Source organism: Pseudomonas sp. dw_358, from assembly GCF_018449655.1.
GTDB lineage: Bacteria > Pseudomonadota > Gammaproteobacteria > Pseudomonadales > Pseudomonadaceae > Aquipseudomonas.
In genome coordinates, this window is sequence record NZ_JAAVUX010000006.1 from 114,256 (window position 1) to 226,570 (window position 112,315).

Consider the following 112,315-nt stretch of genomic DNA (forward strand, 5'->3'; position numbering starts at 1 on the left):
CCTTTGACATACGGAGCCAGGCGGGCGCGGTTCATGCGGTGGTCATAGAACCAGCCGGTCTTCTGCCCTTCCATGACAGGGGCTTCGAACTTGACGCCATTCTCTTCCAGCGCGACCCATTCCGGCACCACACCAAACGCCGTTTCGACGTAGCGTTCCAGGCCTTCGGCGTCCCGTGCCGCCGAGTCGTTCTTGAACAGGATCCCCGATGGTTTGAGCACCTGAATCAATGCGGCCATGACGTCAGCCTTGTGTTGTTCCATGGTGGCGGAGGCCAACTGGACCACCAGAATGTCGCCGAAGCGATCGACGACCAAGCCTGGCATCAAGTCCGAGTCGCCATAGACCAGGCGATAGAAGGGCTTGTCGAACAGCCGCTCGCGCAGGGACAGCGCCACGTTCAGGCGGTGCACCAGCAGGGACTTGTCCAGCATCAGTTTGGCATCGCGGGACAACAGTCGGGCGCAGATCAGGTTGTTCGGGCTCATGGCCACCACGCCCAGCGCCTTGCCACCGGCGGCTTCGAGGATCGCTTGGTCCCCGGCCTTGAAACCGTGCAGCGGCGTGGCGGCCACATCGATTTCATTGCTGTAGACCCACAGGTGACCGTTACGCAGGCGACGGTCGGCATTGGGCTTGAGGCGAAGGCTGGGCAGGGACATGACGTCGCTCCGGAAAAAAGAGCGGGAGTATATCACTGCCGATGGCCGGCCTGCGGCGCAACCGTCCGTGCAAATTTACCCGGCGGTCATCCGTAAATCGGGCAGACCGGCTAAAATCCTCTTTCAGCCCAGAGTGATTTCCCATGCCTCAAGAGCTTTCCCCCGAGCAGATCCAGCTGGCTCTGCAAGGCATCAGTGTGCCTGCGCAGCCGCAGATCATGGTGGATCTGCAGATGGAGCAATACATGCCGGATCCGGATCTGGATGTGATTGCCCGCTTGATCGCCCAAGACCCCGGCTTGTCCGGCGCCTTGCTGAAAATCGTCAACTCGCCTCACTACGGTTTGACCAGTCGCATCACCTCGATCCAGAAAGCGGTCAACCTGCTGGGCAGTCGTTCGGTGATCAACCTGATCAATGCCCAGTCCATCCGCGGTGAAATGAGCGACGAGACCATCGTCACGCTCAACCGCTTCTGGGACACGGCTCAGGACGTGGCGCTGACGTGCCTGACCCTGGCCAAGCGGATCGGCTCCCAGGCCAATGACGAAGCTTATGCGCTAGGGTTGTTTCACGACTGCGGCGTGCCGTTGATGCTCAAGCGCTTTCCGGATTACATGAGCGTGCTGGAGCAAGCCTACGCTCAAGCCGGCCCGGACTGTCGTGTGGTGGACACCGAAAACCGCGTCTACAACACCAATCATGCTGTGGTCGGTTACTACACTGCCAAGTCCTGGCGTCTGCCCGAGCACCTGATCAATGCCATTGCCAACCATCACAACGCCCTGTCTATCTTCCGTGACGACACCAACCGCAATGCCCCGCTGAAAAACCTGCTGGCAGTGTTGAAAATGGCCGAGCACATCTGCGCGTCCTATCGTGTGCTGGGCAATCAGCAGGACGACCATGAGTGGGACAGCGTCGGTGCGCTGGTACTCGACTACGTTGGCTTGTCGGATTACGACTTTGAGAACCTGCGCGAATCCATCCGCGAACTGGGTGTACGCTAAGCGTCTTTTCCCTGCTTTGTTCACTGAGCTGTCCATGCCTGAACTACCAGAAGTCGAAACCACCCGTCGCGGCATCGCTCCCCACCTGGAAGGTCAACGTGTCAGTCGCGTCATTGTGCGCGACCGACGCCTGCGTTGGCCGATCCCTGAAGATCTGGATGTACGACTGTCCGGCCAGCGCATCGTGGCGGTGGAGCGCCGGGCCAAATACTTGCTCATCAATGCTGAAGCCGGGACGCTGATCAGCCACTTGGGGATGTCGGGCAATCTGCGCCTGGTGGAAGCGGGCCTGCCAGCGCTCAAACACGAGCATGTGGACATCGAGCTGGAGTCCGGACTGGCGCTTCGCTACACCGATCCGCGGCGGTTTGGCGCCATGCTCTGGAGCCATGACCCGCACAATCACGCGTTGTTGCTGCGGCTGGGGCCGGAGCCTTTGACCGCGCTGTTCGACGGCGAGCGGCTGTTCGAGTTGTCCCGAGGGCGCAGCATGGCGGTCAAGCCCTTCATCATGGACAACGCTGTGGTGGTGGGCGTGGGCAATATCTATGCGACCGAAGCGCTGTTCGCCGCCGGAATCGATCCGCGTCGCGCCGCCGGGGGCATTTCCCGTGGGCGCTATTTGAAACTGGCGCTGGAGATCAAGCGCATCCTGGCCCACGCCATCGAGCGGGGCGGTACGACGTTGCGCGATTTCATCGGCGGTGACGGGCAGCCGGGATACTTTCAGCAGGAGCTGTTCGCCTACGGTCGCGGCGCAGAGCCTTGCAAGGTTTGTGGGACAGTGTTACGGGAGATCAAGCTGGGCCAGCGGGCCAGCGTCTACTGCCCACGCTGTCAGACCTGAACGGTCCAAACGGCTGCTCGGACGGAACTGACAACGGCGTGGACACTGATATAGTGAGCATTACCGTCGTTGTCTCTTGAGCAGAAGGATAGTTCCATGAATGTTTTCCGCGTCCTCTCGGTCGTGCTCGTCCTGTGCCTCGGCTTGCAGGCGGTGCCCGCTTCGGCGATGGAATCCTCACAGCCGGCGCCGGACACTTCCAGCGGCGATCCCACCTATACCATTCAGAACCCGCCGGCCTACGCCATGATGGGCGACCTGCTGGTGGCGCGGCCTTTGCTCATCGCTGCCACCGCAGTGGGTGCCGTGCTGTTCGTGGTCGCGCTGCCATTCGCCGCGCTGGGCGGCAACGTCAAGGCCACCGGCCGGGCGCTGGTGGTCGATCCAGGCCGTGCGGCGTTCGTGCGCTGTCTGGGCTGCACCACCGAAGGGACTGCCGATCAGCCCTGAGTCAGGCTCAGGCCTTGGTCGTGATCCGCTTGTATTTTTCCATCAACTGCTCTTCAGTTTCCGGGTGGGCTTCATCCAGGGGGATGCAGTCGACCGGACACACTTGCTGGCACTGTGGTTCGTCATAGTGACCCACGCACTGCGTGCAGAGGTTGGGGTCGATAACGTAGATTTCCTCGCCTTGGGAAATCGCCGCGTTCGGGCACTCGGGTTCGCAGACGTCGCAGTTGATGCAATCGTCGGTGATGATAAGCGACATGATGACTCCGGCCGACTGCATTCAGCGGCGCACAGGCGCACCGGCTGACCAGATCGAGCGTTTGAAAAAAGAGGCGCAATTGTGCCGCATAAGCGCCCCCAGTGCACGTGGGGGCTCGCCAGCGGTTACTTTTTGAAGCGTCGGGTCAGCGCGTCCGCCACGGCAGGGTGAACGAACTTGCTGATATCGCCGCCCAACGCGGCGATTTCTCGCACCAGCGTCGAAGAAATGAACGAGTAGTGCTCCGACGGTGTGAGGAACAGGCTCTCCACGTTCGGTGCCAGCTGCCGATTCATGTTGGCCAGTTGAAACTCGTATTCGAAGTCCGACACGGCACGCAAACCGCGCAGGAAGATATTCGCCCCTTGTTCCTGGGCGAATTGCGCCAGCAGGGTGGAAAATCCCACAACCTCGACGTTCGGTAGGTGGCGGGTCACTTCGCGGGCCAGTTCGACACGTTCGTCGAGGCTGAACAGCGGGTTTTTTCTAGGGCTGGCAGCGATCGCGATCACCACCTGATCGAACAAACGCGAAGCTCGCTCGACCAAATCGCCATGGCCCTTTGTTATCGGGTCGAAAGTACCTGGGTACAGCACTCGGTTCATCGGGGCGTCCTGGCGGGATTCCGTTTGGGAATCGGATGGTATCGCAGCCTCTGCGGTGGGCCAAGCCACTCGTTCGAGCGGGTGTCTGGGCAAGCGAGGCAGAAAATGCCTGCGGCGAACTGTCACGTCAAGCGTTTAGCGGCGAGCGGGTCACTGACTGTGCGGTCAGCGGTCAAAATGTCATGACAACACCACGTGCAATGGCGCGTTCATACTCCGTAAGATGGGCGCTCTTCAGGAAAGGTCCATGCCACGCCATGATTTTACGACTCAAGACACGCGAGCGTATCGTGCGAAGCAGTCTCGAACTGTTCAATCAGCAGGGTGAGCGCAGCGTCAGCACCAACCATATCGCGGCGCACCTGGAGATGTCGCCGGGTAATCTTTATTACCATTTTGCCAACAAGCAGGAAATCGTCGCGGTGTTGTTCGCCGAGTTTGAAGCGCGTGTGAATGGTTTTCTCCAGCCCACCGAAGATCGACTGCCCACTATCAATGACATGCGTGATTATCTGCAGTCGCTGCTGGAAGTGATGTGGAACTATCGTTTCTTCTATCGTGATCTTGAGCATTTGCTGGACAGCGACCCCGCTCTGGCCATCCGTTATCAGCTGTTTGCCGGCCAGAGCCTGCAGAGGGGGCAGGCAATCTACCGGGGGTTCGTTCAGGCCGGTCTCCTCGCCGTGGACGAGAACGGGTTACAGGCTCTCGCCGTGAACGCCTGGATCGTGGCAACCTCGTGGATTCGCTACCTCTGCACTTCGTCCACCCCTACGACCCAACTCAGTGAGCAAGCCCTCAAACGCGGTGTTTACCAGGTGCTGATGTTGCAAAGCGGCCATGTCACAGCGCAGTGGTGTGATGCTGTACAGCGGCTGGCCGAAGAATTTTACGTGCCACTGAACCGGGCGCCGAGTGCCGAGGCCTAAGCCTTAAAGACTTCACAAAACACCCCTAATATTGTCATGCTCATCTGGGAGGCCGCCATGCCCATCGCGCAACTGATCAGCCCTCGCCAATTGGCCGCTCGCCTGGAGCAGCCCGGTCTGGTGGTTCTGGACTGTCGTTCTGCTCTCGAAGACACCGACTACGGCCAGCGCAGCTACGCCGAGGGGCATATCGAGGCCGCGCATTTTGCCGATCTGGGACGTGATCTCAGTGCCGGAGTGGTCCGTGGCCAGACCGGGCGGCATCCGCTGCCAGACGCTGCGCAATGGCTGCAGCGCCTGCGCAGCTGGGGTCTGAATGCCGACAGCGAAGTGGTGCTGTATGACGATGGCCCCGGCGCCTATGCTGCTCGCGCCTGGTGGCTGCTCGTGTGGCTGGGCAAGCGCGAGGGCGTCTATCTGCTGGATGGCGGCCTTCAGGCGTGGCACGCGGCGGGCCTGCCTCTGAGTCTGGATCCGCCGCCGAGTGAACCGGGGCACTTTTCCGGTGAGCCCGACCCTGACCTGTGGATCACGGCGCGGCAGTTGCAGGCCCGACTTGGCCAGCAAGGGCTGACGCTGATCGATGCGCGCGCGGCAGCGCGCTTTCGCGGCGAGGTCGAGCCTATTGACCCGGTGGCCGGGCACATACCGGGCGCGCAGTGCGCGGTGTTCACGGATAACCTGGGAGCGGATGGCCGATTTTTGCCGGCCGAGCAACTGCGCGAACGCTTTGCCGCCTTGCTGGACGGGCGGCCCGTCAGCGAGTTGGTGGCGTATTGCGGTTCCGGAGTCACAGCCTGCCATAACCTGTTCGCGCTATGCCTGGCGGGCTATCCGCTGGGGCAACTCTATGCCGGGTCGTGGAGCGAGTGGATTACCGACCCCCAGCGGCCTGTGGCCACTACGTTGACGGGGCGCTGACCCTCCGACAGGGAGTCAGTGTTTCATCAGCCACGCTGGAATTCGCCGCTCCAGGTAGTACCCCAGCTGACCGGGCCGCCCCTCGACAAACCCCACATGTCCGCCTTTTTCCTGCAATTCGAAGGTCGTGCTGGCCGACAGCTCATTGGCGGTCGGCAGGCTGTGAGGGAACACGAACGGATCATCAACGGCCTGGATGATCAGCGTTCGGGTGCTGATGTGCGGTAAAAAATAGCGGCTGGACGAGCGCCGGTAGTAATCTTGCGCAGTGGCAAAGCCGTTCAATGGTGCGGTCACCCGGCCATCGAAATCCCAGAAAGTTCGCATGTTTTTCAACGATCCCAGCTCTGCAAGGCGGGCGAGGCCTTCAGTGTGGCCGTCGATCTGAAAGCGTTCCTGCTTTTCAGTGACGTACGCCAGCATCGCCCGCATGAAATGCGCCTGGTAGACCTTGGAAAAACCTTGGCCAATCCGATCGGCACACTGATCCAGACGAAAGGGCACCGACACCGCGACCGCACCCTGCAGGCCGCTGCTGGCTCCGGACTCGCCCAGATGCTTGAGCAGAATGTTGCCGCCCAGCGAGTAGCCCACGGCGTACAGCGGCGCCTGTGGGCGCAGGCGCTGCACATGGGTGATGACTTCGGCCAGGTCTTCGCTGGCCCCCGAATGGTAGCTGCGAGGCAACAGGTTCGGCTCACCCGAACAGCCGCGCCAGTTTACCGCCACGCTGCTCCAGCCCTGCTGGGCCAAGGCGTATTGCAAACCGGCCACATAAGGCGAGTTGGACGAGCCGGTGAGGCCGTGCAGCACCAGCACCAACGGGGCGTCCTGGGCTTGCTGGCCGTGCCAGTCCAGGTCCATGAAGTCGCCGTCGGCGAGCCACAGACGTTCACGCGGGCGCTCGAGGTGCACGGTCTTGCGCCCCAGCGGGCCCCACAGTGTCTGCAGGTGAGGATTGCTCATGCCCAGCGCGGGTTTGAAGCTTGAGGTGATCCGGATCAAGGCTTCAGCCACGCTGCCAGAGTGCGTAATACACCTGGCCGGCTTTCTTCTCGCGGTGCAGGCGCCAGTTGCCCGGCAGTTGCAGGCTTGAGGGCGGGGTTTCGCTTTCGGTGTAGACCCAGGCGTTGGCGGCCAGCCAGCCCTTGGTTTCCAGCAATGCACAGGTCGGCGCGAGGAGATTCTGGTGGAAGGGTGGATCCAGGAATACCAGGTCGAAGGCCAGCGGCGTCTGAGTTTCCAGATAGCGGGTGACGTCGCTTTGCAGCAGTTGCCCTACCGAGCAGCCCAGCAGATCGAGGTTATGCCGCAGGCTGGCGATGGCTTGCGCATTGGCATCCAGCGCCAGGCCCATGCTGGCGCCGCGGGACAGGGCTTCGAGGTACAGCGCGCCGCTGCCGGCGAAGGCGTCGAGGACCTTGGCACCCGCGACGTAAGGGGTCAGCCAATTGAACAGGGTCTCGCGGACCCGATCCGGGGTGGGACGCAAGCCGGGCGCTTCGGGGAAGGCCAGCTTGCGGCTGCGCCACTCGCCACCAATGATGCGTAACTGGCCTTGGCCGCCGTGGGCGCGGGACTTCTGAGGAGGGGTAGCCATTAATGCTCCGGAACTGCCATGGGTTGATCCACAGGCTTGTCGGTAGGGGGCGGCAGAGGCTGCTGAGCAACGGTCGGGCCGGCAGTGATGATTACCAGCTTGTCGGCATCGAGATGTTTATTCAAGGCCGCGCGCACTTGTTCGGTGGTCAGCGCCTGGGACTGCTGCATGAAATCTTCAAGCCAGGTCAGTGGCAAGTGGTAAAAGCCGATCATACCCAATTGCCCGACGATACCGGCATTGCTGGCGGTGCTCAGCGGGAAACTGCCGGCCAACTGGCGCTTGGCAGCGTCCAGTTCCTGCTGGGTCGGACCGCTTTTGAGGTAGTCGCGCAGGACATCCTGCACCAGCTTGAGGGTGCCCTCGCCGAGTTCGGCCCGGGTTTGCAGGCTGATCAGAAACGGGCCGCGCACCTGCATGGGGGTAAAGCCGGAATATATGCCGTACGTCAGACCGCGTTTTTCGCGGACCTCGCTCATCAGTCGCGTGCCGAAGGCGCCGCCACCGAGGATCTGATTGCCCATTGCCAGGGCCGGGTAGTCCGGATCGGCGCGATCGACGCCGAGTTCGGCCAGCAGCATCTGCGTCTGTTTGGAGGGGAAGTCAATGTGGGTCAGGCCCGGCTTGGGGTCTGTCGGCTGTGGCATGGCCGGCAGCTCGGGGCCCTTGGGTAGCGCGCTGGAGATCTGCTCGGCCACTGCCTGAGCCTGTTCCCGGGTCAAGTCGCCGACCAGCGCGATCACCGCGTTGCCCGAGGCATAGGCGCGCTGATGAAAGGCGCGCAACTGCGCTTGAGTGAGCGCCGCGATGCTTTGGGCATTGCCATCGCTCGGGTGGGCATAGGGGTGCTCGCCGTAGAGGCGCTTGTACAGTGCTTCACCGGCAAGGGCACCGGGGCTCTGCTTCTGATATTCGAAACCAGCTTGCAGCTGGTTTTTGATACGGATCAGGGACGAGGCCGGAAAAGTCGGCTGGCCCAGTACTTGAGCGAACAATTGCAGCGCCGGCTCGCGTTTGTCAGGTTCGCTGAGGCTGCGCAGGCTGACAACGGCCATGTCACGGTAGGAACTGTTGCTGAAGCTGGCACCCAAATTTTCGAAGCCGCGGGCGATGCCTTCCACATCCAGGCCGGGAACGGCTTCATTGAGCATGGCGTTGGTCATCAGGGCTGTGCCTGGGTGCTGCTGGTCCTGGCTGCTGCCTGCGGCGAACGTCAGACGCAGGTCGAACATCGGCAGCTCATGGGCCTCGACGAACAAGACCCGGGTACCCTCCGCCGTGGTCCAGCTCTGAATGTCCAGCGGCCGGCGCACGGGGGCCTTGCTATCGAGCTCTGGCAGGGTCTGCAACCGGGATTTGGCGGGGAGTGGGGTGGGGTCGTCGGCGTGTGCGACACCGCTCAGGCCCGCGACAATGATCACGGCCAGGCCTGACAGGCGGTGACGCCAGCTCAGGTACTCACTCATGAGCATTCTCCTCGGGCAAGACGTGGGCGACACTCAGGCGGTCGCGAGTGAAATAGGTACGGGCGGCGTTGCGAATGTCGTCAGGGGTCACGCTTTTCAGGTCATCGAGGTCGCTGTCCATGAGTTTCCACGACAGCCCGACCGTTTCCAGCTGCCCGATGGCCATGGCCTGCTGGCTGATGGAGTCGCGTTCGAAGACCAGCCCGGCGATGACCTGGGCTCGCACCCGTTCCAGTTCCTGCTCGGAAGGCGGTTTGTCCTTCAGTTCGTCGAGCTGGGTCCAGAGGCCTGTTTCGACCGCTTCCAAGGATTTCTTCTTCTGTGCGTTGGGCGTGGCAGTGAGGGTGAAGAGCGAGTCGCCGCGGGTGAAGGCGTCGTAGTTGGCCGAAACACTGGAGACCAGCTCCTGACCGCGTTCGAGGCGTGCCGGCAAGCGCGCACTTTCGCCGCCATCGAGCAGCGCGCTGATCAGGCGCAGGGCCTGAGCTGTGCGCGGGTCCTTGGCGGTGGCCAGGCCGGGCACGTTGAAGCCGAAAATCAAACTGGGCAGTTGGGTGCGCACGTGTACGGTGAGGCGTCGTTCGCCAGGTGCAGCCAGCTCCAGTGGCAGTCTGGCCGGGGGTGTCGCGCGGCGTGGAATCGGCCCGAACCACTGCTGGGCCGCCTGCCTGACCTCATCGACGGTGACATCGCCCACCACCACCAACGTAGCATTGTTGGGCACATACCAGGCCTTGTACCAGGCTCGCAGCTCATCGATCTGCATGCGGTCCAGGTCGGCCATCCAGCCGATGGTCGGTGTGTGGTAACCGCTGGCGGGGTAGGCCATGGCCTTGAACACTTCGTAAGCCTTGGCGCTGGGCTTGTCATCGGTGCGCATGCGGCGCTCTTCCTTGATGACTTCTATCTCGCGATTGAACTCTTCGGGCGGCAGTTGCAGGGTGGCCATGCGATCGGCCTCCAGTTCCAGCGCCACGGGCAGGCGGTCGCGGGCCAGTACCTGGTAGTAGGCGGTGTAGTCGTCGCTGGTGAAGGCGTTCTCCTGAGCCCCCAGGTCTCGCAGGATGCGCGAGGCTTCGCCGGGCCCGGTCTTGCTGCTGCCTTTGAACATCATATGTTCGAGGGCATGGGACAGGCCGGTCTGGCCAGGTGTCTCATAGCTCGAACCGACCTTGTACCAGATCTGCGAAACCACCACGGGTGCACGGTGATCCTCCCGCACGATGACTTTCAAGCCGTTGTCCAGCATGAATTCGTGGGTGGCCTGGGGGGCGGCGGCAAACACGCCAGCAGGCAGGCAAAGGGTGACGAGCAGCAGGGCGGCAACCCGGCGGGCAAGAGCATTCATGGGTTTTTGAACCTTCAGGGCTGCCCGCTTGGTCTTAGCGTCTGCGGGCGAGGAGGTGCTAGGATACGGGTCCGGTTGACCAGGGGCCATGCCCGGTTGCCGAGAAATGCGTCAGCAACTCGACAAAATGTTGCTTGGCCCGGCTGTGAACGCGCCGGGTTTAAAGCAGTCTGTTCTGCGTATCAGAATTTCCAGAGGCGCCGCTTTGGCGCGTCGCTACCTTGAGATAGCCGTCTTCCATGTTTGGTTCCAACGACGACAAAAAGACCCCGGCCGCGCCCGGGGAAAAGAAAGGCCTGTTCGGCTGGCTGCGCAAAAAGCCGCAAGAGCCCGTAGCCGAGCAGCCGCAAGCCCCTGTGCCCGTCGAGCCGGCTGCGCTGGCCCCGGTCGAACCCCAGGTTCAGGTCGAAGTGTCGCCGGAGCCCGCGCTGGCGCCCCTCGAGCCGCCCCGGCCGGTGGTGCTCGCCCCCGAGCCGCCGGCACCGGTTCAGCCGCAGTCGAACCTGGTACTCCCGGTCCCCGAGGAAGCCGTGGCGCTGGTGCCCGACCTTGAGCCCCATGAGCCGCCACCCATTCCGGCAGCCTCTCAGGCCGTTCCGGTAGCGCCACCTGTGGTAGCGGTTGTGCCTGTGCGCGCCCCCGAGCCGGTGCTCGAGGCGAAACCTGAATCGCAGGCGATCTCCGAGACGCCGGCAGCGGTGCCCGGCGAAATCACCAAGGCCGGCTTTTTTGCACGTCTCAAGCAGGGGCTGGCCAAGACCAGCGCCAGCCTGGGCGAAGGCATGGCCAGCCTGTTCCTGGGCAAGAAGGCCATTGATGATGACCTCCTCGACGAAATAGAAACCCGTCTGCTGACCGCCGATGTCGGTGTCGAAGCCACGACCGTGATCGTGCAGAGCCTGACGCAGAAGGTTGCGCGCAAGCAGTTGGCCGACGCCGACGCCTTGTACAAATCCCTGCAGGAAGAACTCGCCGCGTTGCTGCGTCCGGTGGAGAAGCCCCTGGTCATCAACGCGCCAAACAAGCCGTTCGTGATTCTGGTGGTGGGCGTCAACGGTGCCGGCAAGACCACCACCATCGGCAAGTTGGCGAAAAAACTGCAGCTGGAAGGCAAGAAAGTCATGCTGGCCGCCGGCGATACCTTCCGTGCCGCCGCCGTGGAGCAGCTGCAGGTCTGGGGCGAGCGTAACAAGATCCCGGTTATCGCCCAGCACACCGGTGCCGACTCTGCCTCGGTGATCTTCGACGCCGTGCAGGCCGCCAAGGCCCGTGGCATCGATGTGCTCATTGCCGACACCGCCGGGCGCCTGCACACCAAGGACAATCTCATGGAGGAGCTGAAAAAGGTCCGCCGCGTGATCGGCAAGCTGGACGCCGACGCGCCCCATGAAGTGCTGTTGGTGCTGGACGCCGGTACTGGCCAGAACGCGATCAACCAGGCCAAGCAGTTCAACCAGACCGTGCAGCTCACCGGCCTGGCGCTGACCAAGCTGGACGGCACCGCCAAGGGCGGGGTGATCTTCGCCCTGGCCAAGCAGTTCGGCCTGCCGATCCGCTACATCGGCGTGGGCGAGGGCATCGACGACTTGCGTACCTTTGAAGCCGAGCCCTTTGTCCAGGCGTTGTTTGCCGAGCGGGAGCGTCCATGATTCGATTCGAACAGGTCGCCAAGCGCTACCCCAACGGCCATGTCGGCCTGCACGAATTGAGTTTTCACGTGCGACGGGGCGAGTTCCTGTTCGTGACCGGCCACTCGGGCGCGGGCAAGAGCACCTTGCTGCGCCTGCTGCTGGCCATGGAGCGCCCCACCAGCGGCAAACTGCTTTTGGCGGGTCAGGACCTCGGGCAGATCAGCAACGCCCAGATCCCTTTCCTGCGCCGGCAGATCGGTGTGGTGTTCCAAAATCACCAGTTGTTGTTCGATCGCACCGTGTTCAACAACATTGCGCTGCCGCTGCAGATTCTCGGCTTGTCAAAGCCGGAGATCGCCAAGCGCGTGGATGCTGCGCTGGAGCGCGTCGCCCTGAACGAAAAAGGCGACCTGTACCCGGGCGACCTGTCCACCGGCCAGCAACAGCGGGTGGGCATCGCCCGCGCCATCGTCCATCGCCCGGCCCTGCTGTTGGCCGATGAGCCCACTGGTAACCTTGACCCGCGGCTGGCGGCCGAAATCATGGGCGTGTTCGAGGACATCAACCGCCTGGGCACCAGTGTACTGATCGCCAGCCATGACCTGGCGTTGATCGCCCGCATGCGCCACCGCATGTTGACCCTGCAGCGCGGCCGTTTGATCGGCGACGGAGAGGCCGGACAATGAGTGCGACACGCAGCCCCAAGGTATCGGACCGAGTCGCGCCCAAGGCGGCCGATCCGCAGCCCAACCCCTCGAAAAAGAAAAAGCGTGACGATGACGACGGCCCGGATTTCGCCACATTGTTCAACGCCTGGGTCGAAAGCCATCGCGCCAGCCTGCTCGACAGCCTGCGCCGTCTGGCCAAGCAGCCAGTGGGGAGCTTCTTCACGTGCCTGGTCATGGCAGTAGCCCTGAGCCTGCCCATGGGCCTGTCGCTGTTGCTCAAGAACGTCGAGCGCCTGGGGGGCTCGTGGCAACGGGCGGCACAGATTTCCCTGTATCTGGACATGGACGCCAGCGATGGCGATGGTCAGGACCTGGTCGGACGCATCAAGGCGCTGTCAGGCGTGGCCGATGCCGAATACGTCAACAAGACCCAGGCCTTGAGCGAGTTCCAGCAGCAGTCCGGGCTGGGCGAGGCACTCAAGGAGCTGCCAGATAACCCGCTGCCCGGCGTGGTCATTGTCACGCCGCTGGAAGTGGACAAGTCGGCACTGGAAGCTTTACGCCAGCAGTTGGCGCAGTTGCCCAAGGTTCAGCAGGCCCAGCTCGACCTGGTCTGGGTCGAGCGGCTGGCCGCGATTTTGAAGCTGGGCGACCGCTTCGTTTTCGGCCTGACCGTGTTGTTGGTTTCGGCGCTCTTGCTGGTCATTGGTAACACCATACGTCTGCACATCGAGAACCGGCGTACCGAAATCGAGGTCATCAAGCTGGTGGGCGGCACAGATGCTTACGTACGCCGGCCATTCCTCTATATGGGCGCGATCTATGGCCTGGGCGCTGGCGTCTTTGCCTGGGGCGTTCTAGCCTTCGGTCTGAACTGGTTGAACGAGGCGGTAGTAGGGCTGTCAGGGTTATATGGCAGCGATTTCGCCTTGGGCGGAGTGCCATCATCCGATGGTCTGTCGCTCTTGCTTGGCGCACTGTTGTTGGGGTATATCGGAGCGTGGATTGCGGTGGCGCGTCATTTACGAGAATTGGCGCCACGCTAATGACGTTTTGTTTAGAATCACTTTATTTTTACATCCAGACCGTATAGTCAAGTCGCGGAACCCGATCATCGGTTCTCGGTCTAATCGGCTGTGCGGATAGCACGAGTCATGTAAGTCGGAGGTTTTTTCGTATGACCACTTCTTTGCAACCTGCTTATGCGCTGGTCCCGGGTGCGAACCTGGAAGCCTATGTGCACACCGTCAACAGCATCCCCTTGCTGACGCCGGAGCAGGAGCGTGAACTGGCCGAGAGTCTCTACTATGAGCAGGATCTTGGGGCGGCTCGGCAGATGGTGCTCGCCCACCTGCGTTTTGTGGTGCATATCGCCCGCAGCTATTCGGGTTACGGTCTGGCACAAGCCGACCTGATCCAGGAAGGTAACGTCGGCCTGATGAAGGCCGTGAAGCGCTTCAACCCTGAAATGGGTGTGCGCCTGGTGTCGTTCGCCGTGCACTGGATCAAGGCGGAAATCCACGAGTTCATCCTGCGCAACTGGCGCATCGTCAAAGTGGCGACCACCAAGGCCCAGCGCAAGCTGTTCTTCAACCTGCGCAGCCAGAAGAAGCGTCTGGCCTGGCTGAACAACGAAGAAGTCCACCGCGTGGCGGAAAGTCTGGGCGTGGAACCTCGTGAAGTTCGCGAGATGGAAAGCCGCCTCACCGGTCAGGACATGGCGTTTGACCCGGCTGCCGAAGCGGACGACGACAGCGCTTTTCAGTCGCCGGCCAACTACCTGGAAGACCATCGCTATGATCCGGCCTTGCAGCTGGAAGATGCGGATTGGAGCGACAACTCCAACAACAACCTGCACGAAGCCCTGCAGGTGCTGGACGATCGGAGCCGCGACATTCTCTACCAGCGCTGGCTGGCGGAGGAAAAAGCCACGCTGCACGAGCTGGCCGAGAAGTACAACGTGTCGGCCGAGCGCATTCGTCAGCTGGAGAAGAGTGCGATGAACAAGCTGAAAATGTCCATCGCAGCTTGAGTCAGGCAGTATTGGAAAAGCCCGGTTGTCCGGGCTTTTTTGTGCCTGTCTTGCTACCGGGCAGGCTCGATGCTACAGAGCCCAGGGCAACCGGCGCGAATCGTTCAGGTGCACCAGGTAGTCATCCCCGCCCAATTGCGCCATCTGCTGACGTATCCAGGCCGCGCGACTCTGCACGTAAGCATCAGGGTGCCCGGCGCTCCAATGCCGGGGGTTGGGCAAGACTGCCGCCAACTGACTGGCTTGCTGTCTGGACAGATAAGCCGCACCCACCCCGAAGTGGTGCCGCGCTGCCGCTTCGGCGCCGAACACCCCGTCGTCCCACTCGGCACTATTGAGGTACACCTCGAGGATCCGCTGCTTGGACCAGAAGGTCTCGATCAGCACCGTGAACCAGGTTTCAAAGCCCTTGCGCAACCAGCTGCGTCCCGACCACAGGAAAACGTTCTTGGCCACCTGCTGACTCAGCGTACTGGCGCCGCGAATCGTGCCGCCGCGCTCGTTATGCGCCAGCGCGGCCTGGATGGCGTCGAAGTCAAAACCCCAGTGCTCGGCGAATTTCTGGTCTTCGCCGGCGATCACCGCCACTTTGAGGTCGTCGGAGATCTGTCCCCAGGGACGCCAGGTGCGCTGCAGCTCGATAGGCTGGCCATCGCTCCAGGATTGCACCTTGCGCTCGACCATCAGCATGGTCCCGGGCGGCGGCACGAAACGAAACGCCAGCACCAGCAAGGCACTGCCTGCGGCGAACCAGAGCGCGGCTTTGAAAAGGCGACGAAAAAGAGCACGCAGCATGGAAGGCTTGGCCTGACCGGATGAGCGGGCCATTATACAGGCCCTGTGAGGATGAACGGTTGGAGTAGCGCGATGTTCCGGAGTTTCCTGATGCTGGCGGCGTTTTTCGGCTTCACGGGCGTGGCCCTCGGGGCCTTCGCCGCCCATGGCTTGAAAAATCGCTTGAGCGCCGACTACCTGGCGGTGTTCCACACCGGCGTCACCTACCAACTGTTCCATGCCTTGGCCTTGCTGGCGGTGGCGCTGCTGGCGGTGCACCTGCCGGGTCGATTGATAGTGTGGGCCGGCATTCTGTTTGCCCTCGGGATTGTGCTGTTTTCCGGCAGCCTTTACGCCCTGACACTGAGCGGTATCAGCCAGCTAGGCATCATTACCCCCTTCGGGGGCCTGGCATTCCTGCTGGGTTGGTTGTGCCTGGGTCTGGCCGCCTGGCGGCTAGGCGGCGAGGTCTGAGTTGTCCCTGGCGGGCAAAGTGTGACGAATGGCATGGCCGTGCCTTGGTCATCCTGACCGTTCGGGCTAGAATGCTGGCCCCCTGACGAGATGGCTGCACCAGCATGCGCATTCAGTTGAACGGTGACCCCTTTGAATTGCCTGCCGACGAAACCGTCGCGGGCCTGCTGACTCGCCTCGAGCTGACCGGCCGGCGGGTGGCGGTGGAGCTCAACCTCGACATCGTGCCTCGCAGCCAGCACGAGACCACGGTGCTTGCCGAGGGCGATCAGATCGAAGTGGTCCATGCGATCGGCGGCGGTTGAAGCCGCTGCTGGTCCGAGCCACGCCCGTAACGCCTACATGCCGAGAGGATTTTCGATGAGCAATGTTCGTAGCGACAAGCCGTTCACCCTGGCCGGTCGGACTTTCCAGTCGCGCCTGTTGGTCGGCACTGGCAAGTACAGCGACCTGGAGCAGACCCGCCTGGCCATCGAAGCCTCCGGCGCCGAGATCGTCACCGTGGCGGTGCGCCGCACCAACATCGGCCAGAACCCTGGCGAGCCCAACCTGCTGGATGTACTGCCACCGGATCGCTATACCATCCTGCCAAACACGGCCGGTTGCTATGACGCGGTCGAGGCCGTGCGCACCTGTCGCCTGGCTCGAGAGCTGCTGGATGGCCATAATCTGGTCAAGCTCGAAGTGCTGGCCGACCAGAAGACCCTGTTCCCCAACGTCATCGAAACCCTCAAGGCTGCCGAAGTGCTGGTCAAGGACGGCTTCGATGTCATGGTCTACACCAGCGACGATCCGATCATCGCCCGTCAGCTGGCAGAGATCGGCTGCATCGCGGTCATGCCGCTGGCCGGCCTGATCGGCACCGGGCTGGGCATCTGCAACCCGTACAACCTGCAGATCATCCTGGAGGAAGCCAAGGTCCCTGTGCTGGTCGACGCCGGCGTGGGTACCGCCTCCGATGCCACCATTGCCATGGAACTGGGCTGCGAGGCAGTGCTGATGAACTCGGCGATCGCCCATGCGCAGAACCCGATCCTGATGGCAGAAGCCATGAAACACGCCATCGTCGCCGGCCGTCTGGCCTGGCTGGCTGGCCGCATGCCGAAAAAACTCTATGCCAGCGCCTCTTCGCCGCTGGATGGTCTGATCAAGTAAGAGCCCCCGATGACTGATTCGCAGCACACCCCCGACGCCGAAGGCGGCGAGCAACGCCAACACCGCGCCATCAAGAGTTTCGTGATGCGCGCCGGGCGCATGACCGAAGGCCAACAGAAGGGTCTGGAGCAGGGCAGCCCGCTGTTCGTACTGCCGCTGGCCGAGGCACCGGTGGATTTCGACGCCGTGTTCGGACGCAGCGCACCGCGCACCCTGGAGATCGGCTTCGGCATGGGCCACTCGTTGCTCGAGATGGCTGCGGCCTCGCCAGACCAGGATTTCATCGGCGTGGAAGTGCACCGCCCGGGTGTGGGCGCGCTGCTTAACGGGGTGTTGACTCAGGACCTGAAGAACCTGCGGGTCTACGATTGCGATGCAATCGAAGTGCTGAAGAACTGTGTGGCCGACAGCAGCCTGGACCGTTTGCTGCTGTTCTTCCCGGACCCTTGGCACAAGAGTCGTCACCATAAGCGCCGCATCGTCCAGCCAGGCTTTGCCGAGCTGGTGCGCAGCAAGCTCAAGCCGGGCGGTGTACTGCACATGGCCACCGATTGGGAACCCTATGCCGAGTACATGCTGGAAGTGATGAACGTCGCGCCCGGCTATCGCAACCTGGCCGAAGACGGCCGCTGCGTGCCGCGCCCAGCAGAGCGCCCGGTGACCAAGTTCGAACGCCGCGGCGAGCGCCTGGGGCATGGGGTGTGGGATTTGAAGTTCGAGAAGGTGGATTGATTTCCCGGGCCTTGCTCCCACAGAGTGATGGGAGCAAGGCTACTTGCGATCTGCCACCACCCCGATCAACACCACCACCACGAGCAACACCGGCGCCAGGCTGTAGTCATTGAACTGCTCCAGCCCTCGCACCACCCAGCGTGGCACGAACAGGAGTGCGGCGCCGCTGCCGATAATGCACAGCAAGGCCAGCACCGGGATGCGCAACGCATCGGCCAGGCTGCTGATACGCTGCTCTACCCAGCCTTTGAAATCCGCGCCGAACAGCACCAGCAAGCACCCGACCAAGGCCAGGGCAATTTCGTGCAGGTTGTTGCGACACCAGTGTGACCCTGTGTCGAGCAGGTGTAGTACCACTTCCATTGCCGGTCCTTAAATCAAAAAATACTGAAGCAAGTCATTCAAGAAAAGCTGGCCCTGCACAGTCGCCGCCAACCGCGTCGGTTCGACCTGTAACAGCCCTTTTTGTTCGGCCTGCCGGCGCGCCTGGGCAAGGCTGTCGAGGCTCAGGCCCGTGCGGCGAGGGAACAGGCTGGCCTCGACACCCTCGGTCAGGCGCAGGGCATTCATCAGAAACTCGAACGGCAGCTCTTCGGCGGTCAAGGCTTTCTCGCCGGCCTTGAACGCCTTCGCGGGGTTGAGATAGTCCTTGGGCAGCCGGGTCTTCCAGGTGCGAACGATGCCGCCCTGGGGGTGGCTAAGCTTGCCGTGGGCGCCTGCGCCGATGCCGATGAAGTCGCCGAAACTCCAGTAATTGAGGTTGTGCCGCGCCGCGCGTCCTGGCTGGGCGTAGGCCGAGACTTCGTACTGCCCGTAGCCATGCTGGGCCAGCAGGTTTTGCCCGGCCTCCTGAATGTCCCAGAGAATGTCGTCTTCAGGCAACAGGGGTGGCTGGTTCCAGAATACTGTGTTCGGCTCCAGGGTCAGCTGGTACCAGGACAGGTGGGTCGGCGCCAGCGCGATGGCCTGGCGCAGATCATCCAGGGCATCGTCCAGCGACTGGTCCGGCAGGCCATGCATGAGGTCCAGGTTGAAGTTGTCGAAGCCGGCGGCACGGGCCATGTCGGCCGCGCGAATGGCTTCATCACCGGTGTGGATGCGCCCCAGGGCCTCGAGCTTGGCCGGCTGGAAGCTCTGGATACCGATCGACAGGCGGTTGATGCCCAAGGCTCGGTAGGCCACGAACTTGGCCTGCTCGAAAGTGCCGGGGTTGGCTTCGAGGGTGATTTCGATGTCACTGGCGAAGGGAATTCGCTGTTCGACGCCCGCCAGCAGGCGGCCCAGCGCTGCGGCGCTGAACAGGCTCGGTGTGCCGCCGCCGAAGAAGATCGAGCTGAGGGGGCGGCCATGGACGGCGCCCAGGTCCTGATCCAGATCGGCCAGCAAGGCATCGACGTAGTCTTCTTCAGGCAGTACGGCGCTGGCGGCGTGGGAGTTGAAGTCGCAGTACGGGCATTTGCGCACACACCACGGGATGTGGATGTACAGCGCCAACGGAGGCAGCTCTGTGAGCGCCGGGGGCGGTGCCTGGGTCGAGAAACCGTCGCTTGCGGGATGCAGCGTCTGCAGGCTCATGTCAGCGCCAGGCGCTGCCGCAACAAGGCCATCGCGCGGGCGCGGTGGCTCAGTTGGTTCTTGTCGCCAGGGGTCAGTTCGGCGCTGGAGCAGTCGCGCTCCGGAACCCAGAACAGCGGATCGTAGCCAAAACCGTGTCCGCCACTGGCGGCGGTGAGGATGCGCCCATGCCACAGGCCTTCGCAGAGGATCGGCAGCGGATCATCGGCATGCCGGACCAATGCCAGCACGCAGACAAACTGGGCCCCGCGCTGTTCGGCAGGCACGTCTTTGAGCGCGTCGAGCAACTTGACGTTATTCGCCGCGTCGCCCTGGCCGTTGGCGTAGCGGGCCGAGTAGATGCCCGGTGCACCGCCGAGGAAATCCACGGCCAACCCCGAGTCGTCGGCCAGCGCCGGCAGACCCGACAGGCGCGCAGCGTTGCGGGCCTTCAGAATGGCATTTTCGACGAAGGACAGGCCGGTCTCTTCCGGCTCCACCTGGCTGAATTCGCCCACCGAGCGCAGCTGTACGCTGGCGCCGAGCATGGCCTGAAGTTCTTTGAGCTTGCCGGCGTTGTGGCTGGCAAGGACGAGTTGAGTAAGGTTCATCGTGGGCCTTGAAAGTCGTTAGACGGCGAGACGGTGGTCGGTCAGGCTCGGGCTGCTGACCCGATAGATGCCGATCTCGCCTAACAGGTTAGGCCATAGTTTGCTGGCCCACCCGTGCCGATGCTGCTGGTCGACGGCCAGGCGATCCAACACCTTGGCCTGACGATCGCCGCACAGGCGCTCGAAGTCGTCGAAGGTGCAAAAGTGAATGTTCGGCGTGTTGAACCAAGTGTACGGCAGGAACTCGGACACCGGCATGCGGCCCTTGCTCGCCAGGTACCAGCGGCAGCGCCAGTGACCGAAATTGGGGAAGGTAATGATGCACTGACGGCCGACCCGCAGCATTTCGTCGAGAATGCGATCAGGGTGATCCACCGCTTGCAGGGCCTGAGTCATGACCACTACGTCGAAGCTGTTGCTGGCGAAGTTGCCCAGGCCTTTGTCCAGATCCTGTTCGATGACGTTGATGCCCTTGTCGATGCATTGAGCAATGTTGTCGGCATCGATCTCCAGGCCGTAGCCGGTGACCTGCTTGTGATCGCGCAGCCAGGCCAGCAGCTCGCCGTCGCCGCAACCCAGGTCGAGCACGCGGCTGCCGGCGGGAATCCAGTCCTGGATGATTTCTAGGTCGGCTCTCATGGCAGTCTCAAAGGGCGATGCGCTTCATGTAGCCATTGAAGGCTTGCAGGTAGCGAGGGATCGGGATCAGAAAGGCATCGTGGCCTTGTGGCGCATCGATTTCCAGGTAGCTGACATTCTTTCGGGCGGCCATCAGGGCGTCTACCAGCTCGCGTGAGCGTGCCGGCGAGAAGCGCCAGTCGGTGGTGAACGACATCACGCAGAAGTCCGCCGTGGCCTTGGCAAAGGTCGCTGCCAGGTCATCGTTGTGGTGGGCGGCCGGGTCGAAGTAGTCCAGCGCCTTGGTCATCAGCAGGTAGGTGTTGGCATCGAAACGCCCGGAAAACTCCTCGCCCTGATAGCGCAGGTAGCTCTCGACCTGGAATTCGACACTGTGGAAATCGTAGTTGAGCTTTTCGCTCTTGAGACCACGACCGAATTTCTCACCCATGGAGTCGTCGGACAGGTAGGTGATGTGACCGACCATGCGTGCCAGCATCAGACCGCGCTTGGGGATGACACCGGCTTCCTGGAACGAACCACCATGGAATTCCGGATCGGTGAGAATGGCCTGTCGCGCCACTTCGTTGAACGCAATGTTTTGCGCCGACAGTTTCGGCGCCGAGGCGATTGCCAGGCAGTGCCTGACGCGGTCCGGGTAGCTGATGGTCCACTGCAGGGCTTGCATGCCGCCCAGGCTGCCGCCGACCACGGCGGCCCACTGGGTAACACCCAGCTGGTCGGCCAGGCGCGCCTGGCTGTGGACCCAGTCTTCCACGGTCAGCACCGGGAAGTCGGCGCCGAAGGGCTTGCCGGTTTCCGGGTTGAGGCTGCTGGGGCCGGTGGAGCCGTTGCAGCCGCCGAGGTTGTTCAGGCTGACGACGAAGAAGCGGTTGGTGTCGATGGGCTTGCCGGGGCCGATGCAGCTGTCCCACCAGCCGGGCTTGCGCTCGTCCACGCTATGGTAACCGGCCGCATGATGGTGGCCAGACAGTGCATGGCAGATCAGCACGGCATTGCTGGCCTTGGCGTTGAGCTGGCCATAGGTTTCATAGATCAGGTCGTAGGCGCCCAGCGAGCGCCCGCAGGCCAGCGCCAGCGGCTCGGCGAAATGGGCAGTTTGCGGAGTGACCAGGCCAACGGAATCGGGGGGAAAGGCAGTGGGCATCGACCCTGCTCGCGGTTGAATGAGGCGTAAGTCTAAAGACCGCTGGCGGTAGCGGCAAGCGGGTCAGGTATGGGCAGGAACATGAAGGTACCCTGTCCCGCGGGAGCAGCCCTCGGTCGCGATTGCATCACCGCGCATTACCGGCGAACCGAGTCGTCTGTATCGCGCCCAAGGGCCGCTCCCACGGAGCCGACGCCTGGGCCGCGATAGAGGGGTAGATCAGATCAACCGCCACAATACATCGGGCATGCCCACGCGCGCGGCCAATTCCGGCATGAAGTAGCTCTGGATTACCTGAATCGCCAGGAAGGCGAAAATCGGCGAGATGTCCATGCCGCCCAGGTTCGGGATAATCCGGCGAAACGGCGCCAGCACCGGCTCGCTGATCTGGTAGGCCAGCTCGGCCGCCGGGTTGTGGGTACCGGGTGCGATCCAGGAAACAATGACCATGATGATCATCGCAACCCAGAAGATCTTCAGGAACAGCGACAGTACGCCAATCAGTGACCAGATGATCAGGTACGGATAGCTGGGGATCAAGCCGTAGGTCAACATCAGTACCAGGCCCATCAACAGCGCTTGAATCACGATGGCCAGCAGCAGCGAGGACATGTCCAGGCCCATCAGGCTGGGGACGACCCGACGGATCGGCTTGAGCAGCGGGTGGGTCGCCCGCACCGCGAACTGGCTCAAGGGGTTGTAGAAGTTGGCCTTGACCAGCTGCAGCACGAAACGCAGCAGCACGATGATCAGGTAAAAACTGACCAGCGATTGGATAACGAACACGGCAGCGCCGGTGAGTGCATTCATCTGTGGCTCCTTAGTTGCCCAGTTGTTCGGCGAGTTCGGCCGAACGCCGCGCGGCGGCGGTGAGGGCTTGTTGAACGAGGGCTTCGAAGCCTCCAGCCTGGAAAGTCTTGATGGCCGCTTCCGTGGTGCCCGACGGTGACGTCACGCGGCGGCGCAGCACCGAGGCATCGACGTCGCTGGCCACGGCCATGTGCGCGGCACCCAGCGCGGTTTGCAGGGTCAGGCGCGCGGCGACGTCATGGGGCAGGCCCAGTTGCTCGCCTGCGGCGGTCATGGCCTCGATCAGCAGAAAGAAGTAGGCCGGACCGCTGCCGGAGACGGCGGTCACCGCTTCCAGTTGCTGCTCGTTGTCCAGCCACAAGGCCAGGCCCACCGCCGACAACAGCTGCTCGGCCTGCTCGCGTTGAACCGTGTTGACCTGATCATTGGCGAACAGCCCGCTGGCACCCTGACGCAGCAGCGAGGGGGTATTGGGCATGCAGCGCACGATGGGCCGAGCGCCGAGCCATTGAGTCATGCTGGCGCTGGTGATCCCCGCAGCCACCGAAATCACCAACTGCTGGGGCTTGAGCACTGGGCGCAAGGCCAGGCACAGGTCCTTCATGCCCTGAGGTTTGACCCCGAGCACCACCACATCGGCGTTTTCGATGGCCCGGGCGTTGTCTTCGAACACCTCGATACCGTGCTCGGTGGCAATGCGGGTGCGGGTTTCGGCGCTACGGGCACTGGCGCAGATCAGCGAGGCCTGCACCCCTTGGGCGAGCAGGCCGCCGATCAGGCTGGAAGCCATGTTACCGGCGCCGATAAAGGCGATACGCGTGTGACTCATGGGAGACCCTTATCTGTAAATCATGACAATCGGGGCGCGCGCCACAGGCCGATTCAGGCCTGAGCGTAATCGCGAGCGCCAAACAAGGCAGTGCCGATGCGTACCCAGGTGGCGCCATTGGCAATGGCAGCCTCCAGGTCGTGGCTCATGCCCATGGATAATGTGTCGAGCGGCAGATCAAGGTGTTGCTGCAATTGCTGGACGGCACCGAAGGCCGCGTCTTGTTCCGCGCGGTCCTCCGTGGGCTCGGGGATGGCCATCAAGCCACGTAGACGCAGGTTCGGCAAGGCGCCAATGGCCGCAGCCAGGGCTGGCAGATCCGCAGGCGTGCAGCCAGACTTGCTGGCTTCGCCGCTGACGTTGACCTGGATGCAGATGTTGAGAGGAGGCAGGCCGGCGGGGCGCTGTTCCGACAAGCGTTGGGCGATTTTCAGGCGGTCCACGGAGTGTACCCAGTCGAATTGTTCGGCAATGGCGCGCGTCTTGTTCGACTGAATGGGGCCGATGAAATGCCAAGTCAAGGGCAGGTCGCTCAGTTCGGCCTGTTTGCCCAAGGCTTCCTGCAGGTAATTCTCGCCAAAATCGCTAATGCCGGCGGCATGGGCCTCACGCAGCGCCGGGGCAGGCTTGGTCTTGCTCACGGCCAGCAGGCCGATAGCGGCCGGGTCGCGCTGCGAGCTCGCTGCGGCCTGGTGAATTCGGGCGCTTACCCGTGAAACGTTGTCTGCTATCGTGGACATTGATTTGTGCCAGCGGGTTTCGAGTCTGCGGCATTCTACCTGCTTGTCTGTATTTGGGGAGTCTCATGGACATTACAGAGCTTCTGGCTTTCAGCGCTAAACAAGGCGCTTCGGATTTACACCTGTCGTCCGGGCTGCCACCCATGATTCGTGTCGACGGTGATGTGCGGCGTATCAACCTGCCGCCGCTGGACGACAAACAGGTCCAGGCGCTTATCTACGACATCATGAACGACAAGCAGCGCAAGGACTTCGAGGAGTTCCTGGAGACTGACTTTTCCTTCGAGGTGCCGGGCGTGGCGCGTTTCCGGGTCAACGCGTTCAACCAGAATCGGGGCGCCGGCGCGGTGTTTCGGACCATTCCGTCCAAGGTCCTGAGCATGGAAGACTTGGGGATGGGAGATGTATTTCGGAAGATTACAGACGTCCCGCGCGGGCTGGTATTGGTCACCGGTCCCACCGGTTCAGGCAAGTCGACCACCCTGGCGGCGATGATCGATTACCTGAACAACAACAAGCACCACCACATCCTCACCATTGAGGACCCCATCGAATTCGTCCATGAGTCGAAGAAGTGCCTGGTCAACCAGCGGGAGGTGCACCGCGACACCCTGGGCTTCTCCCATGCCCTGCGCTCGGCACTGCGCGAAGACCCGGACGTGATCCTGGTGGGCGAGATGCGCGACCTTGAGACCATTCGTCTGGCCCTGACGGCGGCGGAAACCGGTCACCTGGTGTTCGGCACCCTGCACACCACCTCTGCGGCCAAGACCATCGACCGGGTGGTAGATGTGTTCCCTGCCGAGGAAAAGTCAATGGTCCGCTCGATGCTCTCGGAGTCATTGCAGGCGGTGATTTCCCAGACCTTGCTGAAGAAGATCGGCGGCGGGCGGGTAGCGGCTCACGAGATCATGATCGGCACCCCGGCGATCCGTAACCTGATCCGCGAGGACAAGGTGGCGCAGATGTACTCTTCGATCCAGACCGGGGGCGCCATTGGCATGCAGACCTTGGACATGTGCCTGAAGGATCTGCTGGCGCGAGGCATCATTGGGCGCGAGGCGGCGCGCGAGAAAGCCAAGACCCCTGATAATTTCTGATCGCGGGCCAAAAAAAACGCGCCGGATGGGCGCGTTTTTTTAACGGGCGTCGATCTCAGCGAGCGACCACCTTGCTCGCACTCGCCAGGCGCATGGCGGGTGCATGCCGGGTGCCCTTGTCCTTGGGCAGAACGCGCTTGGCAACCACGTAATGACTCTGCCAGTAGGGTTTGTTCAGCGTGTCAATGGACACCGTCTTGCCACTGCGAGGTGCGTGAATGAAACGGTTGTTGCCCAGGTAGATGGCCACGTGATTGACGCGGCGGCTTTCGATGTTGAAGAACAGCAGATCGCCCGGCTTGAGGTCCTTGCGATCGATTTTCTCGCCGTGCCCTTTGGACATGGCGTTTGAGGTGCGCGGCAGGTCGGCGGCGTGAACGTCATTAAAGGCGTACTTCACCAGCCCGCTGCAATCGAAACCCCGGGAAGGACTGCTGCCACCCCAGACATACGGCTTGCCAAGCACCTTTACAGCGCGGCTGAGCACCGCATCGCTCTGCTGGGTCGAACCGTGAGCGCTGACAACGGCGACAGCTGTAGAGCTCGTCTTGTGGCCTTTGTGACGCTTGGGCGCACGGGGCAGGGCGGGAGTGGCGATGTTGGCGACGGTGGGGGTGTCTTTGGCTTCGCGGGCGTTGCTGGCTTCTTCGTGGTTCTTGGTGGCGTGATGTTCGTTGGCTCCGGTCTTGGCGGTGTGACCGCTGAAGCCGGCGGGAAGACTTTGCTCACGGTTGGTGGCGTGGGCGGCCAGGGGCAATAATAGGCAGATGGTTAGCCATGTCTTGAAAAAAGGACGCATTCGGCAAGGCTCTTGTGGGTAAGCGCGCAACTTTATAACAGAGTTTTGTTGAACTTTTAATCCGCTGTTTGCAGTCCAAGCAGATCTAAAAGTGACCGCCAAGCTGGTTTTAGTTCATAAGGAGCCGCGCAGGTCAGTAACCACGGGGATTTGCGCTGACGACCGGGCCTTGAACCGCACGTCGGAACGGGACAAAAAAGTCACATCAACGTTTAAAAAATTTATCTATCAGAGGCGTCCGTCACAGAATGAATAGCTATCACAGCGGTGCACCCTTCCACGATACCCACAGCAAGGTGGTGGGTTATCTGTTGTGGATTTTCGGATTTACCGGCGCCCACCGCTTCTATTACGGCAAGCCGATCACCGGAACGATCTGGTTCTGCACACTCGGCCTGCTGGGGATTGGCTGGCTGATCGACTTCTTTTTGATCCCCTCCATGGACCGGGAAGCCGACGCGCGCTTTTTTGCTGGCAGCACGGATTACAACGTGGCCTGGGCGCTGTTGACCTTTCTGGGGATATTCGGCGTGCACCGGCTGTACCTGGGCAAATGGCTGACGGCCATCCTGTATTTCCTGACCGGCGGCTTCTTTCTGATCGGGGTGCTGTACGACTTCTGGACGTTGAATGACCAGGTGTCGTTGAAGAACGCGCGGGGGTGACACCCTTGGGATAGGTGTCGCCCGCGATGCAGGCGATACGGTCTGTCAGCCGGTAAAGCTGATATGCCCATCCATCAGGGTATACCGCACCGCACCCGGCAAGGTATGGCCAAGAAACGGGCAGTTCTCGCCCTTGGACAGCCAGCGCTCGCCCGCCACCGTCGACACGCCCGTGTCGAACAGCACCAGGTCCGCCGCCGCGCCCACTCGCAGTCTGCCCACAGGCAGATCCATGGCCTGAGCCGGGCCGAAGCTCAAGCGGCTGAGCAGCGTCGGCAAGTCCAGCAAGCCATCTTCCACCAGGGTCAAAGCCAGTGGCAGCAACAACTCGACGCTGCTGATGCCCGGCTCGGTGGCGGCGAACGGAGCCAGCTTGGCATCCCGTTCATGGGGCTGGTGATGGCTGGAGATGGCCTGCACCACGCCCGCCTTGACCGCCGCCCGCAAGCCATCGCGGTCGGCATGGGTGCGCAGTGGCGGTTGCACGTGATAGAGGCTGGAGAAATCGATCAGCGCTTCGTCCGTGAGGATTAGCTGGTACAGGGCCACGTCGGCGGTGACCGGCAAGCCGCGCGCCTGCGCCTGGGCAATCAGCTCGACCCCGCGAGCGCTGGTCACCTGACTGAAGTGCGCGCGCACGCCGCTCTGTTCCACCAGCAAAAGATCACGAGCCAGGGCCACGGTCTCGGCGCTTTCCGGGATCCCGGCCAGGCCGAGGAAACTGGCGGTCGGGCCTTCGTGGGCCAGACCACCCTGGGCCAGATCGCGGTCCTGGGAATGGAAAATCACCGTCAGCCCGAACGTGGCCGCGTATTCCAGCGCGCGGCACAGCGTACGGGTGTTGCGGAAGCTCTCCAGACCGTTGCCGAAGGCGATGCAGCCGGCATCCCGGAGTGCCACCAGTTCGGCCAACTGCTCGCCTTCCAGGCCTTTGCTCAAGGCGCCGATCGGATAGACCTTGCAGTGGCCGGCCTCGCGAGCCCGGTCGAGGATCAGTTCGGCCACGGCCGAGGTGTCGAGCACCGGTTTGGTCCGTGGCGGACAGCACAGGCTGGTGACGCCGCCGGCAGCGGCGGCGCGGGTCTCGCTGGCGATCGTGCCTTTGCGGCTGTAGCCGGGCTCGCGCAGGGCGACGTTGAGGTCGACCAGGCCGGGCGCGGCGATCAGGCCGCGGGCCTCGAGGGTTTGCCCGGGCAAGAAGCCGGCGGGCGCTGCGCCCATGGCGACCAGTTTGCCTTCACTGACATGCAGGTCCGTGACCTGGTCCAGACCGCTGGCCGGGTCGATGACGCGGGCGCCAAGAATACTGAGGCTCACTGGGCGCTCTCCTGCTCGAATTGTCGCTGTGCGGTCTGTCCGCTCATGGCCATGGACAGCACGGCCATGCGGATGGCAATGCCGTAGGTCACCTGGTTGAGGATCACTGAGTGGGCGCCGTCGGCCACTGCCGACTCGATTTCGACGCCTCGGTTGATGGGGCCGGGGTGCATGACGATGGCGTCCGGCTTGGCACCGGCCAGGCGTGCGGTGGTCAGGCCGAACAGGCGATAGAACTCGCCCTCGCTGGGCAGCAGGCCGCCGGTCATGCGCTCGCGCTGCAGGCGTAGCATGATCACTACGTCGACGTCCTTGAGGCCTTGCTCAAGGTCGGTGTATACGGTCACGCCATATTGCTCGATGCCGATGGGCAGCAAGGTCTTGGGCCCGATCACGCGGATGTCGGGGCAGCCCAGAGCCTTGAGAGCGATCATGTTCGAGCGCGCCACACGGGAGTGCAGAATGTCGCCGACGATGGCCACCGAGAGGTTCTCGAAGCCGCCTTTGTGGCGGCGGATGGTCAGCATGTCGAGCATGCCTTGGGTCGGGTGTGCATGACGGCCGTCACCGCCGTTGATGATGGCCACTTCCGGGCAGACATGTTCGGCGATGAAGTGCGCGGCGCCCGAGTCGCTGTGGCGCACGACGAACATGTCGGCGGCCATGGCTTCGAGGTTGCGCAAAGTGTCGAACAGGGTCTCGCCCTTGCTGGTGGAGGAAGTCGAGACGTTCAGGGTGATGACGTCGGCGGACAGCCGTTGGGCGGCCAGCTCGAAAGTGGTACGGGTACGGGTGGAGTTCTCGAAGAACACATTGCACACGGTCTTGCCCCGCAACAGCGGGACTTTCTTGACGGCCCGCGCACCCACTTCCAGGAAGGAGTCGGCGGTGTCGAGGATTTCCGTAAGCAGCTCGCGGGGCAGGCCGTCGAGCGACAGAAAATGGCGCAGCTGACCCTGGTGGTTGAGCTGCAGCGGGCGCTTGGCGGCGGTTGGCGTCATCGCGGGGACTCTTTGTTGGCGCTGGCTGGGTGATCGGCGCTGGGAGGGTTGAGGCTGGAGGCAGAGGCGAGGTCCTGGCGCTCAAGGGCGAGCAGCGCGGGACCGAGCAATTTTACCCGTTCATGGGCCTCCAGCGACAGGGTGGCGCCGACGATATTCGGGCGAATCGGCAGCTCGCCGGCGTCCAGGTCCAGCAGGCAGACCAGCGTCACACTGGCCGGGCGGCCATAGTCGAACAGCTCGTTGAGCGCAGCGCGAATGGTCCGGCCGCTCATCAGTACATCGTCCACCAGCACCAAGTGTTGGCCTTCGATCTCGAACGGCAGCTCGGATGGGCGCACTTGTGGGTGCAGGCCATTCTGGCTGAAATCGTCACGGTAGAAGGACACGTCCAGAGTGCCCAGCGGGCCGTCGTTGTCCAGGGCCTCCAATAGCGCACTCGCTACCCACACACCGCCGGTGCGGATGCCGATGAAGCGAGGTTCGTCGATCTTGCGCCGAGCCAGATGGGCCTTGAGGTCGATCGCCATCTGCGCGATCAACTCGGCGGGGTTGGGTAGTGTCATCAAGTGTCCTCAGCTTTCGCGCTGGTCTCTGCAGGACCGAGCCTGCTCGGGAACCGGTGTGAGCCTGTTCCCGTGCAGCCGCGGTCCAACAGAGGTGGGTCGGGCAATCCGACATGGATTCAGGTTTCGAAGGTATGTGCATTCTCTTCGAGCCAGCCCTGCAACAGCAACCGGGCCGCAATGGCATCCACCGGATTCTTGCTGTAGCTGCCTTTCTGTCCGCCCCGTGCCAAGCGTTCGCCTTTGGCTTCGAAGGTGGTCAGGCGCTCGTCGTGGGTGTGCACCGGCACATTGAAGCGGCCGTTCAGGCGGCGGGCGAATTTTTCCGCGCGGATGCACATGTCGCTGGGCGTGCCGTCCATGTTCAGCGGCAGACCGACCACCATTGCATCGGGCTTCCACTCCTTTACCAGCGCTTCGACCTGAGCCCAGTCAGGCGCGCCGTTCTGGGCCTTGAGGGTGCAGAGCTCGCGGGCCTGGCCGGTGATCACCTGGCCCACTGCCACGCCAATCTGTTTAGTGCCGTAGTCGAAGCCCAGCAGCAGGCGTATGCCCGCCATCAGGCGTGGCCTGCCTGGCTGGTCAGCAGATTGAGATCGACGCCCAGTCGGGCGGCCGCAGCGGTCAGGCGCTGGGCACTGCTCATGGCAAACAGGATGTCGGCATCGAATGGGCAGGTCAGCCAGGCATTGTCGGCCACTTCGGCTTCCAGCTGGCCGGCTTCCCAACCGGCATACCCCAGCGTAATCAGGCTTTTCTTCGGGCCGACGCCGTCGGCGATGGCAAACAGCACGTCCTGAGAAGTGGACAACGCCAGGCCGCCCAGCTCGACTGTGGCCTGGAATGTTGGCCCGCTGGGGTGCAGGACAAAGCCGCGATCGGTCTGCACCGGGCCGCCGATATAGATCGGCACACCATGGCAGGCTGTCGGCGGGTCGATATCGGGGCGCAGTTGCTCAAGGATATCCGCCAGATTCAACTCCTGGGGGCGGTTGACCACCAGACCCATGGCGCCCTCGGCGCTGTGCTCGACAATGTAGGTCAAGGTCTGGGCAAAGTTGGGGTCCGCCATGTGCGGCATGGCGATCAGAAACTGATGCTTGAGGTAGCTCGGTTCGACGTTCTTCATAACTTGATAGTGTGGCTTCGGCATGTCGGCCTGACAAGCCGAAGGACGAATTTTCACCTGAATGCGACGATCAGTTGCTCGACAGGCGGTCGCCCTTGTCAAAACGCCAAGTGCGAATGATCTCCAGGCGATCGACGTCCGACAGATCCCCCGTGAAGGGCGCGAACGGCGCGGCCAGGCGCACGATGCGCTGGGCAGCCTGATCCAGCAGCGGTTGCCCGGACGATTCGAGCACCAGCACTTCATAGAGCGAGCCATCGCTGTTGATCGAGACCATGAGTCGCAGGCTGCCGTAGATCTGCTGACGGCGCGCTTCCTCGGGGTAGTTGAGGTTGCCGATGCGTTCGACTTTCTTGCGCCACTCGTCTTTGTACCAGGCGCCTTTGTCGTGCATGGTGGAGGCCGCGCTCAGGCGGTGGATGCGCGGGCGCTTGGCGTACAGCTGCTGCTCTTTGGCCAGTTCGGCCTCCAGGCTGGAAATCTCGCTGGACTCTTGCGTGTTGTCGACGTCCGGGGTCTGGGCCTTGGGCGGCTGCTGGGTCTTGACCTCGGTGCGCTTGACCTGGGCCTTCTGCGGCTGGTTGGCGACGGTGGTCACCACCTGCTTGTCCGGATCGACCGGCGCTTCCACGGGCTGGCGAAAGGCCGGCGGCGGGGTGACCTTGTTGATGCGGTTGTCCTGGAAGGGAGCGATTTCGGTGGTCTTGGGCAGGGCTTTCTTGTCCAGTTCGCCGCTGCCTTCCTGATTGTCCTGGGCCAGGAAGTCGGCGTGTTTCGGCGCCTTGGGGCTCTTGAACGGGGCCAGGGTGATCTCCAGTGTCTGGCGGATCTCCTCGGGCTTGGCCACGCTGAAACCCACCCCCAGAATCACCACCACGTGCAGCAGCGCCGCGATGACCAGCGTCAGGCCCAGGCGGTCGGCGGGACGATTGAACTGGGGACGCAGCTGTTCGGGGATGTGGGTGGTGAGGTTCATTGCAATCCCGTCAAGCCTTGAGCTTCTCGGCAATCACATCCATCAACATCCCGCCGATGTCCGTGCCGAAGGCATTGTCGATCTCGCGGATGCAGGTCGGGCTGGTCACGTTGATTTCGGTCAGGTGCTCGCCGATCACGTCAAGGCCGACGAACAGCAGGCCTTTTTCGCGCAGTACCGGCCCCACCTGGGCGGCGATCCAGCGGTCGCGATCGGTCAGCGGCCGGGCTTCGCCGCGGCCGCCGGCGGCCAGGTTGCCACGGGTCTCGCCGGCAGCGGGGATGCGCGCCAGGCAATAGGGCACCGGCTCGCCGTCGACCATGAGAATGCGCTTGTCGCCGTCCTTGATCGCCGGCAGGTAGGCCTGGGCCATGATCTGCTGAGTGCCCAGCGCGGTCAGGGTTTCCAGAATCACCGACAGGTTGGGATCGCCCGGGCGGTGACGGAAGATCGAAGTGCCACCCATGCCGTCCAGCGGCTTGAGGATCACATCGCCATGTTCGGCGGCGAATTCACGGATGATATCGGCGCGGCGACTGACCAGGGTCGGCGGCGTGCACTGCGGGAACAGCGTGGCAAACAACTTCTCGTTGCAGTCGCGCAGGCTCTGCGGGCGGTTGACCACCAGCACCCCGGCGCGCTCTGCCTGCTCCAGCAGGTAGGTCGAGTAGACGAACTCCATGTCGAACGGCGGATCCTTGCGCATCAGGATCACGTCCAGATCGGCCAGTGGCGCGTCGAACTCCGATTCGAATTCGAACCAATGTTCGGGATCGGCGAACACCTTGAGCGGGCGCATGCGCGCGCGGGCCTGGCCAGCCCCCTGATAGAGGTCCTGGATCTCCATGTGGAACAGCGTCCAGCCGCGCGCCTGGGCTGCCAGCAGCATGGCCAACGAGCTGTCCTTTTTATAGGAGATGTTGGCAATAGGGTCCATGACAATCCCGAGGCGAACGCTCATGGGTGGTTCCTCATAGTCGGCGGGCCGCAGAACGGCATCTGAAAAAGTGGCGTCAGGGTGGCGCTGGCAGCGCTCGCGGTCAAGGAAAAAGCACTGAACCGGTGGGCAGATGGAACGCTCAGGGAGAGTATGTTAAAAAGACCCGTCAAGTGTGCGTCGCCGAGCCGAATGCCGGGATTGCGCGATGGGCAGCCGGCAGATCCAGTCTGCAACGCCTAAACGATTCAAGAGCGCACTATGGATCTTCAACCGCCAGCCCTCAAAGTGATGGTCATCGATGACTCCAGGACGATTCGTCGGACCGCCGAGATGCTGCTCAAGCACGCCGGCTGCGAGGTGATCACGGCCATCGATGGTTTCGATGCGCTGGCAAAGATCGCCGATCATCATCCCCGGGTCATCTTCATCGACATCATGATGCCGCGCCTGGACGGCTATCAGACCTGCGCCCTGATCAAGCATCACAGCACGTTCAGGAGCATTCCGGTGATCATGCTGTCTTCACGTGACGGTCTGTTCGACAAAGTACGCGGACGGACGGCAGGCTCCGAGCAGTTTCTGACCAAACCATTCAGCCGCGAAGAGCTGTTGGGCGCCATCAAGGCCCATGTACCGGGCTTCGCGGCGGTAGAACAACACGCACCCTGACGCCGGCCTCTGGCTTGCGTCATTCATGGAACGGGGAACACCATGGCTCGAATTCTGATTGTCGACGACTCGCCTACCGAGATGTACAAGCTCACCGGCATGCTCGAAAAGTACGGGCATGAGGTGCTCAAGGCCGAGCATGGGGCCGACGGCGTGGCGCTGGCTCGCCAGGAGAAGCCTGATGCGGTGCTGATGGACATCGTCATGCCCGGTCTCAATGGCTTTCAGGCCACGCGCCAGTTGACCAAGGACCCGGAAACCGCGCACATCCCGGTGATCATCATCACCACCAAGGATCAGGAAACCGACAAGGTATGGGGCACCCGCCAGGGCGCTCGTGACTACCTGACCAAACCGGTGGACGAGCAGACCCTGATCAAGACCCTCAACGCGGTCCTGGCCGGCTGAGGCCGGTCCCGTCATGAGGCCGTCGCGTACAGCCTTCGAGCTGTTGCTGGGCATCGACCAGCGCTGTCGGCAGCGCGCTGCCAGCCTGCCGTCGCAGAACACGCGCCTGCAGAGCTGGAGTGGCATCGGCTTTCGTCTGGGCGAAGTCTGGTACGTGGCGCCCATGGGCGAAGTCGCCGAGGTGCTGCCCCCTGGCCATGCCACGCGGATGCCCGGGGTCAAGCCCTGGGTACAGGGTGTCGCCAACCTGCGGGGGCGGCTGTTGCCGTTGCTGGACCTGGGCGGTTACCTGGGGCATGGCCTGGGCCTGGCGCACAAGGAGCGCCGGGTATTGGTGGTCGATCATCAGGACATTTTCGCTGGCCTGCTGGTGGACGAGGTCAGCGGCCTGCAGCACTTTGCCCCGCACAACCTCGACCTGTCGCCGGCGCCAGCGCTGGAACCGGCAGTGGCGCCCTACGTACAAGGCGTTTTCCGGCGTGAGCTGGCCTGGCACGTGTTCAGTCCGTTCGCATTGGTACAGGCCGCGGCGTTTCGCGACGTGGCGATTTAGGGTGTGACATGATCAAGACATCGGCAGGCACTCAGGAACGTTCACGTAGCAGCGCGCAGATTGCCGGGCTGTTTGTCGCGCTGATCGTCTTCATCATGTTGCTGTTCGCCAACTTCGCCTACCTCAACACCCAGTCCAACTACGACAAGCAGTACATCGGCCATGCAGGCGAGCTGCGCGTGTTGTCCCAGCGTATCGCCAAGAACGCCACGGAAGCCGCCGCCGGCAAGGCGCCGGCGTTCAAGTTGCTCAGCGACTCGCGCAACGAGTTCGAGCGCCGCTGGAGCGTGCTCAAGAATGGCGACCGTCATACCGGCCTGCCGCCCGCGCCGACGGCGGTACAGGTCGAGATGAAACGCGTTCAGAGTGACTGGGATGGCCTGCGCGGCAACACGGACACCATTCTTGCCAGCGAGCAGACCGTACTGTCGCTGCATCAGGTGGCCGCCACGCTGGCCGAGACCGTCCCGCAGCTGCAAGTGGAGTACGACAAAGTGGTGGATATCCTCCTGCAACGCGGCGCGCCCGCCAGTCAGGTGGCCATTGCCCAGCGGCAGTCGCTGCTGGCCGAACGCATCCTTGGATCGGTCAACACCGTGCTTTCCGGAGACGACAGCGCGCCGCAGGCAGCGGCGTCGTTCGGTCACGATGCCAACCGCTTCGGCCAGGTGCTGGCTGGCATGATCAATGGTGACCCGAGCATCCACATGAGCCAGGTGCAGGACCAGGACGCCCAGACGCGGCTACGGGAAATCGCCGAACTGTTCGAGTTTGTCTCCGGCTCCGTGGACGAGATTCTCGAAACCTCTCCCGAGCTGCTCAAGGTTCGCGGCGCTTCGAGCAATATTTTCAACCAGTCCCAGACCTTGCTGGACGAGGCGTCGCACCTGGCCGGCGGGTTCGAGAACCTTGCCAGGGGCCGCTCGGTGGACACCATCGGTGGTTATTTCCTGGGGCTGGCAGCGCTGGCGTCGATCATTCTGATCGCCTTGGTCATGGTTCGCGAAACCAACCGCCAGCTGCGCGAGACCGCGCAGAAAAACGAGCGCAACCAGGCCGCGATCATGCGCCTGCTCAACGAAATCGAAGACTTGGCCGACGGCAACTTGACGGTGATCGCCTCGGTCACCGAGGACTTCACTGGCACGATTGCCGACTCCATCAATTATTCGGTAGACCAATTGCGCGATCTGGTGGGCACCATCAACCTGACCGCCGAAGAAGTGGCCGCCGCCGTGGTCGACACCCAGGCCACTGCCCGCCAGTTGGCCGTGGCGTCCGAGCAGCAGGCTCAGCAGATCAGCGAAGCGTCCATGGCCATCAGCGACATGGCGCAGTCCATTGATCAGGTGTCCAATAACGCTGCGGAGTCCGCCAGGGTTGCGGAGCGCTCTGTGACCATCGCCAACAAGGGCAACGAGGTGGTGCACAACACCATCCGTGGCATGGACACCATTCGCGACCAGATTCAGGACACCGCCAAGCGCATCAAGCGCCTGGGTGAGTCGTCCCAGGAAATCGGCGACATCGTCAGCCTGATCGACGACATTGCCGACCAGACCAACATCCTGGCCTTGAACGCGGCCATCCAGGCATCCATGGCCGGGGAGGCCGGGCGCGGCTTCGCCGTGGTTGCCGACGAGGTGCAGCGTCTGGCCGAGCGCTCGTCCTCGGCGACACGGCAGATCGAAACCCTGGTGCGGGCGATTCAGGCCGACACCAACGAAGCCGTGATCTCCATGGAGCAGACCACCACCGAAGTGGTGCGCGGCGCGCGGCTGGCCCAGGACGCCGGTGTCGCACTGGAAGAAATCGAAGGCGTGTCTGAAGATCTGGCTGCCTTGATCCACAGTATTTCCGACGCCGCCCAGCAGCAGACCAATTCGGCGGGGCAGATTTCCCACACCATGTCGGTGATCCAGCAGATCACCGAGCAGACGTCTTCCGGCTCCACCGCCACGGCGGAGAGCATCGGCAACCTGGCGCGGATGGCCAGCGAAATGCGTCGTTCGGTGTCGGGGTTTACCCTGCCCGCTGCCCAGACGGCCCCGTGATGGCGCCGGACTCGAATTTATGGAGCCGACATGGCTGACCTGCCCGATTATGTCGCCCTGCGCTCAGTGGTCACGGCCATGCGTGAGGAGCTGGTGCGGGTCAAGGATCAGCTCGATCTGTTCGTCCTCGGCGACCGCCAGCACCTGAGTGCTTTGGACGGCCTGCTGGCGCCGTTGCGTCAGGTGGCTGACACCTTGGCGGTGCTGGGTTTCGGCCAACCGCGCAAGGTGATCATCGACCAGTTGGCGGTCCTGCAGGGCCTGGCCCAGGGCACTCGGACAGCGGACGACGCAGTACTGCTGGATGTGGCCGGCGCTTTGCTTTACGTGGAGGCCACCCTGGCCGGGCGTATCGGTTCGCTGGAGCCCAGCCAGGCTTTGGTCACGCCGTCCCCGGCTGCCGCCACCACCGCGAGCATGGACCTGGCGCAGATCCATCGTCTGGTCATCGCCGAGGTGCGTCAGTGCCTGCGTCAGGTCAAGGAGCGGATTCTCGATCACGATGATGGTCCCCGGCCCTTGCAGGACGCCGAACAGATGCCGCTGGCGGTAGCCTCGGAGCTGTTGACGCAAGCCCGAGGCGCCTTGGCCATGCTGTCCATCGACCGGGCTGCGGCACTGGTACGCGCTTGCCGCGACTATATCGACACCGCGCCGGCTCGCTTGCAGTCCGATGATCTGATGGATGCCCTGAGCAGCATCGACTATTACCTCGATCAGCTCAGCAGCCAGCCCAATCAGCCGGATGAAGGCCTGCTCGACCTTGCCGAAGACGATCTGATGATGCTCGGCTACGAGCCCGCCGGCGTCGTGCACCCGCCGCGCAACATGCCGCTGCCACAGCGTCACGTTGAACAACTGCCGGCAGCGCCCGCGCTCAATCCTCTGCCGCAATCGATACCCGCCACGCTATTGCCGCCTTCAGCCGACCCGGTCTTGGACGACGAGCTGCGCGATGTCTTTCTGGAAGAGTGCGGCGAAGTCATGGCCTGCCTGCATGAGCAATGGCCGCTGTGGCAACGCCAATCCCAGGGGCGAGCGCCGCTGGCGCAGATTCGCCGTGCGTTCCATACCCTCAAGGGCAGTGGACGCATGGTGGGTGCCCTGGTGCTGGGTGAGCTTGCCTGGGCGCTGGAGAACTTGCTCAACCGCTTGCTGGAAAGTCAGGCGGATGCCAGCGCCGAGGCGGTGGCGCTGGTCGAGCAGGCCATGGCTCGGCTGCCGGCGCTGGTGAAGGAATTCGCCAAAGGCCAGCAGCGCCAGCACGATGATGTCGACCTCCTCGCCGCCCAGGCCCACCTCCTGGCGGCTCGCAAGCAGGCCGTGGACAGCCAGCTGCAAGAGATTTTCCAGAGTGAGGCACAGGCACACCTGGACAGCCTGGCGCGCTTTCTTCAGGCCTCACCGCCAATGGGCGGCCAAGCGCTGACCGATGACCTCATTCGCGCGCTGCACACCCTGCGGGGCAGTGCCCATGTTGCCGGCGCCCATGCCATCGCAGCGCTGGCCGACGTCCTTGATCAGCTGGCGCGGGAGTACAAGGCCCATCAGCTCTTGCTGCACGCCGATGAGTTGCAGCTGCTCAGTGAAGCGCTGGTTGCACTGCGTGACTTGCTTGGTCAGGACCCTGGCGCGCCTGCACCGGAGCTGCTGGCACGGCTCGAGGCGACCCTGGCGGTTCGGCTGCAAGGCTGGCAGACGCAGCCGAACGAGCCACATCGGATACGTCACGATCCGCAGTTGATCACCGGCTTTCTCGCCCAGGGCATGGATATCCTGCTCGACGCCGAATCGCTGTTGCAACGCTGGCGCGAACACCCTGGCGAACGCCAGGAACTGACCGCTCTGCTCGATGAGTTGACCACCCTGGGGCACGGCGCACACCTGGCCGATCTGCATGCCATGGATGAGTTGTGCGAGGCTTTGCTCGACCTTTATGGTGCGGTGGAGGAAAGCAGCCTGGCGGTCAGCCCGTCGTTTTTCGACGCGGCTCATCAAGCCCACGACGGCTTGATCGACATGCTCGACCAGATCGCTGCCGGTCAGCAGCTGCATCCGTGCCCGCAGCAGGTACAGGCGTTGCGCGACCTGTTGGCGCAAGGGCTTGAGCCTGGCGCCATGGGCCATATCGGCGGTGGCGGGCAGGTCATCCAGGATCTGACCCGTGCAACCCGGCGCCTGCACGAGCAGGCCGCGACCGATGAGCCTTCCGCGGCCGAGCCTCAGGACCCGATTGTCGAACTCTTTCTGGAAGAGGCAGCCGACCTCCTCGACAGCGCCGACGAGGCGCTGCTGCGCTGGCTCAGGGACACGGCCAACGGCGCGCCGCTCCACTCCCTGCAGCGCGATCTGCACACCCTCAAGGGCGGCGCACGCCTGGCTGACATCGCCGAAGTGGCGGATCTGGGCCAGGCCCTCGAGGGGCTCTACGAAGGCTTGGTGAATCGCGCACTGGTCCATTCGCCGGCCTTGCAACGGGCCTTGCTCGACGGCCATGAGCGCCTGTCGCAGATGCTCGATCAGCTGCAACTGGAGCAGCCACTTCAGGCTGCCGACAGCTTGATCGAGGCGGCACGCTTGCTGCGCCTTGAGCACACGGCAGCCATCGAGGTCGCCGAGCCCACCATCGCCGAAGAAGACACGGAGCTGCTGGAGATCTTTCTCGAAGAGGGCTTCGACTTGCTGGACAGTTCGGCGCACTCGCTCAAGCGCTGGCGGGCAGAACCTGGCAATGTGCTGGAGGTCGAGAACCTGCTGCGTGATCTGCACACCCTCAAGGGGGGCGCACGGATGGTCGAAGCCTCGTCCATAGGTGACCTGGTGCACGAGCTTGAGTTTATCCACGAAAAAGTCCTGGCCGGTACCTTGCAGCCGGATAACAGCCTGTTCAACCTGTTGCAGCAGGCTCATGACCGGCTCGCGCAGATGCTCGATGCCTTGCGCTCCCGGCTGCCTGTGGAGCCGGCACAGTCATTGATACAGCGTGTCCGCGCTTTCGACGGACAGCCGCTGCCGCTGCCGGCCCCGCCTGTTTCGCCAGCGGCGGACGTGCAGCCGGCAGTGGCGGAACGGGGCACCGCCGATCTGGTCAAGGTTGCCGGGGACCTGCTGGAAGACCTCGGCAACATGGCCGGAGAAACCTCATTGCTCCATGGCCGGGTCGAGCAACAGGTCAACGATGCTCAAGCCGCGTTGCATGAGATGGACATCACCATTGAACGGATGCGTGAGCAGTTACGCCAACTGGACACCGAAACCCAGGGGCAGATTCTCAGTCGCCGACAGATCGCCAACGAGCAGGGCGACTACGATGACTTCGACCCGCTGGAAATGGACCGCCACTCGCCACTGCAGGAGTTGTCCCGGGCCTTGTTCGAATCGGCCTCCGACCTGGTCGACCTGAAAGAGACCCTGATGGGCCGCAACCATGAGGCGCAGATGCTGCTGGCGGTGCAGTCGCGGGTCAACACCGAGCTGCAGGAGGGCTTGATGCGTACGCGCATGGTGCCTTTCGAACGGATGGTGCCGCGCTTGCAGCGAGTGGTCCGCCAGGTAGCCGCCGAGCTCGGCAAGCAAGTGGAGCTGGAAGTGGGCAGCGTCCAGGGCGAAATGGACCGCAGCGTGCTCGAACGCATGCTGGCGCCGCTGGAGCACATGCTGCGCAACGCCGTGGACCATGGCCTGGAAAGCGCCGAGGCGCGTCTGGCCGCCGGGAAGCCGGCCCATGGCACCATCCATCTGGACCTGCTGCATGAAGGCTCGCAGATCATCATCGTGCTCGCCGACGACGGCGCCGGCGTGCCCCTCGAGGCCGTTCGGGCCAAGGCCATCAAGCGCGGGCTGCTCGACCCGGCCATGGCCATCAGCGACCACGACGTGTTGCAGTTCATTTTACAACCGGGGTTCAGCACGGCCGCCAAGATCACCCAGATCTCCGGGCGTGGTCTGGGCATGGACGTGGTCCACGAAGAGGTCAAGCAGCTGGGCGGCTCCATGACCCTGGACTCGAAGGTCGGCCAGGGTGCCCGGTTTGTCATTCGCCTGCCGTTTACTGTGTCGGTCAACCGGGCGCTGCTGGTGCACTGCGGCGAAGAGCAATACGCCGTCGGCCTGAACACCCTGGAAGGCATGGTGCGAGTCATGCCGGATGAACTCGAAGCCTGTTACCAGCTCAATCCGCCGCGCTACGAATACGCCGGGCGCGGTTACGACCTGCGTTACCTGGGCCAGCTGCTGGGTGGCCCGCCTGCACGGCTGGTGGCTCAGACCCAGGCCCTGCCGGTATTGCTGGTACACGCCCATGATCAGCAAGTGGCTGTGCAGGTGGATGCCGTGGCCAGCTCCCGGGAGATTGTGGTCAAAGGCCTCGGCCCGCAGTTCGCCAGCGTGCCGGGGTTGTCCGGCGCGACCATTCTGGGGGACGGCAAGGTCGTGCTGATTCTCGACCTGCTGGGGCAGATACGCGCGGCGCAGATGCGCCACCTGCAGCATCTGGCCCATCGCGGCAACGAACGTGTGCCGCCGGTCAGCCTGCCGGCGCGACCGCTGCTGGTCATGGTGGTGGACGACTCGATCACGGTACGCAAAGTCACCAGCCGCTTGCTCGAACGCCATGGCATGCACGTGCTGACCGCTCGGGACGGGGTCGAGGCCATGAGCTTGCTGGAAGTCCATGGCCCGGATGTACTGCTGCTGGATATCGAAATGCCGCGCATGGATGGCTTCGAAGTCGCTACCCGCGTGCGCCAGCACCCGCGCCTCAAGGACCTGCCGATCATCATGATTACCTCGCGCACAGGCCCCAAACACCGTGAGCGGGCCATGGCCATCGGCGTCAACGATTACCTGGGCAAGCCCTTCCAGGAAACCCGTCTGCTGGAAAGCATCGCCCAATGGAGCCACGGTCATGCGTGAGACCGCCCCCGAGCAACCGCAGATACGTCAGGACAGCCTGATCGGCCTGTTGCTGCCGCTGTTCGGCCGTTACCTGCTGCTGCCCAACGTCGCCGTTGCCGAATTGATCGACTATCAATCGCCCGAACGCCAGGAGGGCGCCCCGGCCTGGAACCTTGGACAGATCAGCTGGCGCAACCAGCCCGTGACCCTGCTGAGCTTCGAAGCCGCCTGCGACGGCACCAGCGTCATTGGTGACCGCGCACGTATCGTCGTGCTCAACGCCCTGGGCGACAGTGGGCGGCGCTTCATCGCGCTGCTGATCCAGGGCATTCCGCGTTCGTGTCGGGTGGATGCGCAGTTGAGTTACGTGGACGTACCCTTGGCGCCGCTGGAGCTGGCAGCGGTGCAGGTAGGGGATGTGGTGGCGCGGGTTCCGGATCTGGAAGGGTTGGAGGGGTTGCTGGATTCGTTGGCACAAAGGGGCTGAGCTGATCAATACCGTGGCGGCGCAGGAGCGTGCGAAGCCCGCGATGGGCCCTCATGGTTGATCGGCGTGTCCGCATCACAAGCATCGCGCGCTTCTGCGGGCAACAATGCCAGCCAAACCGTGATGCCATCCACAAATCCGCCACCCAAGTGCGTTAGCATAGTCGCCACGTTCTGCAGTTCACGGAGGCAAGGCGGATGTATCACGGTGAACGGCTCAATGCCTGGACGCATTTGGTGGGGGCGGCTGCAGCGTTTGTCGGGGCGGTGTGGTTGTTGGTGCTGGCGAGTCTGCAGGGCGATCCCTGGAAAATTGTCGGGGTGGCCATTTACGGGCTGACTCTGGTGATGCTCTACAGCGTGTCGACCGTGTACCACAGCGTGCGCGGGCGCAAGAAGTCGATCATGCAGAAGGTCGATCACTTGTCGATCTACCTGTTGATTGCCGGCAGCTACACGCCGTTCTGTCTGGTGACGCTGCGCGGGCCCTGGGGTTGGAGCCTGTTCGGGGTGGTCTGGGGGCTGGCGGTGGTGGGCATGCTGCAAGAGATCAAGCCGCGCTCGGAAGCGCGGATTCTATCGATCGTGATCTATGCGGTAATGGGCTGGATCGTGCTGGTGGCGGTCAAGCCGTTGCTGGCCACGCTGGGCAGCGCCGGCTTTGCCTGGCTGGCCGGCGGCGGGGTGCTCTACACCCTGGGGATCATCTTTTTCGCGCTGGACAAACGCGTGCCCCATGGCCATGGCATCTGGCACCTGTTCGTGATTGCCGGGAGCCTGATGCATTTCATCGCGATCTTTTTCTTCGTGGTCTAGAAGTCGCCCCACAGCTGCTGCGCCACGGCCAGCGCCACCACGGGTGCGGTTTCGGTGCGCAACACCCGCGGGCCGAGGCGCGCAGCGTGGTAGCCGCTACTTTGTGCCTGGGTCACTTCAGCATCGCTCAGGCCACCCTCCGGCCCGATCAGGAACGCCAGGGTCGAAGGGCGCGCGTGACTGACCATCGGCTCGGCGACTGGATGCAGCACCAGCTTGAGATCGGCCTGGGTGTTTTTCAGCCAGTCCGCCAACAGCTCTGGCGGATGAATCACCGGCACGCTGGAGCGACCGCATTGCTCGCAGGCACTGATAGCCACCTGGCGCCAATGAGCCAGGCGTTTATCGGCGCGCTCGTCCTTGAGCCGAACTTCGCAGCGCTCACTGACGATGGGGGTAATCTCGTTGACGCCCAGTTCGGTGGCTTTCTGGATTGCCCAGTCCATGCGTTCGCCCCGGGACAGGCCCTGGCCCAGGTGGATGCTCAGTGATGAATCGGGCTGGCCGGTAAAGCTGTCGTCCAGCCGTACGCTGACGCGTTTCTTGCCGACTTCCAGCAATACGCCGCGATACTCGCTGCCGGAACCATCGAACAACTGCACCGCATCGCCTTCAGCCATGCGCAACACGCGGCCGATGTAATGGGCCTGGGCCTCGGGCAGTTCGTGCTCGCCGAGGCTCAGGGGCGCGTCGATGAAAAAACGGGATAGTCTCATTGCAAAGTCTCTACCAGCCAGGATCTAGCCCGGATCTCGAAAATCGGGGTGGAAGTTGTTCGGCACGGCGACCTGGGTGGTGGTGCGAGTGGCGATGTCGATGCCCTCGGTAGCCACTTCGGCGAGGAAGTCGATCTGCTCCGGCGTGATCACATAGGGCGGCAAAAAGTACACCACGCTGCCCAGCGGCCGCAGCAGGGCACCACGCTTCAGCGCGTGCTGGAAGACCTGGAGGCCACGGCGTTCCTGCCAGGGGTAGGCGGCCCTGGTAGCTTTGTCCTGGACCATTTCGATGGCCAGCACCATGCCCGTCTGGCGGACTTCCGCGACATGCGGATGATTCACCAGGTGCGCTGTGGCACTGGCCATGCGTGTGCTGAGGGCCTTGTTGTTCTCGACCACGTCGTCCTGTTCGAAAATGTCCAGGGTCGCCAGGGCCGCCGCGCAGGCCAACGGGTTGCCGGTGTAGCTGTGGGAGTGCAGGAAGGCACGCAGGGTCGGGTAGTCGTCGTAGAAGGCGCTGTAAACATCATCGGTGGTCACGCAGGCTGCCAAGGGCAGGTAGCCGCCGGTCAGCGCCTTGGACAGGCACAGGAAGTCCGGGCGAATGCCGGCTTGCTCACAGGCGAACATCGTCCCGGTGCGTCCGAAGCCGACGGCGATTTCGTCGTGAATCAGATGTACACCAAAACGGTCGCAGGCTTCGCGCAGCAACTTGAGGTAAACCGGGTGATACATGCGCATGCCGCCCGCGCCCTGAATCAATGGCTCGATGATCACGGCCGCGACGCTGTCATGGTGCTCGGCCAGGGTCTGTTCCATGGCCAGAAACATCGTGCGCGAATGTTCTTCCCAGCTCATGCCTTCTGGGCGCAGATAGCAGTCCGGGCTGGGCACCTTGAGGGTGTCCAGCAGCAGGGCCTTGTAGGTTTCGGTGAACAGCGGCACGTCGCCCACCGACATCGCGGCGATGGTCTCGCCGTGGTAGCTGTTGGTCAGGGTGACGAAGCGCTTCTTCTGCGGTTGACCGCGGTTGAGCCAGTAGTGGAAGCTCATCTTGAGCGCCACTTCGATGCACGACGAGCCATTGTCGGCATAGAACACCCGGTTCAAGCCTTCTGGCGTGATTTTCACCAGACGCTCGGACAGCTCGATCACCGGCTGGTGACTGAAGCCGGCGAGAATCACGTGTTCCAGCTGGTCGACCTGATCCTTGATGCGCTGGTTGATGCGCGGGTTGGCATGGCCGAAGACGTTGACCCACCAGGAGCTGACAGCGTCCAGGTAGCGCTTGCCCTCGAAGTCTTCGAGCCAGATGCCCTCGCCGCGCTTGATCGGGATCAGCGGCAGCTGCTCGTGGTCTTTCATCTGAGTGCAGGGATGCCACAGGACCTTGAGGTCACGTTGCATCCACTGTTCGTTCAAGCCCATTTCAGTCATCTCCAGCAAAACAATCGCGCAAGCCTATGCAAAGGTCGGGTGGCTCACAACCTTTGTGTGGCACGGTGAGGCGTATGGCCACTGCTTAATGTTTTCTTAATCTCTACAATCCAGACTAACAATCGTATAAATCGATATATCAAAGCGAAATTTTCCGCTTTAATTCGATATATAAAAAGCTAGTCTTACGCTCAGACCATATGGGGCTCCATCGATGCAGCTACGCAACTCCACTTCTCGTTACGGCTGGGTCAGCATGTTCCTGCACTGGGGCGTTGCGCTGACGGTCTTTGGCATGTTTGCGCTGGGCCTGTGGATGGTTGGCCTGGGCTATTACGACCCCTGGCGCAAAGCCGGACCGGATCTGCACAAGAGCATCGGCCTGGTGCTGTTCTTCTTCATGTTGTTGCGCGTGGTCTGGCGTTTCGTCAGTCCGCCACCGCCGCCGACCCCCAACCAGGGGCGTGCAACGCGGTTGGCCGCCACCTTGGGGCACTTGTTTATCTACCTGGACCTGTTCCTGGTGATGATTGCCGGCTACCTGATCTCCACCGCCGATGGCGTCGGGATTTCGGTATTCGGGTTGTTCGAGGTGCCGGCGCTGGTCAGTGGACTGCCCAACCAGGCGGACACGGCAGGCACTGTGCATCTCTACCTGGCCTGGGTGTTGGTGATCTTTGCCGTACTCCATGGCATGGCCGCTTTGAAGCACCACTTTATCGACCGCGATGCGACGCTGGTTCGCATGCTGGGTCGTACCGTCAGACGTTAAAACTCACTTATAGGAATACCGCACATGTTGAAAAAGACGCTCGCTGCACTGGCCATCGGTACTGCCCTGCTGTCAGCTGGCCAGGCAATGGCCGCCGACTACAAGATCGACAAGGAAGGCCAGCACGCCTTCATCAACTTCAAGATCGGTCACCTGGGTTACAGCTTCATCTACGGTACCTTCAAGGACTGGGACGGCTCGTTCAGCTTCGACGCTGCCAAACCTGAAGATGCCAAGATCGACGTCACCGTGAAGACCGCCAGCGTCTTCACCAACCAGGCTGAACGCGACAAGCACATCAGCAGCGACGCGTTCCTGGACGTGGCCAAATATCCTGAGGCCACTTTCAAATCCACCAGCGTCAAGCCGACCGGCAAAGATGCTGACGGCAAGATGACGGCCGACGTGACCGGCGACCTGACCCTGCACGGCGTGACCAAGTCGGTCGTGATCAAGTCCACCTTCCTGGGTGAAGGCAAGGATCCATGGGGCGGCTACCGCGCTGGCTTCGAAGGCACCACCACCATCAAGCGTGCCGACTTCGGCAAGATGATGGACCTGGGTCCAGCGTCCGAGACCATGGAGCTGATCATTTCTTTCGAAGGCGTCAAAGCCAAGTAATTCGAAAGTACCGGTCAAAAAAAACCGCCGCCCTCAGGGCGGCGGTTTTTTTATGACCTGATAAACCTCAACCTTCGCGGTTGCGCGTCAACAGGGCCGGTTTTTCACCGTTGCGACGGCTCGGCAATTGCTCGAGTTGTTCCAGCTGCTCGGCTGTCGGGAAACGGTCGATCTTCGATTCCTTGTGCACGATTTTCGGCTGGCTCTGACCACTGCGTGGATTCGCCACAGCAGGTTCCTCGCGCGGTTGCTCGTCACGAGCCGGACGGCGGTTGCGCGGGTTGCTGCTGGTGTCACGGTTGTTGTCGCGACGGGGCTGGCCATCTCGGGCACCACCGCCGCCACTGCGCGGGCCGCGTTTTTCACCGGCCGGCGCACCGGCGGGTTTTGGCGCGCCGCTGCGTGGATTGGCCGGGCGACCTTGACGAGGCGCGGACGCTGGTGCGGCTGCTCCTGTCGCCGCCGGTGCGGCGCCGGGACGACGACCACGGCCCTGATTCTTGCCCTGGTAGGGGCTTACGTAATCCGCTCGGTTGCCGAAGTTATCCACTTCGTCATCGAGGAATTCGTCAGGCGCGCGGTTGGCATTGTCTATGGCAGGCTTGGGGGCCCGCGCTTCACGTGGTTCATTGGAGCGAGGCTCCGAGGAACGAGGCTGGCGTGCGCCGGCTTCACGTGGTTTCTGGTCACGGGGTTGGCGTTCAGAACGCGCCCCGGCGGGCTTTTCCTTGCCTTTGTCCTTCCCTTTGTCCTTGCGACCTGCACCGGCGGCAGCGCCGTCGGTACGGGCGCCACGGCCACGGGCGGTATTGGCTTGGGGCCGCTCGCGCACCTCGGGCTTTTCAGCCTCCACGGTGCTGGAATCGAAGCCCATCAGATCACCATCCGGGATCTTCTGTTTGGTCATGCGCTCGATGCCCTTGAGCAACTTCTCTTCGTCCGGCGCCACCAGCGAGATCGCCTCGCCGTTACGGCCCGCGCGGCCAGTACGGCCGATACGGTGGACGTAGTCTTCTTCGACATTGGGCAGTTCAAAGTTGACCACGTGGGGCAACTGATCGATGTCCAGGCCGCGCGCGGCGATGTCGGTGGCGACCATGATCCGTACAGCACCGGCCTTGAAGTCGGCCAGGGCTTTGGTACGGGCGTTCTGGCTCTTGTTACCGTGAATGGCCACGGCGCTGAGGCCGTGCTTTTCCAGGTACTCGGCCAGACGGTTGGCGCCGTGCTTGGTGCGGGTGAACACCAGCACTTGTTCCCAGGCACCCTGAGTGATCAGGTGCGCCAGCAGCGAGCGCTTGTGGCTCGCGGCCAAGTGATAGACCCGCTGCTCGATGCGCTCGACCGTGGTGTTGGGCGGCGTGACTTCGATGCGTTCCGGGTTGTGCAGCAGCTTGCCGGCCAGATCGGTAATGTCCTTGGAGAACGTCGCCGAAAACAGCAGGTTCTGGCGCTTGGCTGGCAGGCGGGCGAGGACCTTCTTCACGTCATGGACAAAGCCCATGTCCAGCATGCGGTCGGCTTCGTCCAGCACGAGGATTTCCACGTGGGACAGATCGACGCTGCCTTGGCCGCACAGATCGAGCAGACGACCAGGGCAGGCCACCAGTACGTCGACGCCGCGGGACATGGCCTGTACCTGCGGGTTCATGCCGACACCACCGAAGATGCAGGCACTGACGAACTTCAGGTCACGGGCATAGACCTTGAAGCTTTCGTGGACCTGTGCAGCCAGTTCACGGGTAGGCGTCAGGACCAGTACGCGCGGCTGGCGCGGACCGTGGCGTTGGGATTTGTCCGGATGGCCATTGGGAAACAGGCGCTCGAGGATCGGCAGGGCAAAGCCGCCGGTCTTGCCTGTACCTGTTTGCGCGGCGACCATCAGATCGCGACCTTGCAACACGGCGGGAATGGCCCGCTGTTGCACCGGAGTGGGCTGGGTGTAGCCCGCCGCCTCGATGGCACGGACTAGAGCCTCGGAGAGACCGAGGGAAGCAAAGGACATGAGTAATCCTGTTCTAAAGGGGGCTTTTGCCCAAGGGTAATCTTGCCTGGCGCGACGGGTGCGATGGGCACTGTCGCGTCCGGTCCTGCGCGGCCTTCAATGCGCATCGCCTGGCTCGAGGCGGCGTGGGCCGGGCGGTCGAGCGATTCGGGATGCCTTTTGCAAGGCCTGGCGTCCGGGCGTAAGCCTGGCGGGAACGCCCGAGTATAACAGAGCTATCACAATGCGCCGCTTTCCTGCTGCTCAACGGCTGAATGACGCGAATCGGCCGTCGTCGGTGCCTGGGTGATGCGTTGCTCGGCCGCAGCGTAGCGTTGCAGTAAAGCCTGGTATTGTGGCTCCTGCTTGAATCGCTTGAGTTCCACGCCAAAGCGTTGAATCAGCAAGTCCATCCCGGCGTTGCGCCGCACCGCCAGAAACTGTTTGTTTTGGTAGATTACCACGGGCAGTTCGCTGACCTGATCCTGCAGGCCCATTTCCCGAATCACGTGTTCGCCCACGCGGCGGTCAGTCAGCACCAGATCGACGCGGCCGCGGATCAACTTGCCGAAATTCGCTTCATGGGAAGGTGCGGTTTCCTGTTTGAACGTCTGTGCGTTCATGAACGCATCGCCGTAGAAATAGCCGGGAGAGGTGCCGACGGTAAGGCCTGCGAGGTCATCGAGTGTCGATACCGAGTGCGGATGGCGGTTGTCCTGAAACAGCATGAACTGTACGTCCGACAGCGGTTCGGCTGGGTAGAGCAGCTCATTGTCCCGGGCCGTAGTGTGGAAAATATCCAATGCGCCGTCGGCCTGACCCTGAGCCAGCATGGCCAGACAACGTTTCCAGGGCAGAAATTGCCACTCGACATCGATCCCCAGGCGCTGGAAGACCGTGGCCGTGACTTCGTAATCGATGCCTTTGGCCTGATCATGACTGTCCACGTAGACATACGGCGCCCAAGGCTCGGTGACGATCCGCAGCTTCTCCGCCTGAACAGGCAGACTCAGGATCGTCAGAGACAAGGCAGTCAACAGCAGGCGTCGGAAGGGCATGGCTTGAGAGTACGATGGGCAGGGAGGCGCTGGCTACCTATGGGTGCATGAAGTCGTGCTTAATGTTCGAGACTGCTGGCGGCAACGGGCATCAGGTGCTGAAAAATATCCAGACGCCGCTTGCCCAGCAGGAGGCGTACCCCAGGGGCATTCAGCCAGCTCTGCAATTGCTCCGGCGTGAGACGGCTGGCGGTGCGGCTCTCGAAGTTGTCGCGGGCCTTTTCCCACCAGGCGGTGCTACAGGCCCGATCGAACTCGTCGGCGTGCTCGTAGCAGCCATTGAGGACTTCGCGCATGAACTGGCGTGGCATGCCCGCCAGCGTTAGCGTCGCCAGCTTGGCCAGCAAGCGATGCAGGGTGGGTGGGCGCGGAATGTCGAGGTTGATCCCGCGCAGGTCGACCATGGCCGACTCGGCCAGAGGCTGCTCACCGTGCTTGCGCAGCCAGGCGCGGACCTTGGCGCGAAACAGGTTCTTGCGGCTCCAGTAGTGGTGGATCAGCTCCGGACACTCGGCAAGTGTCAGATGGTGATGGACCGCTACCGCCAGGCAGAACTCCTCCAGTACATAAGCCCCTTCGCTGCGGGGGTAACATTCATCCATCAAGGCGATGGATCGATCAAGGACCGCGCTGTCGCCGCTGCGCAGGCCTATCACTCCGGAGTTCAACAGCGGCATGTCATCGTCGGCCAAGCCCCGGGCCTTTAGGTCTTCGTGCAGGTTGAAGTACAGCGGCGAATCCTGGTACTGGCTGTAAGGCCGGTTGATGGTGTTGCACAGCAAAGTGCCGGGCTGGATGCAGTCGAACAGCCGCGCGGGCGGGACACGAAACACTGTATCGGTGTCGATCAGCAGGGCGACATCACGTTCCTGGAGGATCTGCCGCAGGACCACGTGTTTGGTACGAAAGTGGTAGCCGTGGGGCTGGGCCCAGGCTTCCCGGGTGGCCTTGTCCAACGGCCGCACGCTGACGGGCAACACACCATAGGCTTCGGGTTTGTCCGTGAAGACCAGAATGTCGGGCACCGGCTCGCCGGCCTCGCGGGACACCGCGAAAGCGCTGGCAATGCTGAACAGGGCTTCTTGATGGTAGGTGTCCGAGCCAAAGGCGAGATAGACAAGCAATGGCCGAGCGGCAACGGTACTCGCGGGCATGGAGCTAAGGCATCCTGAAAGAAGGTCGGCATTTTACGTCATCGACTTTCAGGCGTCTTGTGCGGCATGCCGCGAATTCATGACGAATGCTTCAGCGCGGCAGACCGAGGTTGTTCCATATGGCCAGGCTGGGTTCGGCCTGGTTGAGGGTATAGAAATGCAACCCTGGGGCGCCGCCTTGCAACAGGCGCTCACACATCTGCGTGATCACATGCTCGCCGAAGGCCTGGATGCTGGCGACGTCGTCACCATAGGCTTCCAGCTGCTTGCGAACCCAGCGCGGGATTTCTGCGCCGCAGGCATCGGAGAAGCGTGCCAACTTGCTGTAGTTGGTGATAGGCATGATGCCCGGCACGATCGGCAGGTCCACACCCAGCTTGCGCACACGCTCGACGAAGTAGAAGTAGCTGTCGGCGTTGAAAAAGTACTGGGTGATGGCGCTGTCGCCACCGGCCTTGGCTTTGCGGACGAAGTTGGCGATATCGTCTTCGAAGTTGCGCGCCTGTGGGTGCATTTCCGGGTAGGCAGCCACTTCGATATGGAAATGGTCGCCGGTTTCGGCACGAATGAACTCCACCAGGTCATTGGCGTGGCGCAGCTCGCCGCTGGCCATGCCCATGCCGGAAGGCAGGTCGCCCCGCAGCGCGACGATACGCTCGATGCCAGCGGCCTTGTACTCGGCCAGCAGGCTGCGCAAGTCAGCCTTGCTGTCACCTACACAGGACAGGTGAGGCGCGGCCGGGACTTTCACTTCGTTCTGCAATTGCAGCACGGTGTTCAACGTGCGATCGCGCGTCGAACCGCCTGCACCATAGGTGCAGGAAAAGAAATCGGGGTTGTAGCTCGCCAGCTGGCGGGCCACGTTCAACAGTTTTTCATGCCCAGCATCGGTCTTGGTCGGGAAGAACTCGAAGCTGAAGCGGCGTTCCTGGGACATGGTGGAAACCCTTGAAAGCGAAGCAAGGTCTGTAGGCGCGCGCCACTTGCGATCGGTATCACACCGATCGCGAGTGGCGCGCGCCTACAACAGGCGACTGACTTAGTAGCGGTAGGCGTGCGGCTTGAACGGGCCTTCCACGGTTACACCAATGTAGTCGGCCTGCTGCTTGGTCAGCTGCGTGACAACGCCGCCGAAGCCACGGACCATTTCCAGGGCCACTTCTTCGTCCAGTTTCTTGGGCAGCACTTCCACCGTCAGGCGCTCGGCTTTCTGAGTGTCGGACAGGTCGGCGTACTTCTGGCCGAACAGGAAGATCTGCGCCAGCACCTGGTTGGCGAAGGAGCCGTCCATGATCCGGCTTGGGTGGCCAGTGGCGTTGCCCAGGTTGACCAGGCGGCCTTCGGCCAGCAGGATCAGGTAGTCATCGTTCTGCGCGTCGAAGCTACCGGCGCCAGTGCGATGGATCTTGTGGACCTGTGGCTTTACCTCTTCCCATGCCCAGTTCTTGCGCATGAAGGCGGTGTCGATTTCGTTGTCGAAGTGGCCGATGTTGCACACGACGGCACGTTTTTTCAGGGCCTTGAGCATGTTGGCGTCGCAGACGTTCACGTTACCGGTGGTGGTCACGATCAGGTCGATCTTGCCCAACAGGTACTTGTCGATACTGGCTTCAGTGCCGTCGTTGATGCCGTCGATGAACGGAGAGACCAACTCGAAGCCGTCCATGCAGGCCTGCATGGCGCAGATCGGGTCGACTTCCGAGACCTTGACGATCATGCCTTCCTGACGCAGCGACTGAGACGAGCCCTTGCCCACGTCGCCGTAGCCGATCACCAAGGCCTGCTTGCCGGACAGCAAGTGGTCGGTGCCGCGCTTGATGGCGTCGTTGAGGCTGTGACGGCAGCCGTACTTGTTGTCGTTCTTGCTCTTGGTCACCGAATCGTTGACGTTGATGGCCGGGATCTTCAGTTCGCCCTTGGCCAGCATGTCCAGCAGGCGGTGCACGCCAGTGGTGGTTTCTTCGGTCACGCCATGGATGCGATCGAGCATGGCAGGGTATTTCTTGTGCAGGATCTCGGTCAGGTCGCCGCCGTCGTCGAGGATCATGTTGGCGTCCCATGGCTGGCCATCCTTGAGAATGGTCTGCTCGATGCACCACTCGTATTCCTGCTCGGTCTCGCCTTTCCAGGCAAATACGGCGATGCCGGCGGCGGCGATGGCAGCAGCGGCCTGGTCCTGGGTGGAGAAGATGTTGCACGACGACCAGCGCACTTCGGCACCCAGGGCGACCAGGGTCTCGATCAGCACGGCAGTCTGAATGGTCATGTGGATGCAGCCAAGAATCTTCGCGCCCTTGAGCGGCTGCTCGCCGGCGTATTTGCGGCGCAGGCCCATCAGGGCAGGCATTTCGGATTCGGCAATGATGGTTTCGCGACGGCCCCAGGCAGCCAGGGAAATGTCGGCGACTTTGTAATCGGAAAAACCGGCAGGCGTCAGTACAGCGCTCATTGAAGAGTCTCCATTCGTAGTGTGCGAATGGGCGCCGTTGTGCGTTTATAGGCCCGCACCAGAGACCTGTGCGAACAACGCCCCATCCGAGCCTGACAGGCCAGGCCTGCTGCAGCGCCCCTCGGACAGGTGGCGGGAACGGCCAGGAAAGTGGCAGGCCGTTGGGGTGAAACCCGGCGATTATAACTGCGCCGACGTCGCTTCCAAAGCATTTCTGCGGTTTCCCGCCGGGAGGCTGATCAGCCCGATAGAAGATGGCCAATGGAGAGCCGCGTCAGGCTCTGCCATTATGGACCGCATCCCCGGACGACAAGCAGGAGCGAGCATGAATTTCCACACCCGCAAATGGGTCAAGCCTGAAGACCTCAACCCCAACGGCACGTTGTTCGGTGGCAGCCTGCTGCGCTGGATCGACGAAGAAGCAGCGATCTACGCCATCGTGCAGCTGGGCAACCAGCGCGTGGTGACCAAGTACATCTCCGAGATCAACTTTGTCAGCGCCTCGCGCCAGGGCGACATCATCGAGCTAGGCATCACCGCCACCGAATTTGGTCGCACCTCCATCACCCTGACCTGCGAAGTGCGCAACAAGATTACCCGCAAGAGTGTGCTGACGGTGGAGAAGATGGTCTTTGTCAACCTGGGCGAAGACGGTCTGCCGGCAGCCCATGGGCGGACCGAGATCAGGTATGTGAAGGACCAGTTCCAGGAAGATGTCGTCAATACCTGACAGACCGAGTCGCCCTTATCGCGGGCAACCGCGACAAGGGCGACGCGGTATCAGAGTCCTTTCATCCAGGCCAGCCCTGCTGACGTATCGCCCTTGGGCCGATACTCACAGCCAATCCACCCCGTATACCCCAGCTCATCGATCAGCTTGAACAGCTGCGAGTAATTCAACTCACCCATGTCCGGCTCATGCCGATCCGGCACTCCGGCGATCTGGATGTGGCCGATCCCGGCGAAGTCCCGGCGCAGCTTGACCGACAGATCACCTTCGACGATCTGACAGTGATAGCAGTCGAACTGCACCCTGAGGTTGTCGGCACCCACCTCGGCGCAGATGGCGTGCGCCTGATCCTGACGGTTGAGGAAGAAGCCCGGCATGTCTCGCGTGTTGATCGGCTCCAGCAACACGGTGATGCCGGCTCGTGCGGCCTGGGCTGTCACGTGGCCCAGATTCTCCAGATAGACCTCGTGGTGCCGTGCGCGCAGGCTTTCCTCTGGCAGCAGCCCGGCCATCACGTGAATGCGGTCGTTACCCAGCACGGCGGCATACTCCAATGCTCGCTCGAACCCGCCACGAAACTCGCTTTCACGGCCGGGGAGTGAAGCAATGCCGCGTTCGCCTGCGACCCAGTCACCGGGCGGAGCGTTGAACAGTGCCTGGACCAAACCATTATCGGTCAGGCGTTGCTTGAGTTGCTCGGGGCTGTAGTCATAGGGGAACAGGTACTCCACTGCCTTGAAGCCATCGGCGGCGGCCGCCGCAAAGCGGTCGAGGAAATCGTGCTGCGGATAGAGCATGCTGAGGTTTGCAGCGAAACGGGGCATGGGAGCCTCCACACAAGGGTTCAAGGTCAGACAAAAGGCCACAGCAGCAGGGTCATGATAAAGCCCAATGTGCCCAGAGTGGTCACCAGCAAGGTCCAGGTGCGCAAACCGTCACCCACATTCAGCCCGGCCAGCTTGGTAAACATCCAGTAGCCCGCGTCATTGATATGAGACATCGCCAGCCCGCCACCGCCCATGGCCAGGCACACCAGTGCCATGTGGTTGGGGCTCAGATTCAGCGTGGCGATCAACGGGCCGAGGATGCCGGCAGTGGTGACCAATGCCACCGTAGTTGAACCCTGCACGGCGCGCAGCAACAGTGATAACAGAAAGCCCAGGGCCAGGATCGGCAGGCCAGTATTGCGCAGCGCCTCGGAAACCACCGCGCCGATGCCGGTGTCCACCAGCACCTTGCCGAACACCCCGCCGGCACCGGCGATCAGAATCACCATGGCCACGCCGGGCAAGGCCGAGCCAATCACGTCCGACACCTGGCTGCGGCTCCAGCCTCGGCGCGAGCCGAGCAGCCAGGCACATAGCAGGGTGTCGATCAACAGGGCCACCAGCGGCGCGCCGAGCACCGTCATGACACTGCGCACCTTGGACTCCACCGGCAACAAGGTAGTGGCCAGCGTACCCAGCAGAATCAGGATGATCGGCAGCACGATCAGCGCGATGATCAAGCCCGCGCCGGGTGCCGGCGCCTTGGGCAGCCTGGCCTGGAGCGAAGTGGCGCTTTCTTCCAGGCCCAAGGTCTTGGCCTGGGCGGCTTCGCTGGTGTTGGAATAGTCACCTTTGGCCCAGGCTTCAAGATCGGCGTTGCTGACGTTGGGGCCATAGACCTCGGCCCGAATGTCATCGGTCATCGGGTAAGTCCGGCGGGTGATGCGCCCGGCGATCAGATAGCCGATCAAGCACAGCACGGCGACGATGGGAATGCCCAGCATCAGCACTCGGCCCAGGTCGGCGCCCAGTTGCCCGGCAGCAGCCACGGCGCCAGGGTGCGGCGGCAGAAACGCGTGCACGCTGAGCAAGGCAGCGCACATCGGCAAGGCGAAGATCAGCAGCGGCTTGCGTGCTGCCCGAGCGACGCCGTAGGCCAGCGGCATCAGGATGATCACGCCGACTTCGAAGAACACGGGAATGCCCACCATGAACCCGGCGATGGTCAGCGCCAGCGGCGTACGCTTGTTGCCGAAGCGCCCGATCAAGGCTTTCGCCAGTGCCTCGGCGCCGCCGGACAGCTCGATGATGCGACCGATCATGGCGCCGAGGGCGATGATGATCGCGATGTGGCCAAGGGTCTTGCCCATGCCGCCTTCGATAGTGGCCACCAGGTCGGCAGGTTTGACCCCGGCCACCAGCGCCACGAGGATGCTCACCAGCATCAGGGCCACGAAGGGTTGAAACTTGTACTTGAGCACCAGAAACAGCAACAGCGCTATACCCGCGCCGGCGGTGCACATCAGTAATAGTGGGCTCATGCTCTCTTGTGTCCTGTTGTTATTTTAGGTTGCAGCACCGGGGAGGGGGTGGTGGGCGGGTCAGTGAGTTACCACTGGGCGCCAAAGGTATCGCGCAGTTCCTGCAAGGCCGCCGCATCCAGAGGGGCAGGCCTGGGGTTGCTCATCAGCCACAGGCGGGCGGTTTCTTCCAGCTCCTCCAGGGCGTAGCAGGCCTTGGCCACCGAGCTTTCCCAGACCACCGGACCCAGCCGTTCGAGCATCACGCCACGCACGCTGTTGGCCAGTTGCGCCACCTGCGCTGCCACTTTCGGCGAGCCGGGGCGCTGATAGGCGATCAGCGGAATATGCCCGACTTTCATGACCTGATAGGGGGTCAGCGGCGGCAGGATATCGTCGGCCTGCCAGACACCGGCCAAGGTCAACGCCACCAGGTGGGTGGAGTGGGTGTGCACCACGCCACCGACATTCGGGTTGCGGTCGTAGACCTCGCGATGCAGGGCCAGGGTCTTGGAGGGTTTGTCCCCCGAGACCCACTCGCCGGCCAGATTGACCTTGGCGATGGCGGCGGGGTCCAGGCGGCCCAGGCAGGCGTCGGTGGGGGTAATCAGCCAACCATCGTCAAGGCGCGCACTGATGTTGCCGGCGCTGCCCACGGTGTAGCCGCGGCCATAGAGCAGGCGGCCGACATCGCAGATTTCTTCGCGCAGTGCGTGTTCGTCGATCATTCCGGGGCTCCCGCGAGGTGCTTGAGGGCTTTGTCGAAAAAGTCGCGGCCACCGAAGTTTCCGGACTTCAGCGCCAAGGCCAGTGGCTCGGCGTTGGTGCTGACAGTGACGGGAACACCCGGGTCGATCTGAGCACCGATCCGTAACAGGGCCACGCCCAAGGCTTGCACCACCGCGCCGGAAGTCTCGCCACCGGCGACGACAAAGCGGCGTACACCAGCCTCCCGCAGGCCTTTGGCGATAGCGCCCAGGGCCTGTTCGACCATGGCGCCGGCCTGCTCCACGCCGAGTTTTTCCTGCACGGCCTTGACCTGTTCTGGCGCGCTGGTGGCATAGATGAGCACGGTCTGGCCGGCGTCCCGAGCAAAGGCCAGGGCATTGGCCACCACCGGTTCGCCTGCAGCCAGCGCCAGGGGATCAATGCGCAAGGCGGGGCGACCGGCTTTGAGCCAGGCAGCGACCTGGCCATTGGTGGCCACCGAGGCGCTCCCGGCCAGCACCACTTCGCCGCCTTCAACGCGCGGCACGGCGGCCGCGTCCAGCTCACGCAATTTGCCGGCGCGGCGGAAGTTCCCCGGCAGGCCCAGGGCCAGGCCCGAACCACCGGTCAGCAGTGGCAGGTCGGCGCAGGCTTCGCCCAAGGTATAAAGGTCCGCGTCGGACAAGGCGTCGGCGACCGCCATGCCGATGCCCTCGGCACGCAGCTGGGCAATACGCGCCTTCACACCTTCCACGCCCTTGGCCACGCTGTCGTAGCGCAGCAGGCCGATGGGGACGCGGGTTTGCGCTTGCAGCACGCGCACCAGATTGGCGTCGCACATCGGCGTCAACGGATGGTTCTGCATACCGCACTCGCTGAGCAGTTGGTCCTGCACAAACAGGTGGCCACGAAAGATCGTCCGGCCGTTTTCGGGGAACGCCGGGCAGGCCAGGGTAAAGTCACTGCCCAACTCTGCCAGCAAGGCTTCACTGACCTGGCCGATGTTGCCGGCGGCTGTGGAGTCGAAGGTCGAGCAGTATTTGAAGAAAATCTGCTCGCAGCCGCGCTCGCGCAGCCAGGCCAGCGCTTCGAGGGACTCGGCCACCGCATCGGCTGCCGGCACGGTGCGGGATTTCAGGGCAATGACGATGGCGTCGGCATCCAGCCCGGCCGCTACTTCGGCGCTGGGAATGCCGATGCTTTGCACCGTGCGCATGCCGCCGCGCACCAGCATGTTGGCCAGGTCGGTTGCGCCGGTGAAGTCATCGGCGATGCAGCCCAGCAGGGGGCGGGTGGCAATGCTCATGGCCGGCTCCTCAACCTTGGGACTTGGCGACAGGCAACTCGATGCCCGGGAATATTTTGATCACCGCCGAGTCATCCTCGCGGCCGAAACCGGCACTGGAGGCCTGCATGAACATCTGGTGAGCCGTGGCGGACAGCGGCAGCGGGAATTTGCTGGCGCGGGCAGTATCGAGGACCAGGCCCAGGTCCTTGACGAAGATGTCCACCGCCGACAGCGGTGTGTAGTCGGCCTTGAGGATGTGCGGCACGCGGTTTTCGAACATCCACGAGTTGCCGGCGCTGTGGGTGATGACTTCGTACAGAGCATCGGCATCGACGCCCTCGCGCAGGCCCAGAGCCATGGCTTCGGCCGAGGCTGCAATGTGTACGCCGGCCAGCAGCTGGTTGATGATCTTCACCTTCGAACCCAGGCCATGGACGTCGCCCAGACGATAGACCTTGCCCGCCATGCCTTGCAGCACAGGGTCGGCCTTGGTGTACACCTCGGCGGGTCCGGAAGTCATCATGGTCATCTCGCCAGCCGCGGCCTTGGCCGCGCCACCCGAGATCGGTGCGTCGAGGTAGAGCAGGTGCTGGTCAGCGAGGCGCTGGCCCAGTTCAACGGCAAAGGTCGGGGCCACGGTGGCACAGCCGATTACCAGGCTGCCCGGGCGCAGCGCAGCCACGGCGCCGTTTTCGCCGAACAACACGGTTTCGGTCTGCTCGGCATTCACCACCACGGTGACAATCACGTCACAGGCAGCGGCCATTGCAGCCGGGCTGGCACTGGCAACACCGCCTTCGCTGGCGAATTGTTCCGTCACGGCGGCACGGACGTCGCAGGCATGGACGTTGAAACCGGCGCGCAGGAGAGAGCGTGCGATACCCAGGCCCATTGCGCCCAGACCGATCACACCGACATTTTTGTTATTCATGGAGTAACTCCTCGAAGGGGTAAGCGGATAGTGAACCAATGATCAGATATTGTGAAGAATATTTTCAAATTAACAAATATTAACATCCGTGGCGCAAGACAAAAAAAACCCTGGAAGCTCCAGGGTTCTCTTTCGGCAGATTGGTGGTCACGCGCTGGCGGCCAACAGCAGGTCCACGCCTTGCTTGCGGATGGCCTCTGCGGCGGCTTCGGCCAACGAGTCATCAGTGATGATGACGTCGAACTGTTCCAGTGCGGCAATCTTGTACATGCCAAAGGTGCCGTATTTGCTGCTGGTGGCGATCAGTACGTTCTGCGAAGCCGCCTGCATGGCCACTTGCTTGACCTCGACTTTCAGCGCTGAAGGCGTCGTGGTGCCTCGGTTCAGGTCCCAGGAACTGGTGGACATGAACGCGATGTCGGTGGCGATCTGGCGCAAGGTGGCCGCCGCCAGCCCGCCCACGCAGGAGCGATTCGGATGGTCGAGCAGGCCGCCGGTGTGAATCACGGCGACGTGCACGGCGTCCGCCAATGCCTGGACGATGCCGAAGTCGTTGGTGATCACGGTCATGCCGGTGCGGGCCACAATGTGCGGGACGATTTCCAGGGTGGTGGTGCCTGCGTCGAGGTACACCGTCATGTCATCGTGCAACAGGCCGGCGGCCAATTGCGCCATGCCCTGCTTATGGACTTGCTCCACCACCGCCTTGGACTGGTGGCTGGGTTCGCTGTGCACCTGGCTGGCAATGCGCACGCCGCCGGTGACCGAATAAGCTCGGCCTTCCTGCTCCAGCAGGGCAATGTCGCGGCGTACGGTCATGTGCGAACAGTCGAACATCTCCATCAGTTGATGAACGCTGAGCACCTGATACTTGCGCAGTTGCCGCAGGATCTGCTCGCGCCGCTGGGCGGGAATCATCGGCGCGCCTGTGCGCAGGGCGCTGTCGTCTTCGGTCGACATTCGGGGTCTCGGGGGTGGAAATCAGGTGGGTACTTTACACCTCACCGCGTAATTCCGTCCGTTCGCAAGGCCTGCTGCCTCTGCCGGTAGATAAAGAACAGCGCCGTTACCAAGGTCAACACCCCGCAAATCGCCCCCGTCCATGGCAAGTCCGCAAGGTTCGCGCCGCTGGCGACCACGACGCCACCCAGCCATGCACCGATGGCATTGCCCAGGTTGAAGGCGCTCTGGTTCAGTGTCGAGCCCAGGTTGGGCGCCTCATGCGCCTGGTCGATGATCAGCAACTGCAGCATCGGGCACAGGGCAAACGCGAAAACCCCCCATAGCACCAGCGTGATGGCCGCCGGAATCAGCAGGTGGCTGGTCTGACTGAAGGCCGCCATGGTCAGCACCACCGCCAGCGCCATGGCCACCAGGGATGGCAGCAGCCGCGTATCCGCCAGGCGGCCGCCCAGCATGCTTCCGCCGGTCAGGCCGACACCGAACAGCAGCAGCATCAAGGTCACGCCATGGGGCGCGATGCCGGTCACTCCCTGCAGGATCGGCGCAATGTAGGTGAACACGCTGAACAGGCTGGTGGAAGCCATCACGCTCATGCCCAGGGACAGCAGCACGTTGCCCTTGCGCAGCACGCGGAACTCCCGAGCCAGGTTGCCCTTCTCCATGGGAATGACCCTGGGCAGCCAGATGATCTGTGCCAGCAGCGCCACCAGGCCAATGACCGCCACTGCCCAGAAAGTCGAGCGCCAGCCGGCGAACTGTCCCAATGCTGTTCCCAGCGGTACGCCCAGCACGTTGGCCAGGGTCAACCCGGTGAACATCATCGAGATGGCCTGGGCGCGCTTGTTGGGCGCCACCAGCCCGGCGGCGACCACCGAGCCGATGCCGAAGAATGCACCATGGCACAGAGCAGTGATGACCCGCGCCGCCATCAGCGACAGATAATCGGGCGCCAGAGCGCAGAGTACGTTGCCGAGAATGAACATCACGGTCATGCCCAACAAAGTGGCCTTGCGCGGCATGTTGGCGGTGGCCACCGCAAGAATCGGCGCACCGAACACCACACCCAGGGCGTAGCCGGTGATCAACAGGCCGGCACGGGGAATGGTGATGTGCAAGTCATTGGCGACATCGGGCAGCAGGCCCATGATAACGAATTCGGTGGTGCCGATACCGAAGGCGGCAACGGCGAGCGCAAACAGGGCAAGAGGCATGCGACGTGACTCATAGTGGACGTGAGTGGGCGTGCGCGTGCTGGCTGCCGGGGGCAGAAAGCGGGAATTATTAAAATAGGAACGTGACGCGAACTGGTAAAACAGGTAACACCCGGTATTAACGGCCGGGCGCTCTATCCGTAGTATATCGAGCACTTTGGTGACGGCGAATTCCATTCACCTCAGGAAAACTTCACATTCAACCTCAGGAACAAGCATGACCACAGCATTCTGGTGTGTCCTCATTGCCATCTGCCTGCCCTATGTCTGCACCAGTATTGCCAAATTCAGAAGTGGCAAGTTCGGTGCCCGGGCCAACCACGATCCCAGGGCATTTCTCGATGCCCTTGAAGGAATGCCGAGACGGGCTAATGCTGCCCAGCTCAACAGCTTCGAAGCGCTTCCCGCCTTCGCCGCTGCCGTGATCATTGCTCATCTGTCCGGGCACGCACAGCAGGTGACCCAGGATGTGCTGGCGGTGATGTTCATCACGGCACGGCTGCTCTACATCGTTTGCTACCTGGCGGATTGGGCGAAGCTGCGTTCGCTGGTCTGGTTTGCAAGTCTGGCGATTATTATCGCGCTCTTCGTAGTGTCGGCCTGATCAGCGGCTGAGCTCGTCGGTCGCCTCCTGCAGTTCCTTGCGCGACGCGGCGAGTTTTTCTTTGCGCGTGTTGATTTTGTCGGCGTCGCCTTTTTTCATTGCCTTGTCGAGATCGGCCTGACGCTGAGCCACTTCATGGCGGGCACTGAGCACCTTGTTTTCTCTCTCTTTCTTCAAGGAGGCCTCAGTGCAGTGGCTGTTGCTCTGCTTGAGGGCCTTTTCCAGCCCAGCGAGCTGATTCTGGTTACCGGCCGCTTTGGCCTGATCGATCTGGGTGCGGATATCCTGCTGCTTAGCCGCACAACCGGTCATGGCTGGAGCGGTTTGAGCGGCCAGCAGGGTGGGCGAGGCAACAGCGCAGAATGCCGTCAGCGTCAGGGCGCACATCAGTTTCATAGGTAGCTCCGTGGAAATGTTCGTCATTGAATAGCGGATCACAGGGGTTGTCTGTAGGACCCTTCTGAATGACCGTCGGGAAATCCATGGATTCCAGCTTGCGACAGTTGCACCGCAAGCCGCGCGACTTCCGGGTGTTGGAAGAATGCCTCCAGCTGCGCCGCCTTGGCTGCGCCAACGCCCGGTTGCGCCTGCCATGCCTGTCGGTCCCGCGAGGCAAGCATAGACCAGTTCGCGACCGCGCCAGTCTCATCGACCAGGGCTGGTGCATTGATCGCCGGCGCACCGATCGCGCTCAGCCAGCGCTCGAAACCGCGCTGGCGAGCGCTGCTCAGGTTGGCATGAAGCTGTGCAGCACTCGCCTGCCCGAGTCCGGGGATCTCTTCGAGCCTTTGCACATCCAGGTCGAGCCAGCCCAGCAAGTGCTCCAGATGCCCGGCGGCCAGCAGTTTGCTCCACGTACCGGGGCCCACGCGTTGCAGATCGAGGCCGCCCTTGCTCGACAGCCAGTTCAGCCGCGCGGAAAACTGACCTTCGCAGCCGGGCGTTGGCCGCAAGCAGCTGAGACGGTGATAGTCAGCGGGCTCGGGGATGGCGAGGTCGGCCCTGTGCACGGTTTGCCACAGCACCTGGCCGAACCGGGGAATGGTCAAGCCAGCCAGCTCCAGGCTGATCTGGTCGCCGGGCCTGACGTCCAGCGCACGCCAGCGCTGCAGCGAGGCGAGGCTGACCCGGCGAACGGTGCGGTCATCGAGCCGGACGGGGTCAAGCTCCAGTACAGGGGTGATCCGCCCGGTGCGGCCGATGCCGAAGGTCACATCCCGCACCCGAGCCACCGCGGTGGCGTGGGGGTATTTCCAGGCGCTGATCCAGTAGGGCACCCGCGCCTGCCAGCGATCGGCCGGGGGGCGACTCCCCAGGCGCAGGATCAGACCGTCCGTGGCGAAGGGCAGCGGGCCGCGATACCACTCTTCGTACCAATGTTGCGCTTGTTCGAAATCTGCCACTGGCCGGGTGTATCCCAGGGTGCTATCGAAGCCCAGCGCATCCAGGCGGGCGTGGCGCTGGGCATGCTCCGCCGGGCCTTCCGGCCAGTCCCACACAAACAGGCGAACGTTCGCACCCTCCTCGGCGCTGAACGTGCGTCGTGACATCAAGCCTGCTACCCGCGAGCGCGCGTTGAGGCTGCCGGCCTTAGCCTGTATATGGTCTTCCAGGTGCCAATACAGCTCGCCCTGGACCCGGATATCCACGGCCTCGCGCAGCTGTCGTGGAACCCCGGTAGCGTGGGCGGCCTGGGTCCAGTCATGGCCGGCCTTGCCATCACCTCGGCTCAGCACCTGATGCAGGTGACCCTGGCGGTAGATCACGGTAACGGCAACCCCATCGATTTTGGGCTGAGCCCAGATATCCGTGCGTCCACGCATCCAGGCCCGGACCTGGTCGGCGTCTGCCAGCTTGCCAACACCGGTGTGCGCGATGGGATGCTGCTGCGGTCCCACCGCCGTGATCAGCGAGTCGTCCGCAGGCCCGGCGCTGTCGGGAAAGCAGCGACGCCAGGTGTGCAGCAAGGCGACGGTCTGATCGTAACGCTCGTCGCTGACCAGGCTTTTGCCTTGCCGATGGTAGCTTTCGTCCCACAGGGCGATCTGGGCCCGCAATGCGCCCAGCTCCCGGACAGCCTCGCCGGGGGTCCAGGATGGGCATCCATAAGCGGGGAACGTGGCCACCAATAGCAGCAGTAACAGTCGTTTGACGGGCAGCATGTCGAGCATCCTTGCTCTGATCCAGTGGAAACCCCAGCCTAGGAGAATATCCGCCGGTTTGCGGCGCCATAGCGTGTCGGAATGTGTGCGGCTGTGGCGGTTTCTCTGCGCCCGACTATGGTGAATTCGACTCAGGCCGCTTTGCGTGCCGCGCTCTACCGGACGAGGACCTTCAATGAATGCCCGCTATGCGGAATTGCCGATGTACGTTGCCCCCTATCGGGTTCGCATGGCCAATGACGAGTGGCTGGAGCTGATCGCGCACAAGCTGGGCGTGGAACGTCTGCCCGCCGCCCACCTGTCGTTGCCGATGCTGTGGCAGGATCCCCGGTTGTTGCTGAGCCAGACCTGTGGCTACCCTCTAATGACCCTGCTCAAGGGCAAGGTGCGTCTGATCGGCCGTCCCTGCTACGAGTTCCCGGACAGTGGCAAGGGCCAGCACTGCAGCCTGTTCATGGCGCGTGCCGACGACCCGCGCCAGGATCTTGCAGACTTCGCCGGCAGTTGCGGGGTGATCAACGGGCCTGATTCCAACACCGGCATGAACCTGCTGCGCCACAGCCTGGCGCCCTTGCAGCATGGCGGACAGTTCTTTTCCTCCCTGCAGGTCAGCGGCGGCCACCGCGAAAGCCTGCGCTGGTTGCGCGAAGCTCGCGCAGACCTCGCCTCTGTCGACAGCGTGACCTTTGCCTATCTGGCGCGCGATGCCAGCCACGAAGTGGTCGGGCTGCGCACCATTGGCCGCAGCGCCGCGAGCCCGACGCTCCCCTATATCACCGGTCTCGAGTCGAGCGCCGAGCAGGCCGAGGAGGTGCGCGCGGCAATGAACCAAAGCCTGCGCGAGCTGCCTGAAGTGGCACAGATCCTGGGCATCAGCGAGGTGCTTGCCGCCAGCGAGGCCGACTACGAGATCTTGCTCGCCTATGAGCGCCAGGCGGCCACCCTGGGGCTGGAGCATCTGCATGCTGTTCAATGACCCTGACCCTGTTCTTTGATCCGAGAGGCCTGCATGAAATTGTTCAAGACCTTGCTGGGCAGCGCGTTGCTTGCCTTGACCCTGCTGGCGCAGCAGGCCCCGGCTGCTGCGCCGGCACCGATCCATTTTGGCGACATCACCTGGGAGTCCGGGAGCCTGATCACTGAAGTGCTGCGCCTGATCGTCGAGAAAGGCTACGGCTACCCGACCGATACCTTGCCGGGCAGCACCGTGAGCCTCGAAGCCGCGCTGGCGAAAAACGACATCCAGGTGATCGGCGAGGAGTGGGCCGGGCGCAGCCCTGCATGGGTCAAGGCCCAGGCGGAGGGCAAGGTTTTCGGCCTGGGCGATACTGTCAAGGGCGCCACCGAAGGTTGGTGGGTGCCCGAATACGTGGTCAAAGGGGATGCCGAGCGCGGTATCAAGCCCATGGCGCCGGACCTCAAGTCGGTGTCTGACTTGCCCCGTTACAAGGATGTGTTCCGCGACCCGGAGCAGCCCGACCACGGACGCTTTCTCAACAGCCCCAGCGGCTGGACTTCGGAGATCGTCAACAGCCAGAAGCTCAAGGCGTATGGCTTGACGGACAGCTACACCAATTTCCGCACCGGCTCCGGTGCGGCCCTTGATGCCGAGATTGCTTCGTCGATTCGCCGGGGACAGCCGGTTCTGTTCTATTACTGGTCGCCTACACCGCTGTTGGGCCGCTTCAAGTTGATCAAGCTGGAAGAGCCGCCCTTTGATCCGGAAGCGTGGAAGACGCTGGCCGATGCCAGCAACCCAAACCCGCGCCCGACCCGCTCGATGCCGGCCAAGCTGACCATCGGCGTGTCAGAGCCGTTCAAAGCGCAGTACCCGGACCTGGTGAGCTTTTTCGACAAGGTCGATATCCCCATCGACCTGTTGAACAAGACCTTGGCGGGGATGAGCGAGAAGCATCTGGAGCCCAAGGCCGTGGCCGAGGCGTTCTTGCGCGAGCAGCCGCAGGTGTGGAAAGCCTGGGTGCCGGGAGATGTGGCGGACAAGGTCAGCAAGTCATTGTAGCGGTGTCGTACCCGTCGGGGTTGCCCGCGACGGGTACGACATGGTCTTTGTCCGAAATCAGATTCCGGCGGCAGCCCGCAAGGCATCCGCTCGATCAGTTCGTTCCCAAGTGAAGGCGGTGAAGGTGTCATCGCCCACGGTCTTCTCGAACGGTATGCGACCGAAGTGACCGTATGCCGCGGTCTCCTGGTACATCGGGTGCAGCAGATCCAGCATGGTGGTGATCGCGTACGGACGCAGGTCGAAGTGTTCGCGCACCAGGTTGATGATCTTGTCGTCGCTGATCTTGCCGGTGCCGAAGGTGTTGATGGAAATCGAGGTCGGCAGGGCCACGCCGATGGCGTAGGACACCTGGATTTCGCAGCGCTCGGCAAGGCCCGCGGCAACGATGTTCTTGGCTACGTAGCGACCGGCATAGGCAGCAGAACGGTCAACCTTGGACGGGTCCTTGCCGGAGAACGCGCCGCCACCGTGACGGGCCATGCCGCCGTAGCTGTCGACGATGATCTTGCGCCCGGTCAGGCCACAGTCGCCCACCGGGCCACCGATGATGAAGTTGCCGGTCGGGTTGATGTGGAATTGAGTATCCTTGTGCAGCAGCTCGGCGGGCAGCACGTGCTTGACGATCAGCTCCATCACTCCCTCGCGCAGGTCCTTGTAGGACACCTCCGGGTTGTGTTGCGTCGACAGCACGATGGCGTCGATGCCCACCACTTTGCCGCCTTCGTAACGGCAAGTGACCTGGGATTTGGCGTCCGGACGCAGCCAGGGAAGCAGGCCTGACTTGCGTGCTTCGGCCTGGCGCTGCACCAACTGGTGGGAGAAGGTGATCGGTGCTGGCATCAACACGTCGGTTTCATTGCTGGCGTAGCCGAACATCAGGCCCTGATCACCGGCGCCCTGGTCTTCCGGCTTGCTGCGGTCAACGCCTTGGGCGATGTCCACCGACTGTTTGCCGATGATGTTCATGACGGCGCAGGTTGCACCGTCAAAGCCGACGTCGGAGCTGTTGTAGCCGATGTCGATGATGACGTTGCGCACGATCTCTTCGAGGTCGACCCAGGCCGAGGTGGTCACTTCGCCGGCGATGATTGCCACGCCGGTTTTCACCAGCGTTTCGCACGCGACGCGGGCGAACTTGTCTTCGGCGATGATGGCGTCGAGCACCGCATCGGAAATCTGGTCGGCAATCTTGTCCGGATGCCCTTCAGACACGGACTCGGAGGTGAAAAGTGAGTATTCGCTCATCTCGATGGTTTCCTGAATTTACCGATGGTGATTGTCGCCAGCCGGCCGCTGAAAATGGCGGACCTGTATCTGGAAACCATTACGTAAGCCTACATAGAGGCTTTCCCCGGGGGTGAGTCCCGCAGCGCAGGCCCAGCGGGCCAGCTCTTCCTGTTCGAAACCCAACCAGAGATCACCGCAAGCCTCCCTGGCCCAGCTCTGGTTGTGACTGCATAATTCTGTAATCAGCAGGCTGCCACCGGGTTCGAGGTGGTCAGCCAGATGTTTGAGCGCCTGCGCGGGGTCGCTGAAGTGGTGCAGAACCATGTTCAGCACCACGCAATCTGCGTGCGCTTCGAAGTCGCCCAACGCGTCGGCCAGCTGCAACCGGACATTGTGCAGGTGCTCGCGCTCGCACACCTGGCGAGCGAGGTCGAGCATCTCTGCGCTGTTGTCCAGCGCGGTCACCTGAGCGAAGCGCCGCGCCAGCTCGGGCAGAAAGCCGCCGTCACCGGGGCCTACTTCCAGGGCCGTTGCGGCGGGGGCGAAACTCAGCTTGTCGAGCAAGGCCAGCAGGCTGTCGCGATACTGCGGCAGGCCGGCGATCAGGTCTTGCTGAGCTCGAAACTTTTCTTCCATGCGCGAGAAAAAATGCTCGCTGGCGGCGGATCGCTGGCGCTGGACCAGGGCCATGCGCGCCTGCACTTCCACCGGCAGTTGCAGGCTTTCGACTTCTTCGAGCAGGGCGGTGTGCAGGCGACCCCCAAGTTCCAAAGGCTGTGGCAGGGCGCGTCGGTAGAAAATCGCATTGCCTTCGCGCCGCGTGGCCACCAATTCGGCCTGAGCCAGCACTTTCAGATGATGGCTCATCCCAGACTGGCCGATGGCGAACATCTGTGCCAGCTCCAGCACGCCGAAGGAGTCATTGGCCAACGCGCGCAGCACGTTCAGGCGCAGCGGATCGCCACCGGCCTTGCACAGGGCGGCGAGGTTGTCACTGGCATCATGGCCTATAGTCGAGGCGCGCATATTCATAACCCCGAAGTCTAGAGACCGCCGGGCGTGGTCGCAAGGCCAATATCAAAATGTTTTGATATTGAGTTTGCGCAATCTGTCATTGCCCAGAGGCCTGTGCCTAATGGAAAATGGCCGTCTTTCTCGATTCAAAACCCCAGGAGATTAGTGATGCCAAGCCGTCGTGAGCGTGCCAATGCCATCCGTGCCTTGAGCATGGATGCCGTGCAGAAAGCCAACAGCGGCCATCCCGGTGCCCCCATGGGCATGGCGGATATTGCCGAGGTGCTGTGGCGCGACTTCCTGAAGCACAATCCCAGCAACCCGTCCTTCGCCAACCGCGACCGTTTCATCATGTCCAACGGTCATGGCTCGATGCTGGTCTATTCGCTGCTGCACCTGACCGGTTACGACCTGTCCATCGACGACCTGAAGAATTTCCGCCAGCTGCACAGCCGCACCCCGGGCCACCCGGAATATGGCTATACACCCGGTGTCGAAACCACCACCGGCCCGCTGGGCCAAGGTCTGGCCAACGCGGTGGGTTTTGCCATCGCCGAGAAAGTGCTGGGCGCGCAGTTCAACCGTGACGGGCACAACATCGTCGACCACAATACTTATGTGTTCCTCGGCGATGGCTGCATGATGGAAGGCATCTCCCATGAAGTCAGCGCATTGGCTGGCACTCTGGGCCTGGGCAAACTCATCGCGTTCTACGATGACAACGGCATCTCCATCGACGGTCACGTCGAGGGCTGGTTCACCGACGACACCCCCAAGCGTTTCGAAGCTTATAACTGGCAAGTGATCCGCAACGTCGACGGCCACGATGCCGACGAGATCAAGACCGCCATCGAAACCGCGCGCAAGAGCGATCAGCCGACGCTGATCTGCTGCAAGACCATCATCGGTTTCGGCTCGCCGAACAAGCAGGGCAAGGAAGAGTCCCACGGTGCCGCTCTGGGCGCCGACGAAATTGCCCTGACCCGCGCGGCGCTGAAGTGGAACCACGCGCCGTTCGAAATTCCGGCGGACATCTACGCCGAGTGGGACGCCAAGGAAGCCGGCGCTGCTGCCGAAGCCGAGTGGAACCAGCGTTTCGCAGCCTATTCCGCCGAGCATCCGGCCCTGGCCAACGAATTCATCCGCCGCATGAGTGGCGAGCTGCCAGCCGACTTCTCCGAGAAGGCCGATGCGTACATCGCCGAAGTGGTCGCCAAGGGTGAAACCATCGCCAGCCGCAAGGCCAGCCAGAACACCCTCAACGCGTTTGGTCCGCTGCTGCCCGAGTTCCTCGGCGGTTCGGCCGACCTCGCGGCTTCCAACCTGACCCTGTGGAAAGGTTGCAAGGGCATCGAGGCCGATGACGCGGCCGGTAATTATCTGTTCTACGGCGTGCGCGAGTTCGGAATGAGCGCCATCATGAATGGCATTGCCCTGCACGGCGGTTTCGTGCCGTACGGCGCGACTTTCCTGATCTTCATGGAATACGCACGCAATGCCGTGCGCATGTCGGCGCTGATGAAAAAGCGCGTGCTGTATGTGTACACCCACGACTCCATCGGTCTGGGCGAAGACGGTCCGACCCACCAGCCGATCGAGCAATTGACCAGTCTGCGCACCACGCCGAACCTGGACACCTGGCGCCCGGCGGATGCGGTCGAGTCGGCCGTGGCCTGGAAGTACGCCATCGAGCGCAATGACGGTCCTTCGGCACTGATCTTCTCCCGCCAGAACCTGCAGCACCAGCAGCGCGATGCGCAGCAACTGAGCGACATCACCCGTGGTGGCTACGTGCTCAAGGATTGCGTTGGCGAGCCGGAGCTGATCCTGATTGCCACCGGTTCCGAAGTGGGCCTGGCGGTGCAGGCATACGATCACCTGACCGGCGAAGGCCGTAATGTGCGTGTGGTCTCGATCCCGTGCACTTCGGTGTTCGACGCTCAGGATGCTGCCTACAAGCAGGCCGTTTTGCCTCTGCAGGTAGGCGCTCGTATCGCCATCGAAGCGGCCCATGCCGACTTTTGGTACAAGTACGTGGGCCTGGAAGGCCGCGTGATCGGCATGACCACCTTCGGTGAGTCGGGTCCGGCCAACCAGCTGTTCGAAGAGTTCGGGTTCACTGTGGAGAATATCGTGGGCATTGCGCAGGAGCTGCTGGAGGACTAAGCACTCTGCCTGTGTTTGCGTCGCAGGGGCGCGTGCGCTCCTGCGAGGTCTCTTACGCCATTAACAGCGAGTGCCTCATGCCCCAACCGCGTCCTTACAGAGTTGCCCTCAACGGCTACGGCCGTATCGGCCGCTGCGTGCTCCGTGCGCTGATCGAACGTGGCGATGATGCACCGTTCGAGGTGGTGGCTCTCAATGACCTGGCGGATCTCGCCAGTCTCGAATACCTGACTCGCTTCGATTCCACCCACGGGCGCTTTCCCGGCAAGGTGGGCGTGCTTGATGGCGATCTGCACATCAATGACAAGCGCATCAAAGTGCTGCGCAGCGCCACCCCCGAAGTCATCGACTGGGCTGCACTGGACGTGGACCTGGTGCTGGAGTGCTCCGGCGCCTGGCACACGCGGGCGGACGGCCAGCGCTTCCTCGATGCCGGTGCCCCGGCGGTGCTGTTTTCCCAGCCCATGGCCAGCGAAGCCGATGTCGATGCCACGGTGGTCTACGGCATCAACCACGACTGCCTGACCGGAGCCGAGCGCCTGGTCTCCAACGCCTCCTGCACCACCAACTGCGGCGTGCCGCTGCTCAGGCTGCTGGACCGCACGGTGGGCATCGAGTTCGTGTCCATCACCACGATTCACTCGGCCATGAACGACCAGCCGGTGATCGACGCCTACCATGCCGAGGATCTGCGGCGCACCCGCTCGGCGTTCCAGTCGGTGATCCCCGTGGCCACGGGCCTGGCGCGCGGCATCGAGCGGCTGCTGCCGGAACTTGCCGGGCGCATTCAGGCCAAAGCTGTGCGCGTGCCGACGGTCAATGTGTCATGCCTGGACATTACCCTGCTGAGTTCCACCGACACCGATGCCGCCGAGGTCAATCAGATCCTGCGCAGCGCCGCTCTGGACGGGCCTTTGCGGGGCTTGCTGGCTTACACCGAGCTGCCGCACGCCAGTTGTGACTTCAACCATGACCCCCATTCGGCCATCGTCGACGCCAGTCAGACCCGGGTTTCCGGCCCGAGGCTGGTCAACCTGCTGGCCTGGTTCGACAACGAGTGGGGTTTTGCCAATCGCATGCTCGACGTTGCGGGGCATTACCTGGACGTCATGCACACCCAATCCAATACAGGCCACAAGGACTGAGACAATGACCGTGTTGAAGATGAGCGACCTCGATCTGCAAGGCAAACGCGTTCTGATCCGCGAAGACCTCAACGTGCCGATCAAGAACGGTGCCGTGGCCAGCGATGCGCGTATTGTGGCGGCACTGCCAACCATCAAGCTGGCACTGGAAAAGGGCGCCTCGGTGATGGTGTGCTCCCATCTGGGCCGTCCGACCGAGGGCGAGTTCTCGGCCGAGAATAGCCTGCTGCCGGTCAGCGAATACCTGAGCAAGGCCCTGGGCCGGGATGTACCGCTGGTGTCGGACTACATCGACGGCTTCGATATCAAGGCCGGCGAAGTGGTGTTGTTCGAAAATGTGCGCTTCAACAAAGGCGAGAAAAAGAACAGCGACGAGCTGGCGCAGAAGTACGCCGCACTGTGCGACGTCTTCGTCATGGACGCCTTCGGCACCGCCCACCGTGCGGAGGGTTCGACCCATGGCGTGGCGAAATTTGCCAAGGTTGCCGCCGCAGGCCCCTTGCTGGCGGCCGAACTGGATGCGCTGGGCAAGGCTCTGGGCGCCCCGGCCAAGCCGATGGCGGCTATCGTTGCCGGCTCGAAAGTGTCAACCAAGCTGGACGTGCTCAACAGCCTGAGCCAGATCTGCGACCTGCTGATCGTCGGCGGTGGCATCGCCAATACCTTCCTCGCGGCAGCCGGGCATCCGGTCGGCAAGTCATTGTATGAACCTGACCTGCTGGATACCGCCAGAGCCATCGCCGCCAAGGTCAACGTGCCATTGCCGGTGGACGTAGTGGTCGCCAAGGAATTTGCCGAAAGCGCCGCCGCCACGGTCAAGGACATCAAGGACGTGGCCGATGATGACATGATCCTCGACATCGGGCCGAAAACAGCGGCTAATTTCGCTGAACTCCTGAAAGCTTCGAAAACCATTCTGTGGAATGGTCCGGTGGGTGTGTTCGAGTTCGACCAATTTGGCAATGGCACCCAAGTGCTGGCCCGGGCGATTGCCGAGAGCCCGGCCTTTTCCATCGCGGGTGGGGGTGACACCCTGGCGGCCATCGACAAATACGGCGTGGCTAAAAAAATCTCCTACATTTCCACAGGCGGCGGCGCGTTTCTCGAGTTCGTCGAGGGCAAGGTGCTGCCAGCGGTGCAGGTACTCGAGGAGCGGGCCAAGGCCTGATCGACATGGGTGTACTGCATCGTTTGAGCGGGCTCGCGCTGGCGGTCTGGCTGCTGGCAGGTTGCACGAGCCATCCGGATGAACCGCCCGTGACTCGGGCGGCCAAGCCGACCGGGGCCGGGTGTGAGCAGTCAGACTGGCAGGCGCAAACGGCGCCGGTGATCAACAAGCGCCTGGGGCCTGATGTGCTGGAGCAATATGACGCCGGGCAGAAAGGTTGCCCGTGAGCGAACCAGGCAACCACTGACCCCGGCAGTGGTCTTTAGAGTGTGAACAATTTTTGCAACGGATTGATGCGAGGGTTCCACCATGAAGATTGTCTGTCTGGCCGTCATGACGGCAGTAATGCTCAGTGGTTGTTCGCTGTTCGGCGGCTCGGACAGCGCTTGTGAAGTGTTCAGTCCGGCAGCGGTCACGCTGCCCACGACGAACAACGAGAAGCAGGTCCAGACCAGTGCAACAGGTGATCCAGGGCCGAACAGCAACATTCAACAGGATTGCGGGTCAAAGGGCTGATTTCGCCTGGGCAGTTTAAGGAATGCGCATGAAGCGCTGGATACCGCTGCTCTGTGCAGCGGCCTTGACGAGTGGGTGTGGGGGCATTGGCCTTGGTTTTGGCGGTGCTCGGGCGCCAGCGTCGCAGGACTGGACGCATTGGGTCTGCGACAGTGACGTCAGCGTGCAATGGCGTTATACCGATACCGGGCAGCAGCAGGTTGAGGCGCGACTTGAGCCCAAGGCTCAGGTTTATCATCTCAAGGCAGAGCCGGGAGCTGATGGCCAGTTGTACAGTGATGGCGTACTGGCCTTGCATGTGCAAGGCTCTGAAGGCCTGGTGTACTGGGTAGCCACCAACGATCTGATAGGCCGGGGCTGCAAGGCTCCGTGACGCACGGGTCCGGCAGGTGCCGGGCCATTGCAGGCTGGCCGCTGTTGCGGCAGGCTGGAACAATAAATGACCCTCGACCGGGAGAGAGATTACCCATGGCACTGATTAGCATGCGCCAGATGCTGGACCACGCAGCCGAGTTCGGCTACGGCGTACCAGCCTTCAACGTCAATAACCTGGAGCAGATGCGCGCCATCATGGAAGCGGCCGACAAGACCGACTCGCCCGTGATCGTGCAGGCTTCGGCGGGTGCGCGCAAATACGCCGGTGCGCCTTTCCTGCGCCACCTGATCCTGGCCGCCATCGAAGAATTCCCGCACATTCCGGTGTGCATGCACCAGGACCACGGCACCAGCCCGGACATCTGCCAGCGCTCGATCCAGCTGGGCTTCAGCTCGGTGATGATGGACGGCTCCCTGGGTGTCGACGGCAAGACCCCGACCGACTATGACTACAACGTGCGCGTCACTCAGCAGACGGTGGCCATGGCCCACGCCTGCGGCGTTTCGGTGGAGGGCGAACTGGGTTGCCTGGGTTCGCTGGAAACCGGTCAGGCCGGTGAAGAAGATGGCGTGGGTGCCGAAGGTATCCTGGACCATAGCCAGATGCTGACCGACCCGGAAGAAGCGGCCGAGTTCGTCAAGGCTACCCAGGTGGATGCGCTGGCCATCGCCATCGGCACCAGCCATGGCGCCTACAAGTTCACCAAGCCGCCGACCGGTGACATTCTGGCCATCGATCGGATCAAGGCGATTCATGCGCGCATCCCCAACACTCACCTGGTCATGCACGGTTCGTCTTCGGTGCCACAGGACTGGCTGGCGATCATCAACGAGTACGGTGGCCAGATCAAAGAGACCTACGGCGTACCGGTCGAAGAAATCGTCGAGGGCATCAAGCACGGCGTGCGCAAGGTCAACATCGACACCGACCTGCGTCTGGCATCCACTGGTGCCATCCGCCGCTTCATGGCGCAGCATCCGAGCGAGTTCGACCCGCGCAAATACTTCGCTGAAACCGTGAAGGCCATGCGTGACGTGTGTATCGCGCGTTATGAAGCTTTCGGAACGGCCGGCAATGCCTCGAAGATCAAGCCGATCTCCCTGGAAGGCATGTTCCAGCGTTACGCCAAGGGTGAGTTGGCCGCCAAGGTCAACTGATTCGGCATTCTCACGGGACATACTCATGTCCCGTGTGATCCGGCCGCCAGATCACGGCGTATGGGTGATCGCCAAGTTGTAGAACGTCACCGCCCCGCCCTCCGTTGCATACCCTGTGTTGTCCTGCACATAAGCCCCGGCCTTGTAATAGAAAGCGGCCGTGGACCATTTCGTATCGATTTTGACCACGTAGGTCTTGTCCGCCACGGTCACGCTCAGGGTCCCGTCTTTGGCCAGGTGAATGATGTACGGGAAGCGCGTATTGAGTTTTACCCCGCTGGCGATAGTGATGACCGCCGCGTCTGCATCCGCCGGGCTCAACCGAAGTTTGGCCACGACGTTGCCATCGGCGGTCTTTTCCTTGTACTGGTATTCCACCTTCAGCATCGGTTCATTGCTGTTGAAAACGTGGATCTGGCCGATAACGATCTTGCCGGTCGAGGGCACCTGGTTGATCATCAACGAGGCCCGCAGATAATTGTCGGCGGCGCCGTACGTCCAATTGTGGACCGTGCCGTTGGCGTTGGTTTCTCGCAACTCAGAGCGCGGGTAGATGGCGTTGGCCGTTTTGCTTCCGGTCACCGGGGCCCAGAAAAAAAGGGTGCCGGTGTCGGAGTGAAAATAGGCATCCTTAAATCCCTTGACCAGGACAGGAGTGGCAATGGTCAGGGCTGGAGTGCCCTCAGGAATACTGAGGTTCCAGGTAGAGAGGTCGATCATGGGAGGCCTTCCGTAAAAAGGGCGACGCCGAATGACGGCGACTCTCTCTATTATCGGCGCGCGACGGAAAGTTTGAGGTGCAGTCGACAAGTGGCTGACGTCATCGAGTTGACGTTAATTTATAATTATTCTGCGCGGGTCTACCATTGGTCGCCGCCTGTCATAATGTTTGAAAGAATAAGCAGTGCTTCGTCACTGTTTGTTGGGATCCACAGCTAAAGTAGTTCAGTCAGTGCCCATCTTTCGGGCTTGGCCGTCTGAACCACAGGGGAGCAGCATGGAATGCGCACCAACTCAACCAAATGACAACAGTTCGGTCTTGCTGGTAGTCGACGACTATCCCGAAAACCTGATCAGAATGCGTGCCTTGCTCGAACGCCAGGATTGGCAGGTCGTCACGGCAGCGTCCGGCGTCGAGGCGCTGGGGGCATTGCTGGAGCACGAGGTCGATCTGGTGCTGCTGGATGTGCAGATGCCAGGCATGGATGGCTTCGAGGTTGCTCGCCTGATGCGCGGGAGCCAGCGGACGCGCCTGACCCCCATTATCTTCCTGACCGCCAATGAGCAGTCCCAGGCAGCGGTGCTCAAGGGCTACGCCAACGGCGCGGTCGATTACCTGTTCAAACCCTTTGATCCGCAGATCCTTCGACCCAAGGTCCAGGCCCTGCTGGAGCAGCAACGTAACCGCAAGGATCTGCAGCGCCTGAGCAAGGATCTGGAGTCAGCCAGGGCTTTCAATGCCTCGGTGCTGGAGAATGCGGCCGAGGGCATCCTGGTGGTGGATGAGCATGGCCAGGTGACCTACGCCAACCCGGCGATTTCGCGACTGCTGGGCGCGTCGGCGGAAGAGTTGCGCAACGCGGCCCTGATCGATTTTCTGCACAAGCCGGCGGTGCACAGTTGGCGGGAGTCCGAATTCTTCCGCGCCTACAGCAGCCGCGATACCTTCCGTATTCACGATGCCTCCTTGCGCACCCACAACGGTCAGCACTTGCCCGTGGCCTTGTCCTGTGCGCCGTTGCCCGGCGAGCAGCGCGCCATGGTGGTGACGGTGCTCGACATGTCGGTGGTGCGCAGCCTGCACCAGCAACTTGAATACCAGGCGGTGACGGACCCGCTCACCGGACTGCTCAACCGCCGTGGTTTTCACCAGGCCGTGGAAAGCGCGCTGCTGCGCAACGAGCGGCAGGACAAGGCCCAGGCGCTGTTGTACCTGGACCTGGACGGCTTCAAGCGCATCAACGACACCCATGGCCACGACGCCGGGGACAAGGCCCTGCGGTGGGTGGCCGACCAGCTCAAGGACAGCCTGCGCCCCTGGGACATCGTCGCGCGCATCGGCGGTGACGAGTTCACGGTGTTGCTCGATACCCTCGAATACCCGGAGCAGGCGGCCAAGGTCGCTGAAAAGCTGATTGATCGCATTTCCATGTGCCAGCAAGTGGACGGCCTGGAGGTTTCGCTGGGGGTCAGTATCGGCATTGCTACCAGCGCGACATCCGGGGCGACCATAGAAGGCCTGCTGCATGCCGCCGATATCGCCATGTACGCCGCCAAACAGGCGGGCCGACAGCAGTATCGCTATTACGATCAGGACATGAACGGTCGGGCACGCTCACGTTTGATGCTGGAAGGTAGCGTGGGTAATGCCATCGAGCACAAGGATTTCACCTTGGTCTATCAGCCTCAGGTGTCGCTGGCTGATGGCAGCTTGCGCGGCTTCGAAGCCTTGCTGCGCTGGCAGCACCCGAGCGTCGGCGATGTGCCACCAGGTCTTTTCATTCCGTTGCTGGAAGAGGCGCGCCTGATCAGCCGCCTGACCAGCTGGATTTACCAGCAAGGGGCAGCACAGCGGCGCGAGTGGTTCAACGGCTTTGCCGACGAGCTGGTTTTGGGCATCAGCCTGAGCAACGCCCAGTTCAGCATGCCGAACCTGGTGTCCGAGCTGCAGCGGGCGATTTCAATGCATGGCCTGCAACCGCGGCAGCTGGAAGTCGAAGTGACCGAGACTTCTTTGGCGCATAACCTCGGTGATGCCTTGCGCCAGCTTCAGCAGCTGCGCAATCTGGGCGTGCGGGTGGCGCTGGATGACTTCGGCATGGGCCACTGCTCCCTCAAACTGTTGCGTGATCTGCCGGTGGACACTCTCAAGCTGGACCGGCACCTGGTGGCCAAGCTGCCAGGCTCCAAGGGGGATGCCATCATGGCGCGAGGGATCATCGAGGTCTGTCGCGAGTTCGGTGTGACGGTGATCGCCGAGGGGGTGGAAACCTCCGAGCAATACCAATGGCTGTTGGCCAATGGTTGCGAGCTGGCTCAGGGCTTCATCGTCGCCAAGCCACTGACCGCCGCTGATGCCGGCCGTTTCCCGCCGCGCTTTGATTGGGCCGCGATCTGACCACTGCTACACTGGCGGCCGCTCACACTGACTCGCGGCCGCCATGACCCCGCTCAAATACCTGCAAGCCTACCCTCCTGACCTGCAAGCCCAGGTGCGCCAGATGCTCGACCAAGGGCGCTTGGGTGATTACCTGCACCAACGCTATCCCGAGCGCCATGCCGTGCAAAGCGACAAGGCGCTGTACACCTACGTGCTGGATATCAAGCAGGAACACCTGCGAAACGCCCCCAGCATCGACAAGGTCCTGTTCGACAACCGCCTCGACCTCACTCACCGCGCCTTGGGTCTGCACACCACGGTCTCGCGGGTCCAAGGCGGCAAACTCAAGTCCAAGAAAGAAATCCGCATCGCCTCGCTGTTCAAGGAAGCGGCGCCGCAGTTTCTGAAGATGATCGTGGTCCACGAACTGGCGCATTTGAAGGAGTCGGACCACAACAAGGCTTTTTACAAGCTGTGCGAGTACATGCAGCCCGGCTACCATCAGCTCGAATTCGACCTGAGGGTCTACCTGACCTGGCGTGACCTTCCCACCTGACAGGCAAACTTCATGGAAGTCAGCAAGACCCGAACCAGCTTCTACCGCCGCCTGTACGTGGCGTTTTTGATCGACAGCGGCCAGGCCAGCAACATTCCCGCCCTGACCGAGGCCACCGGCATGCCGCGACGTACCGCGCAGGATACAGTGGCGGCGTTGGGCGAGCTTGACATTGTCTGCGAGTTCGAACAGGCCGCCGGTGAGCGTCACCACAGCGGGCGTTATCGGATTCTGGACTGGGGGGCGATTGATCGCGGCTGGGTGGAGAACAATCTTCCCCGCATCCGAGAGGTTCTACAGTACCCGTAGGCCGGCCTTGCGCATGCCGATATGCGGTATGTCATCCTCCAGGTACACCTCGCCCTCGGCCACAAAACCATAACGCCCGTAATACCCCTGCAAATGCGCCTGGGCCGAGAGATGGATCGCGACTCCCGGCCAGTGCTTCTCCGCCTGCTGCAGGCCGCGCTCCAGCAGCTCATGCCCCAGCCCCCGGCCTCTGGCCGCAGGGGCGGTCACCACGCGGCCGATGACGACATTGCCACCTTGAGCATGCGGGTCGAGCAAGCGCAGGTAACCCAGCAGGTGGTCATCCTGCCAGGCCATGAGATGATGGGTGTCGCCCGTCAGGTCCAGGCCGTCGGTTTCCAGATAAGGGCAGTGCTGTTCGACGACGAAGACTTCGGTGCGCAAGGTCAGCACGGCATACAGCTGTTCCTTGCCCAGGTCGTCGTGGTGTTTGCAGACCCATTCGATCGTCATGCCGTGCCTCTTTTCATTAAGTTCAGCGGGCGACCATCAAGCCAGCGAGCCTCATATTTGGCAAGGTCGAATTTAATTCGAGACAAATACGGCAAATAGCTACCAACGGCCGATGTCTGCCCCGCAATCTTTGTGTAATCTGGCTGATAACGCAGTTGGCCTGGCCACGGCGTAATGGATGGTCACGCGGGTCAACAGCTTCACGCGCCGCCGGCCCTAGGGCCCGCTATAGGATCTTGAGCATGCTGCATCTGCTTCGAGCCTGTTGTTTGTTGGGGACCTTGTGCTGCGCCAATCTGGCAATGGCCGACAAGCTACGCCTGGTGGCCGACGGTTGGCCGCCGTTTACCGATATCACCCAGCCCAATGGTGGCTTGGCAACCGAGTTGGTGACCACGGCGTTGCAGCGGGCCGGCTTTTCCTCCGGGTTCGAGCAGGTCCCTTGGGCGCGAGCGTTGCTGGGCGTTGGCGAAGGGCGCTACGACATCCTCATCAATGCGTGGTATAGCGATGAGCGCACCCGCATCGGGCAATTCTCGGTGGGTTACCTGAATAACCGCGTCCTGTTCATTCGGCGCAAGAACTCTACCGTCGATTTCCAGGGTGACTACAGCACCTTGCACCCTTACCCGATTGCCGTGGTACGTGGCTACGCTTATTCCCAAGGCTTCGACAGCGATGACCAGATGCAGAAGGTGCTGGTGCACAACTTTCCCATGGCTGTGCAGATGCTTGCCGCCGGACGGGTTCAGTTGGCGTTGGACGATGAGCTGGTGGCCCGCTATTACCTCTCCCGCGAGACACCGGCGATACGCAATGCGGTAGAGTTTCTGCCGACGCCCCTGAGTTCCAACCAGCTGCGCATCCTGGTCAGCCTGAAAAACCCTGACCATGACCGCATCGTCAAAGGCTTCGACCAGCAGATCGCCGCCATGAAAGCCGACGGCACCTACGATCGACTGGTCAAGCAGTACGGCATGTAGCGCCGGTCAGACGACGGCTGGCGTCTTGTCCTTGATCAAATGAGCCGCCAAGGTACGCAGCGGGCCTAGCTGACGGCAGATCAGGGCCAGTTGGGTCTGCACCAGCCGCTGGTTTTCGTCGACCTCTTCGGGCATCTGCTCCAGCGCGGTAGCCAGCGCCTCTTCGGCATCGCTCTGCACAGCCACCGGCTCGCGGGCGGCCAGCCCTGTCGCTACTTCTTCGATACTGTGTACCAGTTGCCCCCCGGCGCCGCCGATCAACTGTTCGCGTAAAGGCTCCGGCAGGCTGGTATCGCGGTGAGCGCCCAGCCCCGAGAGATAGCTGAGCAAGGTGTGGGACAGCACGAGGAAGCGAAAGCCGACGTCTGCCTCTTTGCGAAAATGCCCAGGCTCCATCAGCATGTTGGCCAAGGTAGTGGACAGCGCCGCGTCGGCGTTATGGGCGTTGCGCCGCGCCAGACGGTAAGCGAGATCGTCGCGCTTGCCGTTGGCGTATTGCTCGAGGATCTGGCGCAGGTACGTGGCGTTGCAGCTAAGGGTGTTGGCCAGCACCTTGTTCAGGCGCCGCCCCTGCCAGTCCGGCAGGAACAGGAACACCGCCAGGCCGGCGATCAGGCTACCGATCAGCGTGTCGAACAGGCGCGGCAGGAACAACCCGTAACCGTCGCCGGTCTGGTTGAAGCAGAACAGCACCATCAGGGTGATCCCGGCGGTGGAGACCGTGTAGCGGGTGGTGCGGTTGACGAAGAACACCAGGCCCGCAACGATCGCAAAGAACGACTGGATCAGCGGGCTGGGGAACAGGTCGAACAGCGCCCAGCCAACGGTCAGCCCGACGGCGGTGCCGACAATCCGCTGGCCCAGTTTGCGTCGCGTGGCACCGTAGCTCGGCTGGCAGACGAACAGCGTGGTGAGCATGATCCAGTAGCCCTGGGAAGGGTGGATCAAGTGGATCATGACAAAGCACACCGTCAAGGCCAGAGGCAGACGCAGCGCATGGCGGAACACCAGAGAGCTTGGGGTCAGGTTCTGGCGAATCCGGGCCCAGACATCCTTGAGGTTGCGTGGCGAGCGGTCGAGCAGGCTGCTGTCGCTGGCATCGGCCAGGCTGTCGGGGTTGCTGGCATCACTGAGCAGACGATCAAGGGTCGCGAGGTTATGGGCCAGCGCCCGCAGCGAGCGCAGCAGGCCACGCCAGGCCGGGTTACTTTGAATGCGCAGATGCTCCAGCGAAGCGTGCAGGTCGCTCAAGGCTTCGGCAAAGCTGTCGTCATAGATGAAGGGCTGGCGCAATTGAATGGACTCGGACAAGCGCTGGCAGGCCGCCCCTTGCTGGCGCAGCAGGCGTTGGCAGCGAAACAGCACGTCGCTGTGGAAGAAGGCTTCGGCCAGGGCGTTGTACGGGTAATGGGAGCTGCTGGCGCGTTCGTGGATGTCTTGGGCCAGGAAGTACAACTTCAGGTAGCGGCTGACCTTGGAGCCGGGGCGACCACCGCCGACCCGGTGCAGGATAATTTCCTTGCTGGCGTTAAGCGCCGCCACCACCCGACCATTCTGCTTGGCCAATTCCAGCCGGCGCGCCTCGACGTCGAGCTGGCGAATCGGCTCGAACAGGCTGGATTTGAGCTTCAGGTAGATGCCCAGTTCCCGGAACACCCGCGCCAGCCCCTGCTGCACGGGCTGGTTGGAAAACAGCGCCTGCCACAGCACCGACAGCACCCCGTACCAGCCGGCACCAGCCACCAGCAGCATGGGCTCGTGCCAGACATTGGTGATCTCGCCGCCGCGCTGGTCTACGCCGATCACGGTGTACACCGAGAGGATCAGCGTGGCATAGGCAATCGCGTTGTAGCGCTCGCCCAGGGCGCCAAGCATCGTCAGCACGAAGGCTGCCACAGCCAAGGCGCTGACGAAGAGAATGGGGTAGGGGAACAGCACCTCCACCGACAACGCCGACGCGCTGAAACACACCAGCGTCACGGCCAGGGCTTGCACCCGGCCTTGCCAGTTGTCATCGGTTTCGGCCAGAGCGCAGGCGACGATCCCGAGGAACAAGGGGATCAACAGGCGCATCTCGTTGAGGTAATAACAGGCCGCCATGCTGCCGGTCAGGGCGAGAAACACCCGCACGCTGTAGCTGAATTTGTCCAGCGCCCACAAGCGGCGCATTGATTGGCGAAACGAGGTCGAGGCCATGAATGGGGCGAACCTGTCGGGCAGATGGAAATAAGCTCAGCTGTGGTTCGCATGGTACCGATTATCGGGCTGGCGTACATCCACTCAGGTGTCTATCTGTTGCCTTGAACACTGGAGGACCGGGCTTGCTCGGGAAGCCCCGCCGCTGAATGCCTGACGCACCGAGTTGCCGGGTTCCCGAGCACGCTCGGTCCTGCAGGACGGGCATAGGGTGCTTCAGGCAAACTGCGCCGCTGCATACCCCGACGCCCAGGCCCACTGGAAGTTGAAGCCGCCCAGGTGCCCGCTCACATCCAGTACCTCACCGACAAAATACAGCCCTGGGCTTTTCAGCGATTCCATGGTCTTGGACGAGACCTCGCGGGTATCGACACCGCCCAGGGTCACCTCGGCGGTGCGATAGCCTTCGGTTCCTGCCGGCACCAACTGCCAACTGCCCACTTGCTCGGCCACGGTCGCCAACTCGCCGGGGGTGTATTGCTTCATCGGCTTGGACACGAACCACTGTTCGGCCAGCAGGTTGGCCATCTTCTTGGTGAAGATTTCCCCGAGCAAGGTCTTCAACTCGCTGTTGGGCCGCTCGCCTTGCTGCTGTTGCAGCCAGCTCAAGGCATCGTGCTCGGGCAACAGGTTGATCTCTATCGTGTCACCGGGGTGCCAGAACGAGGAGATCTGCAGGATCGCCGGACCGCTGAGGCCGCGGTGGGTAAACAGGAGGTTCTCGCGAAAACTCATGCCGTTGCAGCTGACCACGCAATCCACCGAGGTCCCGGAAAGCTCGGTACACAGCTCCTTGAGCTGGTCGGTTATGGTGAGCGGTACCAGGCCTGCGCGGGTGGCCAGCACGTTGTGGCCGAACTGTCGGGCGATCTGGTAGCCGAAGCCGGTAGCCCCCAGGGTCGGGATCGACAGGCCGCCTGTGGCCACCACCAGCGACGTGCAGTCCAGCGGCCCCATGCTGGTCTGCAAGCGGTAGCCACTGTCGCTCTTGTCGATCTGCTGCACGGACGTGTCCAAGTGCAGCTTGACCCCGGCCTGGTCGCATTCGTCCAGCAACAAGCCGAGGATGTCGCTGGACTTGTTGTCACAGAACAGCTGCCCCAGCTTCTTCTCGTGATAGGGCACGCCATGTTTGCCCACCAGCTCGATGAAGTCCCACTGGGTGTAGCGCGCCAGCGCGGACTTGCAGAAGTGCGGGTTCTGCGAGAGGAAGTTGGCCGGTTCAGTGTACATATTGGTGAAATTGCAGCGGCCGCCGCCGGACATGAGGATCTTCTTGCCGGCCTTGTTGGCGTGGTCGATCAGCAGCACCTGACGGCCGCGCGCAGCGGCCGTCAGAGCACACATCAGGCCGGCCGCGCCGGCACCGATGACGATAACGTCGGTAGCACCCACGACTTGCCCTCTTACAGAATGCGCACGCGCAGCGAGCGACCCTTGATCTTGCCGCTGTTCAGACGCGACAACGCCTGCTTGGCGACGCTGCGCTCCACGGCGACATAGGCCTGGAAGTCGAAAATGGCGATCTTGCCGACCTGGGCACCGGGGATGCCGGCGTCGCCAGTCAGGGCACCGAGGATGTCACCCGGGCGGACCTTGTCCTTGCGCCCGGCGCCGATGCACAAGGTGCTCATCACCGGCAGCAGCGGCTCGCCGCCTTTGGACGTGAGGCTCGACAGCGGCTCCCAGGCCAGTGGGGCGCGTTGCAATTGCTCGATGGCCTGGGCGCGATGGGCTTCGGAGGGCGCGACAAAGCTGATGGCCAGACCTTTTTCACCGGCACGCCCGGTACGGCCGACGCGGTGAATGTGGATTTCCGAGTCGCGGGCCAGTTCGACGTTGATCACCATGTCCAGCGCATCGATGTCCAGGCCGCGGGCCGCGACGTCAGTGGCCACCAGTACCGAGGTGCTCCGGTTGGCGAACATGGCCAGGACCTGATCGCGGTCTCGTTGTTCGAGGTCGCCGTGCAGGGCCACGGCGCTGATGCCCTTGGCGGTGAGATGGTCGACCACTTCGGTGCACTGCTGCTTGGTGTAGCAGAACGCCACGCAGGACTGCGGGCGGAAGTGAGCCAATGCCTTGGTCACTGCTTCCAGGCGCTCTTCCGGGGAGATTTCATAGAAGCGCTGCTCGATCTCGCTGTCGGCATGCATCGCTTCGGACTTGACCTGTTGCGGGTTGCGCATGAATTTCGACGATAGCTGCTTGATGCCCACCGGGTAGGTGGCAGAGAACAGCAGCGTCTGGCGGCGCTCCGGGGTCTGCTCGATGATGTCGGCGATGGCGTCGTAAAAGCCCATGTCCAGCATGCGGTCGGCTTCGTCCAGCACCAGGGTGTTGAGGCCGTCGAGGATCAGCGAGCCCTTGCGCAAGTGCTGCTGAATACGTCCCGGGGTGCCGACGATGATGTGCGCGCCGTGCTCCAGGGAAGCGATCTGCGGGCCGAAGGACACGCCGCCACACAGGGTCAGAACCTTGATGTTGTCTTCGGCGCGGGCCAGGCGGCGGATTTCCTTGGCCACCTGGTCAGCCAGCTCGCGGGTCGGGCACATCACCAATGCCTGGCAACCGAAGAAACGCGGGTTGATCGGGTTAAGCAGGCCAATGCCGAAGGCGGCGGTCTTGCCGCTGCCGGTCTTGGCCTGGGCGATCAGGTCCATGCCCTTGAGGATCACCGGCAAGCTCTGCGCCTGGATCGGCGTCATCTGGGCGTACCCGAGCGATTCGAGGTTGGCCAGCATGGCGGCGGACAGGGGCAGAGTATTAAAAGCGGTGGCAATGGTGGTCACGGGACGGGCCTGCAAAACAAAATGTCGCGCAGTGTATCAGCCCGCAGCCAATCCCCCTATTCGTGAACCTCTGGTTCTGGACGAGCAACACGCCGACCGTCCTGATTGGACAGCTGCACGAAGATTCCGGCGGCAAGGATGGCCATGATTCCCACCGATAGGAAGGTCAGCTGGAACGCGCCCAGTACGGTGTCCACCGTGCCCTGGCCGATCTCGGCGGTAAACCCGCCCAGCAACGCGCCGGCGCAGGCCACGCCCAGGCTCAGGGACAGTTGCGCCACCACCGAGAGGAGGCTGTTGCCGCTGCTGGCGTTATGGTCGTCGAGGTCGATCAGCGTCACGGTGTTCATCGCCGTGAACTGCATCGAGTTGATCCCGCCGACGATCGCCAGTTGGGTCAGCATCAGCCAATAGGGCGTGCTGGTGGAGACCAGGCCGAGGCTGGCCAGCATGATGCCCAGGGCCAGGGTGTTGCCGGTGAGAACGATGCGATAGCCGAACCGCTCGATCAGCCAGCGCGCCAGGGACTTGGCCGCCATGGCCGAGGCGGCCAGTGGGATCATGCTCATGCCGGCCTGGGCGGGCGAGTAGCCCAGCGCCACTTGCAGCAGCAACGGCACCAGAAGCGGCAGGGCGCCGCTGCCCAGGCGAGCAAACAGGTTGCCAAGGATGCCCACGGCGAAGGTGCGGGTGCGAAACAGCTTGGGCTCGAACAGCGGGCTGTCGATGTGGCCGGCCCGCAGCCAATAGGCCGCCAGGCAGGCCATGCCGAAGAACAGCAGGAGCATCACCCGCATGTGCGGCAGGTTCAGTTCTCCCAGGCCTTCCATGGCGACAGTGATCAACACCATGGAGGCGCCGAACAGCAGAAAGCCGATGCCGTCGAAGCGGGTGCGGGTGGCGCCACGCAGATCGGGGACCAGCAGCCAGACGGCGCGACAGCCCAACGCGCCGACGGGCAGGTTGAGCAGGAAAATCCAGTGCCAGCTCAGGTATTCGACGATCCAGCCGCCGAGGGTCGGGCCCAGCAACGGGCCGAGCAATCCGGGAATGGTGATGAAGCCCATGATCCGCACCAGCTCGCTGCGCGGGTAGGCGCGCAGGACGATGAGCCGCCCCACCGGCACCATCAACGCTCCGCCCAGGCCCTGGATGATGCGGGAGAAAATCAGCACGTTCAGCGACCATGACAGCGCGCAGGCCAGCGAGCCGATGCTGAAGATCAGGATGGCGCTGAAGAACACACGCTTGGTGCCGAAACGGTCGGCCAGCCAGCCCGAGGCCGGGATCAGCAGGGCGACTGTGAGCATGTAGGCGATGATCACGCCTTGCATGCGTAACGGGTTCTCCTCCAGGTCGCGGGCCATGGCCGGCAGGGCGGTGTTGAGAATGGTGCCGTCGAGCGATTGCATGAAAAAGGCAATCGCCACGACCCATGGGAGCCAGCGTGCGGTTTTTGCGTCGAGAAGAGGGGTTGTCGGCATTTCGGCTCTTTGTTTTGTGTGGGGGCTGCCCTGTTCCTGTAGGACCGAGCTTGCTCGGGAGGCCCGCGCCGCCGCCTTCCCGAACAAGCTCGGTCCTACAAGAGTGGGGCCTACAGGGTCAATGTCAACTTGCGCACCAACGCCCCTGGCAAATGGCTCGACGACGTCTGCCGCTCACCGTAGGTGCTGGTGGACAAGATCATCTCGCGCTCCGCCGTCAGCGCTTCCAACTGGCTGCCCAGCAGGCTGTACACACTGTCATCGAAACGCATGGTGTTGACCGGCGCCTGGATCTGACCGTCTTCGACCCAGAAAGTGGCAAATCGGGTCAGGCCGGTCATGCGCCCGGCGGGCAGGTCGGAGTAATTGAGGTACCACAGGTTACTGATGTACAGCCCGGTGCCGAGCTGGCGCAGGATATCGCTCTCGGCCAGGTCGCCCGCCGCCATGGCCAAGGCGCTCGGCGCCTCACCCCAACCGGCGCCGTTGTTGACCAGGCCGTACTCGGCGGCGCTGCGCGAATCGATCAGGCGCTCGCCGGCTTGGCCGCCTTCCACGAGGGCGAGGTCCTTGCGCGGGTATCCCTCTTCGGAGAAAGCCGGGCTCAGCGAGCCGCTGACCTGCTCACTCATGTGGGTTAACGGGCTGAGCTGTGCTTCGCCGCCATACAGGCGTTGCAACGGGCTGCTCTTGCTGGCGATGGACTGGGCCGAAAAGCCGCCCCAGCTGAGCATGCCGACGATTTCGTCCAGCGCGGCGGGGGCCAGGTAGGCGCGGTATTCGCCGGGGGGCAGCACCTTGGCGGGCCGCTCGAGAAACGCCAGCTGCGCGCTGGCTTTGCGCAGGCGCTGCACGAACTGTTCGTCCTGCCAGACCTGCCCAGCGTAATTGGACTTCACCGCCTGACCGTTGCCGTGAAACAGGCTCCAGTCCAGGTTGAAGCTGTTGGCCTGGTGCCAACCGAATGCCCCGTGGGAACTGGCGAAGCCGCGGCTGATGGTACCCGCTGCGTAGATGCCGACCAGGTCCAGGCCAGCCGCTGAGCCACTGATCTGCGCGACGATGGCCTCGGCATCGGGCAATTCAGGGGTGTGGACGTGATGGCTGCGCCAGACGCTGGTGTTGAGTTGCAGGTAAGGATCGGCCGGCAGCAGCGGCAAGGTCTCGCGCAGGCTGTCGAGGGCCTCGGCCAGCCGCTGCTGATCAACATCGACGTCACCGCAGAGGGTCAGTTGCAGATCGGCCTGACGGCCGTCATCCATCAATTTGAGGAAACCGCTGGCCTGTTCGACATGCCCGGCCTGGCGCACCTTGGCATGGTTGAAACGGATGAAGTCCGAGGTCTCGGCGTTGTAGCCGAAGGTGAAATGCTGCGGCGCTGCCACGGCCTGCCCCAGCCACTGCACCAGTGCTTCGAAATGCTCGCTCATCAGGCGTCTCCCCCAAATACGTCAACCTGGCTGAATACGCAGGCAGGCGAGGCGTGCCCAACGCGGATCACCTGATTGGGTTCGCCCTTGCCGCAGTTGGGCGTGCCCAGCACCTGGAACGTGCTGCGGTCGCCAACCGCGCTCAGGTTGCCCCAGAAATCGGCGGAAATGCCGCGATAGTTGGGGTTCTTGACCACGCCTTTGAGCTCGCCATTCTCGATCAACTGGCCCCACTCGCAGCCGAACTGGAACTTGTTGCGCGCGTCATCGATAGACCAGGAGCGGTTGGTGGACATCAGGATGCCGTGCTCGATGCTGCCGACCAACTGCGCCATGCTGCGGTTGCCCGGCTCGATGTTGAGGTTGGCCATGCGATCGATGGGCGCGCGGTTCCAGCCGCAGGCGCGGCTGTTGGCGACGCCGTCGAGGCTGGCGCGGTGCTGGGACAGGGCGCCGCCCAGTGGCCGTTCTAGACGGCCGTCGCGGATCAGAAACTGCTTGCTGGCCGCCGTGCCGTCGTCGTCGAAGGCGTAGCTGGCCAGTTGTTCCGGGATGTCCGGGTCGAAGGTCACGTTGAGCAGCGACGAGCCATACTGCAAATGGCCGAAGTCGCTGGCTTTGACGAAGCTGGTGCCAGCGTAGTTACGCTCGTCACCGAGGATACGGTCCAGCTCCAGCGGATGGCCGATGGACTCGTGGATCTGCAAGGTCATCTGGTCCGGGGTCAATAGCAGGTCCCGTGGCCCCTCGGGGGTGTTGGGGGCCAGCAACAGTTGCAGCGCCTGATCGGCGACCTTGACGGCGGAGCCCATCAGGCCACAGCGCTCCAGCACTTCGGCGCCGCCTTGCTGGCCGAAATTTTCCCGACCCAGGCTGCGGCGCTGGCTGTCATGGCCGTCGTAGGCGGTGACCGTGGTGCCCGGGAAGATGAAGCGCTGGGCCTGACGCAATTGTGCGCCAGCAGTGTTCAGGTAGATCTGCTCGACCGTGGTGACGCCCAGGCTGACTTGCCAGCTGGCAAAGCGCTCGTCCGCCGGCACGCTGGCCGACTCTTGGTTGAGTAGCGCAAAGCAATCGGCGAGCGAGGGGAACGGCTGCTCGAAGTTGGGCGACAGGTAGTCGGCGCGGCCTTGGGCGACGGCTTGCTCGCTCAGGTCGAGCAGGGCGTGAGCCTGGATCGCGCGAGCCTGGGCTTCAGCCTGTTCCAGCGCGCGCTGCAAGCCGGCCTGGGAGAGGTCGGGGGTGGCGGCGTAGGCTTCGACGCCCGCGATACGCACGGTGAGCATGGCCCCTTCGTCGCGGCTGAGGCTGGGCGGTTCGGCAATGTTCTTGCGCACCGAGAGGTGCTGGCTGGATTGGCGCACGTAGCGCACGGAGAAGAATGGGGCACGGCTGCGCAGGGCGGCAAAGCGCTGCGCCAGCGTGGCGGTGAAATCGAACATGGTCAGCCTCGGGGCTGCGGGGGAGAGGGCCAGCTTAGGCCATCTTTTGTATCAGGAGCAATCAGTGGGGCTTTGCAGGACCGAGCTTGCTCGGGAAAAACACGCCGCGTTGTACCTGTCAACCATCGGCGTCTGGTTCCCGAGCAAGCTCGGTCCTGCAAGGGGTTGCTTTGAGCGCGACCTTTCTGGTCAGACCACTCGCATCGGCGCCGTGCGCACCGGGGCATCACCGGCCACATAGTAGGCGGCCGTGGAACGCGCCTCCGGTTTGCGCCCGCGAATCCGATCGGCAATTTTCTCGGCGATCATGATGGTCGGCGCATTGAGGTTGCCGGTGGTGATGATCGGCATGATCGAGGCATCCACCACCCGTAGCCCCTGCATGCCATGCACGCGGCCCTGGCTGTCGACCACGGCCATCTCGTCAGTGCCCATCTTGCACGAGCAGGACGGGTGGAACGCCGTCTCGGCGTGCTCGCGGACGAATTTATCCAGCTGCTCGTCGGTCTGCACCTCGATGCCCGGGCTGATCTCGCGGCCACGGTACTTGTCCAGCGCGGGTTGCTGCATGATTTCGCGGGTCAGGCGGATGCCGTCGCGAAACTCCTGCCAGTCTTGTTCGGTGGCCATGTAATTGAAGAGGATGCTCGGGTATTCCCGCGGGTTCTTCGACTTGAGCTGCACCCGGCCACGACTGGGTGAGCGCATGGAGCCGACGTGGGCCTGAAAACCGTGCTCTTTCACACCATTGCTGCCGTTGTAGTTAATCGCTACCGGCAGGAAGTGGTACTGAATGTTCGGCCACTCGAACTCCGGGCGCGAACGGATGAACCCGCCGGCCTCGAACTGGTTGCTGGCACCAATGCCGGTGCCGTTGAACATCCACTCGGCGCCGATCTTCGGCTGGTTCCACCACAGCAGCGATGGGTAAAGCGACACGGGCTCGGTGCAGGCGTATTGCAAGTACATTTCCAGGTGGTCCTGAAGGTTCTCACCCACGCCGGGCAGGTCGTGCACTACCGGGATGCCCAGGCCTTCCAGCAGCCTGGCCGGGCCGACGCCGGAGCGCTGCAGCAGTTGCGGCGAACCGATGGCGCCGCTGCATACCAGCACTTCCTTGCGGGCGCGGGCTTCGTGCGGGGTATCGCTGTCGCCCACCAGGTATTTGACCCCGACGGCGCGCTTGCCTTCGAAGAGGATGCGGTCGCTCAGCGCGTGGGTGACGATGGTCAGGGTATTGCGTTGTTTGGCCACGTCCAGGTAGCCCCGCGCCGTGCTGGCGCGACGGCCCTTGGGCGTGACGGTGCGGTCCATGGGGCCGAACCCTTCCTGCTGATAACCGTTGAGGTCGTCGGTACGCGGGTAACCGGCCTGCACCCCGGCTTCGACCATGGCGTGGAACAACGGGTTATTGCCAGCCTTGGGCGTGGTGACGCTGACCGGGCCGTTGCCGCCATGATAATCGTTGGGGCCGATGTCGCGGGTCTCGGCTTTCTTGAAGTACGGCAGGCAGTCCAGGTAACTCCAGTCTTCCAGACCCGGCAGTTTGGCCCAGCCGTCGTAGTCCATGGCGTTGCCGCGGATGTAGCACATGCCGTTGATCAGGGAAGAACCCCCCAGACCCTTGCCGCGACCGCATTCCATGCGACGGTTGTCCATGTGTGGCTCGGGATCGGTCTCGTAGGCCCAGTTGTAGCGGCGACCTTGCAGGGGAAAGGCGAGGGCGGCCGGCATCTGCGTACGGAAGTCGGCGCGGTAGTCCGGGCCGCCCGCTTCGAGCAACAGGACGGTGACCCCGGCGTCTTCGGTCAGGCGCGTGGCCAGGGTGTTACCGGCCGAGCCGGCGCCAATGATGATGTAGTCGTAGTCTTGGGACATGTGCTGCTCCCTTGGGAATAGAGGGGCGTGTCATCCGGGATGGAGGCGGGCACTCACCCTGTGGGAGCAGGCCTTGGCCGCGATGGCAGCACCGCAGTCTGGTCGGACCGCGTCGTCTGCATCGCAGGCAAGCCCTGCTCCCACAGGAAGCATGCCAGCCCTCCCGCATGGGCAAATTTCAGGGGCGCAGGGCGTTAGAAAACCGAGGCGTAGTCGCCCAGTTCGACCTGGATCGACTTGATCCGGGTGTACTGCGCCAGCGAGCTAATGCCGTTTTCGCGACCGACGCCCGATTGCTTGTAGCCGCCCACCGGCATCTTCGCGTCGGACTCGCCCCAGGCGTTGATCCAGCAGATACCGGCTTCCAGTTGATGAATCACGCGGTGCGCGCGGGTCAGGTCGCGGGTGACGATACCGGCGGCCAGGCCGAACTCGGTGTCGTTGGCGCGGCGGATGACTTCGGCTTCGTTGTCGTAGGTGAGGATGCTCATTACCGGGCCGAAGATCTCTTCGCGCACGATGGTCATCTCGTCGGTGCAGTCGGTGAACACGGTAGGCGCCACATAGGCACCATTGGCCAGCTCGCCGCCCAGACGATCGCCGCCGGTCAGCAGGCGTGCGCCTTCTTCTTTGCCCTTGGCGATGTAACCCAGCACGCTTTCCATGTGGGCAAAGCTCACCAGCGGGCCGAAGTTGGTGCTTTCATCCTGCGGGCAGCCAACGCGGATGCGTTTGACCCGCTCGGCGATCTTCGCTTCGAAGGCCCCCTGCAGAGCGGTGGGAATGAACACCCGTGTGCCGTTGGTGCAAACCTGACCGGAGCTGTAGAAGTTGGCCATCATCGCGATGTCTGCTGCGCGGTCGAGGTCGGCGTCTTCGAATATGATCAGCGGGCTTTTACCGCCCAGCTCCATGGTCACTTCCTTGAGCGACGAGCTCGATGCGCTGGCCATGACTTTCTTGCCGGTGTCGGTGCCGCCGGTGAACGAGATTTTTTCGATGCGCGGGTGCTCGGTCAGCCAGCCGCCGACCTCACGGCCGCTGCCGGTCAGGACGTTGAACACGCCATCGGGCAGGCCGGCTTCGGTGTAGATTTCCGCCAGCTTGAGGGTAGTCAGCGAGGTGACTTCGCTGGGCTTGAAGATCATCGCGTTACCGGCAGCGAGAGCCGGTGCCGATTTCCACAGGGCTATCTGGATCGGGTAGTTCCACGCGCCGATGCCGACGGTGACGCCCAATGGCTCGCGGCGGGTGTAGACGAAGGAGGTGTCACGCAGCGGGATCTGCTCGCCTTCGATGGCGGGCACCAGGCCGGCGTAGTATTCCAGCACGTCGGCGCCGGTGACGATGTCGACGTAGCGGGTTTCCGAGTAGGCCTTGCCGGTGTCCAGGGTTTCCAGAGCGGCCAGTTCGTCATTGCGCTCGCGCAGGATGTCGACGGCGCGGCGCAGGATGCGTGAACGCTCCATGGCGGTCATCGCGGCCCAGACTTTCTGGCCTTGCTCGGCACTGACCACGGCGCGCTCGACGTCTGCCTGGCTGGCCCGTTGCACCAGCGCCAGCAGTTCGCCATTGGCCGGGTTGATGGCCTCGAAAGTGGCATCGCTGGTAGCGTCAGAGTAGCCGCCGTGGATGTAAAGCTTTTGCAGTCCGAAACGGGCCATAGTGTCCTCGCATGTGCATGTGTTTGAGGGGGATCGACGCTTGGCGTCGCTTATCCCACCTGTTTGGCTAACTGTAGATCCATGTACTCATAGGCAATCCGCTTGGCCTGGGCGGTGTCGAAGGCATCCCCTGACAGCGCGCCGCGCAGCCACAAGCCATCCACCAGGGCGGCCAGCCCGCGGGCCGCGCTGCGTGCCTGTTCCAGCGGCATGACGCGGCGGAACTGGCAGCACAGGTTGGAATACAGGCGGTGATCGTTGATCCGCTGCAACCGGTGGAGCGACGGCTGGTGCATGCTCGCGGCCCAGAAGGCCAGCCAGGTTTTCATGGCCGGGCCGTTGACCTGGCTGGCGTCGAAGTTGCCTTCGATGATCACCTGCAGATGGGCCCGCGGGCTGTCATCATCGAGCGCCTGGCGGCGTGCCGCCACGTTGATGATCAGCGCGTTCATCAGATAACGCATGGTCGCGGCGATCAGGCCGTTCTTGTCCTGAAAGTAGTGACTGATGATGCCGTTGGACACCCCGGCCAATCGGGCAATCAAGGCAATACTGGCTTCCGCCATGCCCACTTGGTCAACCGCCGTCAGGGTGGCTTCGATCAACTGCTGACGACGAATAGGTTGCATACCAACCTTGGGCATGGGCCTGTCTCCTTGGGCTTTCGTGCAAATCTTGGCGCCCGACCGAATCAAATCAGTCTATTTTATTTTTATTGATCGTTCAATCAATAAAAAACATCGGGCGTCGAACGGCACCTCGATGACCGAGGTGGGGGGAGGGCAAGAAATACGCCAACAGCCGAGGAGCGATCAATGATCACTCCTCGGCCGGGTCCTGTTGCTCACCCCAGGTTTTTACCCAGCAGCGCGTGATACAGCTCGGTATCACCGAGAATGCCCACGACTTCGTTGTTGTCCTGCAGCACCAGCTTGTTGCCGGTGTGATAGCGGATCTGCAACGCGTCGCGCATGCCGATGTCGGCGTGCACCACGGTCGGGTAGCGGCCGAGACTCTCGACCGACTGGCCCGGAACCCAGGCCTGGGTGTTGAGGGCATCGCCGCCTTGGCGGGCGCTGGTCAGCGAGTGGCCTTCGCCCAGGTTCAGCCAAGAATCCACGCCAGGGTCCAGACAGACCGAGCCGTTGATGCGCTTGCAGTTGTCCAGGGTGCGCATCAGGCTGCGACCGCGCAACACGTTGAGCGGGTTGGTGTGGGCGACGAAAGTGCGTACGTATTCGTCTGCCGGGTTGAGCACGATGTCTTCCGGCTTGCTGTACTGAACAATCTTGCCGTCTTTCATGATGGCGATGCGGCTGCCCAGCTTGAGCGCCTCGTCCAGGTCATGGCTGACGAACACGATAGTCTTGTGCAGCTTGCGTTGCAGTTCCAGCAATTCGTCCTGCAGGCCCTGACGGATCAACGGGTCAAGTGCAGAGAAGGGTTCGTCCATCAACAGGATGTCGGCGTCCATGGCCAGCGCCCGGGCCAGCCCGACGCGCTGTTGCATGCCGCCGGAGAGCTCGTCGGGCTTCTTGTTGCGCCATTGGGTCAGGCCCACCAGCTCAAGCTTTTCATCCACCAGCTTGTTGCGTTCCTTGTCAGGACGGCCCTGCATTTCCAGGCCGAAGCTGATGTTTTCGCGCACCGTCAGCCAAGGCATCAGGGCGAACTTCTGGAACACCATGGCTATGCGCTTGGTGCGCATCAGCTTGAGTTCGGCCGGGGAACAGGAGGCGATGTTGATCTGCGCGCCTTCGTGCTCGACGAACAGCGAGCCGCGGCTCACGGTGTTGAGACCGTTGATGCAGCGCAGCAGGCTGGACTTGCCCGAACCGGACAAGCCCATCAGCACGCAGATTTCGCCCTTTTCGATGGACAGGCTGGCTTTTTCCACGCCGACGATCTGCCCGGTCTTCTTGAGGATCTGCGCGCGATCCATCCCCTGGTCCAGCAGCTTCAAGGCCTCGCGAGGGTCCTTGGTAAAAATCACATCGACGTTTTCGAAACGAATGATGCTCATGCGTCACCCCCGATCTTCAGGTCCGGCTGTTTGCAGATGCGGTCCAGCATGATGGCCAGCAACACGATCGCCAGGCCCGCTTCGAAGCCCAGAGCGATATCGGCGGTGTTCAAGGCGTTGACCACGGGCTTGCCCAGGCCATCAGCGCCCACCAGGGCGGCGATCACCACCATGGACAGCGACAGCATGATGCACTGGGTGATGCCGGCGGCGATGCTGGGCATGGCGTAAGGCAATTCGATGCGCGACAGCAGTTGGCGGCGCGAGCAGCCGAAGGCCTTGCCGGCGTCCATCAGCTCGTGGGGCACGTCGCGAATGCCCAGATAGGTCAGGCGGATCGGCGCCGCAATGGCGAAGACCACGGTGGAAATCAGCCCGGGCACTACGCCCAGGCCGAAGAGTGTCAGGGTAGGGATCAGGTAAACGAAGGTTGGAACGGTCTGCATCAAGTCGAGTACAGGACGCATCATGGTGTAGAACATCGGCTTGTGGGCCGCCACGATACCCAGCGGCACACCGATCACCACGCACACGGCGGTGGCGAACAGCACCTGGGCGAGGGTCTCCATGGTCTCCTGCCAGTAGCCGAGGTTGAGGATCAGCAGAAACGACAGCACCACGAAGGCGGTCAGCCCCCACTTGCGCTGGATGAAATGCGCCAGAGCGGCGATCAACGCGGTCAGTACAAAGGGGTTGAACCAGGTCAGACCGAACGTGAGGCCGTGGATCAGGCTCTCCAGTGTCGATGAGATCAGGTCGAAGGTGCTGGCGCCGTGGCGGGTCAGCCAGTCGACGAAGGCCGCAATGTATTCGCCCAGTGGGAGTTTATGATCAGTCAGCATGGTAGTGAACGTCCGCATGCGGGGGGAAGACAGGGGCCGACGCGGCGTACCGCGTCGGCACCGCGTTACTGGGTCAGCTTGGCTTTGGCGGCCTCCAGGCCTGGTTTACCATCAATGGTGGTGACGCCGGCGAGCCAGGTATCAAGTACTTGTGGGTTCTTCTTCAGCCATGCCTTGGCAGCAACATCTGGCTTCATCTTGTCGTCGAGGATGTTGCCCATCAGCGAGCTCTCCATCGGCAGCGTGAACGACAGATTTTTCAGCAGTTGGCCAACGTTGCTGCATTCCTGGGTGTAGCCCTTGCGCACGTTGGTGTAGACGGTGGCCTGGCCGAAGTTCGGGCCGAAGTAGTCATCGCCACCGGTCAGGTATTTGATTTTGAAGCGGGTGTTCATCGGGTGCGGTTCCCAGCCCAGGAACACCACGTCGGTGTGACGTTTGGTGGCGCGGTCGACCTGGGACAGCATGCCGGCTTCGCTGGACTCGACGACTTTGAAGCCGGCGTCTTTCAGGCCGAAGGCGTTCTTGTCGATCATGCTCTGGATCAGGCGGTTACCGTCGTTGCCTGGCTCGATGCCGTAAATCTTGCCGTCCAGTTCTTTCTTGAATTTGACGATGTCGGCAAAGTCGTGAAGACCTTTGTCATACAGCTCCTGCGGAACCGCCAGGGTGTACTTGGCGTTTTCCAGGTTGGCGCGCACGGTTTCCACGGTGCCGGCATCGCGGTAAGGCTTGATGTCGTTTTCCATGGTCGGCATCCAGTTACCCAGGAAGACGTCCATGTTCTTGCCATCGGCCAGGGACTTGAAGGTCACCGGGACCGAAATCATGGTGGTCTTGGTCTTGTAACCGAGGGATTCGAGGACAGCACTGGTGACGGCGGTGGTCACGGTGTTGTCGGTCCAACCGACATCCGAGAAGTTGACCAGACCGCATTGCGCCGGTTCAGCCGCCTGGGCCAGCACGGGGAGACTCAGCAAAGCAGCCAGCAACATCGAAGGTGAAGCTTTCATGGGTGGACTCCTGGAGGTTTTTCCTTGCGGCGCGCCACGTGACGCGCTGCGCTGTCGTGAATGCTTGATGGGCGGGATTCTGCCTGGGGCAGGGTCGCGCCTTGCAACCGAGTCGGGACCGATCATGTACCAGTGAAAATCACACGCCTACAGGGGGGGTCGTAACCAGTACAGGCAGGGTCGTATCCAGTGTCGACGAGGTCGTTTACAGATTTGCGAGACCCGCCCCCAGCCCTGCAGGATCGAGCTTGCTCGGCAAGAACGCACCGCCACATGGCGGTCGGGACGCAGTGTCTGGTTCCCGAGCAAGTTCGGTGCTACCGATCGAGATGCCTCATGTGCCACTTGCGACACTACACTGAGACAGGGCGCAGACAAGCAAGACCACGTCGGTTGCAGGCGTCAGACGCTTCAGCAATCGGCCCATCATGAATGCCTATTCGCGGGTGCCTCATCCCCGTCCCGTCATCGCAAAGGAGCCTTGCGGCCATGGCCATCAGCGTGTTCGACCTGTTCAAGATCGGCATCGGACCTTCCAGTTCCCACACCGTGGGCCCCATGCGCGCGGCGGCGCTGTTCACTCAGGGCTTGCGTGACCGCGACGAACTGAACCAGGTGCGGCGGGTGGAGGTGCGCCTGTATGGCTCGCTGTCCGCCACCGGGATCGGACACGGAAGTGACAACGCGGTGATCATGGGCTTGATGGGCGAATGGCCGGACGCGATCGACCCGTCCACCATCGGTGCGCGTATCGAGACCCTGCGCGAAAGCCACACGCTGCTGCTGGCCGGGCGCCTGCCCATCCCTTTCGTCTGGGAGCGCGACATGCTGCTGCTCGACGAGAATCTGCCCTACCACCCCAACGCCATGACCTTGATCGCCCAGGGCGAGCACGGCGAACTCAGTCGCGACACCTACTACTCGGTGGGTGGCGGTTTTGTCGTTGACGCCGCGCAGGCGGCCAGCGGCGTGCTGGATGCCGACAACACCGTGTTGCCTTACGACTTCAATTCGGCGGTGGAGCTGCTGGAGTTGTGCGAGACCCACGGGCTGCGGGTGTCGGAACTGATGCTGGCCAACGAAAAGGTCTGGCGCAGTGAGGAAGAAATCCGCGCCGGCCTGATGAAGCTCTGGCGGGCCATGCAGGATTGCGTCGAACAGGGCCTCAAGCACGAAGGCATTCTGCCAGGCGGCCTGTTCGTGCGCCGTCGCGCAGCCAAGCTGCACCGCAGCTTGTTGGAGCTGAACAAGCCCAATGTCATCGGCTCGACCTTGAGTGCAATGGAGTGGGTCAACCTGTTCGCCCTCGCGGTCAACGAAGAAAACGCCGCCGGTGGGCGCATGGTCACCGCGCCCACCAACGGCGCTGCGGGGATCATTCCGGCCGTGCTGCACTACTACATGAAGTTCAGCGACGAGGTCAGCGAAGCCAATGTCGTCGACTACCTGCTGGCGGCGGCGGCGATCGGCATCCTGTGCAAGAAGAACGCGTCGATTTCGGGGGCTGAGGTCGGCTGTCAGGGCGAAGTGGGCTCGGCCTGCGCCATGGCCGCCGCGGGGCTGGCGGAAATTCTCGGCGCCACACCGGCGCAGCTGGAAAATGCGGCGGAAATTGGCCTGGAACATAACCTCGGGCTGACCTGCGACCCGGTGGGCGGGCTGGTTCAGGTGCCGTGCATCGAGCGTAATGCCATTGCTGCCGTGAAGGCGATCAACGCCGCGCAGATGGCCCTGCGCGGCGACGGTATCCACTTTATCTCGCTGGACCGGGTAATACGCACCATGCGTGACACCGGTGCCGACATGCACGACAAGTACAAGGAAACCTCTCGGGGCGGCCTGGCGGTCAGTGCTATCGAGTGCTGACTGCGCGGTTTTTGCTCGTTTATTGATCTCGTGCAACTTTTTGGCGCGTCTGCTTCGACGCGCCATGTCCCTTCAAGGCATATGGCTTAATGCCAGTCCCCACTTTTTTCGTGTGCCTTTGAGTGACATCGCCTTTTGTCGCTTTTTGAACAGCCTCACATCAGTGCTACCGAATTGCTCAAGCGCGCTCAGCCCTTGGGCTTTAGCCGTGTGCAGGATTTTTGTGCGCCCGCTCTGCGTCGGCCCAAAGCGTCGTTTTTGGGTTTTATTGAATGTGCATTCAAGTTTAGGCATGGCATTTGCGTTGTCATTACCAACGCTTGGCAGAGTCCTCCTCAAGGAGGGCCGGAAAAAAGAGCCTCCGCCTGAGGCCAACCACCGCTTGTGTGAGGAGATACCGCGATGACGTCGTTCAACTCCGGGGCCCAACCCCAGAACCGTGCGCCTCAATCCATCGGCTTTCTGCTGCTGGACAACTTCACTCTGATTTCACTGGCTTCGGCGGTCGAACCGCTGCGCATGGCCAACCAGCTGTCAGGTCGCGAGTTGTATCGCTGGACCACACTGAGCGTCGATGGTGGCCAGGTCTGGGCCAGCGACGGCCTGCAGATCACCCCCGATGCCGCCATGCATCAAGCGCCCGTCCTGGATACGGTCATCGTCTGTGGTGGTGTCGGCATTCAGCGCACCGTCACCCGCGAACACGTCACCTGGCTGCAAAGCCAGGCGCGCCAGTCCCGTCGCCTTGGCGCCGTGTGCACCGGCAGCTGGGCGCTGGCCTGTGCCGGCCTGCTCGACGGTTTCGATTGCAGTGTGCACTGGGAATGTCTGGCGTCGATGCAGGAGGCGTTCCCGCGCGTAGCCATGAGCACGCGCCTGTTCACCCTGGACCGCAACCGTTTCACCAGCTCCGGTGGCACCGCGCCGCTGGACATGATGTTGCACCTGATCAGCCGTGACCATGGCCGTGAGCTGTCGGCGGCTATTTCGGAGATGTTTGTCTACGAGCGCATCCGCAACGAACAGGATCACCAGCGCGTGCCGCTCAAACACATGCTGGGTACCAATCAGCCGAAGTTGCAGGAAATTGTCGCGCTGATGGAAGCCAACCTGGAAGAGCCCATCGACCTGGATGAGCTGGCGGTGTACGTCGCCGTGTCGCGCCGGCAGCTGGAGCGGCTGTTCCAGAAATACCTGCACTGCTCGCCGTCGCGCTATTACCTCAAACTGCGCCTGATTCGTGCGCGGCAACTGCTCAAGCAGACGCCCATGTCGATCATCGAAGTGGCGTCGGTGTGCGGGTTCGTGTCGACGCCGCACTTCTCCAAATGCTACCGCGAATACTTCGGCATTCCGCCGCGTGACGAGCGCGTAGGCTCCAACACGACCCAGCAAATCGCCATGTTGCCGATCCCGCCGGGCATGGTCCTGGCACCGTTGTCCGGGCCGATGTCGGCGTTGAGTCAGGCGCGCAACGAATCGACGTTTGCCAGTGTGAGGCTGTAGACCCTGATCGCGGGCCTCTATCCCCGAGCCTGATGAAACTGCGCCAACGCCGGCAACAGCTGCTTGTCGATCGCCTGGCGCACCGCCGGCAGGATGGTCGCGCGGCCGGTGAGCATGTGCTCGACCATGCTGCGCAGCGCCTTGGCCCGCGACTCGCTCAAGCCGCGCACGGCACACTCGCACGCCTGCTCGGCACTGGCACCCGGCGGCGTTTCAAAACCCAGCGAGCGCAGCTGGCCCAGCAGGTCTTCCTGATCGATCAAATCGGCATGCATCATGACGCGGGTCCTTATGGGTGGCGTGATGTTCAGTCGATAATGGAAGCGTCGAGAAGACTCGGCAAGGGATGCGCGCCGGGATGTCCGGGATGCGCATGAACAGGTCGTTTTTGGTCTAGCTGACCGGCAAGCCGATGATCCGCCCGAGGCATTGAGGTGCGGCCAGCTCACCCTGCTGCTGCGCAAAAGCCTGCATCCGCCTCAGCGAGTCGGCCCCGAACGGCGCTGACTTCGGCCCCGCCAGGTCCACATGCAAAAGCATCTGTTCACTCGCCGCCATGGCCTCGCCCCCACCCGCGTGATGCAGGCTGTGGTAGAGGTGCACGCGCTTGTGGTCGTGGCCGATGACCTGGGTGTGGACCTCGACCTCGGCCCCCCGCTTGACCTCATGCAGGTAGTTGATGTGCGCTTCCAGCGTGAACAACGAAGTGCCGCTGCTGGCGCGGTCGTCGCTCGCCAGGCCGATGCGGTCCATGAAGGCATCAGTGGCATAGCTGAAAATCAGCAGATAGAAGGCATCGCGCAGATGACCGTTGTAGTCGACCCATTCCTGTAGCACGGGTGTCTGGTAAGTGATCATTCGTCGACGCTCAGGCCATGCTTGAGTTTGGTGGCGCGCACGGCTTCCAGCACCGCCATCAGGCAATCGTCTCGGTAACGTTCCAGTGCGGCAATGCTGTGCTGACCCAGTTGCTCGGAGGTGCCGTCGACCACGTCGTCGATCAGTTTCTCAGTCAGTTCCGGCGCTGGCAAATAGGTCCAGGGCAGTTGCAGGGCCGGCCCGAACTGCTGCATGAAGTGGCGCATGCCCGCATCGCCGCCGGCCAGGGTGTAGGTCAGAAACGTGCCCATGAAGGACCAGCGCAGGCCAGCGCCGAAGCGGATGGCGTCGTCGATCTCGCCCGTAGTGGCCACGCCGTCATTGACCAGGTGCAGGGCCTCGCGCCACAACGCCTCCAGCAGTCGATCGGCAATGAAACCCGGCACTTCCTTGCGCACATGCAGTGGGCGCATGCCCAGAGAGCGGTACACCTGGATGGCCGCTTCGATGGCTTCGGGTGCCGTCTGCCGGCCGCCGACCACTTCCACCAACGGCAGCAGATAGACCGGGTTGAAAGGGTGGCCCACCACGCAGCGCTGCGGGTGCATCGCATTTTCATAGAACTCGCTGGGCAGCAGGCCCGAGGTGCTGGAGCCGATCAGGGCGTCAGGCTTGGCCGCCGTGCTGATCTGGCGATGCAGGTCGAGTTTGAGTTCGAGGCGCTCGGGAGCGCTCTCCTGGATGAAGTCGGCATCGCGAACGCATTCTTCGATCGTGGCGACGAAGCGCAAGCGGTGCATGCTGGCACCTGGGGCCAGGCCGCGTTTCTCCAGAGCGGGCCAGGCTTTGGCAACCCGCTGGCGCAGAGCCGCTTCGGCCCCTGGCGCAGGGTCCCAGGCGATGACGTCAAGGCCGTGGGCCAGAGCGCGAGCTACCCAGCCGCTGCCGATCACGCCACTGCCCAAGGCAGCGAAGGTCTTGATATGGGTGATGAAAGTCATGGCGGTGTCCTGGCTGATCAACGACGAATGAGGTTCATTTTGGCGCGACCTTCGGCGGGCGTGAGGATGCGAGCGCCCATACGGGTAAGGATCTCGCTGACTCGCTCGACCAGTTGGCCGTTGCTGGCCAGCACACCTTTTTCCAGCCACAGGTTGTCCTCCAACCCGACGCGCACGTTGCCACCCAGGAGCACCGCCTGGGCAGCCATGGGCATCTGCATGCGGCCGATGCCGAAGCCGGCCCAGACGGCGTCCTGGGGCAGGTTGTCGACCATGGCCTTCATCGTCGTGGTGTCGGCCGGCGCGCCCCATGGAATGCCCAGGCACAGCTGGAACAGCGGGTCGTGCAGCAGGCCTTCCTTGATCATCTGCTTGGCGAACCAAAGGTGGCCGGTGTCGAAAATCTCCAGTTCGGCCTTCACCCCCAGCTCGGTGATGCGCTTGGCCCCGGCCCGCAGCTGCGTCGGAGTGGACACGTAGATAGTGTCGCCGTCGCCGAAATTCAGCGTGCCGCAGTCCAGCGTGCAGATTTCCGGCAGCAGTGCTTCGACGTGGGCCAGGCGGGTCAGCGGCCCGACCAGATCAGTGTTGGGGCCGAAGGCCATAGGTTTTTCAGCGGCACCGATTTCCAGATCTCCGCCCATACCGGCCGTCAGGTTGACGATGATGTCGACGTCGGCTTCACGGATGCGCTCCATGACCTCGCGATACAGCGCCACGTCGCGGCTGAACTTGCCGGTCTGCGGGTCGCGCACGTGACAGTGGACCACGGTCGCGCCAGCCTTGGCGGCTTCTACGGCGGCTTCGGCGATCTGCTTGGGGGTGATCGGCACCAGATGGCTTCTGCCGGTGGTGTCGCCCGCGCCGGTCAGCGCACAGGTGATGATGACGTCGTGGTTCATGGGCTTTCCTTTCTGATGCGGGCTTGGGTGTGCAACTGGCGGTGCGCAATGTCCGCACAAATTAATGATCCAGAAGCGACATCAAGCGCCCTGCGGCGACAGCCACTTGCACGGTGGCGACCTGCACGCTATTAACGTCGAGTTGCCCGCGTATCGCTGGCATCCAGCGAGCATCGCCATGTCCCAGGACTTCTATTTTTTGCTGTTGCCCGGTTTCTCGGCGATCGGTTTCATTTCCGCCGTCGAGCCCTTGCGGGTGGCCAACCGCTTTCGTGGGGAGTTGTACCGCTGGCATGTCTTGAGCCTGGATGGCGGGCCGGTGCTGGCCAGTAATGGCATGTCAGTGAACGCCGATGCCGCGCTCGAGCCGTTGCGCAAAGGCGCGACCCTGCTGGTGGTGGCTGGCTTCGAGCCGCTGAGCGCTTTTTCCCCGATGCTGCAGCACTGGCTGCGTCGTCTGGACCTCGAAGGCGTCGCACTGGGTGCAATCGACACCGGCGCCTTTGTGCTGGCCGAGGCCGGCTTGTTGAACGACCATCGAGTGACGCTGCACTGGGAAGCGGTTGAGGCATTCAAAGAGTCTTATCCGCAGTTGCACACCACCCAGGAACTGTTCGAGATCGATCGCCAGCGCATCACCTCGGCCGGGGGCACCGCGTCGATCGATTTGATGCTGGACCTTATCGGTCAGGCCCACGGCAGTGAATTGGCCATCGAAGTGTCGGAGCAGTTCGTGCTGGGCCGCATTCGCCCGCGCAAGGACCACCAACGCATGCGGATCGCCTCGCGCTACGGCATCGGCAACAAGAAGCTGGTGCATGTGATCGGCGAGATGGAACGGCACAGCGAGCCGCCCCTGGGCACTCTGGCGCTGGCTGAATCCGTGGGGGTCACCCGACGGCAACTGGAGCGGTTGTTTCGTCTCCACCTGAACGACACACCCAGCAACTTCTATTTGCGGCTGAGGCTGGACAAGGCCCGACAGCTGCTGCGTCAGACCGACATGAGTGTGCTGGAGGTCAGCATCGCCTGTGGTTTCGAGTCACCGTCCTATTTCACCCGAAGTTACCGTGCGCGCTTCCAGCACTGCCCTCGCGAGGACAGGCACCGGGAGCGGGCGGTGTGAGGGGTCAGTGCCAGGGCACAATGAGTTCGTCGGCTTTTTCGCCGAGTTTGGCAATAACCCCGGCGCGCAGCGCGCTGTAGCGGTTGCTCAAACTGACGACTGAATGATGCACCCGTATGTCGCTGCGCAGCTGGTGTGGCTGAAAACTGTGACGCACTATCGGGCTGGCGGGGTGTTCGAGGGTCTCGAAGACCAGGTTTACGGCATGCAGGGACTTGGTGTCGGTCACCATGATCAAGGTCAGGGACACGCGATTGATGATCTCCATGGCCGTCGGTTCGGCGCTGCCCACATCGGGCAGCAGTATCTTGGCCTCCACAGCCTGGGTAAAGGACGAGGGTTCACTGATTACCTCGAGCAGCGCCCGACCGGTATCGAGCTCGGGGCTGGAGACGATCTTCAGCAGCTGCGCGGACAGCAGGTGCATGAGTTCGACGGGCTGGCCCGGGTCAAAGACTGCCTGCTGGTTGTGTACCTCGGTCATGACCCAACCCAGTTTGCCGAGGTTTTGCAGATAGTCGGCTCGCCAGGATTCGGAGCATGCAATCTGCTTCTTGTCGCTGACCAGTTGGGCGAGCAAGTTGGACAGCAGCAGGTCATCGCGATCCTGAGCGGCCACCTTTTCGCCAAAGGCAAATACATGGCGGCCGCACAGCGAGAATTCATGAGTCGGCATGGGAGTGTTCCTGTCATAGAAGGAATGAGGGGGCCGCGGACGGCCCCGGTGGTTCAGATTTCCAGCCCTTCGATGAAAGCTTCCCCGATCCGGCCAAGTTTCTGGCTGACCGATTGGCGCAAGTTGGCATACTGGCGCGCGTTAAGTTGTACGCGGTCGGCCGAACGGGTAATACGGACCTGATCGCGGTTGAACGTGAAGAACAGAACTTTTTTGGTGCGGGCGGTTTTAACGAAGTTCATGAAGTTGAGCATCATCACTACGTCACCCTGCGCCGTCTGTACACAGGGCAACATCTTGAAGCTGGCCACCTGCTCGGAGCTGCCACTCTTTTCGAACACGCGTAGCGCTTTCTCATTATTGGCCAGGGCCGTGGCTGCCTTTCTCGCCACGTGGGCAAAGTTTGGGCCGCCCACTTGGGCGATGATCTCCAGGGCGATCTCGTCCATGGTGAAGGATGACTGGTGTGGCGAATAGTCCTGGAAAGTGCGGGCGGTGGTCAGCCAGCCCAGCCTTGACAAGCCATCGTGATAGAAGCTGTACCACTGATTGGCTTCTTTCTCTTTGTTGTACTTCTTGGAGGCGGCCAGCTGCATCAACAACAGGCTGTCCATGACATCGTCCCGATTCTGATCGGACAGACCGCCGGTGAAAGCCAGCAGGCTGTCGTCAAGAACGGCACCGGCATCCTGGTTTTGCGCGCTGGGCAGCGATCCGAGGGTGGACTGGATGGCCGGCGCCAGCAGGGTCGCCATCCGGGGCGCGGGCGGCGGCAGCATCAGTCCCAGGTCGTCGATATAGCGCAACGACGTATCAATCAGTTTACGTTCGGCAAGATCGCTCATCATCAGTTCCTCAATAAAAGCCCGGTTCTTCCTGAACCGGGCCATCACCTTAGAAACTGTCAAACGAGAGAACAACGCGATAACACATACAAACTGTTGCGGGGCGGTGGGGGAGGATCGTCGACGCGTGTAACTGTGGCGTCTGCACGGGTAGAAATCCGGCGATGTTTCCCTGCGCAGAAAACATCGACCGTATCATGATCAACTTTAACGTTTGGCGCTGAATGCCACGGCTGCCTTGAAGGCTTCCCATTGGTATTTGTTCAGGGTCGACGGCAAGGGCGTATCGTGTTTGCGCGCGTGGGCGCTGATGGTTTGCGGTGACAGCAAAACAACCTCGCACTGATCCAGCAGTTGCAACAGGCCTTCGATCTTGAAGGTGACCGGCCCACCGGCAAATTCGCCTTTCTTGCTGCGCTTCTTGATCGCCAGGTGAGTGATGCCGTTATCGTGCACAAAGGTCTGAGCCTGGCTGGCAAAGGTCTTCACGCTGCCGGCGTCCTCATCATCGGTCAGCGCCAGCTTGCGCAGGGTCAAGGGCACATGGGCCACTTCCAGGCCATCGGCTGCCGCGCAGGCAAAAATGGCTTCGTTGCTCTTGATCTCGATGCCGCAAATCTTCATGGGTCATTCCATGCCGATCGATTGCAGGGTTTCCGAGCGCTCGTCGCTCTTCTGGGCGATGCAGTCGTTCAGGGCGATCTGGTAGGCCTGACTGTTCTTGTCGGTATTGAAGGTGTCGACAGAGCAGTCGGCGTCGCGCAGTTTTTCCCAGATCCCTTGAGCGGCGTTGACCCGGGCCATCAGCTCGTCGCGCTGGGCCGGGTGGTCGGAATACTGTGAATTGACCCGGTCCACCAGGTCCTTGAAAGACTCGCCCAGTTCGGTTTCTGCTGTTTTACGGTTGTAGGCCGAGCAGTCGAAGCTCTGCTGCGCCGTTTCGACATTGTCGCAAGGCGTCGGCCCATCGTTGTTGGGCGCCGGCTGTTCATCCTCGGCGTGGGCGCCAAAGGTGGCCAGGGCCATCAACAGAAACAATGCTCTCATGTGCGCCATCCCCAACAGATAATTCGATATGTGTCGGGGATTTTGGCTCAGGTCAGGAATGATTAACAGCCGTGGCGGGAGTTTTTTGCCTGGGTTCAGCCCAAGGTCAGTGTGGCAGGGGCTCTTTGCATTTCATCAGCGGTTTCATCATCGGTGACAACCACCTTGGCGTCGGCATAGAACCCGTCCAGGTTCGAGCACCAGCGTCACGGCGTTGGCTACCGACCAAGGTGCCCCGATCCCGTTGGAAGCCTTGCAGGCTCCCCGCCCGTCGCCCTCAGGGGTGACTCGCAGGCGCCCTTGACGCTTTCGGTGATTCCTTTGTCGTTTTTGAGTCCGGCTCACTCGGCAACGGAGCTTATGCTGGCCCCAAAGCGCCGGCATACGATTCGGCGCATGCCTTGCCTAGAGGGGACAGCCTGATGAGCCCAGCAGAACTGCACGCTGACAGCATCGTGATCGACGGCCTGATTATCGCCAAATGGAACCGTGAGCTCTTCGAAGACATGCGCAAAGGCGGCCTGACCATGGCCAACTGCACCGTTTCGGTGTGGGAAGGTTTCCAGGCCACCATCGACAGCATCTGCAAAAGCCAGAAACTGATGCGCGACAACAGCGACCTGGTCATGCCGGTACGTACCACCGCCGACATTCGCAAGGCCAAGGAACTGGGCAAGACCGGCATCCTCTTCGGCTTCCAGAATGCCCACGCCTACGAAGATCAGATCGGCTACGTGGAGGTGTTCAAGCAGCTGGGCGTGGGTATCGTGCAGATGTGCTACAACACGCAGAACCTGGTGGGCACCGGTTGCTACGAACGCGATGGCGGCCTGTCGGGTTTCGGTCGCGAGATCGTCGCCGAGATGAACCGCGTTGGCGTCATGTGCGACCTCTCTCACGTCGGCTCGAAAACCTCCGAAGAAGTCATCCTCGAATCCAAGAAGCCCGTGTGCTACTCGCACTGCCTGCCGTCGGGGCTCAAGGAGCACCCGCGCAACAAGTCCGATGAAGAATTGAAGTTCATCGCCGACCACGGCGGTTTCGTCGGTGTGACCATGTTCGCTCCGTTCCTGGCCAAAGGCATCGAATCGACCATCGATGATTACGCCGAAGCCATCGAATACGTGATGAACATTGTCGGCGAAGACGCTATCGGCATCGGCACTGACTTCACCCAAGGCCACGGCCAGGACTTCTTTGAATACCTGACCCACGACAAGGGCTACGCCCGTCGTCTGACCAGCTTCGGCAAGATCATCAACCCGCTGGGTATCCGTACCGTGGGCGAGTTTCCGAACCTGACCGAGACCCTGCTCAAGCGCGGCCACCCCGAGCGTGTGGTGCGCAAAATCATGGGCGAAAACTGGGTCAACGTACTCGCGGACGTCTGGGGCGAATAAGCCCGACCTCTGATTCTTTCCCGCTGCCCCTCGCGCAGCGGGCGACACCTCAAATTTTCTGGAGTTAAGTTTCCATGGCCAAGATCGCCCCGCAATTGCCTATCGAAGTCGACAGCGAAACCGGTGTCTGGACGTCCGACGCCCTGCCGATGCTGTATGTACCGCGTCACTTCTTCGTCAACAACCACATGGGCATCGAGGAAGTGCTGGGCGCCGACGCTTACGCCGAGATCCTCTACAAGGCGGGTTACAAGTCTGCCTGGCACTGGTGCGAAAAAGAAGCCGAATGCCACGGCATCGAAGGCGTCGCGGTGTTCGAACACTACATGAATCGCCTGTCGCAACGCGGTTGGGGTCTGTTCAAGATCCAGGACATCGACCTGGAAAAAGGCACCGCCAGCGTCAAGCTTGAGCACTCGGCATTTGTCTACGTGTACGGCAAGGTCGGGCGCAAGGTCGACTACATGTTCACCGGCTGGTTCGCCGGCGCCATGGACCAGGTCCTGGCCGCGAAAGGCAGCTCGATCCGCACTGTGGCCGAACAGGTCTACGGTGGCTCCGAAGAAGGCCATGACGACGGCCTGTTCACCGTCAAGCCGTTGTAAGTCGAGGAATACCCCATGGCTTTCGAAGCGATGTTCCAGCCGATCCAGATCGGCAAACTGACGATCCGCAACCGCGTACTCAGCACGGCCCACGCCGAGGTGTATGCGACCGACGGTGGCATGACCACGGATCGTTACGTCAAGTATTACGAAGAGAAAGCCAAGGGTGGTATCGGTCTGGCGATCTGCGGCGGCTCGTCCAGCGTTGCAATCGACAGCCCACAGGGCTGGTGGAAATCGGTGAACCTGGCCACCGACAAGATCATCCCGCACTTTCAGAACCTGGCCGACGCCATGCACAAGCATGGCGCCAAGATCATGATCCAGATTACCCACATGGGCCGTCGTTCCCGTTGGGACGGCGATCACTGGCCGACGCTGATGTCGCCGTCGGGCATCCGCGAACCGGTGCACCGTGCGACCTGCAAGACCATCGAGCCGGAAGAGATCTGGCGCGTCATCGGCAACTACGCCAGTGCTGCGGCGCGGGCCAAGGCCGGTGGCCTGGACGGCGTCGAACTGTCGGCCGTGCACCAGCACATGATCGATCAGTTCTGGAGCCCGCGGGTCAACAAGCGCACCGACGAATGGGGCGGCAGCTTTGAAAACCGCATGCGTTTCGGCATGGAAGTGCTCAAGGCCGTGCGTAAGGAAGTCGGCCCGGATTTCTGTGTGGGCCTGCGCATCTGCGGTGACGAGTTCCACCCGGACGGCCTCAGCCACGAGGACATGAAGGAGATCGCCAAGTACTACGCCGACACCGGCATGATCGACTTCCTGGGCGTGGTGGGTTCAGGTTGTGATACCCACAACACCCTGGCCAACGTTATCCCCAACATGAGTTATCCACCGGAGCCGTTCCTGCACCTGGCGGCCGGGATCAAGGAAGTGGTCAACGTGCCGGTGCTGCACGCCCAGAACATCAAGGACCCGAACCAGGCGACCCGTATTCTGGAAGGCGGTTACGTCGACATGGTCGGCATGACCCGCGCGCATATCGCCGACCCGCACCTGATCGCCAAGATCAAGATGGGCCAGATCGACCAGATCAAGCAGTGCGTCGGTGCCAACTACTGCATCGACCGTCAGTATCAAGGGCTGGATGTGCTGTGCATCCAGAACGCGGCGACGTCTCGGGAGTACATGGGCGTGCCGCACATCATCGAGAAAACCACCGGCGTCAAACGCAAAGTGGTCATCGTCGGTGCTGGCCCGGCCGGTATGGAGGCGGCGCGCGTTTCCGCCGAACGTGGTCACGACGTGACCCTGTTCGAGAAAAAGGACTTCATCGGCGGCCAGATCACAACGGCGTCCAAAGCGCCACAACGCGACCAGATCGCCGGCATTACCCGTTGGTTCCAGCTTGAACTGGCCCGTTTGAAAGTTGATCTGCGGCTGGGCACTGCCGCTGATATCCCGACCATCATGGACCTGCGTCCGGATGTCGTCGTGCTGGCGGTAGGCGGTCATCCGTTTCTGGAGCAGAACGAGCACTGGGGCGCTGCCGAAGGCCTCGTGGTCAGCAGCTGGGACGTACTGGACGGCAAGGTCGCGCCAGGCAAGAACGTGCTGGTGTACGACACCATCTGCGAGTTTACCGGTATGTCGGTGGCGGATTTCCTTGCCGACAAGGGCAGCCAGGTCGAAATCGTCACCGACGATATCAAGCCGGGCGTGGCCATCGGCGGGACCTCGTTCCCGACGTACTACCGCAGCATGTACCCCAAAGAAGTGATCATGACCGGCGACCTGATGCTGGAAAAGGTCTACCGCGAGGGCGACAAGCTGGTGGCGGTGCTGGAAAACGAATACACCGGGGCCAAGGAAGAGCGTGTGGTCGACCAGGTGGTGGTGGAGAACGGCGTACGGCCTGACGAAGCGCTGTACTACGGGCTCAAGGACGGTTCGCGCAACAAGGGCCAGATCGACATCGAAGCCCTGTTCGCGATCCAGCCACAGCCATCGCTGAGCAGCACCGGGGACGGCTACCTGCTGTTCCGTATCGGCGACTGCGTGGCCCAGCGCAACACCCACGCGGCGATCTATGACGCGCTGCGGTTGTGCAAGGATTTCTGACGAACTGCCCACCGTAGCGTAGGAGCCGGGCTTGCCCGCGATGAGGCCATGACCGACACGCCGCGGTGGATTCATCGCGACCAAGGTCGGCTCCTACGCCAAGCGGTGTTTTTTCCCTGAAGTACCGGTGGGAGTCCCCTCCATGCTTAATACCCTTCTCCCCATCCTGCTGTTCGCAGCCCTCGGCCTTGCGGTCCTGGGCGCGGTGCGGCGGGCGGCCATGTGGCGCCAGGGCCGGGCGGCGAAAGTCGACCTGCTGGGCGGTCTGCTGGCCATGCCCAAGCGCTACATGGTGGACCTGCACCATGTGGTCGCGCGGGATAAATACATCGCCAACACCCACGTGGCCACGGCCGGTGGTGCGGTGCTGTCCGTTGTGCTGGCGCTGCTGGTGCACGGTTTCGGCCTGCACAATCGCATCCTTGGCTACGCCTTGCTGCTGGCCACGACGCTGATGTTCGTCGGCGCGCTGTTTGTCTTCGCCCGTCGTCTCAACCCGCCCAGCCGCCTGTCCAAGGGCCCGTGGATGCGCTTGCCGAAAAGCCTGCTGGTGTTCTCGGCGAGCTTTTTCATCGCGACCCTGCCGGTGGCCGGGATCCTCCCGGAAGACTTTGGTGGTTGGGTACTGGCCGTGGTTCTGGGCATCGGCGTGCTGTGGGGTGTGTCGGAACTGTTTTTCGGCATGACTTGGGGCGGCCCGATGAAGCACGCCTTCGCCGGTGCCTTGCACCTGGCCTGGCACCGCCGCGCCGAACGTTTTGGCGGCGGCCGTTCCACCGGTCTCAAGCCGCTGGACCTGGACGACCCCAAGGCGCCGCTCGGCGTCGAGAAACCCAGGGATTTCACCTGGAACCAACTGCTGGGTTTCGATGCCTGCGTGCAGTGCGGCAAGTGCGAAGCAGCGTGCCCGGCGTTCGCCGCTGGCCAGCCGCTGAACCCGAAAAAACTCATCCAGGACATGGTCGTGGGCCTGGCCGGTGGCACCGACGCCAAGTTCGCCGGCAGCCCGTACCCGGGCAAGGCCATCGGCGAACACAGCGGTAACCCGCACCAGCCTATCGTCAACGGCCTGGTGGACGCCGATACCCTGTGGTCGTGCACCACGTGCCGTGCCTGCGTTGAAGAGTGCCCGATGATGATCGAGCACGTGGACGCCATCGTCGACATGCGCCGTCACCTGACCCTGGAAAAAGGCGCCACGCCGAACAAGGGCGCGGAAGTGCTGGATAACCTGATTGCCACGGACAACCCCGGCGGCTTCAACCCCGGTGGGCGGATGAACTGGGCGGCGGACCTCAACCTGTCGCTGCTGGCCGACGTGAAGACCGTCGACGTGCTGTTCTGGGTCGGCGACGGTGCCTTCGACATGCGCAACCAGCGCACCCTGCGCAGTTTTGTCAAAGTGTTGAAGGCGGCAAAAGTCAATTTCGCCGTGCTGGGGCTCGAAGAGCGCGACAGCGGCGATGTGGCCCGCCGCCTGGGCGACGAAGCCACGTTCCAGGTTTTGGCCAAGCGCAACATCCAGACCCTGGGCCAATACCGCTTCAAGCGCATCGTCACCTGTGACCCCCACAGCTTCCATGTGCTGAAAAACGAATACGGCGCCCTGGGCGGCAATTATGAAGTGCTGCACCACAGCACCTTCATGGCCGAGCTGGTGAGCGCCGGTCAGCTCAACCTGAGTGCCCACAAAGGCGGCAGCGTGACCTATCACGACCCGTGTTACCTGGGTCGCTATAACGGCGAATACCAGGCGCCTCGCGACGTGCTCAAGGCGTTGGGTATCGAGGTCAAGGAAATGCAGCGCTCGGGCTTCCGTTCCCGTTGCTGCGGCGGTGGCGGCGGCGCGCCGATCACCGACATTCCCGGCAAGCAGCGAATCCCGGACATGCGCATGGATGACATCCGCGAAACCCGCGCCGAAGTCGTCGCCGTAGGCTGCCCGCAATGCACGGCGATGCTCGAAGGCGTGGTCGAACCACGGCCATTGATCAAGGACATTGCCGAACTGGTGGCCGACGCTTTGATCGATGAAGCGGCGCCGAACAAGCCGGCAGCAGCCAAACGTGAACCTGCGGAGGTGCATTGATGAGCGACATTATCCGCCGTGACCCGCGTGCCGAATGGATCGCCCGTAACCGCC

The 112,315-nt window shown here is 62.5% G+C and carries 112 protein-coding genes and 1 riboswitch (2 of these 113 running past the window's edge); of the genes, 47 read left to right on the plus strand and 65 right to left on the minus strand.

Features of this window, described 5'->3' with window-relative positions:
- Positions 1–662, minus strand: partial view of a class I SAM-dependent rRNA methyltransferase gene (locus HB675_RS11430; RefSeq protein ID WP_213878420.1) — the 5' portion only. It extends 535 nt beyond the left edge of the window; 662 of the gene's 1,197 nt are visible here — the first part of the coding sequence; its start codon is at positions 660–662; the stop codon falls past the left edge of the window.
- Positions 663–859: 197 nt separating this feature from the next.
- On the opposite strand from HB675_RS11430, the gene HB675_RS11435 reads away from it, so the two are divergent.
- From HB675_RS11435 to HB675_RS11445, 3 genes are all read left to right on the plus strand, one after another.
- Positions 860–1,672, plus strand: coding sequence for an HDOD domain-containing protein (locus HB675_RS11435; protein ID WP_213878593.1), 813 nt, complete (start codon positions 860–862; stop codon positions 1,670–1,672).
- A gap of 34 nt (positions 1,673–1,706) precedes the next feature.
- Complete coding sequence (gene mutM, locus HB675_RS11440; RefSeq protein ID WP_213878421.1) at positions 1,707–2,519, plus strand: bifunctional DNA-formamidopyrimidine glycosylase/DNA-(apurinic or apyrimidinic site) lyase; 813 nt, start codon at positions 1,707–1,709, stop codon at positions 2,517–2,519.
- A gap of 96 nt (positions 2,520–2,615) precedes the next feature.
- On the plus strand, positions 2,616–2,969 hold the full coding sequence (locus HB675_RS11445) for a multidrug transporter (protein WP_213878422.1): 354 nt from the start codon (positions 2,616–2,618) through the stop codon (positions 2,967–2,969).
- A 7-nt stretch (positions 2,970–2,976) separates the two neighbouring features.
- Here the strand turns inward: HB675_RS11445 and HB675_RS11450 are convergent, their stop codons facing one another.
- The gene (locus HB675_RS11450; RefSeq protein WP_213878423.1) at positions 2,977–3,228 is read right to left on the minus strand and encodes a YfhL family 4Fe-4S dicluster ferredoxin; all 252 of its coding nucleotides are present in this window, start codon (positions 3,226–3,228) and stop codon (positions 2,977–2,979) included.
- A gap of 125 nt (positions 3,229–3,353) precedes the next feature.
- Positions 3,354–3,833, minus strand: coding sequence for a pantetheine-phosphate adenylyltransferase (coaD, locus tag HB675_RS11455; RefSeq protein ID WP_213878424.1), 480 nt, complete (start codon positions 3,831–3,833; stop codon positions 3,354–3,356).
- Positions 3,834–4,090: 257 nt separating this feature from the next.
- Between coaD and HB675_RS11460 the strand changes: the two genes are divergently transcribed.
- Entirely contained in the window at positions 4,091–4,762 is a 672-nt protein-coding gene (locus HB675_RS11460; protein WP_213878594.1) for a TetR/AcrR family transcriptional regulator, read from the plus strand.
- Positions 4,763–4,819: 57 nt separating this feature from the next.
- On the plus strand, positions 4,820–5,683 hold the full coding sequence (locus tag HB675_RS11465) for a sulfurtransferase (RefSeq protein WP_213878425.1): 864 nt from the start codon (positions 4,820–4,822) through the stop codon (positions 5,681–5,683).
- A gap of 15 nt (positions 5,684–5,698) precedes the next feature.
- On the opposite strand, the gene HB675_RS11470 is transcribed toward HB675_RS11465, so the two are convergent.
- From HB675_RS11470 to HB675_RS11485, 4 genes are read right to left on the minus strand one after another with little or no spacing between them, the layout of a single operon-like run.
- Positions 5,699–6,700: a hydrolase gene (locus HB675_RS11470; protein ID WP_345945764.1), complete on the minus strand. Its 1,002-nt coding sequence runs from the start codon at positions 6,698–6,700 to the stop codon at positions 5,699–5,701.
- On the minus strand, positions 6,693–7,283 hold the full coding sequence (gene rsmD / locus HB675_RS11475) for a 16S rRNA (guanine(966)-N(2))-methyltransferase RsmD (RefSeq protein WP_213878426.1): 591 nt from the start codon (positions 7,281–7,283) through the stop codon (positions 6,693–6,695). The genes HB675_RS11470 and rsmD overlap by 8 nt, the downstream gene beginning before the upstream one ends.
- On the minus strand, positions 7,283–8,749 hold the full coding sequence (locus tag HB675_RS11480) for a pitrilysin family protein (protein WP_213878427.1): 1,467 nt from the start codon (positions 8,747–8,749) through the stop codon (positions 7,283–7,285). The genes rsmD and HB675_RS11480 overlap by 1 nt, the downstream gene beginning before the upstream one ends.
- Positions 8,742–10,097 (minus strand): pitrilysin family protein, encoded by a 1,356-nt coding sequence (locus HB675_RS11485; protein ID WP_213878428.1) that lies wholly within the window; start codon positions 10,095–10,097, stop codon positions 8,742–8,744. Before HB675_RS11485 ends, HB675_RS11480 begins: the two co-directional genes overlap by 8 nt.
- 239 nt (positions 10,098–10,336) lie before the next feature.
- Between HB675_RS11485 and ftsY the strand changes: the two genes are divergently transcribed.
- The 4 genes from ftsY (at position 10,337) to rpoH (ending at position 14,428) form a co-directional block, all read left to right on the plus strand.
- Entirely contained in the window at positions 10,337–11,746 is a 1,410-nt protein-coding gene (gene ftsY, locus HB675_RS11490) for a signal recognition particle-docking protein FtsY (protein ID WP_213878429.1), read from the plus strand.
- Positions 11,743–12,414, plus strand: coding sequence for a cell division ATP-binding protein FtsE (gene ftsE / locus HB675_RS11495; RefSeq protein WP_213878430.1), 672 nt, complete (start codon positions 11,743–11,745; stop codon positions 12,412–12,414). Before ftsY ends, ftsE begins: the two co-directional genes overlap by 4 nt.
- Entirely contained in the window at positions 12,411–13,442 is a 1,032-nt protein-coding gene (ftsX, locus tag HB675_RS11500; RefSeq protein ID WP_213878431.1) for a permease-like cell division protein FtsX, read from the plus strand. Before ftsE ends, ftsX begins: the two co-directional genes overlap by 4 nt.
- A gap of 131 nt (positions 13,443–13,573) precedes the next feature.
- A complete protein-coding gene (gene rpoH / locus HB675_RS11505; protein ID WP_213878432.1) occupies positions 13,574–14,428 on the plus strand; it encodes an RNA polymerase sigma factor RpoH in 855 nt (284 codons plus the stop codon).
- A 72-nt stretch (positions 14,429–14,500) separates the two neighbouring features.
- Here the strand turns inward: rpoH and mtgA are convergent, their stop codons facing one another.
- Entirely contained in the window at positions 14,501–15,256 is a 756-nt protein-coding gene (gene mtgA, locus HB675_RS11510; RefSeq protein ID WP_213878433.1) for a monofunctional biosynthetic peptidoglycan transglycosylase, read from the minus strand.
- A gap of 39 nt (positions 15,257–15,295) precedes the next feature.
- Between mtgA and HB675_RS11515 the strand changes: the two genes are divergently transcribed.
- The 4 genes from HB675_RS11515 to trmB all read left to right on the plus strand — a co-directional run bounded on the left by HB675_RS11515 (position 15,296) and on the right by trmB (position 17,563).
- Positions 15,296–15,676 carry a DUF423 domain-containing protein gene (locus tag HB675_RS11515; protein WP_213878434.1) on the plus strand — a complete coding sequence of 127 codons (381 nt, stop codon included), beginning with the start codon at positions 15,296–15,298 and terminating at the stop codon, positions 15,674–15,676.
- A gap of 104 nt (positions 15,677–15,780) precedes the next feature.
- Positions 15,781–15,981, plus strand: a complete 201-nt coding sequence (gene thiS / locus HB675_RS11520; protein ID WP_213878435.1) for a sulfur carrier protein ThiS — start codon at positions 15,781–15,783, stop codon at positions 15,979–15,981.
- A 55-nt stretch (positions 15,982–16,036) separates the two neighbouring features.
- A complete protein-coding gene (locus tag HB675_RS11525; RefSeq protein ID WP_213878436.1) occupies positions 16,037–16,831 on the plus strand; it encodes a thiazole synthase in 795 nt (264 codons plus the stop codon).
- 9 nt (positions 16,832–16,840) lie between these two features.
- Positions 16,841–17,563, plus strand: coding sequence for a tRNA (guanosine(46)-N7)-methyltransferase TrmB (gene trmB / locus HB675_RS11530; RefSeq protein ID WP_213878437.1), 723 nt, complete (start codon positions 16,841–16,843; stop codon positions 17,561–17,563).
- Between the two features lie 39 nt (positions 17,564–17,602).
- Here the strand turns inward: trmB and HB675_RS11535 are convergent, their stop codons facing one another.
- The 8 genes from HB675_RS11535 to HB675_RS11570 form a co-directional block, all read right to left on the minus strand.
- Positions 17,603–17,926: a DUF3392 family protein gene (locus tag HB675_RS11535; protein WP_213878438.1), complete on the minus strand. Its 324-nt coding sequence runs from the start codon at positions 17,924–17,926 to the stop codon at positions 17,603–17,605.
- Positions 17,927–17,935: 9 nt separating this feature from the next.
- The gene (gene hemW / locus HB675_RS11540; RefSeq protein WP_213878439.1) at positions 17,936–19,138 is read right to left on the minus strand and encodes a radical SAM family heme chaperone HemW; all 1,203 of its coding nucleotides are present in this window, start codon (positions 19,136–19,138) and stop codon (positions 17,936–17,938) included.
- Positions 19,135–19,728, minus strand: coding sequence for an RdgB/HAM1 family non-canonical purine NTP pyrophosphatase (rdgB, locus tag HB675_RS11545; RefSeq protein ID WP_213878440.1), 594 nt, complete (start codon positions 19,726–19,728; stop codon positions 19,135–19,137). Before rdgB ends, hemW begins: the two co-directional genes overlap by 4 nt.
- A gap of 18 nt (positions 19,729–19,746) precedes the next feature.
- Entirely contained in the window at positions 19,747–20,367 is a 621-nt protein-coding gene (gene metW / locus HB675_RS11550) for a methionine biosynthesis protein MetW (protein WP_213878441.1), read from the minus strand.
- 7 nt (positions 20,368–20,374) lie between these two features.
- Positions 20,375–21,514, minus strand: a complete 1,140-nt coding sequence (locus HB675_RS11555) for a homoserine O-acetyltransferase (RefSeq protein ID WP_213878442.1) — start codon at positions 21,512–21,514, stop codon at positions 20,375–20,377.
- A gap of 219 nt (positions 21,515–21,733) precedes the next feature.
- Entirely contained in the window at positions 21,734–22,324 is a 591-nt protein-coding gene (locus HB675_RS11560) for a YggT family protein (RefSeq protein WP_213878443.1), read from the minus strand.
- Between the two features lie 10 nt (positions 22,325–22,334).
- On the minus strand, positions 22,335–23,153 hold the full coding sequence (proC, locus tag HB675_RS11565; RefSeq protein WP_213878444.1) for a pyrroline-5-carboxylate reductase: 819 nt from the start codon (positions 23,151–23,153) through the stop codon (positions 22,335–22,337).
- 53 nt (positions 23,154–23,206) lie between these two features.
- Positions 23,207–23,893: a YggS family pyridoxal phosphate-dependent enzyme gene (locus tag HB675_RS11570; RefSeq protein ID WP_213878445.1), complete on the minus strand. Its 687-nt coding sequence runs from the start codon at positions 23,891–23,893 to the stop codon at positions 23,207–23,209.
- Positions 23,894–23,958: 65 nt separating this feature from the next.
- Here HB675_RS11570 and HB675_RS11575 point away from each other — a divergent pair, with 65 nt between their 5' ends.
- Positions 23,959–24,993: a type IV pilus twitching motility protein PilT gene (locus HB675_RS11575; RefSeq protein ID WP_213878446.1), complete on the plus strand. Its 1,035-nt coding sequence runs from the start codon at positions 23,959–23,961 to the stop codon at positions 24,991–24,993.
- Between the two features lie 55 nt (positions 24,994–25,048).
- Here HB675_RS11575 and HB675_RS11580 read toward each other — a convergent pair whose 3' ends face one another.
- Entirely contained in the window at positions 25,049–25,792 is a 744-nt protein-coding gene (locus HB675_RS11580; RefSeq protein WP_213878447.1) for a C40 family peptidase, read from the minus strand.
- Positions 25,793–26,040: 248 nt separating this feature from the next.
- On the opposite strand from HB675_RS11580, the gene HB675_RS11585 reads away from it, so the two are divergent.
- Positions 26,041–26,457 carry a TM2 domain-containing protein gene (locus HB675_RS11585; protein WP_213878448.1) on the plus strand — a complete coding sequence of 139 codons (417 nt, stop codon included), beginning with the start codon at positions 26,041–26,043 and terminating at the stop codon, positions 26,455–26,457.
- Positions 26,458–26,502: 45 nt separating this feature from the next.
- On the opposite strand, the gene HB675_RS11590 is transcribed toward HB675_RS11585, so the two are convergent.
- The 7 genes from HB675_RS11590 to gshB form a co-directional block, all read right to left on the minus strand.
- Positions 26,503–27,774, minus strand: coding sequence for a dihydroorotase (locus HB675_RS11590; protein WP_213878449.1), 1,272 nt, complete (start codon positions 27,772–27,774; stop codon positions 26,503–26,505).
- Entirely contained in the window at positions 27,771–28,775 is a 1,005-nt protein-coding gene (locus tag HB675_RS11595; RefSeq protein WP_213878450.1) for an aspartate carbamoyltransferase catalytic subunit, read from the minus strand. The genes HB675_RS11590 and HB675_RS11595 overlap by 4 nt, the downstream gene beginning before the upstream one ends.
- Positions 28,772–29,341 (minus strand): bifunctional pyr operon transcriptional regulator/uracil phosphoribosyltransferase PyrR, encoded by a 570-nt coding sequence (gene pyrR, locus HB675_RS11600; RefSeq protein WP_213878451.1) that lies wholly within the window; start codon positions 29,339–29,341, stop codon positions 28,772–28,774. The genes HB675_RS11595 and pyrR overlap by 4 nt, the downstream gene beginning before the upstream one ends.
- Before the next feature lie 119 nt (positions 29,342–29,460).
- Positions 29,461–29,901 (minus strand): Holliday junction resolvase RuvX, encoded by a 441-nt coding sequence (ruvX, locus tag HB675_RS11605; RefSeq protein WP_213878452.1) that lies wholly within the window; start codon positions 29,899–29,901, stop codon positions 29,461–29,463.
- Complete coding sequence (locus HB675_RS11610) at positions 29,901–30,470, minus strand: YqgE/AlgH family protein (RefSeq protein WP_213878453.1); 570 nt, start codon at positions 30,468–30,470, stop codon at positions 29,901–29,903. Before HB675_RS11610 ends, ruvX begins: the two co-directional genes overlap by 1 nt.
- 70 nt (positions 30,471–30,540) lie before the next feature.
- Complete coding sequence (locus HB675_RS11615) at positions 30,541–31,446, minus strand: energy transducer TonB (protein WP_213878454.1); 906 nt, start codon at positions 31,444–31,446, stop codon at positions 30,541–30,543.
- 10 nt (positions 31,447–31,456) lie between these two features.
- On the minus strand, positions 31,457–32,407 hold the full coding sequence (gene gshB / locus HB675_RS11620; RefSeq protein WP_213878455.1) for a glutathione synthase: 951 nt from the start codon (positions 32,405–32,407) through the stop codon (positions 31,457–31,459).
- A 237-nt stretch (positions 32,408–32,644) separates the two neighbouring features.
- Here gshB and pilG point away from each other — a divergent pair, with 237 nt between their 5' ends.
- The 7 genes from pilG to HB675_RS11655 all read left to right on the plus strand — a co-directional run bounded on the left by pilG (position 32,645) and on the right by HB675_RS11655 (position 42,268).
- On the plus strand, positions 32,645–33,055 hold the full coding sequence (gene pilG / locus HB675_RS11625) for a response regulator (protein WP_213878456.1): 411 nt from the start codon (positions 32,645–32,647) through the stop codon (positions 33,053–33,055).
- A 42-nt stretch (positions 33,056–33,097) separates the two neighbouring features.
- Complete coding sequence (pilH, locus tag HB675_RS11630; RefSeq protein ID WP_213878457.1) at positions 33,098–33,463, plus strand: response regulator; 366 nt, start codon at positions 33,098–33,100, stop codon at positions 33,461–33,463.
- Between the two features lie 13 nt (positions 33,464–33,476).
- Positions 33,477–34,016 (plus strand): chemotaxis protein CheW, encoded by a 540-nt coding sequence (locus HB675_RS11635; protein ID WP_213878458.1) that lies wholly within the window; start codon positions 33,477–33,479, stop codon positions 34,014–34,016.
- Positions 34,017–34,024: 8 nt separating this feature from the next.
- On the plus strand, positions 34,025–36,070 hold the full coding sequence (locus tag HB675_RS11640) for a methyl-accepting chemotaxis protein (protein WP_213878459.1): 2,046 nt from the start codon (positions 34,025–34,027) through the stop codon (positions 36,068–36,070).
- 39 nt (positions 36,071–36,109) lie between these two features.
- On the plus strand, positions 36,110–40,984 hold the full coding sequence (locus HB675_RS11645; RefSeq protein ID WP_256737521.1) for an Hpt domain-containing protein: 4,875 nt from the start codon (positions 36,110–36,112) through the stop codon (positions 40,982–40,984).
- Positions 40,977–41,453: a chemotaxis protein CheW gene (locus tag HB675_RS11650; RefSeq protein ID WP_213878461.1), complete on the plus strand. Its 477-nt coding sequence runs from the start codon at positions 40,977–40,979 to the stop codon at positions 41,451–41,453. Before HB675_RS11645 ends, HB675_RS11650 begins: the two co-directional genes overlap by 8 nt.
- A gap of 197 nt (positions 41,454–41,650) precedes the next feature.
- Positions 41,651–42,268, plus strand: a complete 618-nt coding sequence (locus tag HB675_RS11655) for a hemolysin III family protein (RefSeq protein WP_213878462.1) — start codon at positions 41,651–41,653, stop codon at positions 42,266–42,268.
- Here the strand turns inward: HB675_RS11655 and HB675_RS11660 are convergent.
- Together HB675_RS11660 and HB675_RS11665 are read right to left on the minus strand one after the other, a co-directional pair.
- Positions 42,265–42,984: a 16S rRNA (uracil(1498)-N(3))-methyltransferase gene (locus tag HB675_RS11660; protein ID WP_213878463.1), complete on the minus strand. Its 720-nt coding sequence runs from the start codon at positions 42,982–42,984 to the stop codon at positions 42,265–42,267. The two genes, HB675_RS11655 and HB675_RS11660, sit on opposite strands and share 4 nt — an antisense overlap.
- 24 nt (positions 42,985–43,008) lie before the next feature.
- Positions 43,009–44,415: an adenosylmethionine--8-amino-7-oxononanoate transaminase gene (locus tag HB675_RS11665; protein ID WP_213878464.1), complete on the minus strand. Its 1,407-nt coding sequence runs from the start codon at positions 44,413–44,415 to the stop codon at positions 43,009–43,011.
- A gap of 223 nt (positions 44,416–44,638) precedes the next feature.
- Here HB675_RS11665 and HB675_RS11670 point away from each other — a divergent pair, with 223 nt between their 5' ends.
- Positions 44,639–45,196 carry a cytochrome b gene (locus tag HB675_RS11670; protein ID WP_213878465.1) on the plus strand — a complete coding sequence of 186 codons (558 nt, stop codon included), beginning with the start codon at positions 44,639–44,641 and terminating at the stop codon, positions 45,194–45,196.
- 24 nt (positions 45,197–45,220) lie between these two features.
- The gene (locus HB675_RS11675; protein ID WP_213878466.1) at positions 45,221–45,817 is read left to right on the plus strand and encodes a YceI family protein; all 597 of its coding nucleotides are present in this window, start codon (positions 45,221–45,223) and stop codon (positions 45,815–45,817) included.
- A 67-nt stretch (positions 45,818–45,884) separates the two neighbouring features.
- Here HB675_RS11675 and HB675_RS11680 read toward each other — a convergent pair whose 3' ends face one another.
- The 5 genes from HB675_RS11680 to HB675_RS11700 all read right to left on the minus strand — a co-directional run bounded on the left by HB675_RS11680 (position 45,885) and on the right by HB675_RS11700 (position 52,462).
- Positions 45,885–47,822: a DEAD/DEAH box helicase gene (locus HB675_RS11680; RefSeq protein ID WP_213878467.1), complete on the minus strand. Its 1,938-nt coding sequence runs from the start codon at positions 47,820–47,822 to the stop codon at positions 45,885–45,887.
- A 218-nt stretch (positions 47,823–48,040) separates the two neighbouring features.
- The gene (locus tag HB675_RS11685) at positions 48,041–48,859 is read right to left on the minus strand and encodes a transporter substrate-binding domain-containing protein (RefSeq protein WP_213878468.1); all 819 of its coding nucleotides are present in this window, start codon (positions 48,857–48,859) and stop codon (positions 48,041–48,043) included.
- 59 nt (positions 48,860–48,918) lie between these two features.
- Positions 48,919–50,013, minus strand: coding sequence for a hypothetical protein (locus HB675_RS11690; RefSeq protein WP_213878469.1), 1,095 nt, complete (start codon positions 50,011–50,013; stop codon positions 48,919–48,921).
- A 91-nt stretch (positions 50,014–50,104) separates the two neighbouring features.
- On the minus strand, positions 50,105–50,950 hold the full coding sequence (metF, locus tag HB675_RS11695; RefSeq protein ID WP_213878470.1) for a methylenetetrahydrofolate reductase [NAD(P)H]: 846 nt from the start codon (positions 50,948–50,950) through the stop codon (positions 50,105–50,107).
- A gap of 102 nt (positions 50,951–51,052) precedes the next feature.
- Positions 51,053–52,462: an adenosylhomocysteinase gene (locus HB675_RS11700; RefSeq protein ID WP_213878471.1), complete on the minus strand. Its 1,410-nt coding sequence runs from the start codon at positions 52,460–52,462 to the stop codon at positions 51,053–51,055.
- 22 nt (positions 52,463–52,484) lie between these two features.
- Positions 52,485–52,591: riboswitch (S-adenosyl-L-homocysteine riboswitch) on the minus strand.
- 196 nt (positions 52,592–52,787) lie between these two features.
- Here HB675_RS11700 and HB675_RS11705 point away from each other — a divergent pair.
- The gene (locus HB675_RS11705) at positions 52,788–53,192 is read left to right on the plus strand and encodes a hotdog domain-containing protein (RefSeq protein WP_213878472.1); all 405 of its coding nucleotides are present in this window, start codon (positions 52,788–52,790) and stop codon (positions 53,190–53,192) included.
- A gap of 50 nt (positions 53,193–53,242) precedes the next feature.
- Here HB675_RS11705 and otnI read toward each other — a convergent pair whose 3' ends face one another.
- The 7 genes from otnI to HB675_RS11740 all read right to left on the minus strand — a co-directional run bounded on the left by otnI (position 53,243) and on the right by HB675_RS11740 (position 60,580).
- On the minus strand, positions 53,243–54,016 hold the full coding sequence (gene otnI, locus HB675_RS11710; protein WP_213878473.1) for a 2-oxo-tetronate isomerase: 774 nt from the start codon (positions 54,014–54,016) through the stop codon (positions 53,243–53,245).
- Between the two features lie 26 nt (positions 54,017–54,042).
- Positions 54,043–55,500: an SLC13 family permease gene (locus HB675_RS11715; RefSeq protein WP_213878474.1), complete on the minus strand. Its 1,458-nt coding sequence runs from the start codon at positions 55,498–55,500 to the stop codon at positions 54,043–54,045.
- A 68-nt stretch (positions 55,501–55,568) separates the two neighbouring features.
- On the minus strand, positions 55,569–56,207 hold the full coding sequence (locus tag HB675_RS11720; RefSeq protein ID WP_213878475.1) for an aldolase: 639 nt from the start codon (positions 56,205–56,207) through the stop codon (positions 55,569–55,571).
- Positions 56,204–57,493 carry a 3-oxo-tetronate kinase gene (gene otnK / locus HB675_RS11725; protein WP_213878476.1) on the minus strand — a complete coding sequence of 430 codons (1,290 nt, stop codon included), beginning with the start codon at positions 57,491–57,493 and terminating at the stop codon, positions 56,204–56,206. The genes HB675_RS11720 and otnK overlap by 4 nt, the downstream gene beginning before the upstream one ends.
- A 10-nt stretch (positions 57,494–57,503) precedes the next feature.
- The gene (gene ltnD, locus HB675_RS11730) at positions 57,504–58,406 is read right to left on the minus strand and encodes an L-threonate dehydrogenase (protein WP_213878477.1); all 903 of its coding nucleotides are present in this window, start codon (positions 58,404–58,406) and stop codon (positions 57,504–57,506) included.
- A gap of 147 nt (positions 58,407–58,553) precedes the next feature.
- Complete coding sequence (locus HB675_RS11735; RefSeq protein ID WP_213878478.1) at positions 58,554–59,366, minus strand: DeoR/GlpR family DNA-binding transcription regulator; 813 nt, start codon at positions 59,364–59,366, stop codon at positions 58,554–58,556.
- Positions 59,367–59,407: 41 nt separating this feature from the next.
- Positions 59,408–60,580 carry an MFS transporter gene (locus HB675_RS11740; protein WP_213878479.1) on the minus strand — a complete coding sequence of 391 codons (1,173 nt, stop codon included), beginning with the start codon at positions 60,578–60,580 and terminating at the stop codon, positions 59,408–59,410.
- A gap of 217 nt (positions 60,581–60,797) precedes the next feature.
- On the opposite strand from HB675_RS11740, the gene HB675_RS11745 reads away from it, so the two are divergent.
- Positions 60,798–61,184 carry an MAPEG family protein gene (locus tag HB675_RS11745; RefSeq protein WP_213878480.1) on the plus strand — a complete coding sequence of 129 codons (387 nt, stop codon included), beginning with the start codon at positions 60,798–60,800 and terminating at the stop codon, positions 61,182–61,184.
- Here the strand turns inward: HB675_RS11745 and HB675_RS11750 are convergent, their stop codons facing one another.
- Together HB675_RS11750 and ligB are read right to left on the minus strand one after the other, a co-directional pair.
- A complete protein-coding gene (locus tag HB675_RS11750; RefSeq protein WP_213878596.1) occupies positions 61,185–61,580 on the minus strand; it encodes a DUF1090 domain-containing protein in 396 nt (131 codons plus the stop codon).
- Between the two features lie 38 nt (positions 61,581–61,618).
- Positions 61,619–63,346, minus strand: a complete 1,728-nt coding sequence (ligB, locus tag HB675_RS11755; RefSeq protein ID WP_213878481.1) for an NAD-dependent DNA ligase LigB — start codon at positions 63,344–63,346, stop codon at positions 61,619–61,621.
- A 175-nt stretch (positions 63,347–63,521) separates the two neighbouring features.
- On the opposite strand from ligB, the gene HB675_RS11760 reads away from it, so the two are divergent.
- Both HB675_RS11760 and HB675_RS11765 read left to right on the plus strand, forming a co-directional pair.
- A complete protein-coding gene (locus HB675_RS11760) occupies positions 63,522–64,322 on the plus strand; it encodes a PhnD/SsuA/transferrin family substrate-binding protein (RefSeq protein WP_213878482.1) in 801 nt (266 codons plus the stop codon).
- Between the two features lie 33 nt (positions 64,323–64,355).
- Positions 64,356–65,366, plus strand: coding sequence for an ABC transporter substrate-binding protein (locus HB675_RS11765; RefSeq protein WP_213878483.1), 1,011 nt, complete (start codon positions 64,356–64,358; stop codon positions 65,364–65,366).
- Between the two features lie 57 nt (positions 65,367–65,423).
- On the opposite strand, the gene metK is transcribed toward HB675_RS11765, so the two are convergent.
- A complete protein-coding gene (metK, locus tag HB675_RS11770) occupies positions 65,424–66,614 on the minus strand; it encodes a methionine adenosyltransferase (RefSeq protein WP_213878484.1) in 1,191 nt (396 codons plus the stop codon).
- Positions 66,615–66,632: 18 nt separating this feature from the next.
- Positions 66,633–67,628, minus strand: coding sequence for a metalloregulator ArsR/SmtB family transcription factor (locus HB675_RS11775; RefSeq protein WP_213878485.1), 996 nt, complete (start codon positions 67,626–67,628; stop codon positions 66,633–66,635).
- Positions 67,629–67,778: 150 nt separating this feature from the next.
- Here HB675_RS11775 and tkt point away from each other — a divergent pair, with 150 nt between their 5' ends.
- From tkt to fba, 7 genes are all read left to right on the plus strand, one after another.
- Complete coding sequence (tkt, locus tag HB675_RS11780) at positions 67,779–69,776, plus strand: transketolase (protein WP_213878486.1); 1,998 nt, start codon at positions 67,779–67,781, stop codon at positions 69,774–69,776.
- A 77-nt stretch (positions 69,777–69,853) separates the two neighbouring features.
- Positions 69,854–70,921, plus strand: coding sequence for an erythrose-4-phosphate dehydrogenase (epd, locus tag HB675_RS11785; protein WP_213878487.1), 1,068 nt, complete (start codon positions 69,854–69,856; stop codon positions 70,919–70,921).
- 4 nt (positions 70,922–70,925) lie between these two features.
- Positions 70,926–72,089, plus strand: coding sequence for a phosphoglycerate kinase (locus HB675_RS11790; RefSeq protein ID WP_213878488.1), 1,164 nt, complete (start codon positions 70,926–70,928; stop codon positions 72,087–72,089).
- A gap of 5 nt (positions 72,090–72,094) precedes the next feature.
- A complete protein-coding gene (locus HB675_RS11795; RefSeq protein ID WP_213878489.1) occupies positions 72,095–72,316 on the plus strand; it encodes a hypothetical protein in 222 nt (73 codons plus the stop codon).
- Positions 72,317–72,398: 82 nt separating this feature from the next.
- Positions 72,399–72,605, plus strand: coding sequence for a hypothetical protein (locus tag HB675_RS11800; RefSeq protein WP_213878490.1), 207 nt, complete (start codon positions 72,399–72,401; stop codon positions 72,603–72,605).
- A 28-nt stretch (positions 72,606–72,633) separates the two neighbouring features.
- The gene (locus HB675_RS11805; protein ID WP_213878491.1) at positions 72,634–72,978 is read left to right on the plus strand and encodes an MliC family protein; all 345 of its coding nucleotides are present in this window, start codon (positions 72,634–72,636) and stop codon (positions 72,976–72,978) included.
- Between the two features lie 95 nt (positions 72,979–73,073).
- Positions 73,074–74,138, plus strand: a complete 1,065-nt coding sequence (gene fba / locus HB675_RS11810) for a class II fructose-bisphosphate aldolase (protein ID WP_213878492.1) — start codon at positions 73,074–73,076, stop codon at positions 74,136–74,138.
- Positions 74,139–74,189: 51 nt separating this feature from the next.
- On the opposite strand, the gene HB675_RS11815 is transcribed toward fba, so the two are convergent.
- Entirely contained in the window at positions 74,190–74,858 is a 669-nt protein-coding gene (locus HB675_RS11815; RefSeq protein ID WP_213878493.1) for a polysaccharide lyase family 7 protein, read from the minus strand.
- A gap of 277 nt (positions 74,859–75,135) precedes the next feature.
- On the opposite strand from HB675_RS11815, the gene HB675_RS11820 reads away from it, so the two are divergent.
- The 3 genes from HB675_RS11820 to HB675_RS11830 are packed head-to-tail and all read left to right on the plus strand — an operon-like array spanning position 75,136 to position 78,103.
- On the plus strand, positions 75,136–77,256 hold the full coding sequence (locus tag HB675_RS11820) for an EAL domain-containing protein (protein WP_213878494.1): 2,121 nt from the start codon (positions 75,136–75,138) through the stop codon (positions 77,254–77,256).
- 43 nt (positions 77,257–77,299) lie between these two features.
- Positions 77,300–77,794 (plus strand): M48 family metallopeptidase, encoded by a 495-nt coding sequence (locus HB675_RS11825; RefSeq protein WP_213878495.1) that lies wholly within the window; start codon positions 77,300–77,302, stop codon positions 77,792–77,794.
- A gap of 12 nt (positions 77,795–77,806) precedes the next feature.
- Positions 77,807–78,103, plus strand: a complete 297-nt coding sequence (locus HB675_RS11830; RefSeq protein WP_213878496.1) for a winged helix-turn-helix domain-containing protein — start codon at positions 77,807–77,809, stop codon at positions 78,101–78,103.
- On the opposite strand, the gene HB675_RS11835 is transcribed toward HB675_RS11830, so the two are convergent.
- On the minus strand, positions 78,089–78,556 hold the full coding sequence (locus HB675_RS11835) for a GNAT family N-acetyltransferase (protein ID WP_213878497.1): 468 nt from the start codon (positions 78,554–78,556) through the stop codon (positions 78,089–78,091). The genes HB675_RS11830 and HB675_RS11835 overlap by 15 nt on opposite strands.
- Before the next feature lie 242 nt (positions 78,557–78,798).
- Here HB675_RS11835 and HB675_RS11840 point away from each other — a divergent pair, with 242 nt between their 5' ends.
- A complete protein-coding gene (locus HB675_RS11840) occupies positions 78,799–79,539 on the plus strand; it encodes a transporter substrate-binding domain-containing protein (protein ID WP_213878498.1) in 741 nt (246 codons plus the stop codon).
- A gap of 6 nt (positions 79,540–79,545) precedes the next feature.
- On the opposite strand, the gene yccS is transcribed toward HB675_RS11840, so the two are convergent.
- The 12 genes from yccS to HB675_RS11900 form a co-directional block, all read right to left on the minus strand.
- Positions 79,546–81,735: a YccS family putative transporter gene (gene yccS, locus HB675_RS11845; RefSeq protein WP_213878499.1), complete on the minus strand. Its 2,190-nt coding sequence runs from the start codon at positions 81,733–81,735 to the stop codon at positions 79,546–79,548.
- A gap of 216 nt (positions 81,736–81,951) precedes the next feature.
- Positions 81,952–83,130, minus strand: a complete 1,179-nt coding sequence (locus tag HB675_RS11850) for an aminoacetone oxidase family FAD-binding enzyme (protein WP_213878500.1) — start codon at positions 83,128–83,130, stop codon at positions 81,952–81,954.
- Between the two features lie 11 nt (positions 83,131–83,141).
- Positions 83,142–84,527, minus strand: a complete 1,386-nt coding sequence (gene dbpA, locus HB675_RS11855) for an ATP-dependent RNA helicase DbpA (protein WP_213878501.1) — start codon at positions 84,525–84,527, stop codon at positions 83,142–83,144.
- A gap of 56 nt (positions 84,528–84,583) precedes the next feature.
- Positions 84,584–86,098, minus strand: coding sequence for a multidrug transporter subunit MdtD (mdtD, locus tag HB675_RS11860; protein WP_256737518.1), 1,515 nt, complete (start codon positions 86,096–86,098; stop codon positions 84,584–84,586).
- 23 nt (positions 86,099–86,121) lie between these two features.
- The gene (locus tag HB675_RS11865; protein WP_213878503.1) at positions 86,122–87,441 is read right to left on the minus strand and encodes a TldD/PmbA family protein; all 1,320 of its coding nucleotides are present in this window, start codon (positions 87,439–87,441) and stop codon (positions 86,122–86,124) included.
- Positions 87,441–88,883: a TldD/PmbA family protein gene (locus tag HB675_RS11870; RefSeq protein ID WP_213878504.1), complete on the minus strand. Its 1,443-nt coding sequence runs from the start codon at positions 88,881–88,883 to the stop codon at positions 87,441–87,443. Before HB675_RS11870 ends, HB675_RS11865 begins: the two co-directional genes overlap by 1 nt.
- A 189-nt stretch (positions 88,884–89,072) precedes the next feature.
- Entirely contained in the window at positions 89,073–90,761 is a 1,689-nt protein-coding gene (gene betA, locus HB675_RS11875) for a choline dehydrogenase (protein WP_213878505.1), read from the minus strand.
- A 194-nt stretch (positions 90,762–90,955) separates the two neighbouring features.
- Positions 90,956–92,425, minus strand: coding sequence for a betaine-aldehyde dehydrogenase (betB, locus tag HB675_RS11880; protein ID WP_213878506.1), 1,470 nt, complete (start codon positions 92,423–92,425; stop codon positions 90,956–90,958).
- A gap of 50 nt (positions 92,426–92,475) precedes the next feature.
- A complete protein-coding gene (betI, locus tag HB675_RS11885; RefSeq protein WP_213878507.1) occupies positions 92,476–93,069 on the minus strand; it encodes a transcriptional regulator BetI in 594 nt (197 codons plus the stop codon).
- Between the two features lie 200 nt (positions 93,070–93,269).
- Positions 93,270–94,448, minus strand: coding sequence for a choline ABC transporter ATP-binding protein (gene choV, locus HB675_RS11890; protein WP_213878508.1), 1,179 nt, complete (start codon positions 94,446–94,448; stop codon positions 93,270–93,272).
- On the minus strand, positions 94,445–95,290 hold the full coding sequence (choW, locus tag HB675_RS11895) for a choline ABC transporter permease subunit (protein WP_213878509.1): 846 nt from the start codon (positions 95,288–95,290) through the stop codon (positions 94,445–94,447). Before choW ends, choV begins: the two co-directional genes overlap by 4 nt.
- Positions 95,291–95,355: 65 nt before the next feature.
- On the minus strand, positions 95,356–96,303 hold the full coding sequence (locus HB675_RS11900) for a choline ABC transporter substrate-binding protein (RefSeq protein WP_213878510.1): 948 nt from the start codon (positions 96,301–96,303) through the stop codon (positions 95,356–95,358).
- 489 nt (positions 96,304–96,792) lie between these two features.
- On the opposite strand from HB675_RS11900, the gene HB675_RS11905 reads away from it, so the two are divergent.
- Complete coding sequence (locus tag HB675_RS11905; RefSeq protein ID WP_213878511.1) at positions 96,793–98,169, plus strand: L-serine ammonia-lyase; 1,377 nt, start codon at positions 96,793–96,795, stop codon at positions 98,167–98,169.
- A 72-nt stretch (positions 98,170–98,241) separates the two neighbouring features.
- On the opposite strand, the gene HB675_RS11910 is transcribed toward HB675_RS11905, so the two are convergent.
- Entirely contained in the window at positions 98,242–98,463 is a 222-nt protein-coding gene (locus HB675_RS11910; RefSeq protein ID WP_213878512.1) for a hypothetical protein, read from the minus strand.
- A gap of 108 nt (positions 98,464–98,571) precedes the next feature.
- Between HB675_RS11910 and HB675_RS11915 the strand changes: the two genes are divergently transcribed.
- Positions 98,572–99,675 (plus strand): GlxA family transcriptional regulator, encoded by a 1,104-nt coding sequence (locus HB675_RS11915; RefSeq protein WP_213878513.1) that lies wholly within the window; start codon positions 98,572–98,574, stop codon positions 99,673–99,675.
- A 17-nt stretch (positions 99,676–99,692) separates the two neighbouring features.
- Here the strand turns inward: HB675_RS11915 and HB675_RS11920 are convergent, their stop codons facing one another.
- From HB675_RS11920 to HB675_RS11935, 4 genes are all read right to left on the minus strand, one after another.
- Positions 99,693–99,953: a hypothetical protein gene (locus HB675_RS11920; RefSeq protein WP_213878514.1), complete on the minus strand. Its 261-nt coding sequence runs from the start codon at positions 99,951–99,953 to the stop codon at positions 99,693–99,695.
- A gap of 115 nt (positions 99,954–100,068) precedes the next feature.
- Positions 100,069–100,533: a thioesterase family protein gene (locus tag HB675_RS11925; protein ID WP_213878515.1), complete on the minus strand. Its 465-nt coding sequence runs from the start codon at positions 100,531–100,533 to the stop codon at positions 100,069–100,071.
- The gene (locus HB675_RS11930; protein WP_213878516.1) at positions 100,530–101,495 is read right to left on the minus strand and encodes an L-carnitine dehydrogenase; all 966 of its coding nucleotides are present in this window, start codon (positions 101,493–101,495) and stop codon (positions 100,530–100,532) included. The genes HB675_RS11925 and HB675_RS11930 overlap by 4 nt, the downstream gene beginning before the upstream one ends.
- A gap of 17 nt (positions 101,496–101,512) precedes the next feature.
- Complete coding sequence (locus tag HB675_RS11935; protein WP_213878517.1) at positions 101,513–102,397, minus strand: 3-keto-5-aminohexanoate cleavage protein; 885 nt, start codon at positions 102,395–102,397, stop codon at positions 101,513–101,515.
- A 178-nt stretch (positions 102,398–102,575) separates the two neighbouring features.
- On the opposite strand from HB675_RS11935, the gene HB675_RS11940 reads away from it, so the two are divergent.
- Positions 102,576–103,523: a GlxA family transcriptional regulator gene (locus HB675_RS11940; protein ID WP_213878597.1), complete on the plus strand. Its 948-nt coding sequence runs from the start codon at positions 102,576–102,578 to the stop codon at positions 103,521–103,523.
- 4 nt (positions 103,524–103,527) lie between these two features.
- On the opposite strand, the gene HB675_RS11945 is transcribed toward HB675_RS11940, so the two are convergent.
- The 4 genes from HB675_RS11945 to HB675_RS11960 form a co-directional block, all read right to left on the minus strand.
- Positions 103,528–104,199, minus strand: coding sequence for a hypothetical protein (locus tag HB675_RS11945; protein WP_213878518.1), 672 nt, complete (start codon positions 104,197–104,199; stop codon positions 103,528–103,530).
- Between the two features lie 53 nt (positions 104,200–104,252).
- On the minus strand, positions 104,253–105,119 hold the full coding sequence (locus HB675_RS11950) for a hypothetical protein (RefSeq protein ID WP_213878519.1): 867 nt from the start codon (positions 105,117–105,119) through the stop codon (positions 104,253–104,255).
- Positions 105,120–105,251: 132 nt separating this feature from the next.
- Positions 105,252–105,668 (minus strand): DUF3010 family protein, encoded by a 417-nt coding sequence (locus HB675_RS11955; protein WP_213878520.1) that lies wholly within the window; start codon positions 105,666–105,668, stop codon positions 105,252–105,254.
- A gap of 3 nt (positions 105,669–105,671) precedes the next feature.
- Positions 105,672–106,091: a lysozyme inhibitor LprI family protein gene (locus tag HB675_RS11960; RefSeq protein ID WP_213878521.1), complete on the minus strand. Its 420-nt coding sequence runs from the start codon at positions 106,089–106,091 to the stop codon at positions 105,672–105,674.
- A gap of 422 nt (positions 106,092–106,513) precedes the next feature.
- On the opposite strand from HB675_RS11960, the gene HB675_RS11965 reads away from it, so the two are divergent.
- The 5 genes from HB675_RS11965 to HB675_RS11985 form a co-directional block, all read left to right on the plus strand.
- Positions 106,514–107,491: a dipeptidase gene (locus tag HB675_RS11965; protein ID WP_213878522.1), complete on the plus strand. Its 978-nt coding sequence runs from the start codon at positions 106,514–106,516 to the stop codon at positions 107,489–107,491.
- A 74-nt stretch (positions 107,492–107,565) separates the two neighbouring features.
- A complete protein-coding gene (locus tag HB675_RS11970; protein ID WP_213878523.1) occupies positions 107,566–108,096 on the plus strand; it encodes a DUF5943 domain-containing protein in 531 nt (176 codons plus the stop codon).
- 15 nt (positions 108,097–108,111) lie between these two features.
- Complete coding sequence (dgcA, locus tag HB675_RS11975) at positions 108,112–110,172, plus strand: NADH:flavin oxidoreductase (protein WP_213878524.1); 2,061 nt, start codon at positions 108,112–108,114, stop codon at positions 110,170–110,172.
- A 142-nt stretch (positions 110,173–110,314) separates the two neighbouring features.
- Positions 110,315–112,261, plus strand: a complete 1,947-nt coding sequence (dgcB, locus tag HB675_RS11980) for a (Fe-S)-binding protein (protein WP_213878525.1) — start codon at positions 110,315–110,317, stop codon at positions 112,259–112,261.
- Positions 112,261–112,315, plus strand: the beginning of a protein-coding gene (locus HB675_RS11985; RefSeq protein ID WP_213878526.1) for an electron transfer flavoprotein subunit alpha/FixB family protein. The gene runs 1,166 nt beyond the window's last position; the window shows 55 of its 1,221 coding nt (coding positions 1–55); it begins with the start codon at positions 112,261–112,263; its stop codon lies beyond the right edge, outside the window. Before dgcB ends, HB675_RS11985 begins: the two co-directional genes overlap by 1 nt.

Coding starts and splice junctions, on each gene's coding strand:
- HB675_RS11560 (WP_213878443.1), bottom strand. CDS start 22,324: ATGAATGCACTCACCGGCGCTGCCGTGTTCGTTATCCAATCGCTGGTC.
- ligB (WP_213878481.1), bottom strand. CDS start 63,346: ATGCTGCCCGTCAAACGACTGTTACTGCTGCTATTGGTGGCCACGTTC.
- HB675_RS11515 (WP_213878434.1), top strand. CDS start 15,296: ATGTTCCGGAGTTTCCTGATGCTGGCGGCGTTTTTCGGCTTCACGGGC.
- thiS (WP_213878435.1), top strand. CDS start 15,781: ATGCGCATTCAGTTGAACGGTGACCCCTTTGAATTGCCTGCCGACGAA.
- HB675_RS11660 (WP_213878463.1), bottom strand. CDS start 42,984: ATGAGACTATCCCGTTTTTTCATCGACGCGCCCCTGAGCCTCGGCGAG.
- betA (WP_213878505.1), bottom strand. CDS start 90,761: ATGTCCCAAGACTACGACTACATCATCATTGGCGCCGGCTCGGCCGGT.
- fba (WP_213878492.1), top strand. CDS start 73,074: ATGGCACTGATTAGCATGCGCCAGATGCTGGACCACGCAGCCGAGTTC.
- HB675_RS11865 (WP_213878503.1), bottom strand. CDS start 87,441: ATGAGCGAGCATTTCGAAGCACTGGTGCAGTGGCTGGGGCAGGCCGTG.
- epd (WP_213878487.1), top strand. CDS start 69,854: ATGCCCCAACCGCGTCCTTACAGAGTTGCCCTCAACGGCTACGGCCGT.
- ltnD (WP_213878477.1), bottom strand. CDS start 58,406: ATGAATAACAAAAATGTCGGTGTGATCGGTCTGGGCGCAATGGGCCTG.
- HB675_RS11910 (WP_213878512.1), bottom strand. CDS start 98,463: ATGCCTAAACTTGAATGCACATTCAATAAAACCCAAAAACGACGCTTT.
- HB675_RS11665 (WP_213878464.1), bottom strand. CDS start 44,415: ATGGGCTTGAACGAACAGTGGATGCAACGTGACCTCAAGGTCCTGTGG.
- HB675_RS11640 (WP_213878459.1), top strand. CDS start 34,025: ATGATCAAGACATCGGCAGGCACTCAGGAACGTTCACGTAGCAGCGCG.
- ftsX (WP_213878431.1), top strand. CDS start 12,411: ATGAGTGCGACACGCAGCCCCAAGGTATCGGACCGAGTCGCGCCCAAG.
- gshB (WP_213878455.1), bottom strand. CDS start 32,407: ATGAGCGTTCGCCTCGGGATTGTCATGGACCCTATTGCCAACATCTCC.
- HB675_RS11905 (WP_213878511.1), top strand. CDS start 96,793: ATGGCCATCAGCGTGTTCGACCTGTTCAAGATCGGCATCGGACCTTCC.
- HB675_RS11485 (WP_213878428.1), bottom strand. CDS start 10,097: ATGAATGCTCTTGCCCGCCGGGTTGCCGCCCTGCTGCTCGTCACCCTT.
- HB675_RS11715 (WP_213878474.1), bottom strand. CDS start 55,500: ATGAGCCCACTATTACTGATGTGCACCGCCGGCGCGGGTATAGCGCTG.
- HB675_RS11815 (WP_213878493.1), bottom strand. CDS start 74,858: ATGATCGACCTCTCTACCTGGAACCTCAGTATTCCTGAGGGCACTCCA.
- HB675_RS11765 (WP_213878483.1), top strand. CDS start 64,356: ATGAAATTGTTCAAGACCTTGCTGGGCAGCGCGTTGCTTGCCTTGACC.
- HB675_RS11595 (WP_213878450.1), bottom strand. CDS start 28,775: ATGACGCCAACCGCCGCCAAGCGCCCGCTGCAGCTCAACCACCAGGGT.
- HB675_RS11775 (WP_213878485.1), bottom strand. CDS start 67,628: ATGAATATGCGCGCCTCGACTATAGGCCATGATGCCAGTGACAACCTC.
- HB675_RS11535 (WP_213878438.1), bottom strand. CDS start 17,926: ATGGAAGTGGTACTACACCTGCTCGACACAGGGTCACACTGGTGTCGC.
- HB675_RS11525 (WP_213878436.1), top strand. CDS start 16,037: ATGAGCAATGTTCGTAGCGACAAGCCGTTCACCCTGGCCGGTCGGACT.
- dgcB (WP_213878525.1), top strand. CDS start 110,315: ATGCTTAATACCCTTCTCCCCATCCTGCTGTTCGCAGCCCTCGGCCTT.
- proC (WP_213878444.1), bottom strand. CDS start 23,153: ATGAGTCACACGCGTATCGCCTTTATCGGCGCCGGTAACATGGCTTCC.
- mutM (WP_213878421.1), top strand. CDS start 1,707: ATGCCTGAACTACCAGAAGTCGAAACCACCCGTCGCGGCATCGCTCCC.
- HB675_RS11465 (WP_213878425.1), top strand. CDS start 4,820: ATGCCCATCGCGCAACTGATCAGCCCTCGCCAATTGGCCGCTCGCCTG.
- choW (WP_213878509.1), bottom strand. CDS start 95,290: ATGCTGACTGATCATAAACTCCCACTGGGCGAATACATTGCGGCCTTC.
- pilG (WP_213878456.1), top strand. CDS start 32,645: ATGGATCTTCAACCGCCAGCCCTCAAAGTGATGGTCATCGATGACTCC.
- betB (WP_213878506.1), bottom strand. CDS start 92,425: ATGGCCCGTTTCGGACTGCAAAAGCTTTACATCCACGGCGGCTACTCT.
- HB675_RS11965 (WP_213878522.1), top strand. CDS start 106,514: ATGAGCCCAGCAGAACTGCACGCTGACAGCATCGTGATCGACGGCCTG.
- HB675_RS11555 (WP_213878442.1), bottom strand. CDS start 21,514: ATGCCCACTGCCTTTCCCCCCGATTCCGTTGGCCTGGTCACTCCGCAA.
- rpoH (WP_213878432.1), top strand. CDS start 13,574: ATGACCACTTCTTTGCAACCTGCTTATGCGCTGGTCCCGGGTGCGAAC.
- rdgB (WP_213878440.1), bottom strand. CDS start 19,728: ATGAACCTTACTCAACTCGTCCTTGCCAGCCACAACGCCGGCAAGCTC.
- HB675_RS11940 (WP_213878597.1), top strand. CDS start 102,576: ATGTCCCAGGACTTCTATTTTTTGCTGTTGCCCGGTTTCTCGGCGATC.
- HB675_RS11720 (WP_213878475.1), bottom strand. CDS start 56,207: ATGATCGACGAACACGCACTGCGCGAAGAAATCTGCGATGTCGGCCGC.
- HB675_RS11820 (WP_213878494.1), top strand. CDS start 75,136: ATGGAATGCGCACCAACTCAACCAAATGACAACAGTTCGGTCTTGCTG.
- hemW (WP_213878439.1), bottom strand. CDS start 19,138: ATGAGCCTGCAGACGCTGCATCCCGCAAGCGACGGTTTCTCGACCCAG.
- otnI (WP_213878473.1), bottom strand. CDS start 54,016: ATGCCCCGTTTCGCTGCAAACCTCAGCATGCTCTATCCGCAGCACGAT.
- HB675_RS11970 (WP_213878523.1), top strand. CDS start 107,566: ATGGCCAAGATCGCCCCGCAATTGCCTATCGAAGTCGACAGCGAAACC.
- pilH (WP_213878457.1), top strand. CDS start 33,098: ATGGCTCGAATTCTGATTGTCGACGACTCGCCTACCGAGATGTACAAG.
- HB675_RS11450 (WP_213878423.1), bottom strand. CDS start 3,228: ATGTCGCTTATCATCACCGACGATTGCATCAACTGCGACGTCTGCGAA.
- HB675_RS11460 (WP_213878594.1), top strand. CDS start 4,091: ATGATTTTACGACTCAAGACACGCGAGCGTATCGTGCGAAGCAGTCTC.
- HB675_RS11680 (WP_213878467.1), bottom strand. CDS start 47,822: ATGTCCTTTGCTTCCCTCGGTCTCTCCGAGGCTCTAGTCCGTGCCATC.
- HB675_RS11925 (WP_213878515.1), bottom strand. CDS start 100,533: ATGATCACTTACCAGACACCCGTGCTACAGGAATGGGTCGACTACAAC.
- HB675_RS11900 (WP_213878510.1), bottom strand. CDS start 96,303: ATGAAAGCTTCACCTTCGATGTTGCTGGCTGCTTTGCTGAGTCTCCCC.
- yccS (WP_213878499.1), bottom strand. CDS start 81,735: ATGGCCTCGACCTCGTTTCGCCAATCAATGCGCCGCTTGTGGGCGCTG.
- mtgA (WP_213878433.1), bottom strand. CDS start 15,256: ATGGCCCGCTCATCCGGTCAGGCCAAGCCTTCCATGCTGCGTGCTCTT.
- pyrR (WP_213878451.1), bottom strand. CDS start 29,341: ATGACACTACCCAACCCCGCCGAGTTGATCGCGCAGATGGCGATCGAC.
- HB675_RS11840 (WP_213878498.1), top strand. CDS start 78,799: ATGCTGCATCTGCTTCGAGCCTGTTGTTTGTTGGGGACCTTGTGCTGC.
- HB675_RS11740 (WP_213878479.1), bottom strand. CDS start 60,580: ATGCCTCTTGCCCTGTTTGCGCTCGCCGTTGCCGCCTTCGGTATCGGC.
- HB675_RS11835 (WP_213878497.1), bottom strand. CDS start 78,556: ATGACGATCGAATGGGTCTGCAAACACCACGACGACCTGGGCAAGGAA.
- HB675_RS11930 (WP_213878516.1), bottom strand. CDS start 101,495: ATGACTTTCATCACCCATATCAAGACCTTCGCTGCCTTGGGCAGTGGC.
- HB675_RS11935 (WP_213878517.1), bottom strand. CDS start 102,397: ATGAACCACGACGTCATCATCACCTGTGCGCTGACCGGCGCGGGCGAC.
- HB675_RS11830 (WP_213878496.1), top strand. CDS start 77,807: ATGGAAGTCAGCAAGACCCGAACCAGCTTCTACCGCCGCCTGTACGTG.
- HB675_RS11705 (WP_213878472.1), top strand. CDS start 52,788: ATGAATTTCCACACCCGCAAATGGGTCAAGCCTGAAGACCTCAACCCC.
- HB675_RS11570 (WP_213878445.1), bottom strand. CDS start 23,893: ATGTCCACGATAGCAGACAACGTTTCACGGGTAAGCGCCCGAATTCAC.
- HB675_RS11800 (WP_213878490.1), top strand. CDS start 72,399: ATGAAGATTGTCTGTCTGGCCGTCATGACGGCAGTAATGCTCAGTGGT.
- HB675_RS11745 (WP_213878480.1), top strand. CDS start 60,798: ATGACCACAGCATTCTGGTGTGTCCTCATTGCCATCTGCCTGCCCTAT.
- HB675_RS11750 (WP_213878596.1), bottom strand. CDS start 61,580: ATGAAACTGATGTGCGCCCTGACGCTGACGGCATTCTGCGCTGTTGCC.
- ftsE (WP_213878430.1), top strand. CDS start 11,743: ATGATTCGATTCGAACAGGTCGCCAAGCGCTACCCCAACGGCCATGTC.
- HB675_RS11635 (WP_213878458.1), top strand. CDS start 33,477: ATGAGGCCGTCGCGTACAGCCTTCGAGCTGTTGCTGGGCATCGACCAG.
- HB675_RS11795 (WP_213878489.1), top strand. CDS start 72,095: ATGGGTGTACTGCATCGTTTGAGCGGGCTCGCGCTGGCGGTCTGGCTG.
- HB675_RS11805 (WP_213878491.1), top strand. CDS start 72,634: ATGAAGCGCTGGATACCGCTGCTCTGTGCAGCGGCCTTGACGAGTGGG.
- choV (WP_213878508.1), bottom strand. CDS start 94,448: ATGAGCATCATTCGTTTCGAAAACGTCGATGTGATTTTTACCAAGGAC.
- HB675_RS11480 (WP_213878427.1), bottom strand. CDS start 8,749: ATGAGTGAGTACCTGAGCTGGCGTCACCGCCTGTCAGGCCTGGCCGTG.
- HB675_RS11825 (WP_213878495.1), top strand. CDS start 77,300: ATGACCCCGCTCAAATACCTGCAAGCCTACCCTCCTGACCTGCAAGCC.
- otnK (WP_213878476.1), bottom strand. CDS start 57,493: ATGAGCATTGCCACCCGCCCCCTGCTGGGCTGCATCGCCGATGACTTC.
- ruvX (WP_213878452.1), bottom strand. CDS start 29,901: ATGGCGGGCATACGCCTGCTGCTGGGCTTCGACTACGGCACTAAACAG.
- HB675_RS11920 (WP_213878514.1), bottom strand. CDS start 99,953: ATGATGCATGCCGATTTGATCGATCAGGAAGACCTGCTGGGCCAGCTG.
- HB675_RS11575 (WP_213878446.1), top strand. CDS start 23,959: ATGGACATTACAGAGCTTCTGGCTTTCAGCGCTAAACAAGGCGCTTCG.
- HB675_RS11870 (WP_213878504.1), bottom strand. CDS start 88,883: ATGTTCGATTTCACCGCCACGCTGGCGCAGCGCTTTGCCGCCCTGCGC.
- HB675_RS11760 (WP_213878482.1), top strand. CDS start 63,522: ATGAATGCCCGCTATGCGGAATTGCCGATGTACGTTGCCCCCTATCGG.
- coaD (WP_213878424.1), bottom strand. CDS start 3,833: ATGAACCGAGTGCTGTACCCAGGTACTTTCGACCCGATAACAAAGGGC.
- HB675_RS11690 (WP_213878469.1), bottom strand. CDS start 50,013: ATGCCCGCGAGTACCGTTGCCGCTCGGCCATTGCTTGTCTATCTCGCC.
- dgcA (WP_213878524.1), top strand. CDS start 108,112: ATGGCTTTCGAAGCGATGTTCCAGCCGATCCAGATCGGCAAACTGACG.
- HB675_RS11585 (WP_213878448.1), top strand. CDS start 26,041: ATGAATAGCTATCACAGCGGTGCACCCTTCCACGATACCCACAGCAAG.
- tkt (WP_213878486.1), top strand. CDS start 67,779: ATGCCAAGCCGTCGTGAGCGTGCCAATGCCATCCGTGCCTTGAGCATG.
- metK (WP_213878484.1), bottom strand. CDS start 66,614: ATGAGCGAATACTCACTTTTCACCTCCGAGTCCGTGTCTGAAGGGCAT.
- HB675_RS11685 (WP_213878468.1), bottom strand. CDS start 48,859: ATGCCCTTCCGACGCCTGCTGTTGACTGCCTTGTCTCTGACGATCCTG.
- HB675_RS11915 (WP_213878513.1), top strand. CDS start 98,572: ATGACGTCGTTCAACTCCGGGGCCCAACCCCAGAACCGTGCGCCTCAA.
- HB675_RS11735 (WP_213878478.1), bottom strand. CDS start 59,366: ATGTCGACCGAAGACGACAGCGCCCTGCGCACAGGCGCGCCGATGATT.
- HB675_RS11650 (WP_213878461.1), top strand. CDS start 40,977: ATGCGTGAGACCGCCCCCGAGCAACCGCAGATACGTCAGGACAGCCTG.
- trmB (WP_213878437.1), top strand. CDS start 16,841: ATGACTGATTCGCAGCACACCCCCGACGCCGAAGGCGGCGAGCAACGC.
- HB675_RS11615 (WP_213878454.1), bottom strand. CDS start 31,446: ATGAACCTCACCACCCACATCCCCGAACAGCTGCGTCCCCAGTTCAAT.
- HB675_RS11445 (WP_213878422.1), top strand. CDS start 2,616: ATGAATGTTTTCCGCGTCCTCTCGGTCGTGCTCGTCCTGTGCCTCGGC.
- HB675_RS11670 (WP_213878465.1), top strand. CDS start 44,639: ATGCAGCTACGCAACTCCACTTCTCGTTACGGCTGGGTCAGCATGTTC.
- HB675_RS11675 (WP_213878466.1), top strand. CDS start 45,221: ATGTTGAAAAAGACGCTCGCTGCACTGGCCATCGGTACTGCCCTGCTG.
- HB675_RS11945 (WP_213878518.1), bottom strand. CDS start 104,199: ATGCCGACTCATGAATTCTCGCTGTGCGGCCGCCATGTATTTGCCTTT.
- betI (WP_213878507.1), bottom strand. CDS start 93,069: ATGCCCAAGGTTGGTATGCAACCTATTCGTCGTCAGCAGTTGATCGAA.
- metF (WP_213878470.1), bottom strand. CDS start 50,950: ATGTCCCAGGAACGCCGCTTCAGCTTCGAGTTCTTCCCGACCAAGACC.
- HB675_RS11790 (WP_213878488.1), top strand. CDS start 70,926: ATGACCGTGTTGAAGATGAGCGACCTCGATCTGCAAGGCAAACGCGTT.
- HB675_RS11580 (WP_213878447.1), bottom strand. CDS start 25,792: ATGCGTCCTTTTTTCAAGACATGGCTAACCATCTGCCTATTATTGCCC.
- HB675_RS11610 (WP_213878453.1), bottom strand. CDS start 30,470: ATGAAGAACGTCGAACCGAGCTACCTCAAGCATCAGTTTCTGATCGCC.
- HB675_RS11655 (WP_213878462.1), top strand. CDS start 41,651: ATGTATCACGGTGAACGGCTCAATGCCTGGACGCATTTGGTGGGGGCG.
- rsmD (WP_213878426.1), bottom strand. CDS start 7,283: ATGGCTACCCCTCCTCAGAAGTCCCGCGCCCACGGCGGCCAAGGCCAG.
- ftsY (WP_213878429.1), top strand. CDS start 10,337: ATGTTTGGTTCCAACGACGACAAAAAGACCCCGGCCGCGCCCGGGGAA.
- HB675_RS11700 (WP_213878471.1), bottom strand. CDS start 52,462: ATGAGCGCTGTACTGACGCCTGCCGGTTTTTCCGATTACAAAGTCGCC.
- HB675_RS11955 (WP_213878520.1), bottom strand. CDS start 105,668: ATGAAGATTTGCGGCATCGAGATCAAGAGCAACGAAGCCATTTTTGCC.
- HB675_RS11960 (WP_213878521.1), bottom strand. CDS start 106,091: ATGAGAGCATTGTTTCTGTTGATGGCCCTGGCCACCTTTGGCGCCCAC.
- metW (WP_213878441.1), bottom strand. CDS start 20,367: ATGAGAGCCGACCTAGAAATCATCCAGGACTGGATTCCCGCCGGCAGC.